The organism is Marinobacter sp. 1-4A, from assembly GCF_016597725.1.
Taxonomy (GTDB): Bacteria; Pseudomonadota; Gammaproteobacteria; order Pseudomonadales; family Oleiphilaceae; genus Marinobacter.
The window spans coordinates 115,344-230,686 of sequence record NZ_VCGY01000004.1; the positions used below are offsets into that span (position 1 = coordinate 115,344).

The 115,343-nt window shown below is 52.3% G+C and carries 94 protein-coding genes, 3 tRNA genes, 1 pseudogene and 1 riboswitch (2 of these 99 cut by a window edge); of the genes and pseudogenes, 51 read left to right on the forward strand and 47 right to left on the reverse strand.

The genetic code is table 11. The features are described from left to right. A protein-coding gene (locus FE845_RS10340; protein ID WP_200364214.1) for a S8/S53 family peptidase crosses the window boundary here: on the forward strand, window positions 1-1,349 show its 3' portion. 442 nt of this gene lie to the left of the window's left edge; 1,349 of the gene's 1,791 nt are visible here — the last part of the coding sequence; its start codon lies off the left edge, out of view; its stop codon occupies window positions 1,347-1,349. Window positions 1,350-1,392: 43 nt separating this feature from the next. Beyond that, window positions 1,393-1,938, forward strand: coding sequence for a lipocalin family protein (locus FE845_RS10345; protein WP_200364230.1), 546 nt, complete (start codon window positions 1,393-1,395; stop codon window positions 1,936-1,938). 7 nt (window positions 1,939-1,945) lie between these two features. Here FE845_RS10345 and FE845_RS10350 read toward each other — a convergent pair whose 3' ends face one another. Together FE845_RS10350 and FE845_RS10355 are read right to left on the reverse strand one after the other, a co-directional pair. Beyond that, window positions 1,946-2,596, reverse strand: coding sequence for a cupin domain-containing protein (locus tag FE845_RS10350; RefSeq protein WP_200364725.1), 651 nt, complete (start codon window positions 2,594-2,596; stop codon window positions 1,946-1,948). 72 nt (window positions 2,597-2,668) lie between these two features. Continuing rightward, window positions 2,669-3,199 carry an isochorismatase family protein gene (locus FE845_RS10355; RefSeq protein WP_200364232.1) on the reverse strand — a complete coding sequence of 177 codons (531 nt, stop codon included), beginning with the start codon at window positions 3,197-3,199 and terminating at the stop codon, window positions 2,669-2,671. Window positions 3,200-3,409: 210 nt separating this feature from the next. On the opposite strand from FE845_RS10355, the gene FE845_RS10360 reads away from it, so the two are divergent. Beyond that, window positions 3,410-3,500, forward strand: a tRNA-Ser gene (locus FE845_RS10360). A 98-nt stretch (window positions 3,501-3,598) separates the two neighbouring features. On the opposite strand, the gene FE845_RS10365 is transcribed toward FE845_RS10360, so the two are convergent. Then, entirely contained in the window at window positions 3,599-4,468 is an 870-nt protein-coding gene (locus tag FE845_RS10365) for a LysR family transcriptional regulator (protein WP_200364234.1), read from the reverse strand. A 93-nt stretch (window positions 4,469-4,561) separates the two neighbouring features. Here FE845_RS10365 and FE845_RS10370 point away from each other — a divergent pair, with 93 nt between their 5' ends. Together FE845_RS10370 and FE845_RS10375 are read left to right on the forward strand one after the other, a co-directional pair. After that, window positions 4,562-5,062: a lactoylglutathione lyase family protein gene (locus tag FE845_RS10370; RefSeq protein ID WP_200364237.1), complete on the forward strand. Its 501-nt coding sequence runs from the start codon at window positions 4,562-4,564 to the stop codon at window positions 5,060-5,062. A 116-nt stretch (window positions 5,063-5,178) separates the two neighbouring features. After that, complete coding sequence (locus tag FE845_RS10375; protein WP_200364239.1) at window positions 5,179-5,793, forward strand: TetR/AcrR family transcriptional regulator; 615 nt, start codon at window positions 5,179-5,181, stop codon at window positions 5,791-5,793. Between the two features lie 71 nt (window positions 5,794-5,864). On the opposite strand, the gene yghU is transcribed toward FE845_RS10375, so the two are convergent. From yghU to FE845_RS10400, 5 genes are all read right to left on the reverse strand, one after another. Further along, on the reverse strand, window positions 5,865-6,740 hold the full coding sequence (gene yghU / locus FE845_RS10380) for a glutathione-dependent disulfide-bond oxidoreductase (protein ID WP_200364241.1): 876 nt from the start codon (window positions 6,738-6,740) through the stop codon (window positions 5,865-5,867). An 83-nt stretch (window positions 6,741-6,823) separates the two neighbouring features. Beyond that, on the reverse strand, window positions 6,824-7,378 hold the full coding sequence (locus FE845_RS10385; protein WP_200364243.1) for a carboxymuconolactone decarboxylase family protein: 555 nt from the start codon (window positions 7,376-7,378) through the stop codon (window positions 6,824-6,826). Window positions 7,379-7,619: 241 nt separating this feature from the next. Continuing rightward, the gene (locus FE845_RS10390) at window positions 7,620-8,069 is read right to left on the reverse strand and encodes a GNAT family N-acetyltransferase (protein ID WP_200364246.1); all 450 of its coding nucleotides are present in this window, start codon (window positions 8,067-8,069) and stop codon (window positions 7,620-7,622) included. Window positions 8,070-8,077: 8 nt separating this feature from the next. Further along, window positions 8,078-8,683, reverse strand: a complete 606-nt coding sequence (locus tag FE845_RS10395; protein ID WP_200364248.1) for a DUF938 domain-containing protein — start codon at window positions 8,681-8,683, stop codon at window positions 8,078-8,080. A 44-nt stretch (window positions 8,684-8,727) separates the two neighbouring features. Next, window positions 8,728-9,675: an AEC family transporter gene (locus FE845_RS10400; protein WP_200364250.1), complete on the reverse strand. Its 948-nt coding sequence runs from the start codon at window positions 9,673-9,675 to the stop codon at window positions 8,728-8,730. Window positions 9,676-9,807: 132 nt separating this feature from the next. Between FE845_RS10400 and FE845_RS10405 the strand changes: the two genes are divergently transcribed. Beyond that, the gene (locus tag FE845_RS10405) at window positions 9,808-10,212 is read left to right on the forward strand and encodes a DUF1330 domain-containing protein (RefSeq protein ID WP_200364253.1); all 405 of its coding nucleotides are present in this window, start codon (window positions 9,808-9,810) and stop codon (window positions 10,210-10,212) included. A gap of 9 nt (window positions 10,213-10,221) precedes the next feature. Here the strand turns inward: FE845_RS10405 and FE845_RS10410 are convergent, their stop codons facing one another. Together FE845_RS10410 and FE845_RS10415 are read right to left on the reverse strand one after the other, a co-directional pair. Beyond that, window positions 10,222-10,572: a branched-chain amino acid transporter permease gene (locus FE845_RS10410; protein ID WP_200364255.1), complete on the reverse strand. Its 351-nt coding sequence runs from the start codon at window positions 10,570-10,572 to the stop codon at window positions 10,222-10,224. Next, window positions 10,565-11,269: an AzlC family ABC transporter permease gene (locus tag FE845_RS10415; RefSeq protein ID WP_200364257.1), complete on the reverse strand. Its 705-nt coding sequence runs from the start codon at window positions 11,267-11,269 to the stop codon at window positions 10,565-10,567. The genes FE845_RS10410 and FE845_RS10415 overlap by 8 nt, the downstream gene beginning before the upstream one ends. A gap of 119 nt (window positions 11,270-11,388) precedes the next feature. On the opposite strand from FE845_RS10415, the gene FE845_RS10420 reads away from it, so the two are divergent. From FE845_RS10420 to pgsA, 4 genes are all read left to right on the forward strand, one after another. Then, complete coding sequence (locus FE845_RS10420) at window positions 11,389-11,640, forward strand: hypothetical protein (RefSeq protein ID WP_200364259.1); 252 nt, start codon at window positions 11,389-11,391, stop codon at window positions 11,638-11,640. A 100-nt stretch (window positions 11,641-11,740) separates the two neighbouring features. Beyond that, window positions 11,741-12,400, forward strand: coding sequence for a UvrY/SirA/GacA family response regulator transcription factor (uvrY, locus tag FE845_RS10425; RefSeq protein WP_200364261.1), 660 nt, complete (start codon window positions 11,741-11,743; stop codon window positions 12,398-12,400). After that, window positions 12,384-14,246 (forward strand): excinuclease ABC subunit UvrC, encoded by a 1,863-nt coding sequence (gene uvrC / locus FE845_RS10430; protein ID WP_200364263.1) that lies wholly within the window; start codon window positions 12,384-12,386, stop codon window positions 14,244-14,246. The genes uvrY and uvrC overlap by 17 nt, the downstream gene beginning before the upstream one ends. Before the next feature lie 7 nt (window positions 14,247-14,253). Beyond that, window positions 14,254-14,805: a CDP-diacylglycerol--glycerol-3-phosphate 3-phosphatidyltransferase gene (gene pgsA / locus FE845_RS10435; RefSeq protein WP_200364727.1), complete on the forward strand. Its 552-nt coding sequence runs from the start codon at window positions 14,254-14,256 to the stop codon at window positions 14,803-14,805. Here pgsA and FE845_RS10440 read toward each other — a convergent pair. The 7 genes from FE845_RS10440 to thiB all read right to left on the reverse strand — a co-directional run bounded on the left by FE845_RS10440 (window position 14,802) and on the right by thiB (window position 21,739). Further along, entirely contained in the window at window positions 14,802-15,428 is a 627-nt protein-coding gene (locus FE845_RS10440; RefSeq protein WP_200364265.1) for an ABC-type transport auxiliary lipoprotein family protein, read from the reverse strand. The two genes, pgsA and FE845_RS10440, sit on opposite strands and share 4 nt — an antisense overlap. Next, window positions 15,425-16,363 carry an MlaD family protein gene (locus FE845_RS10445; RefSeq protein WP_200364267.1) on the reverse strand — a complete coding sequence of 313 codons (939 nt, stop codon included), beginning with the start codon at window positions 16,361-16,363 and terminating at the stop codon, window positions 15,425-15,427. The genes FE845_RS10440 and FE845_RS10445 overlap by 4 nt, the downstream gene beginning before the upstream one ends. Before the next feature lie 6 nt (window positions 16,364-16,369). Next, window positions 16,370-17,197, reverse strand: coding sequence for an ABC transporter ATP-binding protein (locus FE845_RS10450; RefSeq protein WP_200364269.1), 828 nt, complete (start codon window positions 17,195-17,197; stop codon window positions 16,370-16,372). 3 nt (window positions 17,198-17,200) lie between these two features. After that, window positions 17,201-18,325 carry an MlaE family ABC transporter permease gene (locus FE845_RS10455; RefSeq protein ID WP_320159689.1) on the reverse strand — a complete coding sequence of 375 codons (1,125 nt, stop codon included), beginning with the start codon at window positions 18,323-18,325 and terminating at the stop codon, window positions 17,201-17,203. An 86-nt stretch (window positions 18,326-18,411) separates the two neighbouring features. Then, on the reverse strand, window positions 18,412-19,026 hold the full coding sequence (locus tag FE845_RS10460) for an ATP-binding cassette domain-containing protein (protein ID WP_200364271.1): 615 nt from the start codon (window positions 19,024-19,026) through the stop codon (window positions 18,412-18,414). Further along, complete coding sequence (thiP, locus tag FE845_RS10465; protein WP_200364273.1) at window positions 19,019-20,728, reverse strand: thiamine/thiamine pyrophosphate ABC transporter permease; 1,710 nt, start codon at window positions 20,726-20,728, stop codon at window positions 19,019-19,021. Before thiP ends, FE845_RS10460 begins: the two co-directional genes overlap by 8 nt. A gap of 6 nt (window positions 20,729-20,734) precedes the next feature. Beyond that, a complete protein-coding gene (gene thiB, locus FE845_RS10470) occupies window positions 20,735-21,739 on the reverse strand; it encodes a thiamine ABC transporter substrate binding subunit (RefSeq protein WP_200364275.1) in 1,005 nt (334 codons plus the stop codon). Between the two features lie 66 nt (window positions 21,740-21,805). Further along, window positions 21,806-21,903: riboswitch (TPP riboswitch) on the reverse strand. Between the two features lie 52 nt (window positions 21,904-21,955). Here thiB and FE845_RS10475 point away from each other — a divergent pair. From FE845_RS10475 to FE845_RS10490, 4 genes are all read left to right on the forward strand, one after another. Next, complete coding sequence (locus tag FE845_RS10475) at window positions 21,956-23,089, forward strand: metallophosphoesterase family protein (RefSeq protein ID WP_200364277.1); 1,134 nt, start codon at window positions 21,956-21,958, stop codon at window positions 23,087-23,089. After that, the gene (locus tag FE845_RS10480; RefSeq protein ID WP_200364280.1) at window positions 23,086-25,728 is read left to right on the forward strand and encodes an AAA family ATPase; all 2,643 of its coding nucleotides are present in this window, start codon (window positions 23,086-23,088) and stop codon (window positions 25,726-25,728) included. The genes FE845_RS10475 and FE845_RS10480 overlap by 4 nt, the downstream gene beginning before the upstream one ends. Before the next feature lie 111 nt (window positions 25,729-25,839). Next, window positions 25,840-25,915: transfer RNA gene (locus tag FE845_RS10485), tRNA-Gly, on the forward strand. A 68-nt stretch (window positions 25,916-25,983) separates the two neighbouring features. Next, window positions 25,984-26,057 (forward strand) — tRNA-Cys (locus tag FE845_RS10490). Between the two features lie 95 nt (window positions 26,058-26,152). Here the strand turns inward: FE845_RS10490 and FE845_RS10495 are convergent. The 6 genes and pseudogenes from FE845_RS10495 to FE845_RS10515 all read right to left on the reverse strand — a co-directional run bounded on the left by FE845_RS10495 (window position 26,153) and on the right by FE845_RS10515 (window position 32,957). Next, window positions 26,153-26,764, reverse strand: a complete 612-nt coding sequence (locus FE845_RS10495; RefSeq protein ID WP_200364282.1) for a YqaA family protein — start codon at window positions 26,762-26,764, stop codon at window positions 26,153-26,155. A 36-nt stretch (window positions 26,765-26,800) separates the two neighbouring features. After that, window positions 26,801-27,667 carry a putative bifunctional diguanylate cyclase/phosphodiesterase gene (locus FE845_RS18825; RefSeq protein WP_265092027.1) on the reverse strand — a complete coding sequence of 289 codons (867 nt, stop codon included), beginning with the start codon at window positions 27,665-27,667 and terminating at the stop codon, window positions 26,801-26,803. Continuing rightward, window positions 27,644-28,726 (reverse strand): annotated as a pseudogene (locus tag FE845_RS18830) (diguanylate cyclase domain-containing protein); the annotation flags it as partial. The gene FE845_RS18825 and the pseudogene FE845_RS18830, both read right to left, overlap by 24 nt. A 24-nt stretch (window positions 28,727-28,750) precedes the next feature. Next, window positions 28,751-29,956 (reverse strand): PAS domain-containing protein, encoded by a 1,206-nt coding sequence (locus tag FE845_RS10505; RefSeq protein WP_200364286.1) that lies wholly within the window; start codon window positions 29,954-29,956, stop codon window positions 28,751-28,753. A 140-nt stretch (window positions 29,957-30,096) separates the two neighbouring features. After that, entirely contained in the window at window positions 30,097-30,642 is a 546-nt protein-coding gene (locus tag FE845_RS10510; RefSeq protein ID WP_200364288.1) for a type 1 glutamine amidotransferase domain-containing protein, read from the reverse strand. Window positions 30,643-30,857: 215 nt separating this feature from the next. Then, entirely contained in the window at window positions 30,858-32,957 is a 2,100-nt protein-coding gene (locus FE845_RS10515; RefSeq protein WP_200364291.1) for a catalase, read from the reverse strand. Between the two features lie 214 nt (window positions 32,958-33,171). Here FE845_RS10515 and FE845_RS10520 point away from each other — a divergent pair, with 214 nt between their 5' ends. From FE845_RS10520 to FE845_RS10535, 4 genes are all read left to right on the forward strand, one after another. Then, complete coding sequence (locus FE845_RS10520) at window positions 33,172-33,414, forward strand: ChaB family protein (RefSeq protein WP_227714286.1); 243 nt, start codon at window positions 33,172-33,174, stop codon at window positions 33,412-33,414. Window positions 33,415-33,536: 122 nt separating this feature from the next. Beyond that, on the forward strand, window positions 33,537-34,505 hold the full coding sequence (gene thpD / locus FE845_RS10525) for an ectoine hydroxylase (RefSeq protein WP_200364295.1): 969 nt from the start codon (window positions 33,537-33,539) through the stop codon (window positions 34,503-34,505). Window positions 34,506-34,552: 47 nt separating this feature from the next. After that, window positions 34,553-35,575, forward strand: a complete 1,023-nt coding sequence (locus FE845_RS10530; protein WP_200364297.1) for a potassium channel family protein — start codon at window positions 34,553-34,555, stop codon at window positions 35,573-35,575. A 164-nt stretch (window positions 35,576-35,739) separates the two neighbouring features. Beyond that, window positions 35,740-36,024, forward strand: coding sequence for a hypothetical protein (locus tag FE845_RS10535; protein ID WP_200364299.1), 285 nt, complete (start codon window positions 35,740-35,742; stop codon window positions 36,022-36,024). Between the two features lie 107 nt (window positions 36,025-36,131). On the opposite strand, the gene FE845_RS10540 is transcribed toward FE845_RS10535, so the two are convergent. Both FE845_RS10540 and FE845_RS10545 read right to left on the reverse strand, forming a co-directional pair. Beyond that, complete coding sequence (locus tag FE845_RS10540) at window positions 36,132-36,842, reverse strand: PspA/IM30 family protein (RefSeq protein ID WP_200364301.1); 711 nt, start codon at window positions 36,840-36,842, stop codon at window positions 36,132-36,134. 4 nt (window positions 36,843-36,846) lie between these two features. Next, window positions 36,847-37,116: a YiaA/YiaB family inner membrane protein gene (locus tag FE845_RS10545; protein ID WP_200204705.1), complete on the reverse strand. Its 270-nt coding sequence runs from the start codon at window positions 37,114-37,116 to the stop codon at window positions 36,847-36,849. A gap of 153 nt (window positions 37,117-37,269) precedes the next feature. Here FE845_RS10545 and FE845_RS10550 point away from each other — a divergent pair, with 153 nt between their 5' ends. Next, the gene (locus FE845_RS10550) at window positions 37,270-38,049 is read left to right on the forward strand and encodes a helix-turn-helix domain-containing protein (RefSeq protein WP_200364304.1); all 780 of its coding nucleotides are present in this window, start codon (window positions 37,270-37,272) and stop codon (window positions 38,047-38,049) included. A 273-nt stretch (window positions 38,050-38,322) separates the two neighbouring features. On the opposite strand, the gene FE845_RS10555 is transcribed toward FE845_RS10550, so the two are convergent. The 3 genes from FE845_RS10555 to FE845_RS10565 are packed head-to-tail and all read right to left on the reverse strand — an operon-like array spanning window position 38,323 to window position 42,628. Next, complete coding sequence (locus FE845_RS10555) at window positions 38,323-39,984, reverse strand: S8 family peptidase (protein WP_200364306.1); 1,662 nt, start codon at window positions 39,982-39,984, stop codon at window positions 38,323-38,325. Continuing rightward, a complete protein-coding gene (locus FE845_RS10560) occupies window positions 39,974-40,918 on the reverse strand; it encodes a hypothetical protein (RefSeq protein WP_200364308.1) in 945 nt (314 codons plus the stop codon). Before FE845_RS10560 ends, FE845_RS10555 begins: the two co-directional genes overlap by 11 nt. 21 nt (window positions 40,919-40,939) lie before the next feature. Then, complete coding sequence (locus FE845_RS10565; RefSeq protein ID WP_200364310.1) at window positions 40,940-42,628, reverse strand: GGDEF domain-containing protein; 1,689 nt, start codon at window positions 42,626-42,628, stop codon at window positions 40,940-40,942. A 202-nt stretch (window positions 42,629-42,830) separates the two neighbouring features. Here FE845_RS10565 and FE845_RS10570 point away from each other — a divergent pair, with 202 nt between their 5' ends. Then, window positions 42,831-44,570 (forward strand): N-acyl-D-amino-acid deacylase family protein, encoded by a 1,740-nt coding sequence (locus FE845_RS10570; RefSeq protein WP_200364312.1) that lies wholly within the window; start codon window positions 42,831-42,833, stop codon window positions 44,568-44,570. On the opposite strand, the gene FE845_RS10575 is transcribed toward FE845_RS10570, so the two are convergent. Beyond that, window positions 44,567-45,580 carry a helix-turn-helix domain-containing protein gene (locus FE845_RS10575; protein WP_200364314.1) on the reverse strand — a complete coding sequence of 338 codons (1,014 nt, stop codon included), beginning with the start codon at window positions 45,578-45,580 and terminating at the stop codon, window positions 44,567-44,569. The two genes, FE845_RS10570 and FE845_RS10575, sit on opposite strands and share 4 nt — an antisense overlap. Before the next feature lie 146 nt (window positions 45,581-45,726). Here FE845_RS10575 and FE845_RS10580 point away from each other — a divergent pair, with 146 nt between their 5' ends. From FE845_RS10580 to FE845_RS10595, 4 genes are all read left to right on the forward strand, one after another. Beyond that, window positions 45,727-47,340, forward strand: a complete 1,614-nt coding sequence (locus FE845_RS10580) for an FAD-dependent oxidoreductase (protein WP_200364317.1) — start codon at window positions 45,727-45,729, stop codon at window positions 47,338-47,340. Window positions 47,341-47,416: 76 nt separating this feature from the next. Further along, window positions 47,417-49,072, forward strand: coding sequence for an acetolactate synthase large subunit (locus FE845_RS10585; protein ID WP_200364319.1), 1,656 nt, complete (start codon window positions 47,417-47,419; stop codon window positions 49,070-49,072). A 66-nt stretch (window positions 49,073-49,138) separates the two neighbouring features. Next, window positions 49,139-50,761 carry a GMC family oxidoreductase gene (locus FE845_RS10590; RefSeq protein ID WP_200364321.1) on the forward strand — a complete coding sequence of 541 codons (1,623 nt, stop codon included), beginning with the start codon at window positions 49,139-49,141 and terminating at the stop codon, window positions 50,759-50,761. A 204-nt stretch (window positions 50,762-50,965) separates the two neighbouring features. Continuing rightward, window positions 50,966-52,468, forward strand: a complete 1,503-nt coding sequence (locus FE845_RS10595; RefSeq protein WP_200364323.1) for a flavin-containing monooxygenase — start codon at window positions 50,966-50,968, stop codon at window positions 52,466-52,468. A 115-nt stretch (window positions 52,469-52,583) separates the two neighbouring features. Here the strand turns inward: FE845_RS10595 and FE845_RS10600 are convergent, their stop codons facing one another. Beyond that, entirely contained in the window at window positions 52,584-53,036 is a 453-nt protein-coding gene (locus FE845_RS10600; RefSeq protein WP_200364325.1) for a DUF302 domain-containing protein, read from the reverse strand. A 268-nt stretch (window positions 53,037-53,304) separates the two neighbouring features. Here FE845_RS10600 and sstT point away from each other — a divergent pair, with 268 nt between their 5' ends. Next, window positions 53,305-54,528, forward strand: coding sequence for a serine/threonine transporter SstT (sstT, locus tag FE845_RS10605; protein ID WP_200364328.1), 1,224 nt, complete (start codon window positions 53,305-53,307; stop codon window positions 54,526-54,528). Between the two features lie 44 nt (window positions 54,529-54,572). Here sstT and FE845_RS10610 read toward each other — a convergent pair whose 3' ends face one another. Further along, window positions 54,573-56,615: a TonB-dependent receptor family protein gene (locus tag FE845_RS10610; protein WP_200364330.1), complete on the reverse strand. Its 2,043-nt coding sequence runs from the start codon at window positions 56,613-56,615 to the stop codon at window positions 54,573-54,575. A gap of 297 nt (window positions 56,616-56,912) precedes the next feature. On the opposite strand from FE845_RS10610, the gene FE845_RS10615 reads away from it, so the two are divergent. The 3 genes from FE845_RS10615 to FE845_RS10625 all read left to right on the forward strand — a co-directional run bounded on the left by FE845_RS10615 (window position 56,913) and on the right by FE845_RS10625 (window position 61,661). Continuing rightward, window positions 56,913-58,013, forward strand: a complete 1,101-nt coding sequence (locus FE845_RS10615) for a porin (RefSeq protein WP_200364332.1) — start codon at window positions 56,913-56,915, stop codon at window positions 58,011-58,013. Window positions 58,014-58,267: 254 nt separating this feature from the next. Further along, a complete protein-coding gene (gene nosP, locus FE845_RS10620) occupies window positions 58,268-59,422 on the forward strand; it encodes a nitric oxide-sensing protein NosP (protein ID WP_200364334.1) in 1,155 nt (384 codons plus the stop codon). Between the two features lie 43 nt (window positions 59,423-59,465). Next, window positions 59,466-61,661 carry a hybrid sensor histidine kinase/response regulator gene (locus tag FE845_RS10625; protein ID WP_227714287.1) on the forward strand — a complete coding sequence of 732 codons (2,196 nt, stop codon included), beginning with the start codon at window positions 59,466-59,468 and terminating at the stop codon, window positions 61,659-61,661. A gap of 16 nt (window positions 61,662-61,677) precedes the next feature. On the opposite strand, the gene FE845_RS10630 is transcribed toward FE845_RS10625, so the two are convergent. Continuing rightward, a complete protein-coding gene (locus FE845_RS10630) occupies window positions 61,678-62,358 on the reverse strand; it encodes a response regulator transcription factor (protein ID WP_200364734.1) in 681 nt (226 codons plus the stop codon). Between the two features lie 223 nt (window positions 62,359-62,581). Beyond that, window positions 62,582-63,112: a rhodanese-like domain-containing protein gene (locus FE845_RS10635; RefSeq protein WP_200364336.1), complete on the reverse strand. Its 531-nt coding sequence runs from the start codon at window positions 63,110-63,112 to the stop codon at window positions 62,582-62,584. A 204-nt stretch (window positions 63,113-63,316) separates the two neighbouring features. Between FE845_RS10635 and FE845_RS10640 the strand changes: the two genes are divergently transcribed. Continuing rightward, window positions 63,317-64,000, forward strand: a complete 684-nt coding sequence (locus tag FE845_RS10640; RefSeq protein WP_200364338.1) for a response regulator transcription factor — start codon at window positions 63,317-63,319, stop codon at window positions 63,998-64,000. Between the two features lie 45 nt (window positions 64,001-64,045). Here the strand turns inward: FE845_RS10640 and FE845_RS10645 are convergent, their stop codons facing one another. Beyond that, window positions 64,046-64,696, reverse strand: coding sequence for a pentapeptide repeat-containing protein (locus FE845_RS10645; RefSeq protein ID WP_200364340.1), 651 nt, complete (start codon window positions 64,694-64,696; stop codon window positions 64,046-64,048). A gap of 72 nt (window positions 64,697-64,768) precedes the next feature. Continuing rightward, the gene (locus FE845_RS10650; RefSeq protein ID WP_200364342.1) at window positions 64,769-66,619 is read right to left on the reverse strand and encodes a methanol/ethanol family PQQ-dependent dehydrogenase; all 1,851 of its coding nucleotides are present in this window, start codon (window positions 66,617-66,619) and stop codon (window positions 64,769-64,771) included. Window positions 66,620-66,988: 369 nt separating this feature from the next. Between FE845_RS10650 and pedF the strand changes: the two genes are divergently transcribed. From pedF to FE845_RS10690, 8 genes are all read left to right on the forward strand, one after another. Then, window positions 66,989-67,414: a cytochrome c-550 PedF gene (gene pedF / locus FE845_RS10655; RefSeq protein WP_200364344.1), complete on the forward strand. Its 426-nt coding sequence runs from the start codon at window positions 66,989-66,991 to the stop codon at window positions 67,412-67,414. Between the two features lie 44 nt (window positions 67,415-67,458). Next, window positions 67,459-68,229, forward strand: a complete 771-nt coding sequence (locus FE845_RS10660) for a quinoprotein dehydrogenase-associated SoxYZ-like carrier (protein WP_200364346.1) — start codon at window positions 67,459-67,461, stop codon at window positions 68,227-68,229. A 47-nt stretch (window positions 68,230-68,276) separates the two neighbouring features. Then, window positions 68,277-69,188, forward strand: coding sequence for a quinoprotein relay system zinc metallohydrolase 1 (locus FE845_RS10665; protein ID WP_413785082.1), 912 nt, complete (start codon window positions 68,277-68,279; stop codon window positions 69,186-69,188). 122 nt (window positions 69,189-69,310) lie between these two features. After that, a complete protein-coding gene (locus tag FE845_RS10670; protein WP_200364351.1) occupies window positions 69,311-70,831 on the forward strand; it encodes an aldehyde dehydrogenase family protein in 1,521 nt (506 codons plus the stop codon). A 166-nt stretch (window positions 70,832-70,997) separates the two neighbouring features. After that, the gene (locus FE845_RS10675) at window positions 70,998-71,906 is read left to right on the forward strand and encodes an alpha/beta hydrolase family protein (protein ID WP_227714260.1); all 909 of its coding nucleotides are present in this window, start codon (window positions 70,998-71,000) and stop codon (window positions 71,904-71,906) included. Between the two features lie 59 nt (window positions 71,907-71,965). Beyond that, the gene (gene ercA, locus FE845_RS10680; RefSeq protein WP_200364355.1) at window positions 71,966-73,129 is read left to right on the forward strand and encodes an alcohol dehydrogenase-like regulatory protein ErcA; all 1,164 of its coding nucleotides are present in this window, start codon (window positions 71,966-71,968) and stop codon (window positions 73,127-73,129) included. Beyond that, window positions 73,113-74,870 carry a NahK/ErcS family hybrid sensor histidine kinase/response regulator gene (locus FE845_RS10685; protein WP_200364357.1) on the forward strand — a complete coding sequence of 586 codons (1,758 nt, stop codon included), beginning with the start codon at window positions 73,113-73,115 and terminating at the stop codon, window positions 74,868-74,870. The genes ercA and FE845_RS10685 overlap by 17 nt, the downstream gene beginning before the upstream one ends. A 26-nt stretch (window positions 74,871-74,896) precedes the next feature. Next, entirely contained in the window at window positions 74,897-75,787 is an 891-nt protein-coding gene (locus FE845_RS10690; RefSeq protein WP_200364359.1) for a DMT family transporter, read from the forward strand. Here the strand turns inward: FE845_RS10690 and FE845_RS10695 are convergent. Next, the gene (locus tag FE845_RS10695) at window positions 75,784-76,335 is read right to left on the reverse strand and encodes a hypothetical protein (RefSeq protein WP_200364362.1); all 552 of its coding nucleotides are present in this window, start codon (window positions 76,333-76,335) and stop codon (window positions 75,784-75,786) included. The genes FE845_RS10690 and FE845_RS10695 overlap by 4 nt on opposite strands. 452 nt (window positions 76,336-76,787) lie before the next feature. On the opposite strand from FE845_RS10695, the gene FE845_RS10700 reads away from it, so the two are divergent. The 11 genes from FE845_RS10700 (at window position 76,788) to FE845_RS10750 (ending at window position 96,496) form a co-directional block, all read left to right on the forward strand. Beyond that, window positions 76,788-78,794, forward strand: coding sequence for a caspase family protein (locus tag FE845_RS10700; RefSeq protein ID WP_200364364.1), 2,007 nt, complete (start codon window positions 76,788-76,790; stop codon window positions 78,792-78,794). 14 nt (window positions 78,795-78,808) lie between these two features. Next, on the forward strand, window positions 78,809-80,239 hold the full coding sequence (locus tag FE845_RS10705) for a serine/threonine protein kinase (RefSeq protein ID WP_200364366.1): 1,431 nt from the start codon (window positions 78,809-78,811) through the stop codon (window positions 80,237-80,239). 14 nt (window positions 80,240-80,253) lie between these two features. Next, the gene (locus FE845_RS10710) at window positions 80,254-82,800 is read left to right on the forward strand and encodes a cyclic nucleotide-binding domain-containing protein (RefSeq protein ID WP_200364368.1); all 2,547 of its coding nucleotides are present in this window, start codon (window positions 80,254-80,256) and stop codon (window positions 82,798-82,800) included. Further along, complete coding sequence (locus tag FE845_RS10715) at window positions 82,797-83,690, forward strand: hypothetical protein (protein ID WP_200364370.1); 894 nt, start codon at window positions 82,797-82,799, stop codon at window positions 83,688-83,690. Before FE845_RS10710 ends, FE845_RS10715 begins: the two co-directional genes overlap by 4 nt. Before the next feature lie 4 nt (window positions 83,691-83,694). Next, the gene (locus FE845_RS10720) at window positions 83,695-85,464 is read left to right on the forward strand and encodes a cytochrome c3 family protein (protein WP_200364372.1); all 1,770 of its coding nucleotides are present in this window, start codon (window positions 83,695-83,697) and stop codon (window positions 85,462-85,464) included. Continuing rightward, the gene (locus tag FE845_RS10725; protein ID WP_200364374.1) at window positions 85,451-87,517 is read left to right on the forward strand and encodes a heme-binding protein; all 2,067 of its coding nucleotides are present in this window, start codon (window positions 85,451-85,453) and stop codon (window positions 87,515-87,517) included. The genes FE845_RS10720 and FE845_RS10725 overlap by 14 nt, the downstream gene beginning before the upstream one ends. Window positions 87,518-87,519: 2 nt before the next feature. Next, on the forward strand, window positions 87,520-89,367 hold the full coding sequence (locus FE845_RS10730; protein WP_200364376.1) for a hypothetical protein: 1,848 nt from the start codon (window positions 87,520-87,522) through the stop codon (window positions 89,365-89,367). 29 nt (window positions 89,368-89,396) lie between these two features. Continuing rightward, window positions 89,397-93,146 (forward strand): hypothetical protein, encoded by a 3,750-nt coding sequence (locus FE845_RS10735; RefSeq protein WP_200364378.1) that lies wholly within the window; start codon window positions 89,397-89,399, stop codon window positions 93,144-93,146. Window positions 93,147-93,243: 97 nt separating this feature from the next. Continuing rightward, window positions 93,244-94,515 (forward strand): cytochrome c family protein, encoded by a 1,272-nt coding sequence (locus FE845_RS10740; RefSeq protein WP_227714288.1) that lies wholly within the window; start codon window positions 93,244-93,246, stop codon window positions 94,513-94,515. A gap of 43 nt (window positions 94,516-94,558) precedes the next feature. Next, the gene (locus FE845_RS10745; protein WP_200364382.1) at window positions 94,559-95,407 is read left to right on the forward strand and encodes a PP2C family protein-serine/threonine phosphatase; all 849 of its coding nucleotides are present in this window, start codon (window positions 94,559-94,561) and stop codon (window positions 95,405-95,407) included. Window positions 95,408-95,452: 45 nt separating this feature from the next. Next, the gene (locus FE845_RS10750; protein ID WP_200364384.1) at window positions 95,453-96,496 is read left to right on the forward strand and encodes an FHA domain-containing protein; all 1,044 of its coding nucleotides are present in this window, start codon (window positions 95,453-95,455) and stop codon (window positions 96,494-96,496) included. Window positions 96,497-96,543: 47 nt separating this feature from the next. Here the strand turns inward: FE845_RS10750 and FE845_RS10755 are convergent, their stop codons facing one another. Beyond that, on the reverse strand, window positions 96,544-98,496 hold the full coding sequence (locus FE845_RS10755) for an autotransporter domain-containing protein (protein WP_200364386.1): 1,953 nt from the start codon (window positions 98,494-98,496) through the stop codon (window positions 96,544-96,546). Between the two features lie 230 nt (window positions 98,497-98,726). Here FE845_RS10755 and fhuF point away from each other — a divergent pair, with 230 nt between their 5' ends. Beyond that, on the forward strand, window positions 98,727-99,482 hold the full coding sequence (fhuF, locus tag FE845_RS10760) for a siderophore-iron reductase FhuF (protein ID WP_227714261.1): 756 nt from the start codon (window positions 98,727-98,729) through the stop codon (window positions 99,480-99,482). 22 nt (window positions 99,483-99,504) lie between these two features. Here fhuF and FE845_RS10765 read toward each other — a convergent pair whose 3' ends face one another. The 6 genes from FE845_RS10765 to FE845_RS10790 form a co-directional block, all read right to left on the reverse strand. Then, window positions 99,505-100,272, reverse strand: coding sequence for an ABC transporter ATP-binding protein (locus FE845_RS10765; RefSeq protein WP_200364388.1), 768 nt, complete (start codon window positions 100,270-100,272; stop codon window positions 99,505-99,507). A 50-nt stretch (window positions 100,273-100,322) separates the two neighbouring features. Continuing rightward, window positions 100,323-102,326: a Fe(3+)-hydroxamate ABC transporter permease FhuB gene (gene fhuB, locus FE845_RS10770; RefSeq protein WP_200364390.1), complete on the reverse strand. Its 2,004-nt coding sequence runs from the start codon at window positions 102,324-102,326 to the stop codon at window positions 100,323-100,325. Beyond that, entirely contained in the window at window positions 102,323-103,258 is a 936-nt protein-coding gene (locus tag FE845_RS10775; RefSeq protein WP_200364392.1) for an iron-siderophore ABC transporter substrate-binding protein, read from the reverse strand. The genes fhuB and FE845_RS10775 overlap by 4 nt, the downstream gene beginning before the upstream one ends. Window positions 103,259-103,262: 4 nt before the next feature. Next, window positions 103,263-105,440: a TonB-dependent receptor gene (locus tag FE845_RS10780; protein WP_200364394.1), complete on the reverse strand. Its 2,178-nt coding sequence runs from the start codon at window positions 105,438-105,440 to the stop codon at window positions 103,263-103,265. Window positions 105,441-105,657: 217 nt separating this feature from the next. Continuing rightward, the gene (locus tag FE845_RS10785) at window positions 105,658-106,671 is read right to left on the reverse strand and encodes a c-type cytochrome (RefSeq protein ID WP_200364396.1); all 1,014 of its coding nucleotides are present in this window, start codon (window positions 106,669-106,671) and stop codon (window positions 105,658-105,660) included. A 15-nt stretch (window positions 106,672-106,686) separates the two neighbouring features. Further along, on the reverse strand, window positions 106,687-107,328 hold the full coding sequence (locus FE845_RS10790; RefSeq protein ID WP_200364398.1) for a c-type cytochrome: 642 nt from the start codon (window positions 107,326-107,328) through the stop codon (window positions 106,687-106,689). Window positions 107,329-107,531: 203 nt separating this feature from the next. Here FE845_RS10790 and FE845_RS10795 point away from each other — a divergent pair, with 203 nt between their 5' ends. Both FE845_RS10795 and FE845_RS10800 read left to right on the forward strand, forming a co-directional pair. Further along, complete coding sequence (locus FE845_RS10795) at window positions 107,532-108,617, forward strand: endonuclease/exonuclease/phosphatase family protein (RefSeq protein ID WP_200364400.1); 1,086 nt, start codon at window positions 107,532-107,534, stop codon at window positions 108,615-108,617. 17 nt (window positions 108,618-108,634) lie between these two features. After that, window positions 108,635-110,206 carry a DUF4139 domain-containing protein gene (locus FE845_RS10800; protein WP_200364402.1) on the forward strand — a complete coding sequence of 524 codons (1,572 nt, stop codon included), beginning with the start codon at window positions 108,635-108,637 and terminating at the stop codon, window positions 110,204-110,206. Window positions 110,207-110,250: 44 nt separating this feature from the next. On the opposite strand, the gene FE845_RS10805 is transcribed toward FE845_RS10800, so the two are convergent. The 4 genes from FE845_RS10805 to FE845_RS10820 form a co-directional block, all read right to left on the reverse strand. Further along, complete coding sequence (locus FE845_RS10805) at window positions 110,251-111,810, reverse strand: FGGY-family carbohydrate kinase (protein ID WP_200364404.1); 1,560 nt, start codon at window positions 111,808-111,810, stop codon at window positions 110,251-110,253. After that, window positions 111,800-113,425, reverse strand: a complete 1,626-nt coding sequence (locus FE845_RS10810) for a glycerol-3-phosphate dehydrogenase/oxidase (protein WP_200364406.1) — start codon at window positions 113,423-113,425, stop codon at window positions 111,800-111,802. Before FE845_RS10810 ends, FE845_RS10805 begins: the two co-directional genes overlap by 11 nt. A gap of 14 nt (window positions 113,426-113,439) precedes the next feature. Beyond that, window positions 113,440-115,056 (reverse strand): FAD-binding oxidoreductase, encoded by a 1,617-nt coding sequence (locus FE845_RS10815; protein WP_200364408.1) that lies wholly within the window; start codon window positions 115,054-115,056, stop codon window positions 113,440-113,442. Between the two features lie 99 nt (window positions 115,057-115,155). Further along, window positions 115,156-115,343, reverse strand: the final stretch of a protein-coding gene (locus FE845_RS10820; RefSeq protein ID WP_200364410.1) for a type II secretion system protein N. 463 nt of this gene lie beyond the right edge of the window; only the last 188 of its 651 coding nucleotides appear in the window; its start codon lies off the right edge, out of view; it ends in the stop codon at window positions 115,156-115,158.

A 115,343-nucleotide genomic window follows, 5' to 3' on the forward strand; every position in this document is an offset into this window, starting at 1 on the left:
ACGGTGCGGAAGAAGCTGCAAAACTTGCAGAAAAGTTTGGTGCAAGCATTGTAGGTGCAATTCCACCTTTAAACACCTATCAGCTTCGCTTGCCTGTCAGCAATCTCACTGAAAGGGATGCGTTGATTCTTCGGTTAGGCAATGAGGTGAGCGTTGATGCTGTTGTTATCGAAGAAACCAGCGCTGAAAGCCAGCCTAAGCCACAGGAGCGGGATCAATCCGGTTCGCCTAGCACTTCCGCATCCAACCAGAAAGAATGGACAGCAAATCGCTTTTTGGATGCTGTGAATTACTACACGCGGCGCATGAGCTCTGAAGACGAGCCGGTGAAAACACACCCGATCCGTGTAGGTGTAATAGAGCGCGATGTGGATTTTGACGCACCGGATTTCAGTGATTACTTAGGAAACTGTCGCGCAGAGAAAAATCGTACTTGCGTGTATGCCCGAGATGCTCAACAACCCGAGGATCACGGCTCTACCGTAACAGGCATTTTGGCAGCTGGCTGGAATAACGGAGGCAATTCGGGATTTCTGAGCGGGCTAAACAAGGCCAATCCCGGATTCGATGTTATCGTTGACCGAGGCTCCGATGCAGGCATCACAGCCAATGTGGCTGCGTCGGTAAACCTTGTTCAAGACGGTGTGCGTGTACTCAACTGGAGCTGGGGTATCCACCGCATTGGCGCAGTCAGTGTTGAGGGCGAGGAAGTGGACTCGTTGGTTCGTTCAGGCCTCGCCATGAATGGCTATGAAGAGCTTCTGGAAGAGTTCTTTCTTTGGCTAAGGCGAGAGCATCCCGATGTCGTTGTGGTTAACTCTGCAGGAAACGCATCCTCATACTCTAGCCGGGATGAGTACCGATTGCCGTCGTCGTTCGTCACTGAACAGCTGTTTGTTGTGGGTGGACATGAGCTGAGCAAAGAGAAAGGGCTGAGTGTGGATGATCCCGGTTATGCAAACAAACGTAAAGCCTCCAATATCGACATGCGCGTTGATGTTACCGCTGCGGCTTGTGCGCGTGGTTCAACGGCAGAGTCTGGCAAGCAGGGTAGAGTCCATTGCGGTACATCCTACGCAACCCCGCTGGTAACAGGGTTGCTTGCTGCGATGATGTCGGTCGATCCTCAGCTAACGCCAGAGCAGTTGCGTATGCTTTTGCGTCGAAGCGCTATGACAATAGGCGAAGAGTATGATTTCGAGCCTGTTGATGCTGACGATCTTACATCACCGATTTTGCCTTCAGAGCGTGGTAATAATTTGAACGATCCCGACGTTGGCCACTCTGCGAGGTTAGATATGCAGGAAGCTTTGCACCTTACGGTGCAAAGCCTCGATAGAGCTAGGTGATAGAGTTGAGCGTATTCACATTGCCAATAATAGAGAGCGCTTTATGATAGTTTTCCGCAATACGGTGAGCTTATGTTTCACCCTTTCATGTATGTTGCTGTTGGCGGGTTGTACCGGCGTGCCCAAGGGTATTGAGCCAGTGACTGGGTTGAATGCGGATCGATATTTAGGCAAGTGGTACGAAATTGCACGGCTGGACCATTCTTTCGAGGAGGGACTTAGCCGTGTAACGGCGGAATACGAGCTGCAGGATGACAGAAGCATAAAAGTAACCAACAGAGGGTACGATGCCGAGGCTGGAGAGTGGAGCATCGCTGAGGGAAGAGCCGTGTTCGTGGATGGCGAGAGCACGGGGCATCTTAAGGTGTCATTTTTCGGCCCGTTCTATGCGTCTTATGTGATTTTCGAGCTGGACATAGACGAATATCAGTATGCTTTCATTACCGGTTACAACCGTGACTATTTGTGGTTTCTTTCAAGAGCACCCGATGTGAATGATGAAGAGATTGCCCGATTTAAAAGCGTGGCTCAACGTGCGGGCTTTGATCTTGAAGAGCTTGTTATGGTTGACCATAGTCCAGTTAACTAAAGCTCCGTTAAAAGGGCAGGTGGCCAGTTTTTACCCATATGATGGTCTCTTGATCTACAAACGGATGGTGCTGGCTTAAGTGGGGACTTCTTATCCAAGTGTCCTTAGGGTAGCGCCCGTGCTCATCACAGAACTCTCCTGAAAGAACGAATATTTCTTCTCCTCCAAAGTGCCTGTGGGGCTGAAATTTCTCATTGGCTGGCCACTTAACGAGAGCAACATGTTCATGCTCAAATTCATGTAGCGGCATAACTTTGAGGCCGCCAATTCCAGGTAGCCAAGGGGTGCTATTTGTATCTAGTCGCACAACGGATGAATCTTGTTCGCTGAACTGATGCAGTTTTACCAACAGGGTGCAGCCGGGTTTACTGAATGGTGAGTGCCCACTTCCGGGCGGATTTCTCAAGTAGGTGCCAGCAGGATAGTCGCCGGTCTCATCTGAAAATACACCCTCAAGAACCAGTATTTCTTCTCCAAGAGGGTGTTCGTGTCGGCTAAACGAGGCGCCGGGCTCATAGCGCACAACACTGGTAGCGTGCCCACGCTCGGCATCCTCTCTCGCAAGGGGCTTTCGCGCGACACCGCTGGCTGGGCTGGGAAGCCATTCCTGTTCGCTGGTGCGGATGACCACCCTCTGGTCAAAATCCATGTTCAGCATCATGAGCCTCTACACAATAGGTTGAGCCAACGAGTACGACGCAGTTGTGCAAGTGGATGCATAGGTTACAGGCTACTTTATTAACATTTGAACATCGCGGAAGGCTGCGTGTTTGCAGTGTCGCATCCATTCGAACGCCACCATTTCAAGAGTGACAATACGTGCGCCGCTGTCACTGAGCCGATCAAGAGCTACATCCCGATCGAACTCGTTCCGCGACCCAGTAGCATCCGCTACTACCCAAACCTTATAACCCGCATCAATCAAGCTGAGAGCCGTTTGCATCATGCAAACATGGGTTTCGCAGCCAGCAATTACTATATGTTGCCGACCTTCGGGCAGGTGTTCAACCAGCCCATCCGGGCAAGCGTCGAAATGATGCTTTGCCAGCGTTTGGTGGCAAAGTTCTTTCACTGCCTCCACGTTTGGTCCCAGTTTTTCAGGTAGTTGCTCGGTGGCTAGAACGGGTATATCCAAAAGCCCGGCAATAGTGGCGAGGGTCACGCACCGGCTCACAACGTCTTGGCCGTGAGATATTGCTGGCATCAACCTTTCCTGAACATCGATCAGCAGCAAAGTGGATTGTTCGGATTTCATAAGCATGGGCAGTCTCCAGATCGGGTTAACCTGTTGAACAGATTAGAAATGCCATGGTACTCGTAACCTGAGTAGCAAGCACCTTACAGACTATTATTGGCATAAACCGGATATTTTGCCGGGATTTGTCCTAGAAGAGTTGCCAAGCGCGGCCAAAACCATTAAAGTTTGCGCCCTCAAATGAGCGACGATATTGCTGATTTGAAACAGGTTATTGGAGAGGTGGCCGAGTGGCTGAAGGCGCACGCCTGGAAAGTGTGTAAACGTTAATAGCGTTTCGAGGGTTCGAATCCCTCTCTCTCCGCCAAATTAAACCCCAGCAGGAATGCTGGGGTTTTTTATTGGGCGCAATACCCGCCTTCATGGATACTTTAGCGCCGGGGTGCGTCCGAACACGTCTTTGTGTCAAAGCCACTTCTTGGCTTCTGTAATCACTGTACGCATTCTGTTCTGCAAAGACTGCTCGCGCCGAACTACAAGGTAAAGGGTCTCATTTATCGGTTCCGGCAGTCGGTGGCTTTTAATGGATTGTGGACGGTTGAAGGCCTCAACTGCGTACGCTGGCAATACGGTAAATCCCAATCCCATGCTCACCGGTTCTAAAATCAACCCAATCTGGTTCGAGAAACCTTTCTTTTTAAACAGATTGCTGTGCTGAAACTGAGGGAAGTTTGCACTAAGCAGCATGTTGGCGTGATGAGCGCCATCGGGGTGGTCTATAAACCCTAGCTCTGTTAGCGCGTCCCAACTTGGCTCAACGACATTCGCAGGAGTGACAAGAAGCAAGGGTTCATGCGCAATTTGTTGGCAGCTCACTTTCTCAAGGGTTGAGGCACTGGTCATGAAGCCAATATCGGATTTGTAGTCTGCTATCGCATTTTCAACATCCGTGTTTGGTGCAAATCTGTAGTCAATGACCAGTTCAGGGTGCTGGATCTGCAACTCAAGAAGATGTGGGTAGAGCTTTAGGCCGATGCTTCCTGGCGACATTACCCTTACTAGCCCCTTGTGTGGGGGATCATCAGCTATTCGTTGATCAAGGCTCGACAGCGCTTGAATGAGCGTTCGCCCTTCAGCGTATAGGCGTTCGCCTGCATCTGTGAGTGAAAACTGCTTACCTTCCCTCAGTAGTAGCGCCACTCCTAATTGATCCTCTAGCTTCCGAATATGCTGGCTTACGCCAGATTGGGTCATGTGGAGGCGCTCAGCTGTGCGAGTGAAGTGGCCTGTTTCAACCAGAGTGCAGAAACTGCGTAGCCAAGTGGTGTTTATCATTATAAAATGTACTCATAACGATGACAATTGATAATTTTACGTAATCTTTCTCTGTTTGTAACCTGATGCAATCTTTAAACAGGAGAGCAAAGCATGAGTAACGTATATCCAAGAAATTTTTCACACATTGGGCTTTCAGTCCCCAACTTGGAAGAAGCGGTTAAATTTTATACCGAGGTGATGGGTTGGTACCTGATTATGGAGCCGACTGAAATTGTCGAGGACAACAGCGCTATCGGTGAAATGTGTACAGAGGTATTCGGGAAAGGTTGGGGGAGTTTTCGAATTGCTCACATGTCGACTGGTGATCGGATTGGGGTAGAGGTGTTCCAGTTCAGAAATCAGAGCAATCCGGAAGACAACTTTGAATATTGGAAAACCGGCATTTTCCATTTCTGTGTGCAGGATCCGAATCTTGAAGAATTGGCTGATCGAATTGTTGCGGCTGGTGGTAAGAGACGCATGGAAAAGCCGCGGTACTACTACCCCGGCGAAAAGCCTTATCGCATGATTTATATGGAAGATCCGTTTGGCAATATTGTAGAAATCTATAGCCACAGTTATGAGTTGATATACAGCGAGGGTGCTTACTGACAACACCATCTTTACGATCTTGGGTGGACTTGAATGAACGCTCAATATAGAGTTGAGTAATCATTCAAGTTGTCACCGCGTTGTGTTGCGGCCCAGCAAAACACTGGAAATGACTTATGGCACGTGTATCAATTCACAACCGGCAAGATTCGCTGGAACGAGCTCTTCACCTTTTTTGGCAAAAGGGCTTTCATGCCACTTCGCTAAAAGATCTGGAAAAGGCTCTCGACATGCGGCCGGGCAGCATTTATGCCACCTTTGGCAGTAAGGATGGGCTTTTTCAGGAGGCGCTTGAGCGCTATGCTCGCCTTGGCTTGGCAGAACTGGACCGCACGTTTCAAGCTTACGAATCACCCTTGGCAGGGCTGGCGGCCTACCTGCGTGCGCTCGGCGGGATTTGTGATAAAGAGTTGCCAAGCCGGGCCTGTATGCTGGTAAAAAGCCTGTTGGAGCTTGGCGAACGAGAACGCATTGCTCGGGATAAGGCTGAAGCTTTGCTGGCGGGTATGGAAGCACGCTTTGTTGATCGCTTTGCCGAAGCCAAGAAAGTTGGGGAGCTGGATAGCAGGCTTGATCCGGTTCTGCTTGGTCGACGGCTACAGGCTGAGATAATGGGGTTACGCGCATTTGCACAACGTGATGTAGATAGTGCAGCCGTGCATGCACTCGCGGAAGACATGGCACAGTCTCTTGAAGCGCTGCGCGCTGATGAGGTTGCAGAAATAGTCTGATTGTTAGTGCGTGCTCGCCTGCTCTCATTGCTAAATCGACTAAGAGCAGGCTTTCAACTCAGGCAGGGCGTTCAGACTGCCGTTTGTACGCCCAGCTTATCCTGAGTTCTCAGATCAAAATCTGAAGCGTCATGGCGCTCATGTAGTTGCTCAGAAAGTTTTCCAGAAGTGCGATTGACTATTCGACCACGCTGAACAGCTGGGCGCGCAAGGATCTCATTAGCCCAACGCCGAACGTTCTTGTAGCTTTCGACTTGTAAGAATTCACCTGCACCGTAAGCCTCTCCCAGAACCAGATTGCCATACCATGGCCAGATCGCTATGTCGGCAATGGAGTATTCGTCTCCACCTAGATATTTATGCTCTGCGAGCTCCCTATCCAATACATCCAGCTGACGTTTTACTTCCATCGTGAAACGATTGATCGGATATTCAAACTTTTCGGGTGCGTAAGCGTAGAAGTGACCAAACCCACCTCCCAAATAAGGCGCTGAACCCTGCAGCCAGAAAAGCCAGTTCAGTACTTCGGTGCGAGCAGAGGGGTTCTTTGGGAGGAAGTGTCCGAACTTCTCCGCCAGATAAAGAAGTATCGCTCCGCTTTCAAAAACCCGACTGCCCGTCTCAGCATCTAACAGTGCCGGGATTTTAGAATTTGGGTTAATTTCAACGAAGCCTGAGGAAAACTGTTCGCCCTCGCCAATACGGATTAGGTGGGCATCGTATTCTGCGCCCGTTTCACCTATGGCCAGTAACTCTTCGGCCATGATGGTGACCTTTTGACCGTTAGGTGTAGCCAGTGAATAGATCTGCAAGGGGTGTTTACCATGCGGCAGCGTCGCCTTGTGTGTAGCACCTGCAATGGGGCGGTTGGTTTTGGCCCATTGCCGGCCATTCTCGGCGTCCCAAATCCAAACGCGTGGTGGTTCATATTGATGGGTGTCCGACATGATGCATGCCCTCTTTCGAAAAATAGCCAAAGTACGGGTAAGACGGAGCAGCTACTGAGAGCCGCCTCCGACTTACCGTGTGCTTATTCTGCCTTATGCCACTCAAACTTCTGGAACGGTTTATCTATCGGCGTGACAGCCAGGTGGTTGGTGTAGTTGCTGATGGTCTTCTGAGCCAAACCAAGAATTACCTCTAGGACTTGGCGCTTGGTGAATCCTGCTTCAAGAAATTCTGTCACCACACTATCGTCAACGTTGCCACGACCACGCACGATGGCGAGGGTAAAGTTACGCAGGGCTTCTAGTCGATCAGTAGGCAAGGGCGTTTCGTTGCGCAGAGCCTCTGTGATGGCGTCATCAACGTTCATACGCTTGGCGATCCCGGTATGGGCTGGGACGCAATAATGGCATGCATGCTCGACGTTGATGGTCTGCCAAACTACTGTGGTTTCCTCATCATCAAAGCTGCTGTCGAGAAACAGCTGGTGGAGGCGTTGATAGCCTTCTAGCAGCCCGGGCGCTTCTGCCATGACCGCATGCAGGCTCGGTATCATGCCAAAAGATTTGAGAGAAGTGCCCAGTAATTCCTGACTCTTTTCCGGAGCACTTTCTTTGTTGTGAAGGGTAAAGTCGGCCATAGAGTAGCTCCTAGTATTTGGGCGAATAAAATTTTGATCGCTTTGATTGAGCGCTGTCGCCCAAATTGAGTGATCACTCAGTTTTCGGCGCAGCTATTCAACAACCAATTCGAGAACGGACGATAACTTAACTTGAGCGATCACTCAAGTTAACTTTGAACAATCGCTCAGAAATGTGTGGTGGATGATTGAAACTGATGAGTTAAGGGTCCGGTGCGATGGGCAGGCTGTCTGGTTCGAGTTAGTCGGCCATTCTGGATTCCATCAGAAAATGGTTTTCCAGTTTTTTGATCTTATGAAAACCTATTCGCTCGTACAGCCGCTTTGCCCTCTGGTTTGCATGTAGAACTTGAAGGCGAAGCGGAACGCCCCGGGACCTAGCTTTTGCCTGCAGGTCACGCAAAAGTGTCGTTCCCAAACCTTGGCTCTGATAATTCGGGCAAATCTGGATCTCGTGTAGCCAGTCGCAATCTTCAAGGTGTTCCAGAATCACAACACCGACACGACCACTTGGGGTCTCGATTATCTGAGCCGGGCGCGACTGTTCCCACTTTGAGAAAAATAGTTGTCGCTGGAAAGCTTCATCCCACTTGCCGAACTGGCGAACCACCACGTCAAGGAAAGACATCTTGTTCAATTGGTAAAGCCACTCAATCTCGTCTGGCAGTACGTTTCTAAGTGTATAATTCATCAGTTGGTTTAAGTTCCGTGAACCCTCCAGACTAGCAACCGATTATTGGCCGGCATTTCAAAGTCCGATTCCAGAACCAGCTCGTTATCACTGCCGATGCGCTTTAGTTCGTCTATGTCCCGGATTCCCATTTTCGGATTCTGTTGCTTCAGATGTGTGTCGAATTGCCGATTGCTGGCACTGGTGAACTGTCCGTTGTAATTGAATGGGCCATACAAACAGAAGGCTTCGTGTAACTGAAGCTTTGCAGATACACCTCGGAACATTGCTTCAACTTCCGGCCAAGACATGATGTGTGCGGTGTTTGCAGAAAAAGCTCCGCTGATCGTTGGGACTTGCCAATCACTGGCGATAACATTCAAAGCCAGAGGCTCGTAGATGTTCGGCAGGTTAGCCTCGCTAAGCCATGGTTCACAAAGTAGATAGTTGCTCGGATGATCACTTGGTTGCCACGTGAGGTGAGGGAGGTTTGTGGCAAAGTGAACCGCATGTTGCCCCGTGCCTGTGCCAATCTCCAATATAGTTCCAGAGCCGCTAAACACCGTGGCTAGCTTTTCAAGGATCACCTGCTTGTTGTTCTCACAGGCTTGGGAATAGGGCTTTTCGTCAGTCATTGGAGGCTCTGGTTGAATATTGATGATTCGAGAATTACAGGTGTTTATATCAGGCCCACACCTTTGAGTACAAACACCCCCAAGGTTATGGTGATACTTGCCATCAACGTGGTGATCGCGATGATGTTTGCCGCAAGACGATCATTTCCACCAAGTGCCTTGGCCATCACAAAGCTTGCAGCGGCGGTTGGGCTTGCGAAAAATAGGAACATCAACCCCAATTCGGCACCGGAGAAGCCTAGTGCCCAGGCGGCAGTTGTGCATAGCGTTGGTAAGACCACCATTTTCATAAGCGCCGAGCTGAAGGCGGTTGAGCTATCGCTGCGCAGGGCGTTGAATGACACGGTTGCACCAATGCACAGCAGAGCGAGTGGCAACGTGAGGGAAGCAAAATAATCGCCACTGGTCAGTATCCAATCAGGCAGTTGCAGGTTCAACCATGCGACGGGGATGGCTGCAAACACGGAAAGTATGAGCGGGTTGCGCAATATATCTTTAAGAATACGGCGCCACTCGGGCGATCGCCCGGCCTGATACGCGGTGAGTATGATCACCGATAACGCGTTGTAAGAGAGAATAACCAGCCCCAACAAGATGCTACCCGACGATAGCCCGAAATCGCCGTACAGGTTTGCCGCCAGAGCCAGCCCGACAATGCCACAGTTACCTCTGAATGCGCCTTGGACATACACCCCGCGATCTTCGTGAGTAACGCGCCAACGTGCCCATAACCAAGCCAGAAAGAAGCTTGCGAGGGTAGCAAAAAGATAGAAGACGAGCAGGTGAAAATTAAGCGATGTGTTGAGATCCGCTTTGATGATGCTGAGAAACACCAGCGTTGGAAGCGTGGCTTTGAAAACCAATGCAGAAGCGGTGTTGACGAAGGTATCGTCAATCCATCCTACCTTTCTTAGCCCTAGCCCGATAAACACCATTGCGAATACCGGAAGAGTGGTTTCCAGCGTTTGTTGAAAGAGGGAGATCAAATCCATTCAGGTTGGCCAGTGGTCCGGAGAGTGTCTTGCCTATGATAGATCTGACGGAAAGGTAATGAAACGGTTTACTGTAGGCCATGAAGGGTGGGCTATAGTGGGGGCGAAATTTATCAGGACAAAGGGGTGCCCATGAACGCCGTTAACCATACGCCCGCGCAGTTGAAGCAGGTTTTGGCCGACACGCCTAAAGACCAGCCCGTCGTCATGCTAAATCTACTGAGGTTCCGTGACAGAGCAAGTTATGATGACAATTCCGGTGAGCGAAGTGGGCGTGAAGCGTATGAGCTTTATATTCAAGAGGCCGCAGCCTGTGTAAGTGCGGTGGGCGCTGAGGTGATTTGGTCTGGCCACAGCGTTGGCTCTCTTATTGCGCCGCCAGAGGAGTCTTGGGACCAAGTGCTGCTTGTTCGCTACCCGTCAATTGATGCCTTTATGGCGATGATAGAAAGCTCTGAATACAAAGGCGTGGTTAAGCATCGTACCGCTGCATTGAGTGACTCCCGATTAGTTGCAAATCTCGAACGGGAACGCTGAGATAGACTCTCAGCTCACTAGCGCGACTTCAAAAACGCCGGTTTGGCTTATCAGCATATACGCCGCTGTGCCAGCTGCAATGGAGAGCAGGGCATTGCGGCGCCAAAGGTGAATGCCTACCACTAGCGCTCCTGCAAGAATGGCATCAAGCCCCGGCACTACCGCTGCCCAATTTCCTGAACGCTGCAAAAACACCGTTGCCAGCAAAGCCATAACAGCCGCTGGCAAGAAGCGCCCGAGGTGTTTAACCAGAGGGTGCTCGGTATGACGCTCAAAAAACAGGAAAGGTATGATTCTGGTTGCAAAGGTTGCTGCAGCTGCAACGGCAATGAATGCAACAAGGTAACTTGTATCAGACATGACTGCGGCCCTCCGCATTGGATTTGGCTCGCAGGCTTCGGTATTGCAGTAAAAGCACGGCTGTCACGATTGCGATAGCGCCGATGAGCTGGTGGGCTGGCGGCAGAAACATCATCGCCACACCGGCAGCCGCTGCACCTGCCCAAACTGGGAATGCGTCTCCCAGAGCCTTCAGTTGCTCTATTGTGAGAACAATAAATAAAGCCACCAATGCAAACTCGATTCCAGTACTATCGAATGCTACGTTACGACCGAGAAGAGCTCCCAAGGTGCAGCCAATCACCCAGTAGACCTGATTGAATGCCGTAATGCGGAAATCGACATCGAGTTCATGAAGTGTGTCTTGCGAACGCGTCCGGCTTGTGAGCAATGAATAGGTCTCATCAGTCAGACCAAAAATGAGATACAGCTTTTTCCAGCCAGCCTTGCGAAATTGTCCGAGCAACGAAAGGCCGTAGAAAAGGTGGCGCGCGTTGAGCACGAACATGGCAATGAACACTTCTAGTAAACCGGCGCTTGCGGCTAACAGGCTGACCGCCAGAATCTGGCCCGCACCGGCATAGATCACCACGCCCATAAGTGGCGCAGCCCACCATGCGTAGTCAAGCTGAGTTGTGAACAGCACCCCAAAAGCCATACCTAGAGGAAGGTATCCAAAGAGGATTGGGAGTGTGAGACGAAAAACCAACGCGTTCATTAGCATCCAAACGTTTTGAAAGCGAGGAATGATAGTGAATCGCCGGGGATTTTGAAAGTGGGTAAGGCTTCGACTTTTTAGGCATAATCCCTAACACGGTATGGCCTACAGGAGGGACTATGAGCGACGAAACCGGGCACCGGCCCCAACCGGACCCCCGCCAAGAAAAGTTTAAGGTTGATAAAGAGTTGCTGACTAAAGAGCAACTGAATGGGCTGGCAGAAGAGTACTGCACTCGCTACCATGGGTTAAACGATACGGAAAACCCGATGGCCGAGCGAAGCCGGGTTTTGGAGGCAATTAACAAGGGCGAACTGGTAGTCTGGTTTGACCCTGTGGAGAACACAGCCGGGTTGGGTCTTCCTGAGTAACTGGTTAACCTTTTTGGGGTATTTGGGCCTGCACCTACCCCGGCGCGTCTGTAAACGTTACAATCGCGCAGGTTTTCGAAAGCGTTGTGCGAGGTGAATTTTGATCAGGGTATTGGTTGTAGATGACCATGAGCTGGTTCGTTCCGGGATAACCCGGATGCTCGCGGATGATCCCGATATTGATGTTATCGGCCAGTCTCCATCTGGGGAAGACGCTATAGAGTTTGTGCGCAACGAGCGCCCGGACATCGTCTTAATGGATATCCGTATGCCTGGCATTGGTGGGTTGGAAGCCACTCGACGCATTTTACGCATTGACGATACCGTTCGGGTGATTGTAGTAACCGCTTGTGCTGATGATCCTTACCCTGCACGGGTGATGCAAAGCGGCGCTTCTGCCTATATCACCAAAGGTGCAGATATCCGCGAAATGGTCCGTTCCATTCGCATGGCTCACTCAGGGCAACGGTATATCAGCCCAGAAATTGCCCAAAAAATGGCGCTCAAGCAATTGGGTGGCGATAAAGAGGACGAGGGAGAGTTATCGTTGTTTGATCGCCTCTCTGAGCGCGAAATGCAAATAGCGATGATGGTTGTAGACTGCCAGAAAGTGCAGGATATTTCCGACAAGCTCTGCCTTAGCCCAAAAACGGTTAACAGCTACCGTTACCGCATTTTTGAAAAACTAGAAATCTCCAGCGATGTTGAATTGGCTCTGATGGCTGTGCGTCTTGGGTTGCTTGATGCCCACAAGGTCTGATTCCCCGACTGAAAGCAGCGGGGAGTTCGACAGCAAACACTTCCTGAAACAGCTAACGGAGCGGCCCGGCGTCTACCGAATGTATGATGAAGGCGGCTCCGTGCTTTACGTGGGGAAGGCCGGAAACCTTAAAAAACGGGTCTCCAGTTATTTCCGCAAGAAAGGGCTGGCACCAAAAACGGAAGCGCTTGTTGCCAAAATCGCTTCTATTGAAGTAACCATCACCGGCAGTGAGACAGAAGCGCTATTGCTGGAGCAGAACTTAATCAAGTCTCTGCGCCCCCCGTACAATATCCTACTCAGGGATGATAAATCCTATCCGTATATCTATGTGTCTTCCCACAGTGATTACCCTTCGCTGACCTTTCGGCGTGGGCGCACTAAAAAGGGTGGTGGAACCTGGTACGGGCCGTTCCCAAGTTCTGGTGCTGTCAAAGAAAGCCTTAATGTATTGCAGAAGGTATTCCGCATAAGATCTTGTAGTGAAAGCTATTTTAGGAATCGTGCGCGTCCATGTTTGCAGTATCAAATCAACCGGTGCACGGCGCCGTGTGTAGGCTATATCTCACCCGAGGACTATCTGCAGGATATTCGTCACGCAACCATGTTTCTTGAAGGTAAAAACCCGGCCATTATCCGTGACCTGATGGACGCCATGGAGAAAGCTGCAGAGAACCTTGAGTTCGAAAAAGCTGCTGCCTGCCGAGACCAAATCAATCACCTGCGCCATGTTCAAGAGCAGCAATCTGTAGACGGTGAGGGCGGCGATGCAGATGTTATCGCTATCGCACAAGACGCGGGAGTTGTCTGCATTGTTGTCATTATCGTGCGTGGCGGTCGAGTCTTGGGAACCAAGGACTACTTTCCCCGTTATTCTTTGGAGCAATCCGAAGGTGAGCTATTAAGTGCTTTTCTCGGGCAATATTATTTTGGTGGAAACACGCGTCGAGAGATTCCAAAAGATGTGTTGGTTCCGGTTGAGGTTGATGGTCAGGAGCTGCTTGCTCATGCGCTTTCGGATGCAGCTAACCGGGAAACCCGTATACGTAGAAATGTAAGAGGGGAGCGACGGCGTTGGTTGGAACTGGCGATGACCAATGCCCAGCAAACGTTGCTAACACATATCGCCAGCAAAGAGACCGTGTATCGCCGTTTGCTGGCGCTGCGAGACATGCTGGAGCTCGCTGAAACCCCCTCGCGGATGGAGTGTTTCGACATTAGCCATAGCCACGGTGAAAATACCGTCGCATCCTGTGTCGTTTTCGATGAGAATGGCCCCCTTAAAAGTGATTACCGCCTGTACAATATTGAAGGTGTGAAAGCTGGTGATGATTACGATGCCATGCGTCAGGTGTTAACGCGCCGCTACCGTCGCATGGTTGCGGGTGAGGGCAAGCGTCCGGATCTGGTGTTTATTGATGGTGGTAAGGGCCAGTTGAGCATTGCTCGGGAAGTGTTTGATGAGCTTGGGGTTTCAGATATCCCTCTGATTGGTGTAGCCAAGGGCGTAACCCGGCGTGCGGGCATGGAACAGTTGATCGACGCCATGACCGGCGATGTGTTTCGAGTGCCAGCTGATTCCCCGGCGTTGCATTTGATTCAGCACATTCGGGACGAGTCCCACCGTTTTGCCATTACCGGGCATCGTAAAGGGCGGGACAAGAAGCGCCGCCAGTCTACACTGGAAGGTATTGAAGGAGTTGGCCCCAAAAGGCGCCGGGAGCTGATTCGGTATTTTGGTGGTATACAGGAACTACGCAAAGCCAGTGTTGATGAGATGACCAAGGTTCAGGGCATCAGCAAATCATTGGCTGAAAACATATACGCAGCATTGCATGACGAGTAATAACCGTATGAACTTACCGAACCTGCTCACACTCTCCCGCATCATCATGATTCCGGTCTTTGTGGCGGTGTTTTATCTTCCCATGCATTGGAGCTATATGGTCAGTGCAGCAATTTTTGCGCTGGCTGCGGCAACGGACTGGTTGGATGGTTATCTTGCCCGCAAGCTTGACCAGAGCACCCCGTTCGGTGCGTTTCTTGACCCGGTGGCCGACAAGCTTATGGTGGCAGTTGCACTGGCGTTATTGATTCAGGAGTATTCCGCAATTCTGGTAACCATCCCCGCAACCGTTATTATTGGCCGCGAAATCGTCATTTCTGCATTGCGAGAATGGATGGCTGAAATCGGCAGTCGTGCAAGTGTTGCAGTTTCTTACATCGGCAAGATTAAAACCACCGCTCAAATGGCATCAATTGTAGGATTGCTGGCCTTTCCTCCCGGCCAGTTTTTGTCCGATGTTTCTGTAGGTTTGCTCTATATCGCCGCCATATTAACGCTTTGGTCTATGGGGCTATACATTAAGGCAGCTTGGCCGGATTTATTCCCAGAAAAGGATTAATCCTGCCGCGTCTCACAGTTTCTCGCCCAGTCGATAAGATTTATTGCCAGCTCTTCACCGGCGTCGCCAAATGCTTGCACCACAGAGTTTATAGTTTGGTCTCCGGCTGGCGCTGATACGATGAAGTTGCTGGAGCAGAGGGTTTGCCGGGAACGGTTATTTATTAGTTGCCCGTAAACGGTAACGGTTACCCGCGTACTGTTACCATGGTTAATTGCATGGAAGGCCGAGATTTCTGTAGCCAGTGTCAGGTCACTGTTGCTTGGGCCGGTGTCAATAACCACATCCCGAAAAACGTCGCTCGCCCTGAATGCCCCTGCGAGCATATCCCGTAGCAGAACCGGTGCCGTATCGCGCCATCGAACCCCACCATACACAGTGAATTCCCAAGGCTCCGGCTTTGCCAAAATCCGTGAACTGTTGAAGGGCTCGGAGGCAAAGGGTGTATCAATCCGGAGGCTTTCAGGCCTGCTCGTACCGCTTTTTTGTAATTCCGCAGGTACCGGGAAATCCATCACTCTGGGAGCTTCGGGAATGGGAAACACCGTGCAAGCCGCCAGTGCTCCCGAGACCAGCATGGCTGTGCCAAGCGTTCTGCATGTCTTTGCCGCGGGTATGATCACGGGGATACCTCCTTGATTGCCGGGCCGCCCCAGAGCGTGCCTCTGGGGTTCTCTTCCAGACGGCGGGTAAACTGATTCAGGTTTCTAAGGGTGTTGCGCAGTTCTCTTAACGCGGGGGCTAACTCACCCATGCCCTGAAGTCCCGAGTCTAGGGCGCCTTCGTTATCTCGGGTTAGATTATCTATTCGTGCGACCGTGTCTTGAACCTTCGTCATGGCAAGGTTCATGTTGGTCATGACGGCTTTGCCTTCGTTCTGTAGCAGGGCGTTGGCGTTGTCTGAAAAATCAGAGACTTTTGATGCGGCTTCTGCTGCCCGCTGGCTGGCATTATCCATACGTTCAAGCAAAGCCACGAGTTGGTCACGGCTGCCTAGTAGTGAATCGCTTGCCGCGCGGGCGTTGCGCAAGATGGCAGTGAGATTGTCTGTGTTTTCTTGGGAAAGCAGCTTGTTTGCGCTGGTAAGCAGCTGTTCTGCTTTGGTCAGCAGGGCTTCACCGTTGGTGAGCAGTGTTTTAAATGCAGAGGGCTCGGCGGTGATCAACGCAGGGTTATCCTTTGTGCCGTAGAGCACCGGGCTGTCCTGACTGCCGCCGCTAAACTGCACATTCATGCTGCCGGTAATATTCGCTAATACCAAACCGGCGCGGGTGTCCTTCCGCACGGGGACGCTTTGTTCCACACGTACCAAAACCCGAACGTGGCTCGGATTGGCCGGGTCCAAAGTTAGTTGAAGAACATCGCCAACTTCAACGCCGCTGTAGAGTACCGGGTTGCCTTTGGCCAAACCGCCTACCGCCTGATCAAACACAATCTCGTAATAGGCCCACTCGCGGTCTGCAGATGACTTCGCAAGCCATAGCGCAAACAACAGAGCAGCCACCACCGAAATCAGCGTAAATAGCCCTATAAGCAGGTGGTGTGCTTTCGGTTCCATAACCTTTTACTCCCGTAACCGGCTCGTCTCATGAGCCCGAAATGCATAACTGGCGGCCCGCCCGCGGGGGCCCTGAAAATATTCCTGAATCCATGCGTCGTCTGTTGCCGCTACTTTTTCAATGCGGTCTGCGACCAGAACCTTTTTCTGCGATAAAACCGCAACTCTATCGCACGTTGTGTACAGCGTATCCAAATCGTGTGTGACCAAAAACACGGTCAGCCCCAAAGCGTCCCGAAGGGTAACAATAAGCTTGTCAAAAGCCGCAGCGCCAATTGGGTCGAGGCCAGCGGTGGGCTCATCCAAAAACAAAATTTCCGGATCCATTGCCAGAGCGCGTGCCAAAGCGGCGCGTTTGACCATACCACCGGAGAGCTCTGACGGGTACTTGAGCGCCGAGTCGGCTGGTAAGCCCGTTAGGGCAAGCTTCATGCGGGCTAGCGCTTCGGCATCGGCACGGGATAGGTCGCAATGTTCAATCAATGGAAGAGCAATGTTCTGCAACAGGTTCAATGAGGTAAACAAGGCCCCTCTTTGGAAGAGAACACCAAAGCGCTGCTCGGTGTCTGAACGCTCTACGGCGCTCAGTTCGTTGAGGTCTTTTCCGAATACTCGTATTCGACCGTCTGACGGTGTGTGCAACCCTACAATGCTTCTTAGCAGTACAGACTTGCCGGTTCCTGATCCGCCAACAACGCCAAGAATTTCACCTTTGAACAGGTTGAGATCTAGGTTTTTGTGGACGATGTGGCTACCGAACCGATTATCAAGATTCTCGACTTCAATAACGGTTGGTGATTGGCTGGCGGCCCTACGGGCTGTTGAATTATTCATAAGTTACCAGCCCATTTCCATAAAGAAGAGCGCGGCCACGGCATCCAGAAGGATGACGATAAAAATAGATTGAACCACACTTGATGTTGTATGTACGCCAACCGATTGCGCACTTCCTCCTACCTTGAGTCCTTCAAGGCAGCCTATGGCCGCAATCAAAAACGCCAAAAAGGGTGCTTTCGACATGCCAACTAGAAAATGCTTAAGTGCAATATCCCGCTCAACAATCGCCATGAACTGCGCCGGTGAGATATCTAGGGCCAGCGCACAAACCATGCCGCCGCCTACCAGACCGGATAGCATGCCAACAAAGGTAAGAATAGGCAGGCTGACCATCATTGCCAGAACCCGTGGTATGACCAGTAGCTCAACCGGGTCTAACCCCAGTGTGCGGATAGCATCCAGCTCTTCGTTTACCTTCATGGCGCCGATTTGTGCCGTGAAGGCGCTGGCGGTGCGGCCTGCGAGTAATATGGCGGCAAGCAGAACGCCAAACTCTCGCAAAAACGAGAAGGCGACCAAATTAACGGTGTAAATCGTAGCACCGAAGTCTTTCAGCACAGTGGCGCCTAGAAAGGCGACAACAGCGCCCACCAGAAACGTTAGCAGAGCGACTATAGGCAGGGCGTTGAGCCCTGTGTTCTGAATCGCAGCTATAAAAGGTGTAACACGCCAGCGGCTGGGCCTAGGAATAATCACAAAAAGTGTTGCGATAATCTGGCCTATAAAACCGGCCAGTAGGTAGGTCAGGTGCCAGATCGCCTCCACAGACTTGCCGGTTTCCGAAAGAAATTGTGGAATGGGGGCAAGGCCTTCGGGCTCGGGGGAGGATGGCTGCCGCATGGCATCTGCCACGGCGTGAAGCAGTGCACGCTGTTCTTGCGGTAGGGCGCTATCTTGTTCTGCCAACGCCATGAGGGTTTCTGCACCCAGCAGGCTTATCAGAAGAGAAGCGCCCGCTGTATCAACTCGTCCTAGCCCCGTGAGGTCGACATTGTTCGAGCTAAAGTTCTTGCCGGAACGGCTTTCAACAATCTGTTTGAGTGCCTTGTAGTCGAGCAGAGTCCAGTCGCCCTGAATGGTCAGGTTGCCGTTCTCTTCCTCTAACGATCCTGCCTGACGGCGAATCGACGGAGAGTTTCTGTGGTCTGAGGAACGGGCACTGGTGGGCACTTGGGTCTGAATTCCAAAGGTTGGTCTATTAGCTTGCTAGCTTAGAGCTTGTAGATGCTGTCCGCCAGTATTCGACGATCTTCTTCATCGTGGCTGGCAAGAACAATAAGTGTACCCTGAGCCTTCTGATCCAGTAACAGCTGCCGAAGAAAATCCCGCGCATCACTATCAAGCCCCGTAAGCGGCTCGTCTAAGAGCATGACCGGCTGTTGCCGAAGAATTGCCCGCAATAACGCGACACGCTGCCTTTGGCCACCGGAAAGGTCTCCGGGTAACCGCTTGCCAAAGCCGTCGAGGCCAACGCTTTGCAAACCCTTATCAATAGCTTGTTGATCCCTCGCGGTAAGCTTCAGCCCCGGATGGATACCTAGCCCAATATTAGCATCGACACTCAGGTGCTCAAAAAGGTTGTGTTCTTGAAATACGCTGGTCATGGGGCGTTGCCAGGGCGCGTGGTGGCGAAGGCTCTTGTCTTGCCACAGGATATCGCCCGATTTCGGTTCAAGAAAACCTGCCAGAAGATTCATTAAGGTAGACTTTCCCGAACCGCTGGCGCCGTGGATGGCGATGCATTGGCCCGGTTTTGCGGAAAAGTGAAAACTCCACGGCCTTTCTTGATCGGCATAGGCGAAGACCAGATTTTTTACCTCAAGCATGTTTGGGCTCCGGAACACTGCGTGTTGAATGAGCGCTTAAACCCCTTTTAAACAAGGGCGATCCGAGCCGGTTGAACAGGCTGAATAGGGCCAGTAGAAGCAATACAAGCCACAGCCCAGTCGCGGCGGCGGCATCCATTCGGTAACTGCCCAATTGCTGATATAGCAGCACTGGCAGAGTAGGTTGGCCAGGACTGCCGAATAGGGCTATCACACCAAAATCTCCCAGCGATAGGCCAGTTCCGTATGCCATTGCCAGCGCCAACGGCCGGCGCATTCGTGGCCAGTGCAGCCAACGCCAGCGATACCAGCCCAACACGCCAAGTTGGTCTGCTTGTTGACGGCTGGCTGGGTCCAAACTCGCCAGTGGCCCCCTGAGCATTTGCAATACGAAAGGCAAAGCCATCATGGCGTTGATCAGCGTAACCAATATCAGCCCCTCGCTTGAATTGCCCAAGCTGGGCCGGAACAACAAAAATAGCCCCGTACCAAGAACCAAAGGTGGAACCATTAAGGGTAGGTAGGAGGCAATATCGGTAAATCGGGTAACAGTTGGTCTGGAAGCAACAGAGCCAGAGGAGAGGATGAGCAGGGCTGCGCTTACCGACATTAACCCGGCTGGCAAAGCGATGGCAAGGCTTCTCAAGGTGGCGTCGAGTAGGGCGGGATCAACCGAGAGGCTACCTTGCGGGAACAGGGCTGTGCCCATACCCGGCAGCCCCCTAACAAGAATAGCCATCAATGGCATGGCCAGAAACAGCACAAACACCGAGAGGGCGGCGCCATCGCCCAGTTTTGCCCAGATGGAGCTACCCGCTTTGTTGCGATGGGAAGCTACACGCCGGTCTGGTAGCAACGAAGCAGTGAGCCCGTGCCGCGCCGCTAGCCACCAGAGAAAACCGCACATAATGAGCTGAACCATAGCAAGAAGAGCTGCTTGACCGGAGTCGAACTCAAACCGCAAAGACTGGTAAATGGCAACCTCAATAGTTGTCGCCGCAGGCCCTCCGCCCAGAGTCATTACAATGGCAAAGCTGGTAAAGCATAAGGTAAATACCAGAGCCGCTAGGCCGGGCAGGATAGGTTTTACGGCTGGCCATTCCACGGCACGCCAATACCACCAACGGCCAAGCCCCAGTTGGGCGGCAACTCGGCGTTGGGAAACCGGTGCACTCTCAATAGCCTGCAGCAGGATTCGCGCAGCTAATGGCGCATTAAAAAATACATGGGCCAGTACAATGCCGTTGATACCATAGAGGTTCCAAGACACACCCATCCAATCATTGGCCAACCCCGTGAACCACCCTTGGCGCCCGTAAATACTCACAAGCCCGGAAACCGCTACGATCGAAGGAAGCACCAAACTCAACTCCATCAAACGCAGCAGAACAGCACGGCCCGGAAATGCGGTTTGGCGTGCAAGAATTCGAGCGACTGGGATGGCTACAAGAAGGCTAAGCACAACGGATACAAAGGCCTGCCAAACTGTAAACGTAACCACCGTGCGCAGATACCGGTTGCGCCAGAGTTCACTTAGGTCTGGTAACGACGCTTCCCAAACCAGCGCCCCGAGGCCCGCCAATGCCAGCATCACTAAGGCGCCAGCAATGGCCAGCCCGGGCCACAGTTGCCACCCTAGGCGGCTGAAGGGTGCGAAGTGTGCCGGTGGTCTGCGCCGGCAACCTTTATTGGGATTGCGCATTTGTAGCTAGCGCGTCATGGCATCCAGCCACTCGTTCAGCCACTGGCGCCGGTTGTCCGTTACGGTTTTTGGATCAAAATACAACGCCTCGTTGGGCTCGATGAGCTTGTTGAATACCGAAGGTAACTCATCGCCCAGATCCGTCGCCGGATACATCACGTTTTTCAGAGGAATATGCCGCTGGAAATCTGCGCTTAGCATAAATTTAAGAAAGGCTCGTCCCAGCTCTTTTTGATCGGATGATTTAACCAAAGCAGCCACTTCAACTTGCAGGTAGTGGCCTTCATCGAATTGGGCAGCCTGATAGCGGTCGGTTTTATCTACCGCCATGTGGTAGGCAGGCGAGGTGCTGTAGGAAAGGATCATTGGTGCTTCGCCGTTCATAAACAGCGAGAAATAGCCGTCGCTCCAGCTTTTGGTTGTGGTGAGAATTTTACCCTTGAGCGCCTGCCACTTCGCCGCAGCTTGATCACCGTATACATGGCGCATCCAGAGCAGTAGGCCAAGGCCCGGCGTGCTGGTACGTGGGTCTTGAATGATAATTTTTAGGTCATCGGGCGCGGCAATCAGCGCTTCCAAGCTTTCCGGCGGATTGGGCAGTTGCTCGGTATCGTAAACAAACGCAAAGTATCCCCAATCGTAGGGTACGAACACCGAGTCTTGCCAATCAATGGGTAGATTCAGGACAGAAAGGTCTGTCTCATGGTTTATTAACAACCCCGTTTGTCGAGTTGTTTCCATGGTGCCTGTATCCAACCCGAGAACCAGATCAGCCTGCGTGCTTTTGCCCTCAAGGCGTAGGCGCTGGAGAATGTCACCACCGCTGTCCAGTACCACGTAATTAATCTGGCAATTACAAGTTTGTTCGAAGGCTTCCTTAACAGCCGGGCCGGGGCCCCACTCGGCAGCGAAAGAAGGGTGAGTATAAATCGTGAGTATGGGGGCTTTTTGGGCGATTGCTGGCACAGAGACCAGGCTAACCAGAAGCAGTGTAAACGCTCGAAGGAGCATGATGGTGTAACCTCCGCAACAGATGAGGGGTGGCCAGTATGGCAACCATGTCGCGGGCCCCACCAAAGCCGGTGAGTGCTCAATCCCTTCGCCGGCATAATCCGGATCAGGTTCCGCGGGTATGGTCTCAGCCCGGCATTTGCCCGGCACCCCGTTGAGTTGAATAAAGTGTACCATGCTGGCGATTGGCAATGGTAAGAAGCGAGGAGAAGGTAGGTGCCAAAATTTCTACACACTGCAGATTGGCAAATGGGCCGAACCTATAGCCGGTTTGACGCCGAAGATGGCGCCGCTTTGGTTGAAGCGCGCTATGACGCCATCGAGCGTTTGGCCGCACTGGCCACGGCGCATCAATGTGACGCGGTGCTGGTTGCGGGAGATGTGTTTGATGCACAGACGGTGTCGGATCGAACTATACGGCGCGTGTTCAATGCCGCTCGTGGCTTTGAAGGCCCCTGGGTAATGCTCCCGGGAAACCATGATGCAGCGTTGGCAGAAAGTGTTTGGACACGTGCTGAAAGGCTGAATGCCGTTCCTGAAAACGTCCACTTGGCACTCGAGCCCGGTGCGATTCAACTGCCAGATCAGGGTATGGCCGTGTTAGCGGCACCGCTGATCCAGCGCCATACATACGGCGACCTAACCCAGCCATTCGACACCATGGAAACCCCGCCAGATTTGTTACGCATAGGTCTAGCCCACGGCAGCGTTCAGGGATTATTGCCTGAGGATATCGATGCCACCAACCCCATTGCCCCAAGTCGCGCTGAAACTGCAAAACTGGACTATTTGGCGTTGGGAGACTGGCATGGAGCTAAACAAATCAACGAGCGTACGTGGTACAGCGGCACACCAGAACCTGAGCGCTTCCGCAATAACGATGCGGGGTATGTGTTGATCGTTGATATCGAAAGGCCCGGCGCGATACCAAAAGTTACCCGCCATGAAACCGCCCGCTATCAATGGCACCAATGGCGGGAGAGTTTGGCTGTACCTTCGGATTTGGATGAATTGATGAATCGTATTAATCAGTTGCCTGAATCTTCCGTTCTTGATCTAAAGTTGGACGGCACGCTCACGCTTGCAGGTGATCAAAAACTAACCAGAGGGCTTTCTGTGGCTGAGGCTCGGTTTCGTAGCGTGACCTGCGACCGGACAAAATTGCAACTGGAGCCCACAGAAGAGGATATCAACCAGCTACATGCAGACGGCTATCTGGGAGATGTTGTTCATGAACTGCGGGAGAGTCAACAAAAGGCTGATAGGTCGGGAGAGGCGGATGTTGCGCACGATGCGCTGGCTATCCTTGCGGGCCTGCTCAAGCCTAAAGATCAGGAGTTGGCCAAATGATACTTCAGCGGGTACGAGTTGAGCAGTTCCGACAATTCCGGCAAGGCTTGGAGTTGGATAAGTTGCAATCAGGCATCAACCTTATTCACGGGCCTAACGAATCTGGTAAAAGCACCTTGGTTCGTGCTATTCGCGCTGCATTTTTCGAGCGTTACCGATCGAAATCAGCAGAAGATCTAGCCCCCTGGGGGGATACCTCCGCAGCACCAACGGTTGAGTTGGTCTTCGACCATAACGGCCAGCGTTGGCAGCTAGACAAACGATTTCTCAAGCGCCACCGCTGTGACTTGCTAGTTGATGGCGTAGCATTCAGTGGCGAAGACGCCGAGGAGAAGCTAGCTGACTTGCTGGGTTATCAATTCCCCAAAAAAGGCGCGAGCAAGGATGAGCACTGGGGTATCCCGGGCCTGCTTTGGGTTGAGCAAGGTACAGGGCAAGACATCGAAAAGGCTGTGTTACATGCAGGTGGCCATCTGAAATCTGCATTGAATAGCTTGGTCGGTGAAGTTGCCAGCAGCGGTGGTGACGAAATTATTCAAGCGGTGGAGCAGCAAAGGAAAGAACTGTTGACCTCTACCGGGAGACCAAGAGGCGACTATCTCGACCTCGCAAACACCCGGGAAAAACTGCAACAGCAAGTCTCGGAGTTGCAATCCCGTGTAGAGCAATACAAAGCTCAGGTCGATCGCTTGGGTACTTTGGCCTCTGAACATGATCGAGCAAATCGCGAATTGCCATGGGAAGAAGCCAGACGAGGCATGCAGCACGCCGAAGTTAAGTACCGGGAAGTTGAGGCGTTACAGGAACAACAAGTCCGGGGCATGGACTCTTTAAAACAGTTGCAGCAGAACCTTTCGTTGCTTCAGCAAAGTCAGGCCCATTGGCGGAGCCAGAACGAGCAACTAGAGTTGCGGCACCAAAGTTATCAGAAGGCCAAAAAACAATTAGAAGAAGAACTTGCAAGCCCGGAGTGTGCGAAAGCCGTTGAAACAGCCCGCGCCCAATACGAGCTTGCCAAGGAAGCCGTGCAACAGGCGCACCTACGAGATAAACGAGAGCGCCTGCAAAAGGACTGCGCTAAGCTGGAAGCAGAGTTAGAGAAGCTGAATCAAAGCCAGAATAAAGCCAAGTCGGTTCAAGAATCCCTTGAAAGTGCGCGAACGTTAAAGAAAGAAAACTATATAGATGTCGGTGCGTTGCGTCAGTTAAAACAGAATCAACGTGAACTTGATGATGTGAATATCCGCATCCAAACCGTTGCCACGCGTGTTGTCTGGAATCTGCCTAAGGGCAAAAGCCTCACTCTGGACGGGCTGAGCATTGAAGGGCAGGGTGACAAACTGCTGTTGGAGACTGGTGTTCTCGCAATTCCAGAGCTCGGTGAAATTAGCATTCAGCCCGGGGGCGATGACCTTGCAAGCCTAAACAGGCGGCTCGAACAACTGAAGCATGCCGTAGCCCAACAGCTTGCTGAGCTGGCGGTTGAATCCATTGAGGCCGCAGACTTAAAACAGTCGCGGTTACAGGATGCACAAGCCCAGATACAGCGTTTTGATGAACTGCTTAAATCTCTGGCACCTAACGGTGTTGAACAGCTGAATTTGGTGAGTGCCGAAGTAGAAGCTGAGCTGCTAGCTCGCACCACAGACCTCAACAACATAGCTGCGGAAGCTTCTTCCGGCGCAGCCAAGCCTCTGCATGTTGCAGAAGCCGAACTCAAACAAGCAGAAGTGCGTTTAACAGAAGCCGAAGCCAAGCATAAGAACCATGAAGCCAAAGTGCTAAAGGCCAGACACGCCTGTGATGCAGCCCATACTGAATGGCAGAGAGTGAAAGGTGAATTAAACAACCCGGAACGCCAGCAACAAGCGGAGCAACTAACCCGTGATATTGCCACAGCTGAAGCACAGAAGGCAGAGCTAGAGTCATCCCTAAAGGCGCGGGAAAACAGAATTAGCGAAGCACGGCCTGAGCTTTTAAAGCAAGATATTGAGCGTTACCGCGCCTCTGCGGAACATCAAGAAAAAGCCCATCAAAACCGAGCTCTGGAATTGAGCGAAATTCGGGCAAAGCTTGAAGTTTGGGGTGCTGAAGGGCTTGAAGAACAGTGCAACGAACAAGCGGCAGAGTTTGAGCACGTCAACCGCCGCTATCAAGAGCTGGATAGGCGGGCAAAGGCATTAGACTTGCTGCTGACCCTGCTTAAAGAAAAGCGGCAGGCGCTGACACGCAGACTGCAGGCCCCGTTGCAGAAGCATTTGGATCACTACCTAACCGTTCTGTTTCCCGAAGCCAATTTGGAAGTTGATGAAAACCTAATGCCAGGACGGTTTAGCCGAGGCAGCGAACTGGGCGAGATGGCAGAACTGAGCTTTGGGGCCCGCGAGCAAATGGGGCTGATCAGCCGCTTGGCCTATGCAGACCTGCTCCAAGAGGCTGGACGCCCAACACTGATTATTCTCGATGACACCTTGGTGCACAGTGATGCAGAACGTATGAACGGCATGAAGCGCATCTTGTTCGATGCGGCAAACCGGCATCAAATACTCTTGTTCACCTGTCACCCGGAAAAATGGCGAGACCTAGGTGTTGAGCCCCGAGACCTTGAAGCCCTCAAGCTAAAGGGTGGGTTTGGTTAAAATTTACTCACAAACCCTAGAAAAACAAAAACTTAAAAAAAGGTATTGACGAAAGAGCCGTAATCCGTAGAATACGCATCCGTTGTCGGGGCATTGCTTCGGTAACTAAGAGCGGGAATAGCTCAGTTGGTAGAGCACAACCTTGCCAAGGTTGGGGTCGCGAGTTCGAATCTCGTTTCCCGCTCCAATTACTTACTTCAAGTCTCTCAACGCCAACCTGAGAGCACAAAGACTCGAATCCTTCGATCTTTTCTAGGCGCGGTGGCAGAGTGGTCATGCAGCGGACTGCAACTCCGCGTACGCCGGTTCGATTCCGACCCGCGCCTCCATTATTTCTTATTTTTTCAGTATTCCCTTCTGTAAGCGTGGCTGTGCACGATAATAATCCAGCTCGGTCTTACTGGAGTTTGCCGTGTGTGTTTATTCACCCGCTCAATAAAGTTACGCCCCAGATCACAAGTACCACTATTGTCACGACGATGGCTGCAGATACTTTGTGGCGTTCGAAAATAGCCTGGGCTTTGTTGCCCGCAATGAAAACCAGCAGCCCCAAACCATAGTATCTCAGTGCCCGTGACAAGGCAGACGCTGAAATAAACAAGAAGAAAGAGTAGCTCGTTGCGCCAGCGGCCAGCATGGCAATCTGAAACGGAATCGGAATAACGCCTACGCTCAGGATAAACCAGAACCCGTCCTCCTCCATTCTCATACGCACGTGCTCGAATTGCTCGGGTGTGGAGACCATCTCTACGAGTTGCTGTCCAACGGCATCAAACACGAAGTAACCAACGAAATAGCCTACCGTCGCGCCGGCCAGGCAGCCGAGCAGGGCAATCGTGCTGAGAATAAATATTTGGCTGCGGCGAGCCTGCATCAGGGGAATGAGGATGGCTTCCAGCGGGATGGGAATGATGATGGATTCGAGAAAGGACGCAATTCCTAGCCCCCAGAACGCGTGGCGTGAGTATACCAGGCGTTTAGTCAGACTTTTAAAGCGGTCCCGTCCCCGGTAAGTATCTGAGCTCGCGTCGTTCATTGCGTCGCCTTTCACTCTTTGTATGGCGTAGGCTTGTTATGTGCCAACGTTCTGTTGCGAGTTTGCTTTGGCTCGATACCAACGCTCAAACTCCTCGCCGGAAATGGGTTTGCAAAATAGGAAGCCTTGGGCCTGTGTACAACCTTGTGAGCGCACGTATTCAAGGGCATAGGTTGTTTCGATGCCTTCAGCTACCACTTGAAGATCCAATGCAAGTCCCAGTGCGAGCACCGCATCGGTCACAGCGCGGCTTCCGCTGTCATTTTCAAGTTGGTGAAGGAAAGATTTGTCGATTTTTACCTTGTCCAGAGGTAGACGGCTAAGGGACGTCAAACTGGAGCTCGAATGCCCGGCACCGAAATCATCCAGCAAGATGGCAACGCCCAAGTCTCTAAGCCGAGACAGTGAGGCGATTGTGTGGTCGAGGTCGTGCATCATTGCGGTTTCGGTAACTTCAAGCTGTAACAGTGTTGGCTCAACGGAATATTCATCGATGAGCTGTTCAAAGCGATCAACGAAGTTCAGATCACGGAACTCAACAGCTGACACATTGACCGCGATGGGAATAGCTGGAAGTCCTAGCGCACTCCAGGACGCAGACTGGCGCATTGCCTCCTCAATCACCCATCGGCCTATGGAGTTAATGATGCCTGTGGCTTCTGCAATAGGAACAAACTGCTCCGGGCCTATCTCACTGCCATTCTGGAGGCGGAGCAAGGCTTCGACACTAACCACTTCCAAAGTATTGATGTCGAGTACTGGCTGGTAAACCAACTGAAAGGAATTGGTTTGAGTTGCGAGCTTGAGCGCCTGTTCAATGTTGTCTTGTTGCTGGATGCCGTCAGTAAGTCCCGAAGAGTAAAACTGGAAATTGCCTCTGCCGTCCTGCTTGGCCTCATACATCGCAGCATCGGCATGGCTCACTAACGTATCGATGTCTTGACCGTCGCGCGGGAACATACTGATGCCAATAGATGTTGAAACAGATAGCGTCAACTCTCCAATCTGATAAGGTTCGCTGATCTTTTCGGTGATGGAGCGGGCAACATCTGCGGCATAGGCGGAGGCATCTATATCCTGTAGCAGAACTACGAATTCGTCGCCGCCCATTCTTATGACCAGATCTTCAGCGCGCAAACTTTGTGAAAGCCTGGCGGATATCTCCTGGAGCACCTTGTCACCAATTTCGTGGTCGTGTGTGTCATTTATCGGCTTGAAACGATCCAGGTCGAGAAACAATACTGCGGCACCACGGGCGGCTCGTCGGTTATGAGGCAGCAAGTGCGCAGCGTATTCGAACAGCATCGCGCGATTCGGCAAGCCCGTTAAGGGATCGTGCAATGATGCATGACGTATTTCCTCGTCGACCCGTTTACGCTCGGTGATGTCCCGGAAAAATACCGCAAGCCCGCCATCAATAGCAGGGTAGGCTCTTATTTCCAGCCAGACTTGAGTGCCATTAGGAGTCAAATGGGGCACCTCGGTTGTACTCGACTTTCGGGTTTGCATGACTCGAAGATACAATTCTTCCACTGCAGTGCCTTTGAGTTCTGGCCAGACCTCCCAATGGTTCCTTCCAACGACATCAAAACTACTGAGTTGAGAGATGCGCGACGCTTCTGCGTTAAAATGGGTCATGATCCAGTCGGCAGATATTGAAGCGAGACCTTCCGTCATGCTGTTCAGAATGTATTCGCTGTAATCGCGCTCGCGTCGAAGCTCCGCCTGGGCGCGAGCAGACTCGATAGCGGCCCAGGTACGGTCCACTACGTCTTCGGCCAACGCAATCTCTTGTGCTGACCAGTGATGGACTTTGGAGTCGTGGAGCCCCAGCAATACTTGCAACGAACCGGCTTTCAAGACCGGCACTGCGAGTACGGCCTTAATGCCCCTGTCCAGATATGCCTGGGCGTAGCCGGCAGATCGGTTGTCCGTGGTTGCGTCACCAAGAACAAAAGGGTTTCCACTCTTAACCTGAGACGCAACCTAGGGTCCAAAATCCTCCAGCCGGATTTCTGCACCAGCCATTGAATCTGCGCCTTCCGTTGTCCAGCCGGGCCGTATAATTACGGCGTCGCCCGCCTTTGTGAAATCGCCGTAAAACACGCGAGTAACTCCCAGAAACCGGCCAAGTAGTTCCGTTGCCGCAGCCGCAATCTCATTCGCATCCACGAGGGTGCGTAACCGGTCAGTCAGTTTCAACCGGAAACTTTTTCGTTGTTCGATCGCTTTGAGCCTACGCAAGGTGTCTGCTAGCTCGTTGTTGACTCGCTCGAGTTCCTCCTGAGTCTGCACCTGATCGGTTACATCGATACCTTCAGCAAAGATCGCGCTGACTTGGTCATCTGCACCAAATACCGGCCGATACACAAAGTTAAGAATGCGCTCTTTAGCTGGCCTATCCGGATCTGCTTGTATTCTGTACCTGGCTCGGTCTGCGGTGTAAGGCTCTCCTGTAGCAAAGACGCGATCCAGAATACGCACAAAGCCTTGCTCCTTCGCATCAGGCAGTGCTTCAGATACAAATCGGCCCAAAATTGGACGATGGCCCACTACCTGGTCGTGACTCGGGTTGGAAAGTTCAAACCGGTGATTTGGACCGCTCATTAACGCCATAAACGTGGAAGCTTTGTTGAACATCTGGGTCAATTGCTCACACTTTACACCGAGCATTTGATTGGCGTAGGCGAGGTCCGACACTTCATTGCAGATTACGAGTACCCCGCCCAAACCGTAGGGAGCGCTCAGGTCGTCTACCGGGGTGAAATCATAGATCCACTGGATATTCTCTTGCTGGCCATGGCGGGTAGTAGGAATCGTACGGTTGATTTGTCTGATTGAGCCTGTGCCGGTGAGGACTTGCTCAAAATCCGAGCCGATCATGTGCCAGATGTCCTTCCAGACTTCCCTGGCAGGTTGCGCCAGAGAGCCCGGGTGCTGGCGAGGGCCAAGAGACTGACTGAAAGCATCGTTGTAGATGCAGATGCCATGCTCACCCCACAACACCGCCATCGGCTGTGTTGAACTGAGCACCAGGCTCACAACAGTACGCAAGGGTTGTGACCACTCATGGGGCCAGCCGCACACGCTCTCCGTCCAATCATGATCGCGTATTAAACGACCCATCTCGCCCCCGCCTGCGAGAAAATCCCGTAATGGCGTTGCGGTTTTGCTGTCTTGGTCCGATCTCATCCCAATTGAGTCTCCCGAAAGAATCCAAAATCCATGTTATCGTTTTTGACAGGCCTATGTGTAGATACGAGCTACTGGTGTTACCGAAGAATAATCTGGTATTCATGAATTCATGGGCGCAAAGTCGAGCAGGCTTTATATCACTCTTTTTTGGAAAGTACTTCAAGGATGCGTGCGCAGAATGGGTCCAGATCCTGTGGGTTACGGCTGGTAATCAGCCCGTTATCATTGCACACTTTCTCATCTACCCATGCCGCGCCAGCATTTTGTATGTCGGTTTGTAAACTCGGGAATGAGGTTAGAGTCCTTCCTTTGATTACATCTGCTTCGATGAGTAGCCAAGGCGCATGGCAGATCGCGGCAACCGGTTTATGGCTGTTGAAAAAGTGCTTCACGAACGAAACAGCGTCTTTGTCCAGTCGCAGCGCATCTGGATTGGCAACACCACCAGGTAACACCAGTGCATCGTAGTCATTGGCGGTCACTTCACTTACTACTTTATCTACAGAAAAACTGTGCGCTCTGTCGAGATGGTGAAACGCATCGATCTCGCCCTGTTTTAAAGATACCAAGTGTAGAGTGGCTCCGGCACCTTGCAGGACTTTCCAGGGGCGGGTCAGTTCGATTTGCTCAACACCGTGAGTAGCGAGAAAGGCCACTGTCTTACCATTCAGTGGTGCGTCCATAGTCGGGTGCTCCCTTAATGGTGAATGGAATAGATTTTTATAACATCTTAGTATTCGCTGTTAAAAGCCGCCAATGCATAGTCAAATCAGAGTGGGGCGTTGCTTTACGCACTGATGAGAAATGAGGGCAACGTTGGCGGTCATGTTTTCAAATCTATAATGTCCCATCATTCTGACTGGTGACGTCAGTCAGAATGATGGCTGTGTTTGGAAAGCTACACCTTGTTGACGGCACCTTCCCGGGGCCAATAACGTAGGTTCCGACACTTCATGACAAACTGAGTTGTGGAATCGTCCAGATCACTGGCACTCAATAGTAGGAAACCTTCGTCAAGAGGCTGCTCGATGCCCGCAGAGTCCAGAAGCTCTTTGGCCGCTTCATTAAAGCCAATAAATTTACAGTGAGCGAAGGCGTCATTGATAAAGTCCCTTACCGGACTGTGTTTAGCTAACTTCTCCAGTTCCTGCGTTCCTGGCAGTAGTGCAACTGCATCGAATAGCACAGATGGACCGCCATCAATCTTTTCATTTGCCGGAATCTTGCGGCCACCGCTATCAACTACACCGCTAATGTGAGGCGCAATCACAGCGACAACAGCGCCTTCTCTCTCCGCTGCAGCTTTAAGGGCATCGAAGGTATTTGCGTCGGTGCCCTCGCTGACAAAAACGCCCAGCTTGCGACCGCAGAAGCTGTCCGGGCCGTTCTTTAAAATGCTCAGTGCGTCTGAAGGTGGTAAGTCTTTTCTGGGTTTTGAAGCCGGCGTTGGCGCTTCTGGCAACGGATCGATGCCAAGCCCATCCGCCACAGTTTTCGCCAGATTATCGTCGACATTCCTCAGGTGGGCGACCATGCGAAGTCGGATATCCTCGCGCTCGACCTTGCTAAGTTCAAACACGAAAGCATCGGCTATATGACCTTGCTCTGTTTCCGTCTGGCTGATGTAAAACTGCCAGGCTTGGCTGTAATGGTCTGCAAAGCTGGGTGAGCGTTCGCGAACTTTCGTGCCCTCTTCAGTTTCGGCATAGCTTTGGAATCCTTCGCTTGGGTTTTCCCGCGGCCCCGGGTTGTCTTCCCAGCTGTTGGGTTCGTAATTGGCACGCCCGCTGGGGTTGGTCATTGCCATGTGACCGTCTTGCTGGAAATGATGCATGGGACACTTTGGCGCGTTGATGGGTATGTGGGTGAAATTGGGCCCGCCCAGACGTTTGGTTTGAGTATCCAGATAAGAAAAGTTTCGGCCTTGGAGCAGCGGGTCGTTTGAATGATCGATACCGCGGACGATGTTTTGAGTGCAAAATGCGGCCTGTTCGGTCTCAGCAAAAAAGTTATCGACCACGCGGTTCAGCACCATTTTGCCCAACGGCGTTATAGGCACCTGCTCCTCGGGAATCAGTTTGGTGGCGTCCAGAATGTCGAATTCGAATTTTTCGGCAAAAGCCTCATCAAACACTTGCACGCCCAATTCCCATTCTGGGTAGTCGCCGCGCTGGATGGCGTCCCACATATCTCGACGGTGAAAGTCCGGGTCTGCACCGTTTATTTTCAAGGCTTCGTTCCACACAACCGATTGCATGCCGTGTTTGGGCTTCCAATGGAATTTCACAAATTGTGACTCGCCCTTAGCGTTCACAAAGCGGAAGCTGTGCACACCAAAACCTTCCATAAAACGGGGCGAGCGCGGGATAGCGCGGTCGGACATCGCCCACATCACCGTGTGGATACTTTCAGGCATTAGTCCGACAAAATCCCAAAAATTATCGTGTGCAGACTGTGCCTGAGGGAAGCCTCGATCCGGTGCTTCTTTTACCGCGTGCACCAAGTCAGGAAACTTTATGGCGTCCTGAATAAAGAACACCGGCATATTATTTCCCACCAAGTCCCAGTTGCCCTGCCGGGTGTAAAATTTAGTTGCGAACCCTCGCACATCGCGGGGCAGATCTGCGGACCCTTTGTTACCAGCGACCGTTGAGAAGCGTACAAAAACGGGTGTCTGTTCTCCGGGCCGCTGGAATAGATCGGCAGCAGTCAGTTCTGACTGATTGTTGTAGTTCTCGAAGTAGCCGTGGAAGCCCAGCCCCCGAGCATGGACAACGCGCTCCGGAATACGCTCGTGGTCGAAATGGAAGATCTTTTCGCGCATTACGTGATCTTCCAATAGTCCCGGCCCTCGCGCTCCTGCACGCAGTGAGTTTTGATCATCGGCGACGGGAGCGCCTTGCTGGGTGGTCATTGTGGGATGTGTGGTATCTGCGTGCTGATGTAGCTCGCCGCCTTTACCTTTGGCGTGTGGTGATGGTTTTTCAGGATCTGACATTTGCAGGCTCCTTTATATATTGTGTAGTGCTATCAATTTAAGACTTTATGTCAGCAATCAATTGCGGGTTACTCAGAGGAGTTTAGTTCTTAGTTGAAGGTTTGGTAGATCATGTGAATAATATTTAAGGCGGTGGACATGTTTCCCTTGGAGCTTGACTTACCCTGTGCGGATTACTAATAAACACTTATGGCCGCGATACTGTTTTGAATCAATGCCAAGGGGGGATGTTTTGCCTTATTCAAGAAGTTCAGAACTGCCGGAAAATGTTATAAACAGCTTGCCGGCTCATGCCCAAGAGATCTATCGAAGTGCTTTTAATTCAGCTTGGGAGGAGTATAAAGATCCTGGCGATAGACGCGGGAACGCAGGGCGCGAAGAAACAGCGCACAAGGTAGCGTGGGCTGCTGTTAAGCAGAGCTATCATAAAGAAGCCGATGAGTGGGTTAGAAATTAAATATTACCAATATGATTCGTGTCGATTAAGTTTCAGTTAATAAAAAGCGGGTTTGTTGAATGAGTTGAGCGGTGCAGGTACTACTGTTAAGTGAATGTGAAAACTAAACAGGAGGTATCAACATGGTGAAGAATGTAGATCCTTTCCCGTCCCGGTTAACACACGCAAAGAAACCTTTCTTACGATGTGATCCTGTCGTTCATTCGCGCAATCAACATCGCTGGGAAGGACCTCTCGATGAAGTATCGCTGTCCCGCTATGAGCGAGATGGGTATCTCTGGTTTGAAGGATTTTTCAACCAGGAGCGTATGATGCCCTTCTTCGATGAGCTCAAGGAGATGGCAAACGATAAAAAGCTCAAAAAATCGGATCAGATTATCCATGATCCAAACACGGACGATATTCGCTCCGTTTTTGCAATGCATGAACTGTCAGATCACTTTAGCCGCCTGACGCGCGACCCGCGGATATTAGGGATGGTGCGCCAGCTATTAGGAAGTGAGGTGTATATTCACCAGTCTCGAATCAATGACAAGTTTGGGTTCGAAGGTAGTGGATTTGACTGGCACTCCGATTTTGAAACCTGGCATGCGGAGGATGGTATGCCGTGCATGCGAGCGGTAAGCGCCTCCCTTATGCTCACCGATAATAATGAGTTCAACGGCCCGCTGATGCTGGTTCCCGGCTCGCATCATTATTTTGTACCCTGTGTTGGTGAAACGCCCGACCTTAATTGGAAGGACTCGCTAAAGTCACAACGGTTAGGCACCCCGGATCGCGATAGTCTGGCTTGGCTGGCGGAGCGGGGTGGGATTGAGGCACCGAAAGGGCCGGCCGGATCGCTACTTTTATTTGAGTGCAATACGTTGCACGCATCCAATAAAAATATGTCACCCTGGCCACGTTCGAATCTTTTTTTCGTTTACAACAGCGTTGAGAACACGCTCGGTGAGCCATATGCAGCAAAGCAACAACGACCGGAGTTTCTCGCTGCCAGAAAAAACTGCGCCCCTCTATCGATGCATGACGATTTTCCGGAACTCGCCCAACAAGGTGTGCCACCTTTAGCAGGCCGAAGAAACGGAAGATAGCTGACGCTGTTCAACGTGAGATAACAAATGGGACCTAAGGGGGCTATATGGGATGGATGTTATCCGGAGCGCTCGTTCTTAGTTTTGTGATGGTTGATGTGGTGTGGACGACATTGACGACACAGGGCAGTGGTCCGTTGACGACGTGTATCACCGATGCATCAAGAAGATTATCTAACGGATTGCATCGGCTCTCCGGCGGAAGGGCATTTATGCTGCCCACGGCCCCTCTAACAATTGTTACCCTTGGTGCGCTATGGCTCGCGGCCCTGTGGATTGGCTGGTTTCTTCTGTTCAGCGCGTTCCCGAGTGGATTGGTGTCGGGACAAACGGGGCGCGCCGCTGACACTGTCGAACGTATTTACTATGTAGGATTTACGCTGTCTACTCTTGGGGTTGGCGACTATAAACCCACGTCTGATATCACCCGTTTATTTACCGTATTCGCATCGTTTAATGGCCTTGTCATAGTGACCCTTGTCATAACTTATGCGCTCCCACTCGTCCAGGGCGCTGTGCATCGCCGCAAACTTGCTTTCACAATTTCGCTGTTGGGCAAAACCCCTTTGGATATTGTACGAAGAGCCGCCGATACAGAGAACACACAGGGCTTTGAAAGTATCCTCCAGACAGTGACAAATGACCTGATTCAATCATCGGAACAGCGGCTCGCCTATCCGGTTCTGAATCTGTTTTATTGCAGGCATCGTCGTTACTCACTGGGTCTCCAGGTAGCAAAGCTTGATGAGGCTTTGAGTCTCGTGGCATTCGGGTTTAAGCCAGGCGCGCGATTGCATTCCAACGCTATTTCCGACTTGCGAGAGGTGATCAAACAGTATCTCTACAGGGTGGAGAGTAGAGCATGCGAATTGGACTCGGAGGTGCCTCCTGTGGAGCCTTCTCCCAAATACTTTGATGGCTATCAGTTGCCTCTTTTGAGCGCCAAGGAATTGGAAGAGACTTTTAAGTGCTTGCGCAATCGGCGTATGCATTTGCTTCAATTAGTACGCAGTGAGGGGTGGAATTGGAATGATGTTGAAGGTAGGGCGCTAGACGATAAAATGCGCTGACTAACCTGTTGATGGGCCCCGCCGAGACTATGAAGACTTTGACTTCGACGTAGGTTTAACTATGTTTAACAAACTTGGGGCTCAATTTTAGTTTTCGCCCGAGGAAAAGAAAGGACGGTGTATTAAACAATGCGGTTATTGACGTTCCGAGAGGAGGTTAAGCCATGGGCCTTGAGAGCACCGATCATCACTTGCTTGCGAAAGATTTTTTACGACTTTCGCTGGACGAACTGAAAGCCAAATATCCGGAGGATGAGGAAGTTCAGGGTGCCCTTGCTCAAATCACACTGATTCGGAAGCGGTTTCACATTGGTGAGGGGCCTTCAATGGCTCACGACATGATTGAAGTTGCCATAAGGAAGCGGATTGCGTTGAACCTGGCGCAGGGGCTTCCCATCCTGGTGCCGAATATTGACGAATATTGCCGTGAACTCTCTGCACATAGGTAGACAAGTACTCTATTCGAAAAAATATGGAGATAAATTCCTGGCTGCCGAAACAGACGTTGAGTTAATCTCAGAGTTAGGCCACCACACGGCAGCCTGTCCCCATTCACTCATGGTCGAGGCTGGTTGTTATCAGCCTGCACAGCTCTTAAACGCTCCAGTACTTTCGCCCCATCGCTCGCGTCGTTGTCGATGCCGGCAGCCTTCAAACGAGCATCCAGATCACCGTTCTGTTGTTCCTCATCCAGCTCAGTCAAAGCAGCTTCGACGTCTTCGGCTTCGGTTTGCCGGGCACGAATCCGATCGGCTGATACGTTCAGGTCTTCCATGTAGCTGTGTAATCCCGTTGCGTGGCCCCGAAGCTGGCGGGTGACCTGTTCGGCGTGTCGGTTGGCTTTCGCCAGACGCATTTCACTGTAGAAGTGTTTCAGCGCACGGCCGGAATCCCTTAGTTGGCGGCGCAGCTCGCTTTCCTGTTGCTGCAGCTTTGCGTGCTGTTGCTGCTGGCGTTGCAGTACGGTTTCATCCTTTGCAATCAGGTTAGCCAGCTCCAGCGCCAAGGTTTCTTCGTTTTGCTCCAATGCTTGACTGGCTTGCAGTTCCCGTTTGCTAATAGCAGCTTGCAGGCCGGTGTTGTCGCGATCCAGCCGGGTTTTCTCAGCCATCAGGTGCGCCAGCTCTCGCTTTGATCGGGCAATGGCTGGCTCGGCGTCCCGCAGTTCCTGTTCAAAGATACGAATGTCGTTAGCGTCTACCAGCCTTGCGACCGGTTCCTGGGCGGATGCTCTGAATAGAGTGTTCAGTTTGCGCCAAATGCTCATGGTGTTACTCCCCGTATTCTTTCAGCAGCTGATGGGTACGAGCCTCGGAAATGCGGTTCGCAATGCGGTGTTGCTCGTGTTCATCACGCAGCGTTTTCGACAATGTGATGGTGGTGCTGACGAGAAACAGAGCGCTGATCGCCATGTAACCTTTTATCACGATATCGACGGGCGCAAGCACCACGCCCGCAGCGGCGGCAAACAGTGCAATCGCGAATGAAACCTTCACAAAAAATACCCAGGAGTTTGAGTTGCTCTTCAGTTCGCTATCCATGATGTTTTCCTCGTTGGCTTTGTTGTTGGGACAGCCGAACTTTGCGCTATCACTGGATACGTCGCGAGTGAATCCCCAAAGGTATTGCTAGCGTATCTATCAGGTATCGAATAGTGATACCTTTTCGAGTGGGAACCTAATGGGAGGTGAATCATGGCGCAAACCAGTGCCATTGTTGGTGAGCTTAAACGGCAGCTACGGTCTCATGGCCTGACCTATCAAGACGTTGCTGAGGCTCTGGATCTCTCGGAGGCGAGTGTTAAGCGTTTGTTTTCTGAGAAGCAGTTTTCGCTCAAGCGTCTTGATCAAATTTGCGCACTGATGGGGATGGAGATCAGTGATGTTGTTCGCAAGCTGTCGCCAGAGCTTGAAGTCGAGCAACTGAGCCTGGAACAAGAGCGGGAACTGGTGTCGGATGTACGACTGTTACTGGTGGCAGTCTGCGCCATGAACCGTTGTCAGTTTCAGGAGATCCATCAGGTTTACGATGTGCCTGAAACCGATTTGATTGGTTATTTCGCCAAGCTGGATCGTATGGGGGTACTGGAGTTGTTACCCGGTAACCGGTTCAAGTTGTTGGTCAGCCACGATTTCGCCTGGCAGCCAGGCGGGCCGATACAGCGCTTTTTCGAAGCGGAAGTGCAGCAGGATTTTCTGAGATGTCGGTTTAATCACCCCGGTGAACTGAGACTGTTTGTGAGTGGCATGCTGTCTGCTCAGTCCAACGAGGTGGTGCAGCAGAAGCTCAAACGGTTGGCTCTGGAGTTTCGACACTGCCATGAAGAAGATCTTGCATTGCCTCTAGAGCATCGGTTTGGAGTGAGCCTGTTGATGGCCATGCGCCCATGGGAGATTGAGGCTTTTGACAGTTTTCGGCGCCCAGAGACACGTAAGGACTACCCATCGGTTAGCCGGAGAGGCCAAAGTGGCTAAAAGCTGGTTCTGTGATGCCTGAAACCAACATTTTTATGCCTGAACCGAACTTTGAGGCAGTAACGGGCCAGTGGGCTGCAATTGTCGAGATGAATGCTAGGGCAGGGCTAAGAGCGAGTGCTTTGTTGATTCGGTCAAGTTGTTTGGTCAAAAGCGTTGGCTTGCAAGCTTCCGGGATTATCCAACATTCTTTTATGCCGGAGGAGGTCAAGTCAGCATATGAGGAGCTTGTTATTCAACGAATTAAAATCATGGCGGAACACCAGAGTCTATTCAAACCTTGGAGCAGGATCTAACGCCCACAACCTGCGCGCTGACATTGAGGCTGAGTGTTTTCCCATAGCGGCAGCCAGTGCCATCCAGTTTACAGATATCAAACAGATACTCGTTTTCTGTAAGCTCAATGTTCGGTATTAGGAATTTGGATTCTTGGCTTGCAGCTATAATTGTAGCTTCGCTTGCGGGCTGATTTTTCGGAAGAACAAAAACCGTATAGTGCTCATCGTTGGAAAGAGGCCCCAGATTGCTGCTGTCTATTTCATAGAGAGTCTCTAGCTGCGATGGGTCTACCGAAGTGTTCAGGTAAGCATTTCGGTGACACCTAGCTGCATCAGCCAGCGCAGGTTTGAAGCTTGGTTGTATATCAGACAAGTCCTCATCAAATTTTGTGATCATCTGGTTTGCATCTGCGATACCCCCTTTGAACACGTTTGTGTCGTAATCCTGCGGATAGCGACTGGCTTCCTTTACTCGAAGGGCTAACCGCTCAGGCGACAGGGTAGGTGCATATTGTTTCAGTAGCCCTGCAATGCCAGTAATGTTGGGTGTGGCAAACGAAGTTCCGAACCAGAGACTGGCCTCACCCTCACCATTTAAGGTGCGGACCAGTTCGCCCAATGCCGCAATGTCGATCCCGGAGCCGCGGTTTGAAAAGTCAGATGGTTGGCCTCTGCGATCTACAGAACCCACGGTGATAACGTTGTTGCAGTTCGCAGGCGAATAGCCGCTAACATCCGTTCCATCATTGCCAGCCGCAACAACCACGAGAACACCTTTTGATATAGCAAAATCGATAGCCTCTTGCATATAAGTCGGGCATTCAGATGCGGATGATCCTAGAGAAATATTTATAATATCTACCGATTTGGCAAGGGTAGGAGCTGCGCCAGTAGGCCGGCCTGCGAGCCAATATATCCCTGTGGCGACGTCGTTCAAGGCACCATACCCGCAGCTCATTACTCGGGCGGCATAAAGCTCTGTATCCAAAATTCCTGCAACGCCCTCAAAGTTGTTTGTGGTTGCCGCAATGATGCCCGCCACAGCCGTGCCGTGGCTATCTGTGCAGGATGGGTTAATTTGAGAGGCATAGAAATCGGCCCCGGGGCCATCGACGGTTGAGAAGTTATATCCTTCGGTATAGATCAGGTCACTAATTTGGTGGAATCCTGAATCAGCTACGCCTATGCGCAGCTTTCGCTTCTGAACAGATTTGCGGGCGGCAGCGAGAATGTCATGAACACCCGGATACTCCTGTGTGGGTGCCTGCCAGGCCCACTGATCTGAGAAAGCGGGATCATTTGGCGTGTTGCTTATCGACTGTGATCTTACAGAGCTAGGCGCTAGAACTATTGGAGCCTTGGGCATTCTGGGATTTGAAACCGGATAGTTCGGTTCTACGGCGAGTACCTCGGGTTTTTGTTTTAAGTAGGCCGCATATCCCTCCGCATCTTTTGTTTCTACATGTACGACCTCAGCCCGATTAACCGCCCCTGAGCTTTGTGTAGTTAGTTCACCTGTTCGGTAGCTAACAACAAACGACACCTTGCTTCTTTGTTCGGCCGGAGCGTGCGCAAGCTGACGAGGCATTTCGCCCGCTTCTACGCCTACGGAAAGCAAGATTGTGAGCACTAAGCCAAATGTTCTATTAGATCGCATCGCAAAGAACATCCTGAGACAAGCTGGTTCGAAGAAGGCTAGTGATCATGTTGTAGGGCGGCTTTAGCTGAAATGTCTGTCCGTGCCAGTCGCCGTAAACAGGATTGCCGACAAAACGGGAAAAAAATCCGGCTTGTTCGGAGAATGATAAGGTGCCAGCCGTCAGCGTGGGAGCGAAAATCTCACTAAAGTGAGAAATACTCATGAGTTTCTCAACCCCATAGGCTCCGTGATCTCTAGCAAGCACATCGATATGTTGTACTAGCTGGTTCAGCTCAACGTCTGTGGCGTGTCCCTGATGATAATCTGAATAGGTCGTTTCAAGTTCTGAGAGTTTAGAGTCAAGCAAGCTATAGGCAAGTGAATGCTCGGGAACGAAGTCTTCTATTAACCGGCTTTTCTCTGAATGTTTAATCACCCCGTTTAAATAGGCGGTATCGACTGCAAAATGGTACAGCGTCAAGTCCTGCTCAAGGCGGAGAAGGGAAGCGCTATCGTCGATAGTCTGTCGGGTACGTTTTTCCAGCGTTTCAGCTGAAGTGTTCCGTACGTGAACAGAAATAGGCTCCCTGAAAGTCGAGTTCTCATTAGTGAACGTCAGAAATAGTTCAACAGTTCTCGGGGCGTCAACGCTGGGAGTGTGGAGATAAACTCCCTCGTCGTCTGCTACGATGGTAATGTTTGAAGCTGTACCAGTTTCACTAGCGGAGCCTTGAAAAGACGATCCGTTGAAATCGACAGCAAGAAACACTTCCGACTCTTCGTCGATGGATAGATAGCTGCTTTCGAGTGCTGGGCGTTCGGGGAGTAGGGTATTTTCGGTTGCTCCGGGAGTATCAGTTGCATTACCTCCGGAGCTGCCACCTCCGCAACCGGCTATGGGTAGAGTTAGAATGCCGAGCAATAAAACTAACGCTGGGTTTCCCAAATTCATGTTTTGGCCTGACTGAATTCGTTAAGGCGCACAGCGTACCTGATTCCTACCCGCCGCCTTGGCCTCGTATAGGGCGCTGTCGGCCCGGTTGAGGGCTTTTTCTAAAGATTCCGACGCTGTTTTTATCTCGGCAATACCCGCACTGACCGTCACCAGAACAGAAACACCATTACCAGCCTCAGTAACATGTTGCTCAACGCTCCTACGAATACGCTCGGCGTAGTCTTGAGCCTCTGATGTGTCAGCCCCGGGTAAAAGAATCATAAATTCTTCACCGCCGAACCTTGAAATCAAATCCTGATCCCTACTGATCCTTCGGAAAATTTCTGCCACATTAATCAATACACGGTCGCCTGCTTGGTGGCCATAGGTGTCGTTGACTGTTTTGAAATGATCGATATCCACAGCGATGACAGAAGTCGGTTCGCCTTTAGAGGCTGCTTGTCTGACCATTTGCTCACCTTCAACCATAAAATAGCGTCGATTAAACACAGCGGTAAGCGGATCGGTGGCAGCTTGCCGTTTGAGTTCAGCCTGCTGGGAGCGGATTTTTTCCAGCACTCGGATTCGGTACGAGATAATAAACGCGAGCATGAGGGCTTCTAGTACTATACCGAGAACAACTCCATGGCTATTAAAATAATTGGGTTCAATGATTCCCTTGTAGTACATCATGGCAAGGCCATTGAATAGTACGAAGAATAAGTGACCGATAAGAAAGAATTTGATTAACGGGTTGCCTTTTAAAAGCAGTGAAACGCTGACTAAACTCGTCACTACCATCGTCAATGCCACGAGACTGCTAATGACCTCAAGCACCGCGATGATGTCGATCAGGCCATAACAGAAGCCCGCAACAATCACGGCCAGCATGCCCTGTAAAAACCGATGTTCCGTTGGGTAAAATCGTCGGGTTTCGAAAATGGCCATCATGAACAAAAGCAAAAAAATCAGTATGGTAAATCCCGACAGATTAAGTATGAAAACGGAATCTCCATAAGCGTTGAATACTCTGGCAATCAGCCCGTAAGAAAGGGAAATCCAGATGAGGCCTGAAACCAGATATAGGGAATAAAGAATATTTTCTTGCTTGCGAGAGGCAAGGAAAAGCAAGCAGTTATAGAACACCAGTGCCAAAAGCATTCCTGCCAGCACAGCGATGTCGAGCCCACCTCTGGTGACTGCCTCCCGGGAATGTTTGAGATCGAAAACTTCCGCTGCAAAGTAGTGATGGGAGTACAGTTGGCTGTACACGTAAAAAACGGTTGTTTCCCCGGCAGGCACCGAGAATGGATAGATGACCGTTCCCAAATGCATCAGTGGGTGGTTGCTGGCTTCGTTAAGATCAACGTATGTCTGGCCAATCAGCTTATCAGCACGCTCTTCAAAAACTTCAATTGAGCGAATTTGATACGCCTGAGGCAGGTGGAGGTAGAGGTGTTTATCGTCGGTATCGGAGTTATGCAGGGCGATTCGATACCAGGTTGCCTGAAGGCCAGTACCCACTGGGGCGATGTTTCCGGATGCTTCAAACGTTTGTTCACGAACCGCCTCGTAATCCAGCAGTCGCGCATCGCCGGCGAAATACCCAACCTGAAAGTCGGTTAACTCAACGTCGTCGCCAGCCACATCCACAACCGGCGCGGCCTGAGCGAGGTTGCAAGCCAACCAAATGGCTACCAAAACTAAATAGAGTGAGAGCTTGGGCATTAAGGCAATCCTTGGCACTCTTGGCGACCCCATGTTCTCAATCCATTAAAGTGTTTTGTAATGAACAGTATAGTATCAGGACACACCCGGTACGCTGAAACTAGGAAAAGAGTTTAGCAGTGTCCAGCGCGGCCGCTCACAATGTAGACTCATTCCTCCGAAATAAAAAACACAATAACAACATCCGAAAAGAGATAACGCGATGACCCCGTACGATTTCATCATCGAAGGCGGCCGTTACTTCGACGGCACTGGCGCACCATCTTCCATTCGTAATTTGGCGGTCAAAGACGGCCGTATTGCGAAAGTTACTGCAGACCCTCTCCCTCATGATCAGGCCAACCGTGTAATCGACGCAGCTGGTAAATGGGTCACGCCGGGATTTCTGGATACTCATACCCATTACGATGCCGAGTTATTGGTGAGCCCGAGCCTTTCTGAATCTGTGCGTCATGGTGTCACTACGGTGCTGGTGGGTAGTTGTTCTCTAAGCATGATTTGCAGCGACTGTGAAGATGCTTCAGACATTTTTACTCGCGTTGAAACCGTACCGAGGGAGCGGGTACTGCCGATTTTGAAGGAACACAAAACTTGGTCGACCCCAAAACAGTGGGTTGAGCACATTAAACAGATGCCCCTCGGCCCTAACGTGGTCAGCTTTCTGGGCCATAGCGACATGCGGGTGGGTGTGATGGGGTTGAGTCGCGCCACAGACTTGTCCATCCAGCCCACTGAAGAAGAATTGCAGACTATGGAGCGTCTGTTGAAAGAAGCGCTTGATGAAGGCTTCCTCGGCCTGTCGACCATGTGCTTGAAGTGGGACAAGGTGGATGGTGATCGCGAATGGTCCAAGAGCTTGCCCAGCACTTACGCCAAGTGGGGTGAGGTCGTACGTTTGAATAAGCTCGTGCGCCAGTATGGCCGGGTGCATCAAGGTGCGCCGAATGCCGCTACGCCTTTGCAGATTCTTCAGTATGTTCGTGAGTGCGTTGGGCTATTGCGGCGACCATTGAAAACGACTTTGATTAGTCAGATGGACTTAAAGGGCAGCGCCGCGTTAACAACCCTCACCAAGCTAACCTCATTGTTTACCAATGCCTTTCGGGGAGACTTCCGATGGCAGGTTCTGCCGACACCTTTTACTGTATACGCCGACGGTATTGACGTTGTGTTCTTTGAGGAATTTGGAGCAGGGGAGATGGCTCTGGATTTGAAAGATGCAGTGGAACGAAACGACCTCCTGCAAAGTGAGGAATACCGACGTGACTTCCGGAAGTTCTATGGTGAAAAACTAAGCCCTCGGGTTTGGCAGCGGGATTTTGGTGACGCCATGATCATTGACTGCCCTGATGAATCACTAATCGGCAAAAACTTTGAAGAAGTGGCGAAGGCGCGCGGTATTCATGTGGTGGATTTGTTTCTTGATCTTGTCGTGGAGTTCGGCAAGAAAATACGTTGGTACACCACGGTTGGAAACCACCGTAAACAGGTTCTGAAACGACTGGTAAAAGACCCCACCACACTCATTACTTTCAGCGATGCCGGTGCTCACATCCGCAATATGGCTTTCTACAACTTGCCGCTACGTATGTTGAAGTTGGTTCAGGAATCCATCGACGAGGGCGATGCGGTGATGACTATGGAACAGGCAGTTCATCGTTTGACCGGTGACCAGGCCGATTGGTTTGGTATCGAAGCGGGCAAAATTCGGGAGGGCGATCGCGCCGATATTGTGGTGCTCGATCCATCAGGCTTTAACCAGAACCTTGAAGAGGTTTCTTGGGGAGAAATGGAAAACTTTGATCTGCAAAGACTTGTTAACCGGAATCCGGGTATCGTGAAAACTGTAATGGTCAATGGAAAGCTGGCGGTAGATGAGGAAGAGTTTTTGCCGGAGTTTGGACGCGAGATGGGCTACGGTTCGTTTATTCCCGCACGTTAAAGGCGTGGCTCTGTTCGAGTTTGTTTGCGCCAGACCCGAGGCGAGCATCCTTTCCATGTTTTGAAGGCCCTGCTAAAAGGTGCTAGGTCGGCGTAGCCTAAATTCAGAGCCAGCTGGGCCAAATCCATATCGGTGTTTTTCAAATACTGACAGGCGAGACGTTGGCGGTTTATTCGCAAGCGCTCACCAAAGCTGGTGTTCTCGGATTTTAGGCGGTTTTGCAAGCTCCGCGGATGGCTGCCTAACACCCTAGCGACGGTATCCAGATTGCATTCGCCAGTAGGCAGTAGAGCTGTGATGCTTCGGTCTACTCGGGATCGCAGGCTAGGCGCCTTGATCTGTGTTTGGTTCCTCTGCCATTGCTGGCTGATGCGCTGGCGCACATCGTTTGTTGCCAGAACGGGTAAGTTCAGGAGTGAAGTAGGGTACTGCACTCGGTTCTCTAACCCGCCAAATTGCAGGTTTGGGCCTAGGAAAGCCCGATACGCCTCGAAGTTTCCGTTGTCGGCTAGGGCCAGTTCCACCTCTTCGGGCTGCGGTGCCCCCGCGTTCAGCTGCTTTGTGCCGCTTACAAGTAGCGCCAAGCTCAGAGCGATCAGTTGCCGGCAGTCCGTGCGGGCTTCGAACGCGAACGCCATCCGCATCTCCATCGCAGACCCATTAACATCCACATCAATCTGGACGCCATGGGCATGGAAGGCCAAGTTGCGCAACAAAATACGGACGGCATCTGCAATCGTAGATTGCATACACATCAAAGACCCCAGGGCACCCACCGCTTCCAATCCCTGTCGATACCCCAACCGGGCGCCAAATTCCGGTGCACCACAGCGCTCCGCAGCCAAAGCTAGCAATTCCGCGAGACTTGTGTAAGGAATATACAGGTCGGTATCTTTCAAGAGGGCGGGGCTAAGGCCGACCTCACGCATTAACCGGTAAGGATGCTCGCCGTAGCCACGTACCATTTCGGGAAAGCCCACTAACGCCCCACTGCGTGCAAAATATTGCATGACGCCTGTCCTGAAAATGACTTCTGTTCGTGTATTGTCAAATTCTGGTTCGTGTTTGGTCAAGTAATTAAAGTTGATCTGCATTATTCTGGTTATCCTTACGGCCAACCCAGCTTGATGTCCTACTAGCCCCAAGGAGTTTCTATATGGCCAATCAGATTACCTCAGACACACTGGTTATTGGCGGCGGTATCGCTGGCATAGTTACGACGCTAGAACTTCTTCGGGCGGGCAAAACCGTTACATTGGTAGACCGGGATACACCTGAGCGTCTGGGAGGGCTAGCATTGTGGGCGTTTGGCGGTATGGCTTTGGTTGATACTCCGCTGCAACGCAAAATGGGTATTCCGGATAACCCCGAGCGCGCCTTGAAAGACTGGATCAGCTTTGGTGAGCTAGATACTGAAGACGAGCACTCCCTCGCTTGGGCCCGTTACTATGTGCAGAATTCTTGCAGTGAGGTGTATGACTGGCTGAAAGCCGAAGGTATAAAGTTTTTGCCTGCGGTGAACTGGGTTGAGCGGGGGCGGTTAGGTGAAGGGAACAGTGTGCCGCGCTATCACATAGTGTTTGGAACCTCCCGAGAGCTTACCCGCACTCTGATTGCGGCCATGCGGGATGCCGGAATAGGCAATCGCCTCACAGTATTGCATCAGCACAGCATTAGTTCATTGGAGAGCCGTGATGGTCGCGTTACCGGTGCCATTGGCACCAATGATAGAACGGGTGAACCGATCCACTTAACGGCCCAGACGGTGGTGGTAGCGACTGGTGGAATCAACGGGAACCATCAACAAACCCGTGCCAACTGGCCAAAAGATCGACCCATGCCAAAAGCCATGTTGAATGGTGCCCATCCTTACGCCGATGGGAAACTCCATCACGAAGTGGCCGACAAACTCGGTGGCAATATCGTTAACGCTGGGGAAATGTGGAACTACGCCGCTGGCTTCCCCCATCCTTATCCGCACTTTAAAGGCCACGGCCTATCAACCATCCCTTGCAAATCTGCCCTGTGGCTCGACCATAAAGGCAGGCGGATTGGCCCGGAGCCACTGGTAACCGGCTTTGATACCCACTGGCTATGCCAGCGTGTTGCCGAGCAGGAGCAGCCATGGACCTGGCACCTGCTGAACTGGCGCATTGCAGCCAAAGAATTTGCCATCTCCGGCGCGGAGCACAACCAGCGTATACGCGACAAACAGTTGGTTCGTTTTGTGTTCGAAACCTTGACCGGCAACCACAATCTGGTCAAGCAGATGGCTCGTGAAAGCGATGACTTCCTCGTTGCAGACACGCTCGTTGAGTTAGCCGAGAAAATGAATGCGCTGACCCGCTCCCACGATGTTGACCCAGCCACGTTGCAGGCTACGGCTGATGCGTTCGATGCAAACTTTGCGGCTGGCAGCAAGCTGGAAAACGATGATCAAATCCGCCGCATAATGCATGCCCGCAAATGGGGGCCGGATAAGCTGCGCACCTGCAAGCCTGCGCCGCTGCAAAAGAAAGGCACCGGGCCATTTATCGCTGTGCGCATGCAACTGATTACACGCAAAAGCCTCGGAGGCTTGCGTACCGATCTTATGTCCCGTGCGCTTGGAGCCGACAATAAGCCCATACCCGGGCTTTACTGTGTGGGTGAAGCTGCTGGTTTTGGTGGGGGCGGCTGTAATGGCAAACGATCTCTTGAAGGCACGTTTTTACCGGGCTGCATTATGACCGCCCGGGCAGCAGCAAGATCCATTTTAGCCAGAGCCTAGTTGAGAGCAGTACAACAATGATCAAGCTTGCATACGCGGTACTAACCGTGACAAGACAAAAATAAGGAGATTTCCCATGAACGGCGCACAAGCCTTGATGAAAACCCTGGTGGATGCTGGTATCGAAGTTTGTTTCAGCAATCCCGGAACCAGCGAAATGCACTTTGTAGCGGCGCTTGATGATGAACCGAAAATGCGCGCCGTGCTGGCGTTGTTTGAAGGGGTGGCAACCGGTGCGGCAGATGGTTACGCCAGAATGGCCGACAAACCTGCCGCCACTCTGCTGCACCTAGGTTGCGGGCTCGGTAATGGTTTGGCAAACCTGCACAATGCCCGCAAAGGCAAGGTGCCGGTGGTAAACATTGTAGGGGACCACGCTGTTGCCCACGTGAAATACGATGCGCAGTTGCAGTCTGATATTGAAACTGTAGCTCGCAATGTGTCACCGGGTTTTGTCCGTACGTCACAAACTACCGCTGAATTGTGTAAAGACGCGGTAGAAGCCATCACAACCGCCCGCGGCCTGCCCGGCCAAGTGGCCACGTTGATCCTGCCCGCCGATGTCTCTTGGGGAGAGGGGGGTAGCCCATGCGCGCTTCCGGCGCAGGTAGCGCCCCCGGCTGCCGATGATGGTGCCGTTCGCGCTGTGGTGGACGCCATTCGCTCCGGCAAAAAGACAGCACTGCTACTTGGGGGCCGGGCTTTGCGAGAGCCGGCATTGATGGCGGCCGCTAAGGTTGCCGCTGCAAACGGTGTGACGCTGCTTGCAGAAACCTTTCCGACTCGTATGGAGCGTGGAGAAGGCCTGCCGCCGGTTGAGCGTGTAGCCTATTTGGCGGAACTGGCAGGCGTTCAACTGGCCGACATTGATCACCTGATTTTGGTAGACAGCAAGGCGCCCGTTTCCTTCTTTGCCTACCCTGGCAAAAAGAGCTATCTGGTGCCGGATACTTGCACGGTTCACACCCTGTCCCGCCCAGAACAAGACGCTCTGGCCAGCCTTGAAACGCTGGTCGCGGCATTGGGAGCCGACAAAGCTCAGCCCGAGACTCAAAAACTGCAGCGCCCATCGGCACCTCGTGGTCGCCTCTCAGCACCCAAAGTCTGCAAGGCCGTAGGCCACTACCTGCCAGAGAATGCCATTATTATCGACGAGGCCATTACTTCAGGACTGATGCTGAATGCCATGACCGCAGGCTCGCCCCGTCATGACATGATTGCCTTGACCGGAGGTGCCATTGGTCAGGGCCTGCCCAACGCAGTCGGCGCGGCTATTGCTTGCCCGGAACGGCCAGTGATTGCACTGATCGGCGATGGCACCGCCATGTACACCATTCAAGCCCTTTGGACCATGGCCCGTGAGCAGTTGAATGTCACCACCATTATATTCAACAACGCTTCTTACTCGGTGCTGAACATAGAGCTGGAGCGAGTGGGTGCAGAAGATGCCGGAGACAAGGCCAAATCTCAGTTGGACCTGAACGGGCCGGTGCTGAACTTTGCCCAGTTGGCGCAGGGCATGGGGGTTCATGGCGTTCGGGTAGACACCGCTGAAGCCTTCAATCACGCACTTGAATATGCGTTGTCACAGCCGGGCCCACACTTGATCGAAGCCATGGTGCCGGAATCCCTCAACGGACTGAAACGCAAAATTCTACCTTGGGTGCTGCGTTCGTTACCGAGCTTGCCTTTGTCGGTCACCCGTACCCTAAAAAACAAGATCGCGCCCTGACCGGTCAACGGGCAACCTCTGGCCGGTTGCCCTGATGCCATAAAGATCAGCAAAACAGGAACCGCCATGTACGACTACATCATCATCGGGGCTGGATCTGCCGGCTGTGTGTTGGCCAACCGACTGTCGGAAGATCCGGGTAACCGGGTTTGCCTGCTAGAGGCTGGTCCCAGTGATCGCACCCACTGGATACGCAACTGCAACCCCTTGAATATGTTGATGTTGATGAACAGCCGTACATACAACTGGCGCTATCATACCGAGCCGGATGAATACACCGGCAATCGCCCGTTTTTCTGGCCTCGGGGCCGAGCGCTGGGAGGGTCTAGCTCCATCAATGCCATGATTTACACCCGTGGCCACCCGCAGGATTTCGACCACTGGGCCTCACTCGGCAACCCCGGCTGGGATTACCAGAGTGTGCTGCCCTGGTTCCGTCACTCGGAACGGCAGGAACGCGGTGCTGATGGTTGTCATGGCAATCAAGGCACCATGGATGTTGTGGATACCAACTACCATTTTCCTGTCAGTGAGGCTTTTGTGGATGCCTGCGGTGAAGCTGGCGAAACCATTAGAAAAGACTTCAATGATGGAGAACAGGAAGGTTGTGGTTTTTTTCAGGTAACCCAGACACCTTCAGGGCAGCGGGCAAACAGCGCTTACTCATTTTTGGACGAAGCCTTGGTTCGGCCCAATCTTACCGTTCTAACGGGCGTGCATGTCACCCGAATTTGTTTTGATGGTAAGGTTGCCACCGGGGTGGAATTTGCTCGGAACGGGCAGCGGGGTAAGCGTGACATTCTGACGGCCACTAGAGAAGTTATCCTCAGTGCCGGTGTTATCAATTCACCGCAGCTACTGAAGCTCTCTGGTGTGGGCCCGGCCGCTGAGCTGACGGCCCATGGCATTCCATTGGTCCATGATTTGCCGGGCGTTGGTGAAAACTTGCAGGATCATCCCGATGTCATCATTCGCTGCCGGGACAAGACCGGTACCTCGCTGGCGGTCGCTCCGACCCGTAACAGCGTGGCTTTTTTCATGCGGATGCTGAGGCAGAAAAACTTCGTGTTTACGCCCACGGATTGTGGTGGTTTTGTACGCTCGCACCCAGATGAGTCTATCCCAGATCTGCAACTGCAGTTTGCCGCCATCCGGATGCAGCCCCATGGCCGTGGCTTGTTCACATCACTGCGAGCGGGATTCGTGCTTCATATCTGCCATCTCCGCCCAGAGAGTCGCGGCAGTGTAAGGCTACGCAGTGCTGATCCGTTTGTGCATCCGTTTATTCATGCCAACTACTTTGGCCGGAAAAAAGAGCTTGATGCTCTGGTGCGGGGTATTCGTCTGGGCCGTGAGATTCTCGCCCAGCCAGCCATGGAACGCTTCCACGGCGGTGAGGAGAGCCCGGGCCCAATGGTTCAGAGCGATGACCAATTGCGCCAGTGGATACGAAAAAATGTTGAGACGGTCTATCACACGGCAGGCACCTGCGCCATGGGAGTAGATGCCATGGCTGTGGTGGGTTCAGAGTTGCGGGTTCATGGAGTGAAGAGGTTGCGAGTTGTCGATTCGTCTGTGATGCCGACCATTACCGGCAGCAATATTCATGCACCGACTGTGATGATTGCCGAGAAGGGTGCTTACAGTATTTTGAACGCACCGGAACAGGCTCTGAATACCTCTGGGTAAACGAGTAGAGGGTCATTCTGGCAGGCTGCAGGGGCTATCTCCGAACCCAACTTTCGAGCGATGCTTATCGGTACACTTGTGTGTGCAAGAGGTTGGAGTGGCGTGTTATATCAAAAAAATGTCTTATTCTATCGATATTGTCTCGGCAGCCTTTGCGAAAATCAACGTTAACATTGGTTAGAAAATAACAACAAGGAAACTCAGGTGGCCATAAAACACTACGACATCATCATTATTGGTGCCGGGCTCTCCGGCATTGGAACGGCATGTCACATTGCACGGGAACACCCTGAAAAATCTCTTGCGATACTGGAGCGCCGTGAAAACGTGGGAGGCACTTGGGATCTGTTTCGTTATCCCGGCATACGCTCGGATTCCGACATGGCCAGCTTCGGGTTTAACTTCAAGCCTTGGTATTCCGAAAACGTATTAGCCCAAGGCGACGATATACGTGAGTATGTGCGCGAAACGGCAGAAGAATTCGGATTGTACGAGAAGATCAAATTTGGCCTGAAAATCAAGAACTCTAATTGGTCGACCAAAGAACAAAAGTGGATAGTTTCTTGTGTACAGGAAGCAACGGGTGAGGAGGCAGTGCTTAGCTGCAACTTCCTGGTTAACTGTGCCGGATATTACAACTTCGACCAGGGCTATCGCCCAAGCTTCCCCAAGGAAGACGTGTTTAAAGGGGATATTGTTCACCCCCAGAGCTTGCCTAAAGATTTCGATTATAGCGGAAAGAAAGTGGTGGTCATCGGTAGTGGTGCTACTGCAGTAACGCTGGTGCCAGCCATGGCGAAAAAAGCTGCAAAAGTTACCATGCTGCAACGCTCACCTACTTACATTATGTCCCTACCGAACACCGACAAGATGTCGATGGTGTTGAACAAAGTATTACCAAGGGCTTGGGTGTTCAAACTGGCCCGCAGGCGCAACATTCTTTTCCAGCGCGCTCTTTACTTAGCTTGCCAACGTTGGCCTAACACGATGCGAAAGATGTTTTTGTCGCATATGTACAAACATGCGCCAAACATTGATAAACGTCATCTTACACCTGAGTACATGCCGTGGGATCAGCGCCTGTGTGCTGCGCCTGATGGAGACTTTTTTGAAAGCTTGCGCTCGGGGAAGGCAACTATCGTAACCGACCATATCGACCGCTTTGATGAAACCGGCATTGTGTTGAATACAGGCCAGCATATTGCCGCAGATATTGTTGTGGCTGCGACAGGGTTGGACGTTCAGTTGATGGGTGGGTCGACACTCAGCATCGACAATGAAGAAGTGAACCTGCCCGGAAAAATGGCGTACAAGGGCATTATGATTCAAGACGTACCCAATTACGGGTGGATTTTTGGATATACCAACGCGCCCTGGACCCTCAAATGCGATATTGGTGGGCGCTATTTATGTCGACTGCTTGCCCACATGGACAAAGCCGGAATGCGAGTCGCCACAGCGGTAGACACAGGGAGTAACGCGACCGATGCCAGTGTGCTGGAAGGGTTTGCACCTGGCTACATCATGCGGGCAATCGACAAAATGCCACGGCAGGGTAAGGCCGACCCATGGAGGATAACCATGCATTACGGTAAGGATAAAAAAATGCTAGTTAAAGACCCTGTGGATGATGGGAACCTGTTGTTTAAAGCTGCAGCTTCCACACCCTCCCGGGAGTCAGATCTTCAGCAAGCCGCTACGGCCTAATACCAACCTACGATAAAAACGGGAAGGGTATGGATAAGGTGCACAGCGGCAAGCCGACGGTCATACTGATTGACGGGATGCGGAGCGATCAGAATACTTTACGGGCTAGGCCTTACTAAGGCGCCAATGCCGCCTTTACAAAACTTGCCAGTGCACCGCCAAGCTTCTCAGCTACCACACATTCTGGAATCTTATGGCGCTTGGCCAAATATGTCGGGTCGTTGTAACCAAGCCATGCCTGTCCTGATTCGTCCTCCCAAACCAAGGCCTTAAGTGGCAGGTCTATCCCGACAGTTTGTGCGCACTTCATGAATGGGGTTCCGCCCTGTGGATTTCCAAAAATCAGCAACTCGGTAGGTCTAAGTACCATACCTGCTTTTTCAGCACCTGCTGCATGGTCTATGCGCGCAAACACGTTCAAGCCTTTGCTTTTCACAACGCCTTCGAACTTGTTCATGGTTTTCTGGGCGCTGTAAGGGCTCTTAACCGAAATCAGGCCATCAGCGGCTTGGGCTTGGGCGAATGCCATAACCAGAAAGAGTGCGACAGCGTACTTTATTGTCTTCATGACCTACCTCGATGACGATGTTTGTGCCTGTAGTACGACATTCTGTCGTACGTGATTTGAAAATCAGCCTATCACCTGATTTGCCCTCGATATAGGTATAAGGGCAAGTTAAGCGCGACAATAGGGAAGAAGTAAACAATCAGCAGACAACCGAACATCATAATGATGAATGGCTACATGCCTCGTGGAATTAACGAGGGGATCTCGATGCGGTACCATAAGCGCCCACCAAGCATCCACTCCATTGAAAGAGCCGCGCGAGGTTTCCATGTTTTCTGCACTGACCAACTTATTTCGACCGATCATGCGTTTGGGGCTTGTTTCTCAGATTGCTCTTGGCATTGTCGCCGGTGTTTTACTGGTGGTTGTATCACCTGATGCTGCTAGCTCGGTGGCGCTGCTTGGTCAGCTGTTTGTGAAGGCATTGAAAGCGGTCGCCCCGGTGTTGGTTTTTGTGTTGGTGGCGGCGGCCATTGCCGGCCACACTCAGGGGCAGCCCACCCACATACGTGGAGTGTTGCTGCTTTACATATTAGGAACACTTGCGGCAGCCGTGGTTGCTGTGGTCGCCAGCTTTCTGGTTCCAACTCAGCTATCGCTCGATTTGACCGGCGTCAGTGGTAATCCGCCGTCGAACATCGGCGAAATCCTTCATAATCTAGTGCTCAGCGCGGTAAGCAATCCGGTTAAAGCACTTATGGAGTCCAATTTTATTGCCATACTTGTCTGGGCGGTTGGTTTCGGGTTTATGCTCCGTACAGCCAGCGATACCACTCAGCAAGGCCTTCAAGACTTGTCTGACGCCATCTCCGGGATTGTTCGTGGCGTGATTAGCCTTGCGCCTCTGGGTATTTTCGGATTGGTTGCCAATACACTTGCGGAGTCTGGTATCAGCGCTCTGTTAGGTTATGGCCAACTGCTGGCGGTTATTGTTGGCTGTATGTTGTTCGTGGCTCTGGTTACGAATCCACTCATTGTTTTCTGGCAGATTCGCAGCAATCCCTATCCGTTGGTGTTTGAATGCTTACGAGGCAGTGCGATTACGGCCTTTTTTACGCGCAGTTCTGCAGCTAATATCCCCGTTAATCTGGAGCTGTCGGAGCGCCTGAAACTGGATCCCGACACCTACTCGATTTCTATCCCTCTCGGTGCCACGGTAAACATGGCTGGCGCGGCGATTACCATTTCTGTGATTACCCTCGCTACGGCGCATACGCTTGGAATCCCGGTGGATTTTGGAACGGCGCTCCTACTTTGCGTCGTCTCGGCATTGGCAGCCTGTGGTGTGTCTGGCGTTGCTGGTGGGTCGCTTCTGCTGATCCCCTTGGCAACCAGTTTGTTCGGAATTCCAACGGAAGTAGCCATGCAAGCGGTTGCGATTGGTTTTGTGATTAGCGTGGTCCAAGATTCTATGGAGACAGCGCTGAACTCATCTACTGATGTATTATTTACCGCAGCTGCTTGTCGACGGGCTGACGCCAAGCAGCGTTAAGCTATCTATGGAAAACCAGCGGTCGTTGGACAGTGCTAACTATGTTAGAAGCTCAACTCCAACCCTGCATACCAAGTACGGCCGGCAGCCGGCTCATAATAGCGGTCATTGCTGGCGTTGATTCGAACGTTGGCAAAATGATTTCTGTCCGTCAGGTTGCGAACGCCTGCAAAACCTTTGACGAGAAGCTTTCTTCCTACGTAAAACGTGTTCCCGCCACGCAGGTTGGCCAACCAGTAGTCCTCAACTTTCACGCTGTTCGCATCATCCGCAAACGTGCTTCCGACATAGCGGGTTTCTAACGTTACAAAGGTGCCACCCAAGCCCTGCCACTGTAGTCGGTTGGACCAGAGTTGTTCTGGCAGTCCCGGCAGCCGGTTTCCACGATAATCGTTGCCGCCTGATGTGTACTCATCAAATGTGTAGTCCGCCAAGGTGAGGGCAGTTTCAAGCCGCCAACTTTGGTTAAGCAGCCAGCCCGCCGTGGCTTCTATGCCTTTTCTCGTTGTGTCTCCGGCATTGCGGTAGAAGGTTCTGTCATCAGGCCCGGGTAGCTGGTAGGGAATTAGCTCATCGCGAACATCTACCCAAAACAATGTGAGGTCGTAATCCATTCCGTAATCAAAGGCACCACGCAGTCCCAGTTCATGATTGAGGGATTTTTGCGGTTGAGTATCAGGGTTTAGCCCGCCTACGCCGGATGGGTTGGCGAATTCCGAGAAGGTTGGGGTCTCAAAGGCGGTACTGATATTGGTAAAAATTTGGTGGTTAGGCAGGTAGCGATAGCTTAACCCTGCAGAACCGCTCCATTCCCTGAAGGTGCGATCCCCACTTTGGTCTCCATCGAAAAGATACTCGTCGGAAACGTCCATCTGAATTCGATCGAATCGACCGCCAATGGATAGAATCAACTGGTCCGTTAAGTTCAAGTCGCCCTGAGCGAAGGTGCTCAAGGAGGTGGCAGTTTGAAGCTCATCTGCGGTTAATCCCTGCAAATCACCACCGAAACTCATTTGTGTTCGAATGCGGTCGTCCCGTTGTTCCCGGGCTTCCACTCCAGCTACATATCGAAACGGCAAACCTGCAACCTTGAATGACTGGCGATAGTCTGTGCTCGCCCCGAAGTAGTCTCTGTTGTAGTCAATACGGCTGGGACCAGGAAAAGGAAGCTGCTGTTCGAAGTTGCGCCGCAGGTAGTAAACCTTCCCACGCAGTTCCCCAGCGCCAGCTGAAAGATCCTGGTATTGCAGGCCAATTACCTGCTGGTCTACGGTTTGCCCTGTGTCATATTCCTCGGTGAAACGCCCAGCTTGGGTTCTGTCTTCAGCGACCTGTTCTGCGGTAAGGGCGCCCGGATCTTGTGAGCGTGGGTTATCAAGCAAGTTGATGATGGTCGTGATGGAACGATCGCTGTCCATTTGCCAACGTAGCTTTGAATTGAACAGGTATTTTTCGACTTCTGCCTGATCGCGGTAGCCTTCGTAGTTCAAGGCCGAGAGGTTCACATTGTGTGACCAGTTGCCAGCGCTGCCACTGTTGCTGAGGGAAAGTTTGCCGAAGCGGTTGCTTCCACCCGTAGCGCGAACTGAGGTCTGGTCCGGGTTCCTTTGCCCGTCTGTCGTGGCCACGCTGATTACACCGCCTGCAGCATTTCCGTACAAAACCGAAGCAGGGCCTCGAATAACCTCTATGCGCTCCGCGCTGTCCAGGTCGATAGCGTCTAACTGTGCCTGCCCGTCAGGCAAGGTGTAGGGAATCCCATCTACTACAATCATTACACCCCGAACGCCAAAAGGTGCGCGGGAACCAAAGCCCCGTATTGCTACTCGCTCTCCCTGAGCATAGTTTTCCTGATTCTGCAGATAAATACCTGGCACCTGACTCAAGGTTTCATCGAGTTTCAACATGGGTTGGCCATCTTTAATGGCTTCAGACCTTATAACCGACATGGATACGGGCGTTTCGTATAGCTCTCGCTCTATTACTGGTGCTGTAACGGTGATGACTGCACCAGATTCGGCATGAGCCGCAAAGGGGATGGCTGTAAGCCCAATCAAGCAGACAATGGCAGAGTTATTGTTTTTCATTACGCTGGCCTCAAGGAGTCGTTAACCCGTATCGACTGTTGTAGTAGTACCGGGATACATACTTTCAGTGATCACCCTTCGGCCTCAATGGGCCTTTCTGGTCGTAATTCTTCGAAATGAAGCGACCAAAGGAGTACAGCCAAAGTAGGTCTTAGTCCCAAAGTTCTGTTTGTCCTGCCTTCTAAATGATCATTAAACCAGCCCCCTTGGCCGATTTCTCCCATTGCTTTGATAGCACAGCATGAGGTTACACCTGCTAACCAACCGTGCAGGAATTTAAAATGGACTGGGGGATTTATGAACAATAACAATTTGAAAAAGTCAGCCATGGTTTTGGCAATAACGTCTGCTCTGGGCACAAGCATGGGTGCCAGCGCTTCCGTCGATTTGTATAACGAAGATGGTACGTCCTTTTCTGTAGATGGCTACTTCAACGCGTTTTACGTAACCCGTGAGGATGAAGTTCCAGACACACGTGATACCCGAATCAAAATGGGCTTCCTGCCAAATACTATTGGCTTTAACTTCACCAAGGAAATGGGCGACCTGGTGTTGGGTGGTCGATCGTCATTCTGGACAACCATAAACGATAGTCTTGATTCCCCAACCGATACGGCAATTGATGTTCGCCAATTTTACGCGACTGTGGATGGGGCATTTGGCCAGGTGCTGATGGGTAAAGATTTCGGCCTTTTCGCTCGCTCGAATATCTTCCTTGATGAAATCTTGATGGGGTTTGGCTCTCCGGGCGCGGCGGGTGGCGTGTCCTTTGGCAATATTCGAGCAGGCTACCCGTACCCAACGCCTTCCGCCCAGATAACCTATCGTTCTCCAGACCTAAGTGGGTTCCAGATTGCCGTAGGTGCTCTGGACCCAGCTGACACGGTAACGGGAGCAGGTGATGAGAACTCTGCACCGCGGATGGAATCAGAGATTACCTATACAGTTGATCTTGATGGTGTTGTGCTAACCGGCTGGCTGAATGGCCGGTATCAGTCCTCAACCAACGGAAACACCACCATTGATAGTTCCGGCGTCGGTTATGGCGTAAAAGGCTCAGTTGCCGGTTTTACACTTGCTGCCTCGGGGTTCGATTCGAAAGGCAATAGCCCGGTACTGGTTGTGAATGAAGCGCTAACGGAAGACCGTGCAGACGGTTATTTGATTCAGACTTCTTACGCTTTTGGTCCAAACAAGATTGTGTTGTCCCATGGAAAAACCGACGCAGAAATCCTGAATCTAAAAACCGAAAGCAACACGTTTGGCTTCTTCCACGATGTGAACAGCAACTTCAAGTTGGTGGCCGAGTACAACATGTACGAGGATAAAAACCGAGCATCTGGCGTGATAAGCACCGACACAGACACAATTGCTATTGGCGCTATTGTTAACTTTTGATTTTATGCGATTGCGGCTGATTAAGCGGGCGGCACGACAGCGTGTGTGCCGCCCGCTTATCAAGGCTGCTAATACCAAAGTACTGGCTTTTGCTCATGCCAAGCCATCGTGTCTTACGGGGTCGTTTTAATGCCTTATTAAACATAAGGTTATAGTGATTGCTTTGAGTCAATCAAAAGCACTGAAGTCGCATTGGCGTGTTATCTGGATACCGTAAAATTTAGAGACAGCTATTCCCAGTGGAACCAACCTCTATGACGTCAGTATCAACCCCGCCTGCAGTACAAGTTGCAAGTTCCGGTATCCGAGCCCCGAGCTTAGCCGCACGGGATCTAGCCAGCCAACTTCTGCACGAATACTTGGGCCATGTGTTGTTCTTTTGCTCTGCGGAGTATGACCTCGCCCAGCTGGGCTTGGCTCTTGAGCGTGAGTTTGCAGGCGTCGGACTATCAGGATGTACGTCAGCAGGTGAGATCACCGCACAGGGATACGACCGCGGCAGCATTACAGCCATCGGTTTCGATCGCCGATATTTCGCGATTAAGAGTGCATTGATCGGGGAAATGGATCGATTTACCTTGAGGGATGCCCAGAGTGTGATTGATGACCTGCTTTCTGGATGCCGAGGCCGGAAGCTTGCCCCGATAAAGGGAAACACCTTTGCATTAACGCTATTGGATGGGCTCTCAAGCCGTGAGGAGTTAGTGCTGGCAGCCTTGAACTCTGTGCTTGGCAGCATTCCCCAATTTGGCGGTTCAGCGGGTGATGATGAACACTTGGCAGACACCTATGTATTCCACCAGGGGCGCTTTCATGCCGGAGCAGCAACCGTATTGTTGATTAATACGCCTTTGGATTTCCGGGTGTTTACTACCCATCACTTGGTTGAAGGTAGCGAAAAGCTTGTTGTAACCCATGCGAGTTCAGATACCCGCACTGTATACGAACTCAACGCCGAGCCCGCCGCAGAAGCCTACGCCCGTGCGGTTGGCGTAACAGTCGATGCGTTGAGCCGGGAGGTTTTTGCACTACAGCCCCTGGGCGTAAAGATTGGAAGTAATTACTTTGTACGCTCAATCCAACGGGTTAACCCTGATAAAAGCCTGACTTTTTACTGCGCCGTGGAAACGGGAATTGTGATGACGGCCATGGCGCAAGGCTCGCTGCTCGGAGCCGTGCGGGATCAGCTGGAAGACTCCGAGCGGGTTGTCGGTAAACCCTTGGTGACTATCGGATGTGATTGCTTTTTGCGCAGATTGGAGTCAGAGCTGACTGGTCAATCAGAGGCAGTTTCAGGCTTTTTAAGCCGCCATAAAGTGGTTGGATTCAATACCTACGGTGAGCAGTACAACGGAATGCACATCAACCAGACATTTACGGGGGTGGTCATTGGTCAACCCGATCGCTAGTGCCAACGAACACTTGTTTGTAGCTTCAAGCAAGGAAGCCTGTCTGGCGACAGAGGCCCTGCAGCAAAAAGTTGCACATTTAGAGGCCGACAATGAACGTTTGCGAAAAATCAGGGACGCCCTGATCGTTCGGGTTGAATCGGGATCTGTATACAAGCCTGAGCCCTACGCGGCGTTTGAGCACTCTGTTGTGCTGGCGGAACAGGTGCGTGAACGCACCGAAGCCCTGACCCATGCCCGCGAGGAGGCGGAGACTACTCGCCAACGCCTAAGTGATGCTATCGAGAGTATTGCTGATGGCTTTGTGCTTTTTGATCATGACCACCGTTTGATTCAAAGCAACAGCCGTTTTCGAAGTTATTGGCGTCAGGCAGGAGTGGCCATGCCTTCGCCCGGCACCCATATCAATGATGTTCGCGCACTTGCCATGAACTCCGGAATGATCCTCGAGGAACACAGCGAACCAGGCTCTGAGGGTGAGGTGTTTTTACTCAGCAATGAGCGCTGGGTGCAAATGACCGAACGCCCCACCCGTGAGGGCGGTTTGGTTGTGCTTTACTCAGATATTACCGACGTAAAAAACAGCGAAATGGCGCGCCGTTTGAGTGCACTGGAGGAAAGCGAGCGCTGGATTAGGGTTGTGACCGACCATGTGCCGGCGCTGATCGCCTATGTAGGTGCAGACAACAGCATTCAGTTTTGTAATCAGGTTTATGCCGCTTGGTACGGACGCGGTGGCGAATCGCCTTTGGGCAAACGCTTGAGCGATATCCATCATCCGCATTTGTATGAGCGGCTGAAACCGTACATAGAAAGTGTAATGTCTGGAAACAGCGTCACTTTTGAATTTGAAGAGTTCGGCGAGCAAGGCCAGGAACGCTATATGCTTCGCTCATACGTGCCTAATTTTGGCGAGCAGGGTGAGATTGCCGGTTTTTTTGTTCTCATCAGGGATATCAGCGATCGGCGCAAAGCTGCGGAGGCCCTTGAGCGAGCCTATGATGAACTGGAAGCCAGGGTAACAGAACGCACCCTGGCGCTGACAGACGCAAACACCCAATTGCGGCAAGAGATCGCAGAGCGCAATGCAGCAGAAGCGCGTTTGCGGGATGCGAAACTGGAGGCTGAACGTGCCAACCTTTCCAAGACAAAATTCCTGGCGGCCGTGAGCCACGACCTGTTGCAACCGCTGAATGCTGCAAGGTTATTCACCAGCGCATTACAGGCGCACTCCTTCGGTCCAAGAGCCGAAGATCTGGTTCACTCGGTTAGTGCATCCCTGGATGATGTCGAGGGTCTGCTAGGCACCCTGGTCGACATATCCAAGCTGGATGCGGGGGTTATCAAGCCAGATGTGACTGCATTTGATCTGCGGGATCTTCTCATTAATATCGCGCGGGAATTTAGGCAGTTGGCGAATGCAGAAGGACTGCAGTTCGACTTCGTAGGAAGCTCCGCCATAGTTGAGTCGGATTCCCAGTTACTGGCACGGATTCTTCGTAACTTCCTTACTAATGCAATCCGCTACACGGGCGAAGGCAGAGTGTTGCTTGGCTCTCGCAGGGAAGCCGGTTCCGTGGTGTTGCAGGTTTGGGATACAGGCCCGGGCATTCCTCAGAATAAGCTGGTTGAGATCTTCCAGGAATTTAAACGTGTTCATCCAACGAATTCCCAGACGGATAAAGGGCTTGGGTTGGGCTTGGCGATAGTCGATAAAATTTCTCGAATACTGAACCATGAGGTCAGTGTGTCTTCTGAGGAAGGTAAGGGCTCCGTGTTCAGTGTTCGTGTACCTCTAGCCACACACAAGCCCAATCCAGCGCTCGTGAAGCGGGATGCCATAACCCATATTGGCCAAGAGTTAGACGGATGCAGGTTATGGGTTGTCGATAATGATTCTGCCATTTGCCGCGGCATGAAGGTGGTGCTGGAAACCTGGGGTTGCGAGGTGATTACGGCAGTGTCTATGGCAGATCTGGAGCGCCAACTGGACCCATCAGAAGAGCCCGTGGATGTAATACTGGCAGACTATCATTTGGATAACGATGAGAATGGTGTTGATACAGTGGCCGCTATCAACGGGAGTCGGCGCACGCCGGTGCCGGTTGTGATGATCACCGCGAACTACACCAATGAACTGAAACAGCACATCCGCGAGTTGGGTTATGTGTTGATGAATAAGCCCGTCAAGCCACTCAAGCTTCGCAGTGCTTTGAATCACATACTACGAAGCGGCTGAGCTGTGAGTGCAGCCACTAGCGTTTCAGGTAGTGGCTGAAATCGACATCACCTGCCGAGAGAATGGCCTGCACTCGGTTGTGTACACCCAGCTTTCGCAGTATTGCAGACACATGGGCTTTAACAGTGGTTTCGGCAATATTGAGGTTGTAGGCAATTTGCTTGTTGGATTCGCCTTTCGCCATGCGCTCCAGCACAAGAAGTTGGCGCCGGGTGAGAGAGTTCAGCATTTCTGCAGAAACCGGGTTTTCATCATTGCGGGTGCGCCGGTTGCTATTGCTTTCTTTACCTGTGCGAATGATATCCGATGGTAAATACACATTACCGTTGAGAATCTGCTGAATCGCTTTGGTCATCTCCTGCCGGGGCGACGACTTGGTAATAAAGCCTACCGCGCCGTAAGTGATCGCCTGCAAAACCACCTGCTTATCTTCCTCTGCTGAGACAATAACCACGGGAATGGTTGGCGCTTCGTTTCGCAAAGTCATTAAACCGTTCAGCCCGTTCATGCCTGGCATGTTCAAATCCAGAAGAATCAGGTCGAGATCATCGTTCTCGCGAGTTACCGAAAGGGCGCTGTCCAGATCATCGGTTTGAAGAACCTCGCTACCTTCAACACCAGACACAATAACGCTGCTTATAGCCTCGCGAAAAAGAGGGTGGTCGTCAGCGATCAGAATTTTATAAGTCGGCTCCATTAACGTGCTTGCCCGTTGGTCGTCAGTGGCGGAAGTGGTTTCCGGATTATGATAACTCGTTTCGTCTGCAAATACGGTGCTGGCTTGGTTAAGCATGGCGACGCCCCTGATTTTTGTTGTAGTTGTGCCATTACACGCCACTGTCGTCAGGAGTTGAATGCGACCATTGCATCAAAAATTAGAGACTAAAGTACTATTTTTGACTTTTGTCAGAGCTGAATTTTCAGAACTCCGGTGGGACAGGGGTAATTACCTGAACAGGGAGATCAGAACTCTCCCATGAATCTATGCCGTCTTTATACCAGAACAAGTTGGTGAAACCAGCTAGATGCAGCCGCCGGGTAGCGTTCCAGGAGAGCCAGCAGTCGGATTTACACATCACCACAACAGGGTGGTCCTGGTTGTTTGTTGTAAGCTTGAGTGCATTTTTAACAAGATAGTCCTGCCAGAGCTGACTTAGCTCGCCGCGCCCGGTATTGGGCAGCCAGAAAGCTCCAGGCACCGAGGTATGAGGTGTTGTCTCAATGAATAGTCCGGCTCTGTATTCGGAGTTGATTACATCAATCACTACTGGGCGAAGACCTGCTTTCAGTAGCGCCTGAAGCTTTTTCGTATCGATTGTTTCGGCGCCTGGGGCAGTGTCCGGCGTGGGGCTTCGGTAACGGTCGATCCGGTAGCCATCCGAGGAAAAAAGAGAGGTGGATGCCAGCACAGGCAGGGCAATAACAAGCATGAGTATACACAGAGCTTTCATCTTGGTGTTCCAGTAGCTTCACGAAGTGTAGGGACCAAACTACGTGAGCCTCAAAAAAGGGTAAATATTCGAAAAGTCGTAAATGAACAGCACTAAGTAGACAGTACTAAAGAACCATTTAGCCAGAATGGGGGCGGGGTAGGATAAAAGCATCTTTTCTTTTTCTGGGCCTTAATCAGGCCGGGCGCTCTGAGGTGATGCACCATGAAGGTCGTACTAGCAGATGGTCAACGGTTGGTAAGGGATGCAACAGCCTGCCTGCTCAGGAGCACCATGCCGGGTATTATCGTTATGACTGCAGATAGTGGAGCGCAAGCAGTCAATGAGTACACTGATTATGCTCCGGATGTTCTTATTACTGAGGCCTTGCTTCCAGACTATTCCGGGCTAGAGCTCTGCAGGCGCATCCGCCAGAGATGGCGCAGGGCCAATGTTCTGTTTTTGTCCTCAATGGACGACCCAGGCCTTGTTAAGCAAGCGCTTGGGCTCGGGGCCCAAGGCTACATATCGAAAAACTGCAGTTCTACGGAACTGAAAAAAGCCATAGAGAAAGCTGCGGCTGGGGAAGTGTATCTTGAACATGAATTGGCCACCCAGATGGCCATGGTGCAGTCGGGTCGTAACTGTCTTAGAAACACTGTTGGCAATAGATTAACTGAGATGACACAGCGTGAACTGGAGGTACTGATTCTAACCGCGCGCGGGGTATCCAATAAAACCATTGCCGAGCGCTTGAATATCAGTGTGAAGACCGTTGCCAACCACCTGTCTGTACTCAAAAACAAGCTGGAAATTTCATCCTCGCTTGGCCTGTTACACTTTGCCGTGGATTCCGGGCTGGTCCAGTTTGGAACTGCGGGCAGCGAAAGCCCTGCCTGCTTTAACTGATTCCTGCTGGGCATCCTTTCCCTTGCGCATGAAGCTCAATCAAATTTACCAATCTACCGGGCAGCCTGTGCACTCGTCCATAAAGGTGCCTACAAACGTAGCGTAGTGAATGCGGGTGTTTCGTAGATCGGCGCCTGCAAGGTTGGCACTTCCAAATTTTGCTTCTTGCAGGTTGGCTCCAAACAGGTTGGCATCAGCTAGGTCGACTTTTGGTAGCCAGGCTATCTCAAGGCTTGCGAAGGTCAGGTCGGTTTCTATAAGCGTAGCACCAGAGAACCTTGCAAAATCGAAGTTCGCTCCAGCCATGTTGGAGCCAGTAAAATCCGCGCCCTGAGCGAACAGGTACTGCCCGGTAGCGCCCTGAAGTTCCGCCTCGCGAATGCTTGCTCCGCGCACATCGGCTCTATACAAGTTGACGCGATAGGCGGTTACCTTGTCCAACTTGGCCCCTTTGAGATTGGCGCCCCTCAAACTGGTGTGATTCAGAATAGCTCCGGTCAGATCGGCGCCGCTGAAGTCCACAGACTTCAAGTCCAGGTTTGACATGTCTGCACCCTTAAGGTCAGCACCAGAGCACACAGAGTGTTGCTCCAGTATGCAGCCATTAAACTCCGGTGGGCGCACGTCCGCCAGATAGTCCTCTGCTAAAGCAGGCGTGATGAAGGCGAGTAAAGCCAGCTTTATTATTGTCTTCATGGTGTACTCCGGAACAAATCAGGAGCCGCCGTGTATTGGCGGCTCCCTTTGTTGATGGACAAAGCTAATGGATCACTTGGCCGCTGTTGCCCAAGAGGGGATTTTGAACACCCAGAAAGACCCACCTTGTGAAATAGGCTTGGTCAGTTCAGCCATATCGCCACCCCAGAGAGGCACTGCTCCGCCATAGCCTGAGGTAACACCTACGTACTGTTCGCCGTCCATTTCCCAGGTGATGGGTGGGGAGATGATTCCCGAGCCGGTCTGGAACCTCCAAAGCTCTTCGCCAGTATCTGCGTCAAATGCCTTGAAGTAGCCATCGCCTGTACCAGTGAATACCAAGCCGCCTTTGGTGGCCAGCACGCCGGCCCATAAAGGCATGGGCTCTTTATGTTCCCACTTCACCTTGCCACTTAGTGGGTCCATCGCCCGCAGTATGCCAACGTGGTCGTCGTACATGCGTTTGATACGGAAGCCCTGGCCAAGGTAAGCCGCACCTTTTTTGTAGGTGACTTCTTCGGTCCAGTAGTCTTCTTTCCAGTGGTTGGCTGGGATGTAAAACAACCCGGTGTCCTGACTGTAAGCCATGGGGTTCCAGTTTTTACCACCAAGGAAAGGTGGTGAGACTTCTATGGATTCGCCACGGGTTTTTCCCTCGGGAACCGGTGGTGGACGCTGGCCTTTGCCTTCCACGGGGCGGCCATCGGCACCAATACTGGTGGCCCAGGTGATGTTATCCACGAATGGGAAGGCATTCTGGAACTCACCATTGGTGCGATCAACCAGATAGAAATAGCCATTTCTGTCTGCGTGTGCGGTCGCTTTTACATTTTTGCCGTCTTTGGTGTATTCAAAAAGCACCAGTTCATTGTTGCCGGAGAAATCCCAGGCATCGTTTGGCGTGTGCTGATAGAACCATTTCACCTCACCGGTGGTGGGGTCCACCGCCACCTGTCCAGAGGTATACAAGTTGTCGTAGTCTGCCGGGTCACCACCGGGAGCTGTGCGCTTCCAGGTATTCCAGGGGGCAGGGTTGCCTGCGCCAACAATGATGGTGTTGGTTTCGACATCAAAGCTCGCGCTTTGCCAGGGCGCTCCGCCACCTTGGCTCCAGGCTTCCACTTTCCCAGTCTCGGTATTAGGGTCATCTGGCCAACTGGGAGCCCGTGGGTCGCCAGAGGGTGTGCTCTTCTCGCCATTCAAACGACCATAGTGTCCTTCAACAAATGGGCGCATCCAGATCTCTTTACCTGTCTCGGGATCCCGAGCGTAGAGTTTGCCGACAACGCCGAACTCATCACCCGATGAGCCGTGAATAAGCATAACCTTTCCGGTTTTCTGATCCTTGATCAGTGTTGGGGCGCCGGTCATGGTGTAGCCCGCTTCGTGATCACCAAACTTCACGCGCCAAGCGACTTTTCCGGTTTTTTTGTTGAGAGCAACAATGCCCGCATCGAGGGTGCCAAAGAAAACCTTGTCGCCGAAAATCGCTGCGCCCCGATTTACCACATCACAACAAGGGCGAATGCCTTCCGGCAAACGATGGCTATATTCCCAAAGCCGCTTACCACTTTTTGCATCCAGGGCGTACAGGCGTGAGTAGGAACCGGTTACGTAGATAATTCCGTCGTGAACCAGTGCTTGGGACTCCTGGCCTCGCTGCTTCTCATCTCCAAACGAGAACGACCATGCCGGAACCATTCGTTCAACGTTGTCTTTGTTGATCATGGTCATTGGGCTGTAGCGTTGGGCTTTTGGACCAATCCCGTACCCGAGAACGTCCTGAGTGGTTTCTGCATCGTTAACGATGTCATTCCATGTAACGCCCGCAGCATGTGCCTGAGTCGCCAATCCAGCCGCGCCTATCGATAGCGCCAGGCTGATACCGCGCATCAGGGGGCGTTTGGTAAACAGCGTTTTCATGACTTTCCCCTTAATTGTTGTTGTGACAAACGCATTCATTGGTTGCGTTGACGCCATGAGTATTGGCATGGAGTGCTCAATCAGGCGACGGAGAAAACCATGAGGTGATCGGGATTCGGGATAGTGCAGTCCGGGAAATGTTCCTGGCAGATGTGCAACAGGCTGATTGTTCGGTTTTTCCGTTTCCCGGGGCAGGTGGCTCGTGCTTTGGCCTCTGGTCGATAGGTCTACTACCAAAGATCTAAGGCGCAGCAGCCAAAGTGGAGTACACCGGCAAGTAAGGCATTTCTTAGACTTGGAGACAGCCCGATACGCCGCATGGCTACTTGGGAAAACAATGGCAGACAAAACAAAAAGAGGTATGAGGCTATGTCGTACTCCAAGTTGATTCAAAAGATCCTTTGCGCTGGAGCCTTGGTATGGGCTGCAGCCGCTGCCGGGCACGGTAACGTGACGCCACAGCCAGTTGATACGGGTGACCTGCCGGATCTGGGCCGTGAAGCTCTGAACGAAAACCCGTTTCGCGACGGAAATGAGCTAAGCAAATTGAATGCAGAAGCCGTTGAAGTTGGTATGAGTGCTTACGCCGGAAATTGCGCCGGCTGTCACGGCATTGAGGCCCAATCCGGTGGTTTAACCCCGGATTTGCGTGAGCTCACAGAATGGGACGATGAGTACTTTATCGGGCGGGTAATGAACGGAACCGACCGGGGTATGCCTTCCTTTAAAAGCAATCTCGGGCAAACGGCCATTTGGTCCATACGGACCTATGTGGAATCGGTATCCGGGCAGTAACAGCTTTCGCATAAGTACTCGATATCCTGACTAGGAGGTGAGGTATGAGGCGATATTGGCTATGTGCTTTTACTCTGTTTGCGAGCGCTTCCTGGGCCGATCTACCGTCTGACCCGTTGGGTTCGCCTTTATGGGCCTACAACATTGAGCGATACCTCGGGCAAGACATAACGTTAGTAGTGGACGAACGAGTAGGTTTGTCGGTTCCTGACTTCGCTGAGGACAGTACTCAGGTTCCATTGGCCGTTAACTTGCGTGAATTCCCACACAAGGTGATGAAGGTGGTGACATGGGTGGATATGAATCCTGTTCCCCACCTATTCACGGCTAATAGTACTGACGGGCAGCTCAAACTGGTGTCCCTTAACTTTCGGGTGCAGCAGGCCAGCAGTGTTCGAGCAGCTGTGCTGGATGAACAGGGTGTTTGGCACATTGACAGCGGCTATGTGGATGCAGCTGGCGGCGGCTGTACGGCACCCCGGGAAGTATTAAGCAATTCAGACTGGGAGAGTGAGTTCGGCACCCTGAAAACCGGCTTGTTCTCTGATCGCGGGAATACGCGCATCAAGGCCAGTTTGTTGCATCCCATGGACTCCGGAATGGTCGGGAATGTACCGGCCTTTTTTGTAGGCGCTGTTGAAGTTCGGAATGAGGCCTCGGATAACCTGCTGCTGACAATGACCTTGGCCGAGTCTGCCGCTGAAAACCCGATGTTTGTTTTTGAATTCGAAGGCGGCATTCCTCTCCTGTCTATCCACATGAAGGATAACAACGGCTACCAGTTTGAAGGTGCCATTGGGGAGGCATCGCCATGAGCCGCCTCCGATCCCATCATAGAAATATCGCCTGGCTGGTTGCCGCTATGTTTTGGCTCTTGGCCTATTCATCGGGCGCCGGTGCGAGTACCAAGTCCTATAACCTGGAAGCGATTCTGGTTGCGGACGGCGTCTGGGTAGTTGCAGGAAGTACAGAAAACTTCTCGAAAACCAATGGCGGCAACATTCTCAATACCGGCTTTATTGAAACAGGTGAGGGCGTTGTTGTGATTGATACGGGGCCTTCCCGCAGGTACGGCGAAGAATTTCGTGCACTGATTGAGAGTCACACCAGTGAGCCAATCGTGAAAGTGCTGATCACCCATCATCACCCCGACCACGCCTTTGGCAGCCAGGCCTTTGAGCCGAACACACTTTACATGCTTGATGAATCGGCCAGCCTGCTTGAGCAGGACGGTGAAGCTTTTTCAGACAACATGTATCGCATGATCGGCGACTGGATGCGTGGCACCGAGGTAACTGTGCCTATGAACAGAGTGCAGCCAGGCTTGCTTAGTCTAGGGAGTCGGCAGCTACGTTTGATTGCGATGCAGGGACATACCGGCGCAGATCTGGTTGTGCTGGATGAAGCCTCCGGGGTGCTGTTTGCTTCAGACATGGTGTTTTTTAACAGGGCATTAACCACACCTCAAACACCGGGACTAGCCGTTTGGCGTTCGGAAATACGCGAGCTTGCGCAGCTGCCGTTCTCCCTTGTGGTGCCAGGTCACGGGCCGGTGATTCAAGATGACCGTGCATTTCTCCAAATGATCGATTACTTGACCTGGCTGGATGATGTTCTGGCTGGATCTGCTGCGCGGGGTTTAAGCGCTTCAGAGGTGATTGATACCGCGATTCCTGAGCGCTTTTCAGAGCTGGAAGGAGCGAGATACGAGCTGGTTCGTACCGTAAGCCACCTGTATGCAGATTACGAAAAGCGTGCTCTGAACAGGCATTAGTACTAAGGGAGTAGTTATTCGCCCCGAACGACTCATTTTGTTAGCCCTTCTGGGAACTTAGATTAGATACGTAAGCGCAAAAACAGCGTTGTTCAGCAAAAACACAACAAGAGGTTCAAACCATGATCTACGCACAACCAGGACAAGAAGGCTCCGTTGTTTCTTTTAAATCACGCTACGGAAATTATATTGGCGGTGAGTGGGTTGCCCCGGTTAAAGGGCAGTATTTTGAGAACACTACACCGGTTACTGGCGATGTGATTTGCGAAGTTCCGCGCTCAACTGCCGAAGATATTGATCTGGCGCTTGATGCTGCCCACAAAGCTGCACCGGCTTGGGGTAAAACCTCTGCAGCAGAGCGCTCTAATATTCTCTTAAAAATTGCAGATCGCATTGAAGCCAATCTCGAAAAACTGGCAGTTGCCGAAACCTGGGATAACGGCAAAGCCGTTCGCGAAACCCTGAATGCAGATATTCCGCTGGCCGCTGACCACTTCCGTTATTTTGCCGGCTGCATCCGGGCTCAAGAAGGACACATGGGCGAAATCGATCAGAACACTGTGGCCTATCATTTTCATGAGCCTTTGGGCGTAGTGGGCCAGATCATTCCCTGGAACTTCCCGATTTTGATGGCAGCCTGGAAGCTAGGGCCTTGCCTTGCTGCAGGCAACTGCACCGTGCTCAAGCCAGCAGAGCAAACGCCAGCGAGCATTCTGGTGCTGATGGAAATTATCGGCGATCTGTTGCCACCGGGTGTGCTGAACATCGTTAATGGCTACGGTATTGAAGCCGGGCAGGCTCTGGCTACCAGCACGCGAATTGCCAAGATAGCGTTCACTGGATCAACTCCGGTTGGCTCCCACATTCTGAAGTGTGCTGCCGAGAACATCATTCCCTCAACGGTTGAGCTTGGCGGTAAGTCTCCCAACATCTACTTCTCGGATGTAATGAATGCGGAGCCTGAGTTTGTCGACAAGTGTGTTGAAGGTCTGGTTCTGGCGTTCTTCAATCAGGGTGAAATCTGCACCTGTCCATCGCGCGCTTTGGTTCAGGAAGACATGTATGAAGAGTTCATGCAGAAGGTTGTGGAGCGCACTAAAGCGATCAAGCGCGGTAATCCTTTGGATACTGACGTTCAGGTTGGTGCGCAAGCCAGTAAAGAGCAGTTCGACAAAATCATGTCTTACCTTGAGATAGGCAAGCAGGAAGGCGCTGTTGTTCTCACAGGCGGTGATCGTGAGAACATGGAAGGCGAGTTCAATAACGGATTCTACATTCAGCCCACTCTTTTCAAGGGTGATAACAGCATGCGGGTGTTCCAGGAAGAAATCTTTGGCCCAGTTGTTGGTGTTACAACCTTCAAAACCGAAGAAGAAGCTCTGGCGATTGCCAACGATACCGAGTTTGGCCTGGGTGCCGGCGTTTGGACACGGGACACTAACCGGGCCTACCGCATGGGCCGCAGCATTCAAGCCGGTCGGGTATGGATGAACTGCTACCACGCTTACCCTGCCCATGCTGCTTTTGGTGGCTACAAGAAATCCGGTATTGGCCGTGAAACTCACAAGCTGGCTCTGGATCACTACCAGCAGACTAAATGCATGCTGACCAGTTATGACGCTAACCCGCTGGGCTTTTTTTAACATGTAAGTGAGTGAGTCGCTCCTTGCTGCTGCGAGGGGCGGCAGCAGTTGCTCCTATGTTGTCGCTGAAGATATTCACTGTTGTGTTCTGCACTTTTGGCCCTTTATAGGGCCCTTTTTTTGCGCCATTTCCCAAAGTAGCACACTGTGCACCGCAGAAGGTTATTTGTATGACATTGCAAAATCTGCCTCGCATCTTGATGCAGTACTGAGAATAGACCCGGTTACCGGATGTGTTTCGGTTCTGGCCGGAGGCGAGAAGGCGCTTCCTGGCTATGAGATTTCCCTGCCAAGCAATTTCGGGGTTTCAGGTCTTGATGGGAACGCTCAGTGTCGTCAGGGTTTCTATTACTCTCCGGTAAGTGATACGGCCAAAGCGCCGCCTCTTATTCTGATAGCCCATGGTGGCCCAACATCGGCGGCTTACCCGGTTTTTAACCCGCAGGTTCAGTTTTGGTGCCATCGCGGCTTTGCAGTTGCGGAAGTGAATTATCGGGGTAGCACGGGGTTCGGTCGAGATTTCAGGCTTTCGTTGGCGGGTTGCTGGGGAGAAGCCGATGTCGATGATATGTCCCGCGCGGCTGACAGTCTCGTTGCCGCTGGCATGGCCGACAAAGACAAAGTGTTTATCCAGGGGCGCAGTTCAGGAGGCTATACGGCGCTCATGGCACTTTCAGAAAGCAACCGTTACGCCGCAGGGGCTAGCCTTTATGGGGTTACCGACCCGCTACAGCTTCGGCAAGCGACCCATCGATTCGAGTCGGGCTACCTGGATTGGTTATTGGGCGATCCTAGTCGGCATGGGCAGCGCTGGAAAGACCGAACGCCAAGATTACGGGCGACAGCAATGAATACACCGGTTATCTTTTTTCAGGGAGGCTTGGACAAGGTGGTTGTCCCCGAGCAGACCAGAGACATGGTTGAAGCCATGAGAGGAAATGGGCAGTCACCAGAGTTGCACTGGTTTGAGACAGAAGGCCACGGATTTATTCAGGAAAAGAGTCAGGTAAGAATGCTTGAGGCTTTGCATACGTTTTACCTCAAGCATAGCCAGGATCCGGTGAACCCTTGGTAAACTTGAGTTAGACTCTCGTTCACTTCAATAAGAAAAAAATATAATGTTGAGCGAACCCCATGAGTCACGACATATCTGTTCTGAGAAAATTCGTTTCGCCTGAAATTGTGTTCGGCGCAGGGGCACGCAAGTCTGTTGCGAACTTTGCGAGCAATCTTGGGGCAAAACACGTATTTCTTGTTTCAGATCCCGGTGTTGCTGGTGCAGGCTGGGTGGGTGAAGTCGTCACTTTACTAACCGATGCCGGCTTGCGAACAACGGTGTTTACCGGAGTGTCTGCCAACCCTCGAGTAGACGAGGTGATGGCCGGTGCCGAGCTTTATAAATCCTCTGACTGTGATGTCATTGTTGCCATCGGCGGCGGAAGTCCTATGGATTGCGCCAAGGGAATCGGGATTATTGCCAGCAACGGTGGGCATATTCTCGATTTTGAGGGCGTAGACACCATTTCTAACCCGCCTCCGCCGCTAATCCTTATTCCGACGACTGCCGGCACATCTGCTGATGTATCTCAGTTTGCCATCATTTCTGACCCTAACCGCCGCTTCAAATTTTCGATAATCAGCAAAGCCGTGGTGCCGGACGTGTCATTGATTGACCCGGAAGTCACTGAGACCATGAACGGCTACCTGACAGCCTGTACAGGTGTGGACGCACTGGTTCATGCGATTGAAGCATTTGTCTCAACGGGTAGCGGCCCTCTTACAGACTCCCATGCACTGGAAGCTATCCGGTTGATTAACCGCAACCTTGAGCCCTTGGTTGAGAACACAGCAGATCCGTTCCTCCGGGAGCAGATTATGCTGGCATCCATGCAGGCAGGGTTGGCTTTTTCCAACGCGATACTCGGCGCCGTTCATGCCATGTCTCACAGCCTGGGCGGCTTTCTCGATTTGCCCCATGGCCTTTGCAATGCGTTGCTGCTTGAACACGTGGTGGCCTACAACTATCGATCTGCGGAAGACAGATTCAAACGTGTCGCCGAGGCCATGGATATTGATACCCGAGGAATGGGTAAACCGGAAATCCAGAAACACCTGATGAATCGCATTATCCAGCTCAAACGCAAAGTTGGCCTGCATGAAAGCCTGGCTGATTTCGGTGTCAGCGTATCTGACATACCACACCTTTCCGGATTTGCTCTACAGGACCCTTGCATACTCACCAACCCCCGCAAGTCATCGTTGAGAGATGTTCAGGTTGTTTATGAAGAAGCCCTCTGACGAGCAAGCTCAAGCTGGCGGATACGGTATTGGGGAGTTGCTGGGGTTTGGCAGCCAATCCGTCAGAAAGAACTATTACCCCGCGCTTCAGGATCGCATTGAAGAACTTGAACAGGAGCGAAACCGGTATAAGTGGTTATTTGAAAACGCCTTGCACGGTGTGTTTCAAGGCAACTTGCGGGCAGGGTTCCTGGCCTGTAATCCGGCCATGGCAAAGATTTGTGGTTACGAAAACCCGGAGGATCTGCAGCAGCGAGTAATACGCCTCAGGGAACAGCTTTTCTGCAGCGCCAGTGAGTTCGACACCCTCCGGCAGGAGTTGCTTGACCACGGCAGCCTGAGTGCACGGGAGACCCGTCTTAGGCGAGCGGATTCAACCCCGGTGCATGTGGCAATTACCTTACTTCGGCGGCCTGACTTGGGGCCGGAAGTGGTTGAAGCCTTTGTTGCCGATATCAGTGAGCGAGTACAGTCCCGCGAAAAACTGGTGCAGTTGAATGCAGACCTTGAGCGCAGAGTGGATGAGCGCACAGCAGCCCTGCAGCAGGCCAACGCGGGCTTGCACTATCAAATTGAAGAACGAGAGAAAGCAGAGCGCGGATTGGTGGTTGCGGTAAAGGCTGCCCAGAATGCGAACCGCAGTAAAGACAAGTATTTGGCCGCAGCCAGCCATGATTTGCTGCAGCCGCTGAATGCCGCCCGCCTTATGATCTCCGCGCTACAGGAAAGCCAGTTGCCATCTGAAGAAAGCCGCATGGTTCAGCAGGTACACCGGGCCCTCGAAGGCGCAGAGGATTTGCTGGCAGACCTGCTGGATATATCGAAGCTTGATCAGCAAGCCATGGTGCCAGATTGGGTTATCACCGATGTTGCGGCTCTGGTTGAAGGATTAGGGGAGGAATTCGAAGCAATCGCAGCCAATGCCGGGCTAGATTTTCGTATTCGTACAATACCAGCCATGGTTAAAACCGATCAGAGAATGCTGACCAGAGTGTTAAGAAATCTGCTCAGCAACGCCTTTCGGTATACGCCGAAAGGTCGGATTTTGCTTGCGCTGAGATCAAGGCCTAACGCCCTTCGGATTGAGGTGTGGGATACCGGAGTGGGCATTGAGGAAAGTAAGCTGGAAGAGATTTTTACTGAATTTCATCAGCTTTTGCCACAGGGCACCGGTGGCCGGCAGGGAGCAGGGCTTGGGCTGGCCATAGTGGATCGCATGGTTCGAGTGCTCGAATGCAAAATGGATGTGGTTTCCCGCCCTGAGCGAGGTTCTCGATTTGCGTTGACGCTTCCGATGGAAGGGAACCGAGAGCCGCAAGTGTCGAAACCGACTATTAATACGGCGCAAATCTTTGCCAAAGGGTTCGCTGGCGCAAAAATTCTGGTTATCGATAATGATCTTTCGGTTTTGGAAAGCATGAAGCTGTTACTTGAGCGTTGGGGTTGCTCGGTTGTTACAGCTCCGAGTAGCGACGCTGCTATTGCATATTTGAAGACCACAAACGAGAATCCGGTAGCCATTCTGGCCGACTATCATCTTGATCATGAGCAACTTGGCTCTGATGCAATTCACGCCATCCGCAGCATGTTGGGGCAGACAATACCCGCAGCTTTGATTACCGCCGACCACAGCGCAGAAACACGACAACTGATGCGGCTTCAGGAACTGCCTATTCTCAATAAGCCGGTGAAGCCCAATCGTTTGCGTGCACTGTTGTCGAGCTTGTTAGCGTCTGGTTAGAACACTGGATAAGGACTTTTGAACGAATGAATTTACATGTACTGGCTGCCATTTTTGCAGCCGTTTTCATGGGCACCATTGGTGCAATTTCTATCTATGCCGATGTAAGCGCCGAAACGGTTACCTTTTATCGCCTTTTCATAGGGGCGGTTTTAATGGGTGGTTTCCTTTTTGCGACAGGCCAAAAGGCGAAAATAGTTGTATGGCCCGGAATAAAGGTTTTGGTTACCGGCGCATTCCTAGCTGGATTCGTAGTTTTTTATATTGTCGCCATGAACTATACCAGCATGGCGAACGCTGTAATGTTGCTGTATTTGGCGCCTGTAACCGCATCTGTTATTGCCCACTTTTTTATGGGGGAGCGCCTGTCCGGAAGCAGTGCGGCCCTGATAGGTGCGGCCTTGTTTGGTTTCGCCATGATGATGGAATTCAACTTCAATCTTTCAGGGCGAGGGGAGGAGGTTGTCGGCCTCTTTTACGCGCTGTGTGCCATGCTTTGCTACGCAGCATTCATCGTGACTAACCGGTTAGTTCATGAGCGGGTGCACGTATTGACCCGTAGCGGCTTTCAAATGTTAGTCGGCGCCCTGTGTATGTTGCCGTTTATGCTTCAAAAAAGTGACAGCATCGCTGGGGTGCAGTGGGGTTGGTTGGTTACAGCAGGCATTATTCCCGGGTTTCTCGCCATCATGCTTGCAGTAGTTGCGTTGAAAGCTCTCCCGGCAGCCACCTATGGCACTCTGGCTTATTTGGAGCCTATTACGGTTGTTGCATTGGGGTGGGTTTTGTTTGGTCAAAGTTTGACCGCCCTGCAACTCTCTGGCTGTGCGTTGATTATCGTCTCTGGGGCGTTTCAGGCCGTGTTGTCTCAGCGGGCATCCCGTTGGTCTGCGAGGCTTGCGGCAGACGCAGGTTAAGGCCTTAGGCAATTCTCTGGCACTGGTACAGCCTGAACACTGTTTCCACTTTGCCTGAAGACGTTCTGACTGCAGTGCAGCATCGATGGCCATAGAGAAGTCCAGCTCGTATGGCTGCCCTCGAAAGGCAAGCAGCGGGTTTGGGTCTTCTCGCAATAAGCGACTATCCATTCCGGTAAAACGGTTCGATCTTGGTTTGCATGCCAATGCAGTTCTCGCATCTCTGGATTGCGCTTTAGATCGCGAATGGGATTGAGCGAGCCAGTCAGGGGAGAGTATTGATGGTGATTGGTCCAAGCTTGATGATCCAAATTTGCGTTCACTGTAACCACGTTCACTGGTCGGTTCAGCCTGCGGCCCACCAAAACGGCTAGGGTGCCGCCCCCGCTGTAGCCGATAAGCCAAAGTTCTTTGTGGCTTTCTGACAACTGCTCGACTACCTTCAACAAGCTATTCACTACATCCGGGTGGTATCGGTCATGTGTCCACCAAGTCCCCTGACAACGCGCATCCGCCACTTGGTAGTAACAGGGGCGGCCGATATACATAGAGTTAGGCTCCGCCTGCAACATGCTTTTAAGCACGATTGAATGTTCTGATGTGGGATTGCTAGCCACTTCTCTGAATGTTCGCCACGGTCGCCCGTCACCGCCGATATAGAGGTATAGCGGAGTTTTGAAACTTTCTTGAATTAATAACGTAGACTTAAATACGCGGTGCTCAAAATGACCGGAGTGAATGCTAAAGTCGGTAATTTTTCCCTCACGCAGCAAACGCTCGTAAGTGAAGGACGTGCAGCCAAGTATGGAGCACAAGCAGGTTATAGTGAGGAAGTGTCGTAAATGCATTTGGTGACTATACTAAAAACGAGCCAAATAAATGCCAGTTAGTTGAATCGGCAATGTGAAAGTGGGGAAGAGCTTCACGACACTACGATCAGTATTCCAGCAGGGTGCACATGCACTGTGTTGGGGCCAAGTTAGGGACAACGGAGACTAGAATGCCTATCAACAAAAAAATGCCTGTTACAGCAGTGGTTGCAAGTATCACCAGCGCCATACTCCTCAGCTCTTGTGCGCATGTGGATCAAACGGTCGCAGTGCCAGACGATGCCGACAAACTGCTGATTGTCGATTGTCTTCTACCCCCCCAAGTTCGCAAATTAGGCAGCAGCTTTGCCTATGCTGCTGCACGACGCCCAATCAAAACCAGTGCCGCTGACTGCGAAATCCGTGGTGGCGAATACGTTGCCTACGATAGGGCTGACTACCGAACAGCACTCAAAGTGTGGTTGCCTCAGGCCGAAGCTGGCGATCCCGAGGCGCAGAACTACGTTGGCCAAATATATGAAAAAGGTTTGGGGCTAAAAGAAGATTACCAAACTGCGGCCTATTGGTATGAGAAGTCCGCCGCGCAGGGCTTCTCAGAGGCGCAAATCAACCTAGGTTATTTGTATGAGAAAGGCTTGGGTGTGGCGCAGGATTCTGCCAAGGCGCTGAACCTGTATCGCAAAGCCTCTGGCATCGAAAACGATAACTTGGAATTCGCGTCAACCATTGAAGTGGCTCGTGTCTCTCAGGACCAGCTCGCCAAGCTGCAACGCCAACTTGAAGCCGAGCAGCAGAAAAACCTGCGTTTACAACAGGAAATGGTCTCCGTTCGCGATCAGATGAATAACCTTGATCAAGAGTTGGCACTGGCGCGAGCCCAAAAACGCAGCAAAGAACTGGAGCTGCGTTTAGCCAAATCTGAGCAAAGCGATGGTGTAGATCCGGCCATGGAGCAGCAACTGCAAGCGGAGATCACGGATTACGAGCAACAGCTTTCAGCGGGAGAAAAGGCTCTGCGAGACTTTCAGTCGAAAGAACAAAGCCTCGAAAAAGAAATTGAGGCCAACACCATGCAACTGGCCTCTGCGGAGCTGAATCAGGGCCGCATGAGTATTCAGCTCATCGATCCGCCCATGAGTATTACCCGCGGTGTGCGTGGGGCGGTAGTTGAGGAGTCTGTAAAGGAGAAGGAAATCTTTGGCAAAATCAATGTACCGGGCGGCCTTGAAGAACTACTTATCAATAGTTCACTCCACGAGTTGGACGAATTTAGTATGTTTTGGGCCAATGTCCCGCTTCAGGGCAGTATTACGCCCGTAGAAATTGTTGCCACCGATAAGCTTGGCCAGAAAGTGGATTATTCGTTCACGATATTTTCCGACCAAACGCCTAACAAGGCAGCAGCGCTCAACCAAAGTACCGATCTGGAACTGGGACGCTACAGAGCGCTAATCATTGGCAACAACAGCTATCAAGGCATTCCGAGCCTAAGCACTGCCGTAGCCGATGCCCAAGCAACTGACAGAGTTCTGCGCGAACGCTATGGCTTCCAAACCACTGTGCTGCTCAATGCCAACCGTTTCGAGATTTTGAGCAGCCTTGATGAAATGCGCCGAACCATGACGGCCGATGATAATTTGCTGATTTACTACGCAGGTCATGGCGAGATCGACAGGGTGAATGATCGTGGCTATTGGCTGCCTGTTGATGCTGACCCGGAACGCCGCACCAACTGGATTTCCAACATTGCCATTACGGATATCATTAACGCCATCCCGGCGCGTCATATTATGGTGATTGCAGACTCTTGCTACTCCGGAACTCTAGGACAGACCAATCTAGCCGCAGGCGGCGTTGAAGACCAAACCCAGCCCAGTGCGGAGTGGGTGGCTGCTATGAGTGAAGTAAACGCTCGCACAGTGCTAACTTCCGGCGGGGTGCGGCCGGTGTTGGATATTGGTGGAGGCGAACATTCGGTGTTTGCCAAAGCCTTTTTATCGGTACTGAACGAGAACACTACTCTGCTTGAGGGGCATAGCCTTTACCGGCAGGTAATGCGCCAGATGCGGGTTTCCATGGCGCGTATCAATCAGGCGCAGGTGCCGGAATACGCACCCATTAAACACGCAGGCCATGAAGGTGGTGAGTTTTTTCTAAAGCCAGTTGACTCCATCTAATCGGTCTTTCTGTTATGACGCAAGTGCGAGAAAGCTTCGCCAAGTATAAAGTCGAAGAGGTCTTAGGCGAGGGAGCAATGGGCGTTGTGTACGCTTGTTACGACTCCGCCATCGGTCGTCGCGTGGCTATCAAAACCATTCACGCACACTTGCTGCAGGGTGCAGAGGGCGAAGAATTGCGGCAGCGCTTTAGCCGGGAAATTCGCGCGGTTGGTAAACTTAGCCACCCCAACATTGTAGGGATATTCGACACCGACGAAGCACAGGATGCAAACGGTGCAATCGAACCCTATTTTGTAATGGAGTTTGTCGATGGACAGGACTTACAAGCCTATCTGGCGGGTGGGACACGCTTCCCACTGACCAAAACCATCGATATCGCTTGTCAGGTTCTGGATGCGTTCGAGTACACCCATAAGCTCGGTATTATTCATCGAGATGTTAAACCCGCCAATATATTCTTAACCGAAGACGGACGCATAAAAATTGCCGATTTCGGCATTGCTAGGGTCGATAACAGTAGCCTGACACAAACCGGTGCTGTAATGGGCACGCCAAATTACATGTCACCCGAGCAGTGTTCCGGGCAGGTTATGGATTCTCGCAGCGATTTGTTTTCGATTGCTGTGGTGCTTTATGAATTGTTAACGGGCGAAAAAGCCTTTAGCGCCAACAGCGTCCATGCCACCATGATGAAGTTGGTTCAGAGTAACCCTGAGCCGCCTTCTGTATTCAACCCCTCCTTGCCTAAATCTCTAGACGCCGTAATGGCAAAGGCCCTTGCCAAGTCACCTGACGATCGGTTTCAAAGTGCTGCGGAATTCGCCCGTGCTTTGGAACCGTTCAAGCAGGGCAGCAATAGGGCAGTTCAAGAGGGCTCGGTGGCCTCTAGTGAAGAAACCCTTCTGGTTCCGCAACCGGAGCTAAGCGCCAAAGATAAGAAGCCGCACGAAAAAGCGAAACGCCGACCATTCATGGCGCTCTTGATCGGGATTGCGGCGGCCCTTTTGCTCACTGGCGGTATTGGTTTTTACATCCTCTCCGAAAAGGACAACGTAGAGCCAGCCCGACTGGAAAATGTTAAGCCTTTTGCCACTGACCTTTCACCAGCAACGCAGGAAAAAGTGGAAAAGCTACTTAGGGTAGCGAACATGCATGAAAGCGCGAACAGGCTGATTTTTCCATCCGGTAGCAGTGCCTATTATGTCTACAACACAGTATTCGAGTTGGACCCGGGCAATCCGCGCGCTCGGGCAGGGCTGCTCAAGATGGAGGATAAGCTTGAAAAGCAAGCGCAGGCTTACTATCGCCAAAAGGATTTCAAAACGCTCAACGCTCACCTGAAAGCAGGCTTGGAGGCTTTTCCCGACAACGCCCAGTTCCGCGCATTGCGGGATGAGCTTGATCGTTTAGGCAACGAAGTACTGGAAAACAATAACAATTAGCGAGGACATGCGCGATGGCGCAACGTGTTCATATAGCCATTATTGGCTCGGGGCCAGCTGGCTTGAGTGCCGCTGCGCGGGCCGCGCAGCGCGACCGTGCCCGAATGGACGCCGGAGAAATCTCCGAGCCGACGCATATCTTGCTGGAAAGTTTTAGTCAGCCTGCAAAAACCATTCAGCGCTACCAGAAAGGTAAGTTTGTAATGGCCGAACCGGGGTTTTTGCACCTGCGTAGCGATTGCGAATTTGGTGCAGGCTCACGCGAAGCAATTCTCACACAGTGGCAAGAGGACATAGCACGTAACGGTATCAATGTAAGGTATCAGGCTGAAGTGCAGGCCATTACCGGTGAGCGGGGTAACTTCAGTCTGGCATTGGCCAATGGAGATGTTGTTACGGCAGACGTTGTTGTCCTCGCCATTGGTTTGGAAGGGAATCCACGCAAACTCAACATATCAGGCGAGGGCGATTCCGCTCTGGCTGATCGAGTTCAATACACGCTGGATGACCCTGAGGAATTCAACGGCGAGCGCATTGTGGTAGTGGGTGCTGGCGATTCGGCATTGGAAAACGCTTTGGCACTGAGCAAAAGAAATCACGTCACCGTTATAAACCGCCGCGCTGAATTTTCCCGGGCCAAAGAAGCAAATCTTAACGCTATCCTACAAGCGATAAATGACCGACGCACAACTCTGGACTGCCTTTACGAAACCAATCCGGCCGGTCTGGAAGCTGGCGACGAGGGTATAGATTTCGCAGTGGAAACACCAAAGGGGCGCAAAGTGCTCTCCTGTGATCGCGTTATTGCCCGCTTAGGTGGTTTCCCGCCGCGTAAATTTATTGAAAGTATAGGTATTGAGTTCAGCAGTGAGGCGATTGATGCTGCGCCAACACTGAATGGGCAGTATGAATCGTCTGTGTCCGGCATTTATGTGGTGGGTTCACTGGCGGGTTACCCGCTTATAAAGCAGGCCATGAATCAGGGCTACGATGTGGTGGAGTACATCCACGGCAACGATATAAAACCGGCCGATCACGAATTGCTTGAATTCCAGTTTGGCCTTTTGCCATACCGCCGCCCACCTAATGAGTTGTTGGATCTGTTTCAGCAACGAATTCCTATGTTCAGTCAGTTGAATGTATTGGTATTTCGCCAACTGATTATCGAAAGCAGTATATGGGTGGCGCTTGAAGGGCCATCATTCGCGAGCACAAAACAACAGGCCGCGCAGTTGGCTGAAGCTGCAGCGCAGCGTCAACCATCACCTAAGACCGGTAAGCTCATTCGCGCGGGAGAGCCCATCTTTCGACGTGGTGACTATACCAACACCTTCTTTATGATTGTTGATGGCGAAGTCATTCTTGAGCGTCATGAGCAAAGTGCAACCCCGGTACGTTTGGAGCGCGGTCAGTTTTTTGGTGAAGACAGCCTTGTATCCGGTCGTCCCCGAGAATACACCGCGGTTGCCGGCAGTGATTGTGTGTTGGTGGAGACCCCGCGCAGGACCATGATCAAGCTGTTGAACAGCAACGATCAGGTGCGCTGCGGCATTGACTGGATTTTCACCGTACGTGCGCTGCAGAAACATTTTGCGCCGGAGCTTTCCCCCGGTGAATTGCGGGAGATAGCCCAAACCACTCAATTGAACACTTACCAAGCGGGCGAGCCGCTTTTTCGTCAAGACGAACAAGGCGACTGCCTGCATGTTATTCGCCGGGGCGCCGTAACGCTTCAGCGCAGCAGTGACGAGGGTGATCTGGTGGTTGCGCAGCTACAGGCGGATGAGCTGGTAGGGGAGATGGCCCTGATGGGCGAGCCCGTGCGCAGGCACACAGCAATAGCGTCTGTGTTGACAGAAACCATCGTGTTGCATCGCGACAGTTTTATGAAGCTGGTTAATCTTGATTCCAGCAGTATCTCCCAATTACAAGCGCGCGCCAGCAAGCACGCTAGAACCTACACCACCATGCAAGCTCAGGCAGATAAGGGCTCGTTAATCGGATTTATGATGGACGAGGGCATGGGCGAGGCCACCAACGCCATGGTGATTGATGAGAGCCTTTGCATCGGCTGCGACCATTGCGAGAAGGCCTGCGCCGACACCCATGACGGCATTTCCCGCTTGAATCGCTCGGAAGGACCATCGTTTGCGCAGATGCACCTTGCCATCTCCTGTAGGCACTGTGAGCACCCTCATTGCATGAAGGACTGCCCACCGGATGCCATTCATCGGGCTGAATCCGGTGAGGTGTTTATTGATGACAGCTGCATCGGTTGCGGCAACTGCGTCACCCATTGCCCCTATGATGCCATTCAGCTTGCCCACACGCCCCAGCCAAGACAATCGCTATTTAGTTGGCTGCTCAAGGGGGCACCCGACACGTTGAGTATCGATCGGGAGGTCGCAGATCAGGGGGCTTCAGGTTCAGGCAAAAAAGCAGTGAAGTGCGATGCCTGCATGAACTTCGCCAATGGTCCGGCTTGTGTCAATGCGTGTCCCACCGGCGCGGCAGCGCGGCTGGCTCCAGAGCATCTGGTTAAACTGGTGGCAAAACAATGAATCTGCATCAATCCATACTGGAATATCGCAAAGGGCGCTATGGCTGGTGGGCGCTACTGTTAATTCTTGCTGCGATTGTGCTCTTTGCCTCGCATAGCGATTTCCAGCCCCCCAATGGAGGTACGTGGCAAGGGTATGTATTGGGGAGTATTGGTTTGGCGTTGATTGTCTGGTTAACCGCATTGGGCATTGTTAAGCGGCGTTACGGAAAAAGTAACGTACAGGCATGGACCTCTGCCCATGTTTACCTGGGCGCGTCTTTGTTGATTGTTGTGAGTTTGCATTCAGCACTGCAGATTGGCTTGAACGTTCATAGCCTTGCCTATGTGTTGATGTGTGTGGTGATTTTCTCGGGTTTCATAGGCTTATATTTCTATCGGCGTTACCCGCACCTTATGGCGAGAAACCGTCGTAACCAGTCGCAGCGCCAACTCTTTTCAGAGCTTAACGACTTGAACCAAAAAGGCCGGGCCTTGGCCAAACGCTGCCATCCCAATTTGGCCAGCGCCGTTGATACTGCTATCGACCGAACGGCTATAGGCGGTGGTTTTCTGGACCAACTACTAGGCCGTGATGGCTCAACCGTAGTGTTGATCGAAGAAGATATAAAAGGCGGTATTCAGCGCAAGCCGGTATCAAATCGGGACCAACAAGCCATTATCGATTATGTCGCCAAATGCATTCCCCGTGCACGCAAGCAGGGTGAAGCCGCAAATATACAAAGCTTGTTGGAAGTGGTTTGCCGACGGCAGACCGTAACCCGGCAGTTGCGACAAGATATCAAATTCAACGCCCGTCTAAAGGTTTGGCTATGGGTTCATGTCCCGTTCACCATTGCACTTTTAGCTGCGTTGGCCATTCACATCCTGTCTGTTTTCTATTACTGGTAACCCCATGCAACTGCTTCTGAGACAAATCACCTACGATAGCAGCGGCTTGCCAGAGTACGCCGATAGCGAGCTGACGCGGGACAACATTGTGATCGGTCGCTCGCAAAAGAGTGACATTCAGCTCTTGGACAAAGGAGTTGCAGCCGAACACGCCCGCTTGACCAAAAGCGGCGACAAGTTGCGCCTAGTGGCCGCAAAAGGCCAGTCCTTCATCATTAACAGTAAAATTCAGAAACAGGCCGAGTTAAAACCCGGGGATGAGATTCGTATCGGGGCGCAGACCTTTATCTGCACCGAAGCTCCTACGGGGTTTGATCTTGCGCTGGAGTGGCAGTTTGTTGAAATGCCAGAGGGCGCTCTTTCCGACGCTTATCGCACCTCCGTATCACAACTCGGATTTAGCCCGCGCATAGCATCCTGGGTATTGTTTGTGCTGGTGTTGTTGGTGGGGCTGTTGCCATTGTTAAGCGATATTTGGCAGGCCGATAAACCCGCTGTTCAAGCCGCCAATGAACTGGCTAACGATAACATGGCTTTCCATAAATTATGGCTGTCGGGGCCGCTATTGTCGGCGCATGAGCTAACTACCGGCAACAACTGCACCGCATGCCATCAAACGCCTTTTGTCCAAGTAAAAGACAACGCTTGCCAGCAATGCCACGTTGCGTTGGGGGATCATGTGATGCCCGCAGAACATCCGGCCGAGATCGCTGAATGGGTGGCCGCTCTTGATGAGTTTGCTTGCCAAAATTGCCACAAAGAGCACAACGAGCCAGCAAGCCTAGTGGCCCGCAATGAAGGTTTGTGTTTGGACTGTCATCAACAGATGAAACCGTCGGTAAAGGGCTTCAGTCAGGATGCACACCCCGAGTTCGCCCTTAGCCTTTTGCGCCCGGATGTGACACGTCAAAACGGTCTTCTGGCAATTGATTGGCAACTTGAGAAATTAAGACCTCAGGCGAGTGACGGGCATGAATCCCGAATATCAGCCGTTAAAGAAACAAGTCATCTGAAGTTCCCCCATGATACCCATCTGGATGGCGAGGCGGTGAAACACGCCCGCCGTGGTGATGCTTTGCAGTGCGCGGATTGCCACACGCTGAGTTCGGACCGGGAGCACTTTGAGCCAACCAGCATGGAAACAAGCTGCGCCAGCTGTCACGACTTGGGCTTTGATCCGCGCACTCCCCAAAAACAGCTGCCCCACGGTGCGCCCGAGGAGGTATACGATGCGCTGGAGGCGCATTTTGTAAAGCTCGCATTTAGCCCGGACACACTCGTCGGATTCGAGCGGCGGCGCATTCCAGGGCGTACGTTTACGGAAGAGGACTGCGATCAGGATTACGCATGTGCCAAACAGCAGGCCCTGCGTGAAACCGGTAGGCAGTTCTCTCAACGTGGCTGCGTTACTTGCCATGAAGTCTCCGAGCAAGAAAACGCTGAAGGCTCCGAGCGTTGGGAGGTGCTGCCAGTGAAGATCAACCACGATTGGTATGCCGATGCGCGCTTTGATCACCAAAGCCATTTAGCGCAATGGGATCAATCCGGCGATGCAGTTTGCTCAAGTTGTCACAGTGCAACTACGTCTGCCGAGAGCAGCGATATTCTTATGCCCAACATAGCGCAGTGCGTCGACTGCCATGATGGCCGGGCTCAGGCAGGTCGAGTGGCGCTAACCTGTATTTCGTGCCACGCTTACCACAGACATAGTGCCATTGAGGGTACAGAAGGCATAGGTGCATTAATGCAAGGAGCAATTCATGACCAGCCTTAAACGCTTAAGTGTTTTACTGTCCTTCCTGCTTACCGCATGCGGCGGTGGCTCCGGTGAATTCGACCCGGCAGCAGGGGCTTTGCCGCTTGGTGGTTGCGACGGCTCCTGCGTGATCACCGAGCAAGGTGGTAATCCCGACAATGTCCGCCTAACGGTTAACGACGTGGAAACCGTAATCGCTCAGGGCGTAGCAGAAGCCGATGCGCGCGGCATCGATGCCACTTTGGCGGTGGTTGATCGAGTTGGCAACGTTCTAGGGGTTTGGCGTACTGGCACTACCGGAATGCCGCGTGACGTATTGATCGCCAGTTCTCCGGATGGTACTGGCGGCTCCGAGATCATGGGCGGACTGGAAGGAATCGAGGCTGGAATAGACGGCCTTGCAGCCATTGCCAAAGCCATCACTGGTGCTTATTTGTCGTCCGAAGGCAATGCTTTCTCTACCCGCACGGCCAGCCAAATTGTTCAAGAGCACTTTAACCCCGGCGAATTCTTTCAACCTGCAGGCCCGCTATTTGGTGTGCAATTCAGCCAGCTTGCATGCTCGGACTTTAGCCAGCGGTTCAACAGTTTTGGCCCATCCATCGGTCCTCATCGTTCGCCCCTTGGGTTATCTGCTGATCCCGGTGGTCTGCCCCTTTATAAGAACGGAACGGTTATTGGCGGTGTCGGCGTGATCGCCGATGACCTCTATAGCCTTGATCGCAATGTTATTGATAACGACCGGAGTAACCAAAACGCCAATGTGGACGAGCTGATTGCTCTGGCCGCAAGCTTTGGTTTTGTTGCGCCCGTTGAGCGGCGGGCCAACCGGATTGCTATCGAGGGCAAAACCCTTCGCTTCGTTGATGGTGATGCCAGCGAGTTGCAGAGCAACCCCGACAGCGCTCCCGCCTTTCCACCGGCCAACGGGCAATTAGTTGCGGTAGCAGGCTACACCGGTGCCACCATTCAACCCGGCTTGGTGTTTGGTTCACCCGCTTCTGGCATTCGCCCCGCAGATAGTGGCAAATCGGATGAGGCGCCTTATGTGGGTGACGACGGTTATGTATTTGTAGATTCCGCCAATAACAATCGCTATCCGGCAACTGCGGGCGCGCAGCCTGTCGCCGACAGACTTCTGGCGAGCGAGGTGGAAGTGTTAATGCAGGAGGCGTTGCGGGTGGCCAATAAAGCCCGCGCCCAAATACGTCGGCCCCATGGCAGCCAAGCGCGGGTCACCATCAGCGTGGTAGACACTGACGGCAATATATTGGGCATGCTGCGCAGCCGAGATGCGCCCGTATTTGGCTCCGATGTATCTCTCCAAAAAGCCCGTACAGCCGCTCTGTTTTCATCCAGTGCCGCGGCTGGCACGCTTGCCACACCCGGTATGGACGCCCGATATATCAGTTTGGTTGGTGGACTGAATACGGTCGACACCATCGACTTAAGCGATTACGTTAGTTCCGTGCAGAGTTTTCTTGGCTTACCTACAGCCCTGACCGATGGCGCCGTGGCGTTTTCCGATCGGGCTGGTGGTAATCTGTCTCGCCCCTTCTTTCCGGATGGCATAGACACCGCCGACCCCGGTCCGTTCAGCAAACCTTCGGGTAAGTGGAGCCCGTTTTCCACGGGTTTACAGTTAGATCTGGTCATTAACGGCGTCATCCAGCATGTACTCTTTGCTGCTGGAGCCATTGTTACGGACACGCCGCAAAGTTGTGGAGGCATTACCCATGCAAGCCTGGGTACCTTTTCTACGGTTGGCTTCACCCACAAACGTTTGGCCAACGGCATTCAGATCTTCCCCGGTAGTGCGCCGATTTATCGCGATAATGTACTCGTGGGCGGCATAGGGGTCAGCGGAGATGGCATAGAACAGGACGATATGATCGCGTTTTTAGCCATCCACCGTGCCGGTGCTCGGTTAAGCGTAAACCCTATAAACAACGCGCCTGAACACATGCGAGCCGATACGCTCACACCGCAGGGCACTCGGCTGCGTTACATCCAGTGTCCGCAGGCCCCTTTTCTGGGCAGTGACGAACAACAGCCCTGCACAGGTAAATGATCATGAAGCCTAACTCGCTTTTCGCTTCGTTAACCGTACTGGGCACGCTGATGCTGGTTTCAGATCTGGCAGCCGCACAGAACTGCGCAGAGAATGACGGGCGTCGACGGCGGCCTGGTCAGGCTGCAATAGAGTGCCTTCCAGCAGTCGACTCACCGAGTGTTAACTCCCAGCAGAACGGAACTGACAAAACCCCAACCTCCACTGGCCAACAAGACCAGATCATCCGCAGGCAAGCACAGCAACGTCGTACCAATCCGGTTTCACCCCTACCACGCCCCCAGTTGAGCGATTATCAAGCCTCGGTTCCTGTACCCGACCGTTGGCGTATCGTAGATTCCTTATATGAAGAACGCTGGTGGGACCCCTACAACCGCAACCTGCTAAAGGGTGATAAGCCTCTATACGATGATTGGTTTTTCAGCTTCACAGGAATCTGGGATACGGTTTACGAAAGCCGCACTGTTCCAACCCCTGTAGGCAGCAGCAGTACCGGAAACGGCGGCAAGCTGGATTTGATCGGCAACGGCGAGCAGCAGTTCTTTAATCAGAACCTACTGATGGAGTTCGTCTATTACAAGGGCAACACTACGTTTAAGCCGCCCGATTTAGAATTTCGGTTCCTCCCTGTTGTTAATTACAACCGTTTGGAACTGCAAGAAGTGCAGGGGGTCAATGCCAATCCCAACGACGGTACAACACGCAGCGACAGCCATATTGGTATTCAGGGGGCTTTTGTGGACTACCACCTGCGGAACGTGTCGGCAAACTACGATTTTGACAGCGTGCGGGTGGGTATTCAGCCCTTCACCAACGATTTCCGCGGTTTTCTGTTCAACGACAGTCCTGTGGGTGTCCGCCTCTTTGGAACGCGAAGTAATAACATTTTCCAATACAACCTAGGCTGGTTTCGGCGTCTGGAAAAAGACACCAACAGCGGCCTGAACGATGTTGGCCAATCCTTGCGGGATGACGATATCTTCGTCGCCAATCTCTATTGGCAGGATTTGTTCAAGAAAGGTCTGATTTCTCAGTTCAGTGTGCTGCACAACCGCAACAATGAGGATGCCTTTTATTACGACAATAACGACTTTGTAGCCCGCCCTGCGTCTATAGGTTTGGAAAAACCACGCAGTTATCAGGTGACTTATTTGGGCTACGCGGTTGATGGGCATATCGGCAGGCTTAACTTGTCGGCCCAAGCCTATTATGCCTTTGGCGATGAATCTGTAGGCACCTTTCGCGATGCCAGCACAGATATCCAAGCCTTCTTTTTCGCAATGGAGCCTTCAATCGATTTCGACTGGTTTCGGCTGAGATCATCCTTTGTTTATGCCTCCGGCGACAGCGACCCCTTCGATGACAAGTCAACGGGCTTTGATGCTGTATTCGAGAACCCGTTGATTGCAGGAGCAGACACCAGCTACTGGATTCGCCAAGCCGTTCCCTTGATTGGTGGTGGGCGTGTGGCTCTATCCGGGCGCAACGGCATTTTACCCTCACTGCGCTCATCCAAAGAGCAGGGTCAGGCCAACTTTGCGAACCCGGGTTTGCGTATGGCAGGGCTAGGTTTTGATGCGGATGTTCTACCGACGCTGCGCGTTAGCGGCAATTGGAATCTCTTGCAGTTTGACGATACCACCGTTTTGGAAACGGCCCGCAATCAGGGCGGGGTTGACCGGACATTGGGGCAGGACATATCGCTGTCGGCAATTTATCGGCCACTCAATAGCCAGAACATTATTCTGCGGGGTTCTTACTCCCGTTTGTTACCGGGTGATGGCTTCAAGTCTTTGTTTGAGGACGAAAGCCCTGACTACTTCCTTTTTAATCTGGTTTTAACCTATTGAACCAAATAACTAAAATAATGGCGGCTCTTATGCAAAATGGATTCTGGCGATTAGATGCTGTTCGCAACATACTCGTAATGGGCGCAGTGCTGCTCGGGCTGGGAGCTGCGAGTACTCTGGTTTATGGTTCAAGCCAATATGAGAAAATCGACCGGCAGTACGTTACTGCGCCCCATGCACCGGCTACCCAAAGTGATAGTGATGTGGAGCTTAAAAGTGCTGGGTGCGTAAGTTGCCATACAGACTCCGATGCCAAGAACATGCATGTTAGCGAGTCGGTGAAGCTAGGCTGCGCTGATTGCCACGGAGGCAATCCAGAGGTCACATTCTCAGGAGTTCAGGGTGCCAACCTGAGCAACCTGACCTACAAATCCACGATGCAAAAAGCCCACGTTTTACCTCGCTACCCGGATGCCTGGCCCACCAGTCGAAACCCCGAACGCACTTACACGCTCTTGAACAAAGAAAGCCCGGAATTTGTGCGCTTTATTAATCCTTCGGATTTGCGTGTTGCTAATGAATCCTGTGGAGCCTGCCATCAGGGGATTGTTGAAGCATCAACCCGCAGTTTGCACAGCACCACAGCAATGTTCTGGGCGGCTGCTTCCTACAATAACGGTATTCTGCCGTACAAAGATCCCATTATGGGTGAGTCCTATAGCCGTGACGGCGTAGGAACGGTTCTGAAAGGCCCAAAGATACCCGAAGATCTGGAAGATGAAGCGGCAGCTATGGGAATTGTGCCGCAATTAATGCCACTGGCTGCTTGGGAAACGGTTAAACCGGGCGACATCTTCAGGGTGTTCGAGGATGGCGGTCGTAATATCGGAACCCTGTTTCCCGAAACAGGGTTACCCAATGCGCCCGGATTGATTCAACGCTTGGAAGAGCCCGGCCGCCCAGATTTCAAACAGTCAAACCGCGGGCCGGGAACAGGGCAGAGGATTGCTGTGCCTTTGCTGAACATCACCAAGACCCGTTTGAATGATCCACTTACCTGGTTCATTGGTACGAATGACCAGCCAGGTGACTACCGTCACTCCGGGTGCGCATCCTGCCACGTGGTGTACGCCAACGATCGTGAAGTTGCTCATTCGGGGCCGTACGCGCAGTTCGGGCACGATGGCAAAACTGCCACTAAAGACCCCACCATCAACAAAGCCGAGTCTGGCCATCCTTTGGAACACAAATTTACCCGGGCTGTACCCAGCAGCCAGTGTATGAGTTGCCACATGCATCAGCCCAATATGTTTATGAACACCTTTTTGGGCTACACCATGTGGGACTACGAGTCTGACGCACCCTTTATGTGGCCGGAAAAGCAGCAGTATCCAACGGCGGAAGAACGCCGGAAAGTGCTGGAACGCAACCCCGAAGGTGCAGCGCCAAGAGGAAAGTGGGCAGATCTGGATTTCTTGAAGAAGGTTTGGGAAAACAACGATCAATATCAGGATACCCAATTTGCCGATTACCACGGCCATGGCTGGAACTTCCGAGCGGTATTCAAGCGAGATCGCAAAGGGCACTTGCTGGATGAAGACGGTGAGATCGTCACCAATGATGACCCGGAAAAATTCAAAAAGGCGGTTCATCTTACGTCTACGCACCTAGACGCGGGTATGCATTGCGCGGACTGCCACTTCTCGCAGGACAACCATGGAAACGGATACCTATATGGTGAAGTGGCTATGGCTGTAGAAGTCGGGTGCAAAGATTGTCACGGCACCGCACAGGAGCTTCCCAACCTGTTTACCTCGGGGCCAGCCGCGCTCGAAGGTGGCACCGATATGTCGTTGATGCGAACACCCGATGGACGGCGACGGTTTGAGTGGATCAATAACGACCTTTACCAACGCTCAATCATGTACCCAGACAAGGAATGGAAAGTCAGTCTGGTGAAGAAGAGCGTTAGCAAAACCAGCGCGGACTACAACGAGAAGGCTGCTCGGGCCAAACTCATGAGTAACGACGTAACCGTGCAGCACTTCGGCGTTGACGTACCCGTGGAAGATCTGGCCCATTCCAACGACAAGATGGAATGCTATGCCTGCCATACCTCCTGGACCAATACCTGCGGCGGCTGCCACCTGCCCATAAAAGCCAATGAAAAGACCGAGCGGCACCACTATGAGGGCGGCGAAACACGCAACTTTGCCAGCTATAACCCGCAAGTCGCTGGCGACCAAATGTTTTTGTTGGGCAAGCACTCTCCGGGCAAAGGCGGAAAGTACGCACCCGTGCGCTCGTCTTCTGCCCTTGTGCTTTCATCCGAAAATGCCAACCGCGAAAAAATCTATATACAGCAGCCACCTATCGCAGCGAGTGGTTACAGTTCACAGGCATTTAACCCTCATTTCCCCCACACCACGCGCAAAACGGAAACCAAAACCTGTTCGAATTGCCATTTGGCTGAGGCCAACGACAACAATGCCATCATGTCGCAACTGCTGGTGATGGGTACTAACTCCATTAACTTTATTGGTTATTACGCTTGGCTCGGCACCGAATCGAATGTTACCGGTGTGGAAGTCACCGAATGGGACGAGCCGCAAGCGGTGATTGGCAGCTATCTGCACCGCTATGCCTACCCGGACTGGTTTAAGGATCATCAAGACAATAATGAGCGCCTGGAAACAGCCTATACGCACAGCTCCGGCAAGGCCCAGTGTGTGCAAATGCGAGGCGAGTATCTCTATGTTGCCGAAGGCACGAGCGGCTTCCGTGTTTACGATATTGCGTCTATCGCCAACAAAGGTGTCTCCCAGCGCATCATTACCGCACCGGCTAGCCCTTTGGGTCACGACACCCACATCTCCAGTTCAAACGCGAGCTGCGTGGCTCTGCCGAGTAATCAACCCATTCGCCCCTCGTTAAACACTGGCGAGCTAATGCGCAAGACCAACCAGGAGCAGCCTTTTGCGCCTATTTATAATTACGCGCTGATCACCGATACAGAAGAAGGTCTGATTCTGGTGGATATAGACACGCTCATGGATGGAGAGCCCACCAATAATAAGCTCAAGCGCGCACTGACGTGGAATGAAAACGGTGTGCTCAAAGGCGCAAAACACCTCACCATTGGCGGAAACTATGTTTATGTGGCCGCAGATGCAGGCATGGTGATATTGGACCTAAGCGCCCCGCTCAAACCCAAAGTAGCCGCCGTGGTGCCCATGCAAGATGTGCGTGCCAGTGCCTTGCAGTTCCGCTACCTGTTTGTCACCAATGCGGAGGGTTTGCAGGTAATTGATGTAACCCATCCGGATAAGCCAAAACTCGTTTCTGAAGCAAGGCTTGGGATCAAAGATGCTCAAAAGCTCTACCTGTCCCGCACCTACGCCTATATTGCCGCTGGCAAAGAAGGTTTGTTGATTGTGGATATTGAATCCCCGGAGCAGCCCAAGCTGCACGTGCAGTTTGATGCAGGCGGGCGTTTGGGCGACAGTCGCGACGTGGTTGTTGGTGCCACCAATGCTTCACTGTTTGCCTATGTTGCTGATGGCAAAAATGGCTTGCAGATTGTTCAGCTCACTTCGCCCGAGCTGCAGCCGAACTTCTATGGCTTTAGCCCGGAGCCTGTGCCGAAGTTTATCGCCAGCTACCCCACAGCGTCGCCAGCCCTAAGTTTGTCGCGCGGGCTTGATCGGGATAGGGGGGTGGATGAAACCGGCGGCCAGATTGCGGTATTTGGCCGTAAAGGCTCAAGGCCTTTGAATAAAGGCGAGATGGAAAAGCTTTATCTCGATGAAAATGGAGAACCGTGGTTCGTAAAGGATTAGGGCAGGGCTCCTTACTTTGCGTTCGCCGTTTTATCGTCACTGAGAGCAAACAATGGCCGGGTTTATTCGAATAACAAGAATATTGATATTGTTGACCATGAGCGCGGTGTTGGGTGCGGCGTCGGCAACTGCCGGGCCATTGCCACAGAACGACGACTACAAGCATATGGGTGTCGCAACCTGTGCATCGTCTATTTGCCACGGCAAAACGTCCGCTCAGACAGACGGCAATGTGCAACTTAACGAATACCGGCTCTGGTCTACCACGGATTTTCACTCACGGGCCTACCGTGTGCTGAGCAATCCCGAATCCAAGGCCATGGCGAAAGCACTGGGGTTAGCCAACGCCCAGAATGCGACTATCTGCCTCGATTGCCATACAGACCACGTACCTAGCGCTAGGCGTGGCCCCAAATTCCAGCTGACCGATGGCGTTGGCTGCGAGGGCTGCCACGGAGGTGCGGAAGACTGGCTAAGGAGCCACACCGAACCGAATGTGACGCATCAAGATAATCTTGATAACGGGCTTTACCCTTTGTCGGATCCGATAGCCCGCGCGGACTTATGCCTATCCTGTCACATGGGCACCAAAGACAAGTTCGCCACTCACGCCATTATGGCGGCGGGCCATCCGCGCCTAAGCTTCGAGCTGGACACGTTCACAGCTAACCAGCCCGCACATTATCAAGTAGACGAAGACTATATTGCCCGCAAAGGCGATCACCCGGTGGGCTATTTATGGGCTGTAGGGCAAGTGGAAATGGCGAAACGGCAGCTCGCCCTGATTGACTCTCATAACCTTGGAAAAAGCTTGAGTAGAGGCTTGATAGAGCTGTCTATATACGACTGCCATAGTTGCCATCAAGGTATGAACCCCCGCCGTGGCAGGCCTGATGATTTCAGCTCCCAGCTGCCTATGGGAAGCCTGCGGTTGATGGATCACAGCTTCGATATGGTGGCCGTTATTATTAAAGCTACGGCACCGGCTAGCTACGAAAAATACGCCAGTTCGGTGCGGGATTTGCACAAAGCGCACAACACACCCAACGCTGTTGGCATCGCAACAGAAAAGTTGCGCGCACAGCTCGTTGAGTTGGCCGCTAATCTTAAACGCAAACCACCAAGCCCCGAGACCATTAAGGCGCTGCGCCAGCGTATTGCCGATAACAGCGCACGGGGCCGTTACGCTGATTACAGTAGTGCGGAGCAAGCATTTCTCGCTTTAGAATCTTTGTCCTACTCCTTAGGGGATCGGAAAAAGATAACAACTCAATTGGACAAAGTGTTTGCCAGTCTGGGTGATGAAAACGAATTTAAGCCGAAGCGTTTTGCCACGGCCTGTGCGGCATTAGCGAGAGTTTTGCCTTAGCAGCCTGCTTGAACACAATAAAAGACCATAAGAGACCGCAGCCATGTTTCGATTATTGGGTAAAACACATCCGGGGGCTGTGCGTGAACAGAACGAAGATGCATTTTACAGCAATGACTCAACTGGGTTAGCGGCTGTGGTTGACGGTATGGGAGGTTACGCTGCGGGCGAAGTGGCCAGCGCTATTATTGTGGAATCTCTGGGTGAGCTGAACCCCTCGGCTGGAGGACTTGTGGCCGCCTTAATGGAATGCCACACACGCATTCTGCAGCACTCCAAAGTTCATCCGGAGAGCAAGGGTATGGGTGCAGCGGTTGTTGTGGCTAAATTGGAGCCCAAGCAGTTGAGCATTTGCTGGGCTGGCGACTCAAGAGCTTATTTGTTCAACCGTGATACTGGCCTCAGGCGGGTTTCCAGAGATCACTCCTACGTACACTGGCTGTTTTCCCAAGGTAAGATTACTGAGGAGGAAGCCCGCAACCATCCCAAGCGTAACTTGGTTACCCAGTGTTTGGGGCTCAGCGCTCCGCAGCCGGAACTGACCACTGTGGCATGGAAACCGGGGGATAGTTTGCTGCTATGTTCAGACGGTTTGACAGATGAGCTGGATGACCGCTCTATTGAAAATACGCTGAATGAAGCTCTTAGCGCTGACGATTTCAGTGCGGTGGCAGTGGATGAACTGATTGCTGAAGCGCTTGAGGCAGGCGGCAAGGATAACGTTACCGTGTTGATAGCAGAAAACCTGCATGTGGCGGATGATATGCTTGATGAGCCAAACGTTGAGACATCTTCTGCAACACAACGGAATTCCTTGTTACCCATTCTATTGGGAGCAGGCGCTGCTGTTTTGGTGTTAACGATTGGCTTACTCTGGCACTTTAGCGGGTAGAGTAGCCAACAACCTCTTTTTCATAGTCAGTGAGTTAGGCGAGCCATGACAACACAACAAAACAGCCTGATATTTCTTCTCCGGTCTGTGAACGGTGAGCAACAGCTGCCGGTTGCTAAACAACTGAAAATGGGGCGCAGCGCTGAGTGCGATGTCGTGTTGGACCAAGGTGGTGCGTCCCGACAACATGCCGTTTTAACTCCAGACCCAGAAGGGGTGTGGGTCGAGGATAGCGGGTCCACCAACGGTACATTTGTGAATGGTGAACGCATTGAGCAAGCTTGCTTGCTCAAAGAAGGTGACCAGCTGCAGGTTGGCCAATCGATATTCACGCTCTTCATCAAAGCCCCCGTGGTGGAACAAGATCCGGATGCGACGTTGCTGTACGGTGCCAGCGCCGATCCCGATGCGACTTTACTGCATGGTGATTTGGATAAGGAAGAAGCTCAGGTACCTGAAGAGGCGCCTTTCGCCAAAGAAGTGCCCGATGATGACTCTAAGCCGGAAGCAGGTGATTCCAAAGCGCCGCCTTCTTGGGTTCTCAATAACCAGCAAAGCGTTGATGGCACCGCATTTTTTTCCAAGGATTCGTTGCCGGGATTACAGCCTAACAGTGAGGATCAAAAGATCCCGCAACAAGCAGTGGACGAGCCCACACTGATTGGCACGAGCGATCCGGTTGTGGGATTGCGCTTTCAGCTCATTGGGGAGGGTAAAAACCAATGGGAGATCGGTCGCTCACCGAATTCCGATGTAATGCTGAACCATGAGAGCGTGTCTGGCGCCCATGCACAAATCATCAATGACGCAGGTCGCTGGAAAGTCGTGGATCTCATGTCGGCCAATGGCACCTACGCTAACGGTAAAAAGTGTCTAACAGGCTATCTATCCAGTGGTGATCTTGTGTGCTTTGGCAGTGTGGAGTGTGCATTTATGCTGCCGGAAGGCGAACAACAGCCGGAACCTATGGTTGAGTCTCGCAGCCCGACGAAAGTGTCTGGCACCGATATTAAAACCGCCGCTATTGCCTTTATAGCGACTGCTGCCGCGGCTGGCCTTGTCTTACTCATTGTAACGAACTTCTTTTAAACGATCGCTCACAATAAAAGTGAGCGATCTTCTCTTGGTTTAGGCCGTTAGAATTCGGCACGAAACCCTACTGAATATGAGCTAAAGTCGTAGCTGTCCTGTAACAGCAGAGTCTCATAGCGGATGAACGCCGAGCGTCCGCCACTGAACACAGCGGATACCGAAGTGCTCAGGCTCATGTATTCAGTGTCTGGCTCATCGGCATTGATATTGAAACTGCCCGCTGTGACAGCCTGCGTGAACTCATTCCTGATATTAACGTCGTCGCTGTTTTCTTTGATGTATTCCAGCTCGACGGAGGGAATTAGAACGCCTCGACTCCAGCTAAACGCATACCCAACCCGAGTGCCCAAAGCGCTGATTAAGCTATCGGTTTTTTGCTTACCTAATGTCAGCCCAAGGCTGCCGCCTTTTTCGGTATAACCGTCAATGTTCAAGTCGGAATATTCCAGACGACCGTAAAGGGTATTTTGCCAGCGCTGATAGTTAAATTCGTAGCCAATACTTGTAGCAGCGGTCAGGCTTCGGCTACTTGTGTCTGAAGTCAACTGTTGTTGGATACTGGCGACGTTCACTTCACGCCTCACATCCAAGTCGCCCTGTGTCCACATGGCCAAACCATCTATATACAGGTTCGGGATAGGATAGTAATTGCCAAAAGAGACAAGAGAAAACGACTGGGCATTTTGACGCCCCTGCATTGAAGTAAAGTCCGTATCAGACTCACCCAGCCCTGCAGCAGCGCCGACTACTATGGTGTCACTGAATCGGTAGTCAAGCCCGAGTGTCACACTATATCCATCTTGGTCATAGCTCGGGCGGTTAGCGGTTTCATTGCTTTCACCAACGCTGATTTTGCCATTGATAAAGGCACCCCAAGGGCTGATCCATTCACTGTTGCCCTCTCCATCGCCTACACCATTACTATCATCCGCACTCATGTCATCAGCAGAACTGTCGCCTTCAATAGGGCCATCACTATCAACAACACTGTCGCCAGCACCACCACCGCTTAGGCCACCCTGCAAAGCCTGAGCTAAGGGTAGATTTTTCCCCATTACCGCCAAGTTTAAGCCGTCGATGCTGATGGGGTTTCGGGCCGCGCGAATCTCTTTTAGCCTCGCGTTTATGTTGCTGGACTGCTGTCTTTGCAGTTGCCGCATGGCCCGCACTTGTAACTTGGCGTGCTGTCCTGAAAGCTGTTGCGCAAGCTGTTTTTGTTCTTCAGGGGTGAGATCGGCTATGTCTTCACAGGGTATGCCGGTGCTCTCCTGTTCACACGCTTCCACAACAACAGCGAAGGTGCTGGCTTCTTCGGGTGTCAGGTTATCTGGCATGGCAACGCCGTTTTGTCCCGGCTCTACGCCAACGTTGACAGTAACCGTCGTTTGGGAGGTTCCGCCAGGGCCCTCCAAGGTGTAGTTGAAAGTGTCTACACCAATGAAATTATCCGGGGGGGTGTATTCAACAGTAGACAGACTATTGGGACTGGTAGTGACTGTTCCGCCTTGTGCGGTATTGCCACTCGTACTCGCTATAAAGGCCGGAAACCCGGCAACAAACTCAAACCAATCGTTTTCTCTAACGGGCAGGGTAACAGCGCCAGTATTTTCTGGCAGATAGAAAGTATCTCGAACAGCCTGAATAGGGGCACCATCATTGGTCACCTCAATATACACCGAGGCCTGATCCGAGCCAGAGTTGTCCTCTATGATGTAACGAATCTCTGCGGTCCCTATAAAACCTTGAGCAGGCTCGAAAGAGGAACCATCAGAGTTGGTTCGAATAATGCCCTGACCTTGAACGAGCTCAAAATCTGCAAGGGTGAAGCCTGTAAAGCCATCGTCGAATATATCGTTGAGAGCCGGTGCGAAAGAGGTTGTCACACCGGGCTGTTGGACATTAAGCGTGTAATAGTCGTCGACGGCGACTGCTGCGAAGGCGTAAGGGTTGGATAGCAGCAACAAAGCGCTTGTAATAATTTTATTTCGATTTTCCATAATCAGGCCATAAGCAGTGGGTTGGAGTCAGTATAAGACACTGCTGAATTCTTGCGTGGTATTGGCCTTAAAATCTCACCCTTTCAGGGCCAAACATGAAGACCATCCGTTGGAAATGAGTTCATCAACATGATGCTTGCGTGTATAATGATAAACATTCGTATTATCATTAATTGCCAGATCACCTTTCCTCTTAAAGAGGTAACGCCAAAGGATCACGTAGATACGCCATGGCCATTCCTGCTCTCGATCATTTATTTACCGGTAAGTTGGAGCGCTACCGAGATGCGCTAGTTTTGAAGGGTCAGGATCAACGAGTGGGTGTACCTGCCAGTGATCTGGCCTCAGAAGAGGGGGTTGCTCGGCTGCTCTCTCGATACCGGGATTCGCAATCGGGTGATGACCAGCGCGCGCTGATTTCGTTATGGTCCAAGCACTATTTCGCAAAACTCACTGTGCCTGTGGTGGTCGCCAACTTAATGTCTGGGCATGATTTGCCCGTTGCTCTTGATCAGGTAGAAGTGATTCTAGATGAAAGCGGGTTGCCCGAGGCATTCCGTTTAGCCCATGAGGGAGGGCCTTTTCAAACGGCTCCTTTGGATTCTTTTGAGCGTTTCAGAGCCTTGTTGGATCTAAATTTCGCGCCTCTTATCGAGGGCTGGTGTACCCACATAAAGATCTCACGCCGTGTACTCTGGAACAATGCGGCCAATTATTTCGAGTGGCTTATCCGCACTTTGGAGTCAGCAGGATTACCAGATAGCCTCCTGTTGGATGGTCAGCAACTTGTAAAGTTGGTTAAGCGACCGAACGGCCTTTCGAACCCAATGGCAAATCCGGTTCGTTACGTAGAACGAGGAGCAGGGATAGAACCACAGCGCCAGCGACAACAATGTTGCTTGCGCTATCGGTTGCCGAATCTGCCCCTTTGCCAGAACTGTCCACTGATAGAGCGTCCTCCGAAAGGAGCGCTTTTACCAGACTGAAATGCGGCAATGGGTTGTAGCTCTATGCTACCGCGATGCGAGCACCTTCCCGGTGAGGATGCGGTAGTACGGACATAGTTACCCCGTAGATATCTTTCAGAGTTTGTTGGTTCATCAACTCGTCAGGTGTGCCTTCCGTTAGCAGCCGCCCACCGTGCAAGGCTACCAAATGGTCACAAAATCCGGCTGCCATGTTGATGTCATGTAGCACGACTACAACGCCTATATCCAACTCCTTTCCCAATTTACGCACCAGAGAAAGCACTTCAATTTGGTGAGCGACATCCAAAGCAGAGGTAGGCTCATCCAACAGCAAGAAACGGGCATTTTGAGCTAGCAGCATAGCTAGCCAAACTCGCTGGCGTTCCCCACCAGACAGTTCATCGACGCTACGGCCTGCAAAACGTTCAGTGTCGGTCAGTGCTAAGGCTCTTTCTACCTGTTGTGCGTCTTCATGGGAGAAACGCCCCAATGCGCCATGCCACGGGTAACGCCCAAAACGAACCAGTTCTTTAACGGTCAAACCATCCGTTGCGGGCGGTTGCTGCGGCAGATACGCCACCTTCTGCGCAAGAGAACGGTCACCCCAACGATGCAACTCCTTGCCCTCCAGAGTGATCTGACCTGCGGTAGGTGTCAGTTGGCGCGCCAGAAGTTTCAATAGTGTGGACTTACCAGACCCGTTGTGGCCAATCAGGCCTACCATCCGGCCTGGGGCAACCTTAAGGTCGATAGGGTGAAGAAGCGTTTTGTCTGCCAAGCTAAAGCTAGTAGCACTCAGTGCGAACATGGCTCGATCTCTCTTTGTAGTGTCGAGTGGTCAGGATCAACGTGTTGGCATTAACAGCGACTTGGCATTCGGTACATCCGTACCAGAAAATAGCCACCTCCAATCAGAGTGGCTACCAAACCCGCGGGCAACTCATGGGGATACACCAGTGAGCGCGCCAGCCAATCGGCCCATAGCATCAGCAAACTGCCAATAACAAAGGCGCTTAGAAGTTGTGGTAAGGCGCGTTGGTAACCTAAAAGCCGTGCCAAATGCGGTGCCATCAAACCCACAAACGACAAGGGGCCAACAACCAGCGTTGCAGCAGCGGTCATAAGCGCCGCAATCAATAGAAGTAGCAGTCGAGCCGGTGCCAGTGGCAAGCCCAGTGAGCTGGCGGCAGTGTCGCCCAAGGGCAGAAGGTCTAGCCATCGACTTGCTAGAACAGCCATCAGTGCGAGGATAGGTGTTGCAATAACAAGGGTCCAAGCGTCGGATTGTCCAGAAAGCCAAGTAGAACCCGCCAACCAGTTAAGTAGCATGATTGATTGGGCGTCGCCCATCGCCAAAATCATGCGAATACCTGCATCTAAAAGGGCTGAAAGAGCGATACCACCTAAGAGCAAGCGCTGCGGAGAAAAGCCGCTTCGCCGGCTCAGTATGAGCAGCATCAGCAGAACCAAAGTTCCGCCAGCACCTCCGGCCAGAATCTGCAAAGTGCGGCTGCCGCTGCCAACCGTAAGAATTAATAGCACCATGCCTAACGCCGCGCCTGTGCTAATACCTAGTAGTTCTGGGCTAGCCATGGGGTTTCGGGTCAATCTTTGAACAATGACACCAGCACCTGCAAGCAGCCCACCGGCCATTAGCGCTGTGATCATTCGCGGCAGGCGCATTGCTAGGAGTGCACTCTCTCCGTCGAAGCTGGTCCAGCGCCAGCCTTCCCATGTGGGGCCGAGCGACAATGTAACTGCCAAACTGCCCAGAGTGATTAAGCACAACAACAGGAAGCCAGTTTTCGAGAACTCACGCCGGGTTGTGGCCAGAGATGCCGGCTGGGATGGTCGAGCGGACATTAACCGGTTGCGGGTCAATACCCATAACAATACTGGACCGCCAATCAATGCTGTGGCTGCGCCGGTTGGGAACAACATGTGTCTGAATACAAAAGTGAGTTGTTGGGCTATGCCATCGGCGATCAAACAAACTAACGCGCCGGTAAGGGCGCTGGTAAGCATGCGTTGGCGCAGCGTTCGTGCGCCCAATAATCGAGCAATAGCCGGCGCCGCCAGACCAATGAACCCAACCACGCCCACATGGCTTACTGTAAGAGCTGTGAGATAGACCGCCAGAGTCAACGCTAGAATGCGGATAATGTTTGGAGACAACCCTAACGATTTTGCTCCCTCGGTTCCTAGATCCAGCGCTTGCAGCGGGCGCAAGAGAGCTAGCGCCAACCCAGCTGCAATCAGCAAACGGGGCAGCAATGCAAGAGTGCTGTGCCAATCGTTTTGGCTGAGTTCCCCGGCTCCCCAAATGAATAACCCAGCAAGTTGTTCCTGATTGAACAACAAAATCACCGTGTTTATCGCCCCTAGGTAAAGGCTTACAATCAGCCCGCAAAGGGTAAGCGATAGCGGATCGAACCCGCGCCTAGCCCCCATCAACAAAACCAAGCCAAGAGCCGCGAGCCCACCAACCATGGCCCAGATTTCGCGCCAAATGAGAAGCGAGGGTGCCATCAACATGATTAACCCCAACGTTAGCTGAGCGCCAGCCGCGACGCCTAGTGTGGTTGGAGCGGCCAAGGGGTTGCGCAAGACTTGCTGCACGAGTGTTCCCGCAAACCCAAGTGCGGCACCGGTTAGCAGGGCGATGGTTAATCGTGGTAGCAGGGTGTAATGCAGAACAGCTTGTTCAAAAGTTGCAGACTGATTAAGTACAAGAGCGCCGGGTAAGCGCAACAAATTTTCCAAACTAGTAGCAGGAGATAAGAACACACCTGCCGACAGTGTTAACACCACTAAGAGAAGCTGCCAAAGCTGAGGCTGGCGCTGTAAAGCAAGTTGCTTCATGGTTGTTGCTCCTGAGCACCTTGCAACAGTTGGTCCGCCAGCATGCGAGCCATACGGGGTACGCTCACCACGCCGCCGAACGTCCAAACCGGCCCAACACCAATTATTCGACCACTGCGTGCCATGGGAAGATAAGGCCAGAGGCCGCTTTCCTGCAGACGCTCCCTATCTGCCTCCGGCCACGGCCGTATATAGATTAACCAAGCATCGGGCTGGCCGCCCAAGTCTGCAATGGTTCCCGGAGTGAAACCCCATAGATTGGTAGGTTGGTGCCACGCATTGGTGAGGCCAGCTTGTTCTAGAGCTTGGTTTAACATGGAGTTGGCACCGTGAACACGCACACGCCGGTCGTCTAGAAATCGGACAATAAAAGCGGTATTCCCAGCTAATCCAGTCTTCCAAAGCTGCTCTCGGGTGGCTGCAAGATCCTGCTCAGCCTGCGCAATAACAGCTCGAGCCTTATCTTCAAGGTCAAGTATTTTTCCTAAAGCGAGCAGGTGTTCACGAGCCTTGACCCACGGGTTCGAACCGGATTCGTAGGTTGTTTGCACCAACGTTGGCGCGATGGCTCGCAAAGCAGGCACCGCTGCTTCTAAGTGCCCGGAAACCAAAATCAAGTCCGGCTTGAGAGAGCGAATGGCTTCTAGATTCGGGGCCTGACGTCGGCCCACAGATTTTATAGACTCCGGCGCCTTCGGCTCCACGACCCATTGCCGGTAACGGTCTATTTCCGCCACGCCTATTGGGGTAACGCCCAGCGCCAGCAAATGCTCTGCCAACCACCAGTTCAAAGCCACAATGCGCTTTGGGGGCACGCCCTGTTTCAAGTCGCCGGCGTTGTGCAGCATCAGACTGTCCGCACTAGCAGAGAAGCTCAGCAGCAGAAAAGCGAGGGCTCGCAGCACGAGCCCTGAGCGCTTACCAATCAACATGCCATCAATAGTCCACGGAGTAGGATAGGGTATAGGCTCGGCCCTGACCTTTGAAATCGAAGAGCTTTTCGAAGCCATAGAATAGCTGAGCCCGCTGCCCCCAAACGGTGTCGTATTGCTTGTCCAACAAGTTGGTGATGGAGAAATTGAGACGACCCAAAGGCAGCTCACGCGACGTTAGTAAGTCGAATGTTGTAAACCCGTTTATTTCATCGCCGGCATCGTCTTCAATACCGAACGCATGGGAGCCTTGGAGACGGGCCGAGTTCTGGTTGTCCCTCCACTGAACAAAAGCTGTGGCATTAGGAAGGCTCGCGGCGGTTACGAGATTCTTTTGCCAATCGCCACTCGCATCTTCTACTTCGGAGCGCGCGTAGTGGGCTGTTCCGCCGAAAGACCATTGCCGGTTTGCTCGCCAGGTGAGAGCGCCCTCAAGGCCGTAATCCCGGGTTTTGTTATCAACCACATCTACTGTGAGCGTAGTTCGGTTGGTTACTGCTTCTTTATCCGACCAAGTGTAGTATGCGGCTACCTGCACATCCCATTGCACCTGGTAAGTACGCCAACCAAGCTCCACCTGATTGGTTTTCAACCCCGGTACCGTGTTGTCATCAATGTTCAGAGAGTCGGTGAGAACATAGTGGCCATCATTCAGGCTATAGTTCCCGCGACCAGCCACCTTGCCGGGATCCGGGATCTCGAAACCCTGACTCACATTAGCCCAAACTTGTTGGTCGTCATTTAAGTTATAGATAGCACCGGCGTTTAACAGGGTGACATCGTAGTCGTTCTGGCCGCCCGGAATCGTATCGGCACTCGTTACCAAGCCACGCTCAACCTCGACTGCTTGTTGTGTGCCTATAAAGTCTTCCATATCAAGCCGGGCATGCCTCTGCCGAATTCCGGCATTCAGCTGGAGCCGTTCGGTGGCCTGCCATTCAGCCTGAAAATAGGCAGCAATACCTTCCACACGATAGTCCGGATAGCGATCGATGGTAAATTCTTCATCAAATGTCATGCCGCCGCTCGGAAACGCGGTTGCGTTGTCGAAAATCATTTGATTAGCAGAGAAGTCTTCGCGATCAAGATCTATGCCGTAATTGAGCCGAACGCTGCCAAAGTCTTTTGCCAAAAGCCCTTTTATTAGGTACTGACGGGTATTCTGTTGAGATGCGCCGAAGTAGCTTTGGGGCAAGGTTGCGCGCTGATAAGGGTAGGGGTGAAAGCTGGACTCCTCATTACGCATCGAAGCTTGTAAGTACGCTGTGTGACCCAGAAAATCCAGATGTTGCCACGCCAAATTGAACATGTACCGGTCGGTTTGGGGATCCCGGTCGCTAGAGAAGCCTTTGCGGATTTCGGGGTTATTTATCTCGGCAAGGTAAGGCCCCAGCCAAGCCCCTTGATTTCCACGGTAGCCGGAATTGTATAGCTGGGCTGTCAGGTCGAGTTTCTGGTTCTCATTGATGCGAATCTGGGTGCTGCCCATTACGTCGAGGCTGCGGTTGTACTGCAAATCTGTTTGGGAAATATCTGGCATGATGGCATCGCCATTCCCATCGTACATTGCTCCATTGTCTTTTGTTGCAAAGGCGAGCCGGCCTTTGAGAGTGTCGTTGCCTCCGGAAATGGATTGGCCGAAGCGAAATTGCCGATCCTCAGTATTATTGAAGCCACTAGAAGCACCTACTTCCGTACTGAACCGAGCCTCTCCCTCCCGACCTTTCTTGGTAATGATATTCACGATGCCACCTGTGCTACCGCCACCGTATACTGCCGTAGCACCGGAAAGCACCTCTATGCGGTCTATGTTGAATGGGTCGATAGAGTCGAATTGCCGGCTTAGCCCGCGGGAGCCATTGAGAGACACGCCATCAATCATTACCAGCACACTTCGACCGCGCATATTCTGGCCATAGTTGGTTCGGGTCTCGGGTGCCAAATCCATGCTGGGCACCAGTTTACCGATGACCGTTTTCAGGTCCTGACCAGCGTGGAGCTGCTCTTCCAATTCTTCACCCTCAAGAACCCAAACAGAACCGGGAATCTGGCTTATTTGAGCTGGCGCGCGGCTGCCAACCACAACCAGTTCATCCAGAGACGTTGATGAGGCATGCACTGCAAATGGCGCAGCTATGGCCAAAGTTAAAAGGGTTCGAGAAACGGTGTGTCGGGCAGCCATTGTCACTTTCTCCTGATAAAATTAGAGCGCGATTGTAAATGATTATCAGATAGATTCAATGGGTGTGCTGCGTGTCGAAAAACTTGGTGAGCTTGCTCAACCAATGGAAGGGCAGGTAAGTTTGGGTAAAAGACTGGTAAAACAATTAATTGAGTGGGCAACTTAACACTAAACGTTAAGGCGCTACACAAGTGGTTGCACAGCGCCCAACCAATATCTATTCAAAGGTTCTTGGGCGAACCGAATCTGGTTTGAGGAATGGCTTCTCTCCAGTGTTGTTATGATCCCCAAGAACATGTCCGTCGGTTTCCCGGGCTTGTCCATACATCGAATGCTTGTGGAATCGCTCCTGTGTCTTTTCCAAAGTGTCTTTTACATCACCTGTATAACGTGGGTCTTGTGGTCGTTCCTGATTGCTCATGTAATAGGCAATGTCCCACGCCTCCTGATCACTCAGGCTGTTAGGTTGGCCTAATGGCATGTTGTTTTTGATAAAGCCCGCTGCAGTGAATACCCGCACGATGCCCGCACCCCAGTTGTTCGACATATCCCCCCAAATTGCAGGGAAAACTGTGTGGTTACCTACGCGCAAGCCCTCGCCATCGTTACCGTGGCAAACAGAGCAATTCTCATCAAATGCGGCTTCTCCGCGAGCATAGCTCAGTTTCGCAGGGCGATCCGGCGCGGGAAAGCCCCTGCCGTAGATGGGTTTTTCCGGGTACATGGCGACTCCCTTTGCCAACCATTGGTGGTAGGCAGACAGTGCAAGCATGTTGTCACTGCCGTACTCCGGGGGTTTTCCGTTCATTGAGTAGGTAAAGCAGCCTGCAATGCGTTCTTCTAGATTGTTCACGTGGTCGTTCTTTCCACGATAGTTGGGAAGAGTCACCGCTGCAGGCCAAACCGGGGCACTAAAGGGCATGCGGCCTTCACCCATGTGACAGCTGGAACAGTTCATGTTGTTGAAAACATTCTCGCCCCTTAGTTGTTGGGTGTTGGTGAAAAGATCGTAGCCCCGCCTAATGACGCGTTTCAGCTCAGGGTGAAGGCTGGCGTTTTCCAAATCTTCCATGGTAGGTGGGATATGCACCAACTCATTTGCTTTGGGAGCCGGGTAGCCCAGTTCTGTCAACGTATTGATGTACTGTTGCGTAGTGTCGTCGGTCGCTGCGGCAGTGGCGGAAAACAATAGGGTTCCCGACAGCGCAACGTAGCTAAAAGTGCGAATCATGATGTGAAAACCCTCTTAGTTGGCCGAAGCGCTCTGGCTAGCAAGCCAAGCCGCGACTGCATTGATATCGTCATCGCTCATTCTGCGAGCAATGGAGCCCATCAGGTCTTGCGTATCGTTTTTTCGGGTACCTGCTTTCCACGCTTGCAGCTGGGTTTTTATGTAGCCTGCGTGTTGACCGGCAATGCCCGGGAAAACAGCACCAGCACCTTGGTTATCGGGACCATGGCAGCTTTTGCATGAAACAACGTAACGCGACCAGTCGCCACGCTCCGCCAATTGTTGTCCGCGCTTGAGCGTTGCCTCGTTAGCACTTTCACTGCCTTTACCTTTGGTAGCAGGCAGACCGGCATAATAAGCGGCGACATCTGCAATTTTCTGATCGTCCAGCATATTCACAAAAGGCATCATGCTGGCACTGCTGCGCTTCCCGGATTTGTAGTCGTGTAGTTGTTTGCTGATATAGGCTGCGTCCAATCCTGCCAACCTAGGCCAAGACTCACCCCCGGGGATGTTCATGCCGCTACCATCTGCTTGATGGCAAGCCATACACACGGCGGCGGATGCAGCGCCCCTTGTTGCATCTGCCTCGGCAAGCGCGAAACCGGAGCAGGCGGCGAGTCCCAAGGCAGTTAACAGTATAGGTAGTTTCTTCATATATGATTTCCCTCTCGATCAACGAACGCCATTTAAGAATGGTCTATTTCTGCAGTCTTGGCCAAGGTGCCTGTTTCGAAAAATTATGATTTGATAAAGATCAATTATTAACGCTATCAAGACCAAGCCTTCTAGGGCCAAGCTGGGCTTTCTGATGCAACGTCCTAGTGCGAATGTCCCGGGCGTTGCGCTACACTGATCCGATGCTATCCATCATTTTCTCTCTATTCACAACGGTCATTGCCGTAGCGACCTTCTTGCCCCTCTGGCGTAATCCTCACTGGAGCATTCGGGTTTTTGATTTTCCACGCCTTCAATTGGCGGTTTTGGCGGCATTATTACTCGTCGCTCAATGGGTGTTTTTGGATCTGACGCAACCCCTGAGCAAAACGCTGGTTGTTGCCGCGGGGAGTTCCTTGCTCGCCCAGCTTTGGTGGATTCTGCCGTACACGGCAATATGGCGGAAAGAGGTCAAAGACGCTCGCAACAGGCACCCTGGGCGCACTTTGACCATACTTACGTCCAACGTGCTTACCCCTAACCGCAACGCAGAAGCCCTGCTCACGCTGGTCGAGACGCATAAGCCGGATGTATTGGTAACGCTGGAATCGGATCAGTGGTGGGAAAATCAACTGGCGGCGTTGGAAGGCGACATGCCTTACACCATCAAGTGCCCCTTGGATAACCTTTATGGCATGCATGTTTTTTCGCGGCTGCCATTAAGCGAAACGCAAGTGTGCTTTCTAATCGAGGAGAAGGTGCCTTCGATGCACGCATTGGTTGAGCTATCCACCGGCGATAAGGTGCGTATTCATTTTGTACATCCGGCCCCGCCTAGCCCCACAGAAAATGATGAATCGAAAGAGCGGGATGCGGAACTGGTTATTGTCGGGCGAAGTGTGGCCGACAGCCAAGAGCCGATTATCGTTACCGGCGATCTCAACGATGTAGCTTGGTCGCCAACAACCCGCTTGTTCAGAAAAGTCAGCGGCTTACTGGACCCAAGAGTAGGGCGCGGGTTTTACAGTACTTTTCACGCAGATTATCGGTTGTTGCGCTGGCCTCTTGATCATCTATTCCACAGCCATCATTTTACGCTCGCATCCATTACTCGGCTTCCCTCCATCGGTTCCGACCATTTTCCGTTATTGACTCAGGTGGTGCTCGCTCCGGCGAGAGGGCAAGATCAAGAACCTCTGGCCGAAGATGGTGACGACCGTAACCGCGCGCGCGAGCTTGCAAGGGAGCAAGGTGCGAGCAAACACGATGTGCCAGAGCCGGGTGAGTAAAAAAAAGGAAAGTTTCGATGACTAAACACAGCCTATTTGCACTGACCATTGCGATGACGCCCATGCTGGCTTCTGCAGAGATTACCTCTGCCATCTTATACCCCTCGCATGCTGAGCTGACTTGGGAGGAACCTGAGCAGGTAGGTTCCGGCGCTGGAATCCTCAATATTGAGGGCTTGCCCGTCAGCCTTCAGGACCAGACTTTGCAAGTTCAGATAAGTGGTATTAGCGGGTTGCAAATCCAGCAGGTTCAGGTCAGCCGAATGGAGCAGGCAGAGTTCGTTGCGGATGAAACCCGGCGAATCCGCAAGGAGCTGGCAGAGGTTACCTTGCACATTCAGGAAAAAGAGGACTTGATTCAAGCGTGGAATCAGCAGGTAACACTTATGAGCAATGCTGCTGAATCGCCCCATGAGCTCTCGGCCTCAGAGTTGAATGACATGGCCGTCGCTTTGAAAGATACAACACAGAGTGCGCTCGGGGAGATAAGGGCTATTCGCGCGAGAATGACAGATGATATCGCACTGAGAGACCGCTTAACTCGGGAGCTGTCCCAAGTGAAACAAGGCGCAAAGGCAACCAAGCAAGTACGTTTACGCTATCAGGCCCCGGCATCCGGTGAGCTGCAAGTAACCCTCAGGTTTCAGACTCCGGAAGCGCGGTGGCGGAGCGAATACAGCGCCCGCCTTAAAACAGAACTCAAGGGTCAAACTGGTGGTGAGGTCGCGCTAGAACACTTGGCCGTTGTTCAGCAGTCCACCGGAATGGATTGGCACGGCGTGGACCTGCGCCTTGCAACTGCAAATGCCCGCAGGGGAACGGCAATGCCACTAATGTATTCGTGGGTAGTCAGCCCCGAGCAGCCGCTGGCGTTCCGTTCAAAGGCGTCCGCGCCTATGGCTGATATGCAGGCGGAGTCGCTTATGGGGATGGAGTTAGAGAGTGCAGCGGTTGTTGAAAGGCAGAGCACATTCACCCAAAGCTATCGTTTGTCACACCCAGTGGATGTTCCTAGCGGCACTTCGGGCCAACGGTTAACGGTTGCGGAGCATAGGATCCCGGTTGAAGTTGCCATTTGGACTGCGCCAGTAATGGATGCAACCGGCTACCTCCATGCAACGGGTAAATTTCAATCTGAAACACCCATACCGGCCGGGCGGCTTACCTTGTACCGAGAGGGCCAGAGCCTAGGTGAAACCCAGCTCCCAGCGTTAACGAACGGTGAAGAACTCACCCTCGGATTCGGGGTAGATGAGGGTGTTCGGGTAGCCGTAGTGAACGAGCTTGAACGTACCGGTGAGGAAGGCATGTGGAAAAGTGAAAATGTTCAGCGCCGACAAAACCGTTTTGAGATTACAAACCATCACTCACAGGCTGTGCAGGTACGGGTTTTTGATAGGCTCCCTGTATCTCAAAAAGACATTCTGACCGTTAAACCGTTGGACATCAGCGAGCCGGTTGAGCGAGATGTTGATGATGAAAAGGGTGTTCTGGCCTGGGACCGACAAATACCTGCGGGCGAGACGCTCACTTTAAAATCTGGTTTTGAAATTCGAGTTCCCGAAGGAACTGCACTTCCGCGGCTTTAAGTTGCACCTAGGGGCACGGAAGTGCCTCCACATATCCAGAGAGCTTATTTCGGGTAGCCGGTGATATCCCGGATTTTTTGATACAGGGGCTGCAACTGCGGGTACATACGCAAGTAAACTTCAGAGTAGAGTCTTTCGTAAAGCTCCCGCGCTTCCGGGTTGGGTTGAAATACATCGCCCACCCGGGTCATTTCCGCCACAGCTGTTTCAAAATCCGGGTGCAGGCCAAGTCCCACTGCTGCATCGATGGCTGCGCCCAGTCCAGAGGTTTCATAAGTGTGGGGGCGCTCAGCGGGTAAGCCGAATACGTCGGCCGTTAACTGCATGGCGGCGTCGCTTTGGGAGCCACCGCCAGCTACCCGGAGCTTTCGAATTTTAACGCCACTGCGTTTTTCAATTTTTTCTTTACCTTCCCGAAGCGCGTAAGCCAGCCCCTCCAGAATTGCCCGGTAAATGTGCGAACGGGTGTGCACATCGCCAAACCCGATAATGGAACCTTTGGCTTCCGGCCCGGGTTGGCGCACGCCGGGTGACCAGTAGGGTTGCAACATCAAGCCCATGGAGCCCGCAGGTACGGCTTGCACGAGTTCATCGAACAGCTCTTCGGGCTCGATTCCGCGATTCTCTGCAAGTTCGCGCTCCCGTAAGCCAAACTCCTGCTTGAACCAGCTCACCATCCAGAACCCACGATAGATCATCACTTCTGTGGAGTAATGACCGGGCAAGGCGGAAGGGTAAGGAGGCATCAATCGAACCGGTTCCACATAGCGCTTGTTGGTGGCGTTTATCGTAGCGGTTGTGCCGTAGCTCATACAGCCGATATCCGGCGTTAAGCCACCCGATCCTAGTATTTCACAGGCTTTGTCAGAAGCAGCTGCAATCACTGCTAAGCCTTCTCTTACGCCAAGATGTTTAGCGGCCTCTGCGGTCAAGTGGCCGAGGGTAGAGCCAGGGCTAACCAGTTTAGGCAGCATGGATTTCTTTATTGGCATAAGGTTCCATTTGAAATCCCGCTTGCCAGCCCAGCGATGTCTTTTGTAGTCGAACGGTAGATAGCCCACTTGGCTACCCGTAGAGTCGCGGAATTCGCCGGTCAATCGATAATTTAAGTAGCCTGACAACAAGACAAAATGCCGGGTTTTTTTCCATATTTCCGGCTGGTTTTGGGCAATCCAATTGGCCTGAGTGTTTTCCCGAAAGCGGTTAATGGTGTCTTCAAGTCGTGCCAGTTTGAAGAGCCAACCCCAAGGCCCTTTAACTGGCCCATCGACTTTAGCGTGGCGCTGGTCGAGCCAGATAATCGCTGGGCGTAGAGGCTTGCCATGTTCGTCTAGGTTAATCACGGTGCCGCGCTGGGTTGTGAGGGTAACGCCCGCGACTCTGTCTGGCGTGACGTCTGTAGACTCCCAAAGCTGATCACAAGCCTTGCCTAGGTTTTCCCAGAAATACTCCGGGTGCTGTTCCGCCCAGCCCGGCTGCTCTGAAAAATAGGGTTGAATCTCCTGCCTGCCTTTGGCAATAAGGTTGCCACGGGTATCGAAGAGCAGGGCGCGTACGCTTTGGGTGCCATTATCGATAGCCAGAATCAGTGGATCAGAAGGCATGTGACGACCCCGGCTGGAGCGGGAGAGAATAGGCTTCGCGCCAAAGGGCGAGATATCGGGCCTCTTCCGCGCACCATTGTTCATCGGCCCAGCTCAAGGCGCTTTGGCAGTATTGTCTTAGTTTTGGAAGCAACAGCTTTCCACCATGGGGAAGGATTAAGCCAAGTCGGGTACGGCGTAGCATCAGATCATCCAGATGCGTTACGCTCTCCTGTTCGCAGGCCCAAATTACTTCAGCCCAAAGCAATTCGCCCGGTATAGGGCCGGAAGCCGTATCTGGTTGAACAGGTTCCAGTGGGCCAGCCTTTAGCACAGAGGGCAGATCTGATCCATAAAACCCGACTAGCCGTTGCCAATTCTGATGGCTTATATTGCCGGGCTTTTCAGGTGAAGGCGTGGGTCGGAATACCGGGTCACGCTCTGGCCGCAGCCTATCTTTAGTGCTCATGCCTCGGGTAAGGGCTTCTCGTGCGATCAGGCGAAAGGTAGTGAGTTTGCCGCCTGCGATGCTGATTAAGCCTTTGTCTTCCCGGAATTCATGCTCGCGGCTTTCTTTGGACGGCGTCTTGAATTCCGCCGTCTTTTGTGCAGAGGTAACAACCGGCCGAACGCCTGCCCAAGTTGAGAGAACATCACGTTTGGTGACTACGGCACTGGGGAATAATCTGCTCGATATACGCAGGAGGTAATCGACTTCTTCACTGCTGATGCGCGGCTCTATATCCAGATCTTCTTTATGATCAAGATCCGTTGTCCCTAATACGGTTGTGCCGGCCCAAGGAAAGGCGAAAACCGGGCGTTTGTCATCCGGGTGGAACAGGGAAACAGAGCAGGAAACCGGCAACGTCTGCCACGGAAGAACCAGATGGCTGCCGCGCAGTGGTCGTATGGTCATGGGCTGTTCGTCGCTCTCCGGCTGCTGGAGCCGGTCGGCCCAAACCCCGGTGGCGTTGATAACCAGCGGCGAATCAACAGTAAACGGTTGGGCATTGCCCTCGGCCTGAAGCTCAAGGCCACTGACTTGTCCATCGGTGCGGATTACTCTTGCGGCTTTAAGGTAGTTCAAGCACCAGGCGCCGTCGTGGCGAGCCTCTGCGATAACCCTTTGCACCAGGCGAGCATCATCGGTTACAGCGTCGGTAAAGCCGCTGGCGCCCGTCATTTTCTCGGTATTGAGGCCGGGTACCCATTGCAGCGTTTCGCCCGGAGTCAGAAAGTGACGGGACTTGGAACGGGAGATCCAGTCGTAAATCCGAAGCAAAATCTGAAACAGTCTTGGCCCGGGGAATTGGCGTTGAAAGTGCGGCATGATGAAGCGCAGAGGTTCTATAAGCCCGGGCGCCTCAGCCATTAACCTTTGCCGCTCGGTAACAGCGTCTCTGGTAAGCCGGTATTGCCCGCTGCCCAGATACCGAAGGCCTCCATGCACCATTTTCGAGGAGCGGCTGGAGGTTCCCCAGGCAAAGTCCTTTTGCTCTACAAGCAGCGTTTTCAAGCCGCTACCGGCAGCTTCTCGAGCTATACCCGCGCCGGTAATGCCGCCTCCCACCACCACAACATCAAAGGTATGGCGGCCGCTTTGAAGCTCTCTGAGCAGTATGTCTCGACGCTTCATCTGGGTCACTCCGCTCACTCCAACAAGGTTTTGGGGTTGAGAATGCCTTCCGGATCGAAGGTTTGGCACAGGGAACGGATTGCGAGCATTCCCAACTCACCTTTTTCCACCGGCAAGAAGGGCGCATGGTCTTTGCCGACACCGTGCTGGTGGCTAATGGTGCCGCGGTTACGGACGATCAGTTCTGAGGTGGTGTTTTTCAGATGTTTCCAGCGGGCCAACGTCTCCTCGTAACTATCCGCAACACGGAAAACATAGGTGGTGTAGATGCTACAGCCCTGTCCGTAAAAATGGGACAGGTGGGTAAATACATGGGTGCGCTCGTTTTTGCTTTCGTCTCTGGCTTGAAGACCGTTGCGCAAACTGTTTTCCATAAGGCCCAACAATGTGTCTACGTTGTCCCAGTCGGTGGCGGTTTCTAACGTATCTACGGCGTAGCCCATCTGCCATAACGCTTCTCTGAGATACGGCATGGTGAACCGCTTTTCCGCCCATTTCTTTCCGAGCCGTGTGCCTGTGTAAACACCTTTATATTCTGAACAGATACGCTTGGCTTCTTGCTTGGCGCTGGCGCACTGGTGTTTACTGCCAGTGAGACCGAACGTCATCATACACTTGCCTTCATCCGCGCCGCGCAGAGAGAGTACTTTTTCAAGCATGCCAATGAGTTGTGGATGCCCGGCCAAGGCCAGCTGGGTTTCGGTTTCTATGGCGTTGCTGAGGCGCAGCATGGAAAGCTGAGTGCGGTTTTGAACCAATTTTCGACAGGCTGTGCGCGCTCTATCCCAATCCGGGAAGAATACAACGTGAAAACTTTCTTGTTCTGGCAGGCGGGTGACCCGAACCTTCACTTCTGTGATCAAGCCAATGCGGCCCTCGGAGCCCAGAATCATTTCGCGAATGTCAGGCCCAGCGCTGGATGCCGGAATGGTGGGCAACTCCAGAGTGCCTTTGAGTGTTTCAATCTGACCGCCGGCAAACAATTGCTCAATGCGCCCGTAGCGCAAGGATTGCTGACCGCTCGACCGCGAGGCCACCCAACCACCAATGGTTGAGAGCTCAAAGGATTGGGGAAAGTGCCCGAGTGTGTAGCCATGAGCCCGCAACTGGGATTCAACAAGAGGCCCCGGTGTACCCGCACCAAAGGTCGCGATTTGGCTTTCCCTGTCTAGGTCAATGAGGCGGTTCATGCCACCCATATCCACTGTAAGCACAGGCTTATCGCCTGCCAGCGGGTTGATATGCCCAGCAACACTGGTGCCACCGCCGTATGGAATCAGCTCGATGTTATGCGCCTGTGCGTAGTGAAGTAGGTTCTGCACGTCGAGGCTGGTTTCGGGGCGGGCAACGCCATCTGGAAAAACACCGAACTCGCCACTGCGCATGGCCAACCAGTCTGCCAAACTTTGGCCGCGGGCGTGGCGCACGCGAGTTTCTGGACTGGTGTCGATGAGCTTAGCAACCGTGTCGTCAGCCGGTAGGCGTGACTCCGGAACCTTAGCGCAGACAGACTCCAGAGATACGTCTTCAAGAGCGTGGCTTGCACCCACACGCTCTGCAAGAAAATTCTGCCCCTGTGCCGGGAGCTCCAGATTGAATGTTTCCTCGCCCCAACCGTTCCAACGTCGCATCAAAATACACTCCCTTCTAATTGAATGGATTGCATTCTATCGGTATAGCCAGCGCTCACGCATGTCTCATGGCGACATTGCAGGTGTCATTTGCCGACATTAACCGTTACTGCGCAGGCGTTCCCGAAGCTGTTCCAAGCGCTTGCGTATTTCTTCGCGGCGGGGCTGGTTGTTTGCTGCAGGTGGGGCTGAGGGTTGGGTAGATGTGTTAGTGGTATCGACTGGTTCTTCGTATTGCGAGGTGCTGCCAACGTCAGCAGAAAAGCTTACACCGGAGTTGTCATCGG

Excerpts from the sequence above, each read along its gene's own strand:
- FE845_RS10345 (WP_200364230.1), top strand. The coding sequence starts at position 1,393 with ATGATAGTTTTCCGCAATACGGTGAGCTTATGTTTCACCCTTTCATGT.
- FE845_RS10350 (WP_200364725.1), bottom strand. The coding sequence starts at position 2,596 with ATGCTGAACATGGATTTTGACCAGAGGGTGGTCATCCGCACCAGCGAA.
- FE845_RS10355 (WP_200364232.1), bottom strand. The coding sequence starts at position 3,199 with ATGCTTATGAAATCCGAACAATCCACTTTGCTGCTGATCGATGTTCAG.
- FE845_RS10365 (WP_200364234.1), bottom strand. The coding sequence starts at position 4,468 with ATGATAAACACCACTTGGCTACGCAGTTTCTGCACTCTGGTTGAAACA.
- FE845_RS10370 (WP_200364237.1), top strand. The coding sequence starts at position 4,562 with ATGAGTAACGTATATCCAAGAAATTTTTCACACATTGGGCTTTCAGTC.
- FE845_RS10375 (WP_200364239.1), top strand. The coding sequence starts at position 5,179 with ATGGCACGTGTATCAATTCACAACCGGCAAGATTCGCTGGAACGAGCT.
- yghU (WP_200364241.1), bottom strand. The coding sequence starts at position 6,740 with ATGTCGGACACCCATCAATATGAACCACCACGCGTTTGGATTTGGGAC.
- FE845_RS10385 (WP_200364243.1), bottom strand. The coding sequence starts at position 7,378 with ATGGCCGACTTTACCCTTCACAACAAAGAAAGTGCTCCGGAAAAGAGT.
- FE845_RS10390 (WP_200364246.1), bottom strand. The coding sequence starts at position 8,069 with ATGAATTATACACTTAGAAACGTACTGCCAGACGAGATTGAGTGGCTT.
- FE845_RS10395 (WP_200364248.1), bottom strand. The coding sequence starts at position 8,683 with ATGACTGACGAAAAGCCCTATTCCCAAGCCTGTGAGAACAACAAGCAG.
- FE845_RS10400 (WP_200364250.1), bottom strand. The coding sequence starts at position 9,675 with ATGGATTTGATCTCCCTCTTTCAACAAACGCTGGAAACCACTCTTCCG.
- FE845_RS10405 (WP_200364253.1), top strand. The coding sequence starts at position 9,808 with ATGAACGCCGTTAACCATACGCCCGCGCAGTTGAAGCAGGTTTTGGCC.
- FE845_RS10410 (WP_200364255.1), bottom strand. The coding sequence starts at position 10,572 with ATGTCTGATACAAGTTACCTTGTTGCATTCATTGCCGTTGCAGCTGCA.
- FE845_RS10415 (WP_200364257.1), bottom strand. The coding sequence starts at position 11,269 with ATGAACGCGTTGGTTTTTCGTCTCACACTCCCAATCCTCTTTGGATAC.
- FE845_RS10420 (WP_200364259.1), top strand. The coding sequence starts at position 11,389 with ATGAGCGACGAAACCGGGCACCGGCCCCAACCGGACCCCCGCCAAGAA.
- uvrC (WP_200364263.1), top strand. The coding sequence starts at position 12,384 with ATGCCCACAAGGTCTGATTCCCCGACTGAAAGCAGCGGGGAGTTCGAC.
- pgsA (WP_200364727.1), top strand. The coding sequence starts at position 14,254 with ATGAACTTACCGAACCTGCTCACACTCTCCCGCATCATCATGATTCCG.
- FE845_RS10445 (WP_200364267.1), bottom strand. The coding sequence starts at position 16,363 with ATGGAACCGAAAGCACACCACCTGCTTATAGGGCTATTTACGCTGATT.
- FE845_RS10450 (WP_200364269.1), bottom strand. The coding sequence starts at position 17,197 with ATGAATAATTCAACAGCCCGTAGGGCCGCCAGCCAATCACCAACCGTT.
- FE845_RS10460 (WP_200364271.1), bottom strand. The coding sequence starts at position 19,026 with ATGCTTGAGGTAAAAAATCTGGTCTTCGCCTATGCCGATCAAGAAAGG.
- thiP (WP_200364273.1), bottom strand. The coding sequence starts at position 20,728 with ATGCGCAATCCCAATAAAGGTTGCCGGCGCAGACCACCGGCACACTTC.
- thiB (WP_200364275.1), bottom strand. The coding sequence starts at position 21,739 with ATGCTCCTTCGAGCGTTTACACTGCTTCTGGTTAGCCTGGTCTCTGTG.
- FE845_RS10480 (WP_200364280.1), top strand. The coding sequence starts at position 23,086 with ATGATACTTCAGCGGGTACGAGTTGAGCAGTTCCGACAATTCCGGCAA.
- FE845_RS10495 (WP_200364282.1), bottom strand. The coding sequence starts at position 26,764 with ATGAACGACGCGAGCTCAGATACTTACCGGGGACGGGACCGCTTTAAA.
- FE845_RS18825 (WP_265092027.1), bottom strand. The coding sequence starts at position 27,667 with ATGTATGAGGCCAAGCAGGACGGCAGAGGCAATTTCCAGTTTTACTCT.
- FE845_RS10505 (WP_200364286.1), bottom strand. The coding sequence starts at position 29,956 with ATGAGATCGGACCAAGACAGCAAAACCGCAACGCCATTACGGGATTTT.
- FE845_RS10510 (WP_200364288.1), bottom strand. The coding sequence starts at position 30,642 with ATGGACGCACCACTGAATGGTAAGACAGTGGCCTTTCTCGCTACTCAC.
- FE845_RS10515 (WP_200364291.1), bottom strand. The coding sequence starts at position 32,957 with ATGTCAGATCCTGAAAAACCATCACCACACGCCAAAGGTAAAGGCGGC.
- FE845_RS10520 (WP_227714286.1), top strand. The coding sequence starts at position 33,172 with ATGCCAAGGGGGGATGTTTTGCCTTATTCAAGAAGTTCAGAACTGCCG.
- thpD (WP_200364295.1), top strand. The coding sequence starts at position 33,537 with ATGGTGAAGAATGTAGATCCTTTCCCGTCCCGGTTAACACACGCAAAG.
- FE845_RS10530 (WP_200364297.1), top strand. The coding sequence starts at position 34,553 with ATGGGATGGATGTTATCCGGAGCGCTCGTTCTTAGTTTTGTGATGGTT.
- FE845_RS10535 (WP_200364299.1), top strand. The coding sequence starts at position 35,740 with ATGGGCCTTGAGAGCACCGATCATCACTTGCTTGCGAAAGATTTTTTA.
- FE845_RS10540 (WP_200364301.1), bottom strand. The coding sequence starts at position 36,842 with ATGAGCATTTGGCGCAAACTGAACACTCTATTCAGAGCATCCGCCCAG.
- FE845_RS10545 (WP_200204705.1), bottom strand. The coding sequence starts at position 37,116 with ATGGATAGCGAACTGAAGAGCAACTCAAACTCCTGGGTATTTTTTGTG.
- FE845_RS10550 (WP_200364304.1), top strand. The coding sequence starts at position 37,270 with ATGGCGCAAACCAGTGCCATTGTTGGTGAGCTTAAACGGCAGCTACGG.
- FE845_RS10555 (WP_200364306.1), bottom strand. The coding sequence starts at position 39,984 with ATGCGATCTAATAGAACATTTGGCTTAGTGCTCACAATCTTGCTTTCC.
- FE845_RS10560 (WP_200364308.1), bottom strand. The coding sequence starts at position 40,918 with ATGAATTTGGGAAACCCAGCGTTAGTTTTATTGCTCGGCATTCTAACT.
- FE845_RS10565 (WP_200364310.1), bottom strand. The coding sequence starts at position 42,628 with ATGCCCAAGCTCTCACTCTATTTAGTTTTGGTAGCCATTTGGTTGGCT.
- FE845_RS10570 (WP_200364312.1), top strand. The coding sequence starts at position 42,831 with ATGACCCCGTACGATTTCATCATCGAAGGCGGCCGTTACTTCGACGGC.
- FE845_RS10575 (WP_200364314.1), bottom strand. The coding sequence starts at position 45,580 with ATGCAATATTTTGCACGCAGTGGGGCGTTAGTGGGCTTTCCCGAAATG.
- FE845_RS10580 (WP_200364317.1), top strand. The coding sequence starts at position 45,727 with ATGGCCAATCAGATTACCTCAGACACACTGGTTATTGGCGGCGGTATC.
- FE845_RS10585 (WP_200364319.1), top strand. The coding sequence starts at position 47,417 with ATGAACGGCGCACAAGCCTTGATGAAAACCCTGGTGGATGCTGGTATC.
- FE845_RS10590 (WP_200364321.1), top strand. The coding sequence starts at position 49,139 with ATGTACGACTACATCATCATCGGGGCTGGATCTGCCGGCTGTGTGTTG.
- FE845_RS10600 (WP_200364325.1), bottom strand. The coding sequence starts at position 53,036 with ATGAAGACAATAAAGTACGCTGTCGCACTCTTTCTGGTTATGGCATTC.
- sstT (WP_200364328.1), top strand. The coding sequence starts at position 53,305 with ATGTTTTCTGCACTGACCAACTTATTTCGACCGATCATGCGTTTGGGG.
- FE845_RS10610 (WP_200364330.1), bottom strand. The coding sequence starts at position 56,615 with ATGAAAAACAATAACTCTGCCATTGTCTGCTTGATTGGGCTTACAGCC.
- FE845_RS10615 (WP_200364332.1), top strand. The coding sequence starts at position 56,913 with ATGAACAATAACAATTTGAAAAAGTCAGCCATGGTTTTGGCAATAACG.
- nosP (WP_200364334.1), top strand. The coding sequence starts at position 58,268 with ATGACGTCAGTATCAACCCCGCCTGCAGTACAAGTTGCAAGTTCCGGT.
- FE845_RS10630 (WP_200364734.1), bottom strand. The coding sequence starts at position 62,358 with ATGGAGCCGACTTATAAAATTCTGATCGCTGACGACCACCCTCTTTTT.
- FE845_RS10635 (WP_200364336.1), bottom strand. The coding sequence starts at position 63,112 with ATGAAAGCTCTGTGTATACTCATGCTTGTTATTGCCCTGCCTGTGCTG.
- FE845_RS10640 (WP_200364338.1), top strand. The coding sequence starts at position 63,317 with ATGAAGGTCGTACTAGCAGATGGTCAACGGTTGGTAAGGGATGCAACA.
- FE845_RS10645 (WP_200364340.1), bottom strand. The coding sequence starts at position 64,696 with ATGAAGACAATAATAAAGCTGGCTTTACTCGCCTTCATCACGCCTGCT.
- FE845_RS10650 (WP_200364342.1), bottom strand. The coding sequence starts at position 66,619 with ATGAAAACGCTGTTTACCAAACGCCCCCTGATGCGCGGTATCAGCCTG.
- pedF (WP_200364344.1), top strand. The coding sequence starts at position 66,989 with ATGTCGTACTCCAAGTTGATTCAAAAGATCCTTTGCGCTGGAGCCTTG.
- FE845_RS10660 (WP_200364346.1), top strand. The coding sequence starts at position 67,459 with ATGAGGCGATATTGGCTATGTGCTTTTACTCTGTTTGCGAGCGCTTCC.
- FE845_RS10665 (WP_413785082.1), top strand. The coding sequence starts at position 68,277 with ATGTTTTGGCTCTTGGCCTATTCATCGGGCGCCGGTGCGAGTACCAAG.
- FE845_RS10670 (WP_200364351.1), top strand. The coding sequence starts at position 69,311 with ATGATCTACGCACAACCAGGACAAGAAGGCTCCGTTGTTTCTTTTAAA.
- ercA (WP_200364355.1), top strand. The coding sequence starts at position 71,966 with ATGAGTCACGACATATCTGTTCTGAGAAAATTCGTTTCGCCTGAAATT.
- FE845_RS10685 (WP_200364357.1), top strand. The coding sequence starts at position 73,113 with ATGAAGAAGCCCTCTGACGAGCAAGCTCAAGCTGGCGGATACGGTATT.
- FE845_RS10690 (WP_200364359.1), top strand. The coding sequence starts at position 74,897 with ATGAATTTACATGTACTGGCTGCCATTTTTGCAGCCGTTTTCATGGGC.
- FE845_RS10695 (WP_200364362.1), bottom strand. The coding sequence starts at position 76,335 with ATGTATATCGGCCGCCCCTGTTACTACCAAGTGGCGGATGCGCGTTGT.
- FE845_RS10700 (WP_200364364.1), top strand. The coding sequence starts at position 76,788 with ATGCCTATCAACAAAAAAATGCCTGTTACAGCAGTGGTTGCAAGTATC.
- FE845_RS10705 (WP_200364366.1), top strand. The coding sequence starts at position 78,809 with ATGACGCAAGTGCGAGAAAGCTTCGCCAAGTATAAAGTCGAAGAGGTC.
- FE845_RS10710 (WP_200364368.1), top strand. The coding sequence starts at position 80,254 with ATGGCGCAACGTGTTCATATAGCCATTATTGGCTCGGGGCCAGCTGGC.
- FE845_RS10715 (WP_200364370.1), top strand. The coding sequence starts at position 82,797 with ATGAATCTGCATCAATCCATACTGGAATATCGCAAAGGGCGCTATGGC.
- FE845_RS10720 (WP_200364372.1), top strand. The coding sequence starts at position 83,695 with ATGCAACTGCTTCTGAGACAAATCACCTACGATAGCAGCGGCTTGCCA.
- FE845_RS10725 (WP_200364374.1), top strand. The coding sequence starts at position 85,451 with ATGACCAGCCTTAAACGCTTAAGTGTTTTACTGTCCTTCCTGCTTACC.
- FE845_RS10730 (WP_200364376.1), top strand. The coding sequence starts at position 87,520 with ATGAAGCCTAACTCGCTTTTCGCTTCGTTAACCGTACTGGGCACGCTG.
- FE845_RS10735 (WP_200364378.1), top strand. The coding sequence starts at position 89,397 with ATGCAAAATGGATTCTGGCGATTAGATGCTGTTCGCAACATACTCGTA.
- FE845_RS10740 (WP_227714288.1), top strand. The coding sequence starts at position 93,244 with ATGAGCGCGGTGTTGGGTGCGGCGTCGGCAACTGCCGGGCCATTGCCA.
- FE845_RS10745 (WP_200364382.1), top strand. The coding sequence starts at position 94,559 with ATGTTTCGATTATTGGGTAAAACACATCCGGGGGCTGTGCGTGAACAG.
- FE845_RS10750 (WP_200364384.1), top strand. The coding sequence starts at position 95,453 with ATGACAACACAACAAAACAGCCTGATATTTCTTCTCCGGTCTGTGAAC.
- FE845_RS10755 (WP_200364386.1), bottom strand. The coding sequence starts at position 98,496 with ATGGAAAATCGAAATAAAATTATTACAAGCGCTTTGTTGCTGCTATCC.
- fhuF (WP_227714261.1), top strand. The coding sequence starts at position 98,727 with ATGGCCATTCCTGCTCTCGATCATTTATTTACCGGTAAGTTGGAGCGC.
- FE845_RS10765 (WP_200364388.1), bottom strand. The coding sequence starts at position 100,272 with ATGTTCGCACTGAGTGCTACTAGCTTTAGCTTGGCAGACAAAACGCTT.
- fhuB (WP_200364390.1), bottom strand. The coding sequence starts at position 102,326 with ATGAAGCAACTTGCTTTACAGCGCCAGCCTCAGCTTTGGCAGCTTCTC.
- FE845_RS10775 (WP_200364392.1), bottom strand. The coding sequence starts at position 103,258 with ATGTTGATTGGTAAGCGCTCAGGGCTCGTGCTGCGAGCCCTCGCTTTT.
- FE845_RS10780 (WP_200364394.1), bottom strand. The coding sequence starts at position 105,440 with ATGGCTGCCCGACACACCGTTTCTCGAACCCTTTTAACTTTGGCCATA.
- FE845_RS10785 (WP_200364396.1), bottom strand. The coding sequence starts at position 106,671 with ATGATTCGCACTTTTAGCTACGTTGCGCTGTCGGGAACCCTATTGTTT.
- FE845_RS10790 (WP_200364398.1), bottom strand. The coding sequence starts at position 107,328 with ATGAAGAAACTACCTATACTGTTAACTGCCTTGGGACTCGCCGCCTGC.
- FE845_RS10795 (WP_200364400.1), top strand. The coding sequence starts at position 107,532 with ATGCTATCCATCATTTTCTCTCTATTCACAACGGTCATTGCCGTAGCG.
- FE845_RS10800 (WP_200364402.1), top strand. The coding sequence starts at position 108,635 with ATGACTAAACACAGCCTATTTGCACTGACCATTGCGATGACGCCCATG.
- FE845_RS10805 (WP_200364404.1), bottom strand. The coding sequence starts at position 111,810 with ATGCCTTCTGATCCACTGATTCTGGCTATCGATAATGGCACCCAAAGC.
- FE845_RS10810 (WP_200364406.1), bottom strand. The coding sequence starts at position 113,425 with ATGAAGCGTCGAGACATACTGCTCAGAGAGCTTCAAAGCGGCCGCCAT.
- FE845_RS10815 (WP_200364408.1), bottom strand. The coding sequence starts at position 115,056 with ATGCGACGTTGGAACGGTTGGGGCGAGGAAACATTCAATCTGGAGCTC.